The organism is Amycolatopsis sp. NPDC021455 (genome assembly GCF_040640995.1).
Classification (GTDB): domain Bacteria; phylum Actinomycetota; class Actinomycetes; order Mycobacteriales; family Pseudonocardiaceae; genus Amycolatopsis.
In genome coordinates this window covers 1-81,959 of the sequence record NZ_JBFACT010000040.1, presented here as the reverse complement: position 1 = coordinate 81,959, position 81,959 = coordinate 1, and the positions used below count along the sequence as shown (strand labels likewise).

At 71.5% G+C, this 81,959-nt stretch carries 83 protein-coding genes, 1 rRNA gene and 1 pseudogene; 44 read left to right on the top strand and 41 right to left on the bottom strand.

The window, feature by feature from the left end:
- Positions 1-450 (bottom strand): ALF repeat-containing protein (locus tag AB0G28_RS32915; RefSeq protein WP_361098006.1); only part of this gene is annotated, 450 nt, incomplete at its 3' end.
- A gap of 344 nt (positions 451-794) precedes the next feature.
- On the opposite strand from AB0G28_RS32915, the gene AB0G28_RS32910 reads away from it, so the two are divergent.
- The 5 genes from AB0G28_RS32910 to AB0G28_RS32890 all read left to right on the top strand — a co-directional run bounded on the left by AB0G28_RS32910 (position 795) and on the right by AB0G28_RS32890 (position 6,347).
- Positions 795-1,301 carry a hypothetical protein gene (locus AB0G28_RS32910; RefSeq protein WP_361098003.1) on the top strand — a complete coding sequence of 169 codons (507 nt, stop codon included), beginning with the start codon at positions 795-797 and terminating at the stop codon, positions 1,299-1,301.
- Between the two features lie 132 nt (positions 1,302-1,433).
- Complete coding sequence (locus AB0G28_RS32905; protein ID WP_361098000.1) at positions 1,434-3,440, top strand: trypsin-like serine protease; 2,007 nt, start codon at positions 1,434-1,436, stop codon at positions 3,438-3,440.
- A 55-nt stretch (positions 3,441-3,495) separates the two neighbouring features.
- Positions 3,496-5,028 carry a tachylectin-related carbohydrate-binding protein gene (locus AB0G28_RS32900; protein ID WP_361097996.1) on the top strand — a complete coding sequence of 511 codons (1,533 nt, stop codon included), beginning with the start codon at positions 3,496-3,498 and terminating at the stop codon, positions 5,026-5,028.
- 120 nt (positions 5,029-5,148) lie between these two features.
- Positions 5,149-5,847, top strand: a complete 699-nt coding sequence (locus AB0G28_RS32895) for a trypsin-like serine protease (protein ID WP_361098021.1) — start codon at positions 5,149-5,151, stop codon at positions 5,845-5,847.
- A gap of 56 nt (positions 5,848-5,903) precedes the next feature.
- The gene (locus AB0G28_RS32890) at positions 5,904-6,347 is read left to right on the top strand and encodes a YdeI/OmpD-associated family protein (protein ID WP_361097993.1); all 444 of its coding nucleotides are present in this window, start codon (positions 5,904-5,906) and stop codon (positions 6,345-6,347) included.
- A gap of 3 nt (positions 6,348-6,350) precedes the next feature.
- On the opposite strand, the gene AB0G28_RS32885 is transcribed toward AB0G28_RS32890, so the two are convergent.
- Together AB0G28_RS32885 and AB0G28_RS32880 are read right to left on the bottom strand one after the other, a co-directional pair.
- Positions 6,351-7,757: a long-chain fatty acid--CoA ligase gene (locus AB0G28_RS32885; RefSeq protein ID WP_361097990.1), complete on the bottom strand. Its 1,407-nt coding sequence runs from the start codon at positions 7,755-7,757 to the stop codon at positions 6,351-6,353.
- 30 nt (positions 7,758-7,787) lie between these two features.
- Positions 7,788-8,771: a hypothetical protein gene (locus tag AB0G28_RS32880; protein ID WP_361097987.1), complete on the bottom strand. Its 984-nt coding sequence runs from the start codon at positions 8,769-8,771 to the stop codon at positions 7,788-7,790.
- Between the two features lie 217 nt (positions 8,772-8,988).
- Here AB0G28_RS32880 and AB0G28_RS32875 point away from each other — a divergent pair, with 217 nt between their 5' ends.
- The 5 genes from AB0G28_RS32875 (at position 8,989) to AB0G28_RS32855 (ending at position 11,793) form a co-directional block, all read left to right on the top strand.
- Positions 8,989-9,333 carry a WXG100 family type VII secretion target gene (locus AB0G28_RS32875; protein WP_361097984.1) on the top strand — a complete coding sequence of 115 codons (345 nt, stop codon included), beginning with the start codon at positions 8,989-8,991 and terminating at the stop codon, positions 9,331-9,333.
- Between the two features lie 18 nt (positions 9,334-9,351).
- Positions 9,352-9,654 (top strand): hypothetical protein, encoded by a 303-nt coding sequence (locus tag AB0G28_RS32870; RefSeq protein WP_003057455.1) that lies wholly within the window; start codon positions 9,352-9,354, stop codon positions 9,652-9,654.
- A gap of 102 nt (positions 9,655-9,756) precedes the next feature.
- Positions 9,757-10,143 carry a hypothetical protein gene (locus AB0G28_RS32865; protein WP_361097981.1) on the top strand — a complete coding sequence of 129 codons (387 nt, stop codon included), beginning with the start codon at positions 9,757-9,759 and terminating at the stop codon, positions 10,141-10,143.
- Complete coding sequence (locus tag AB0G28_RS32860; protein ID WP_361097978.1) at positions 10,140-11,441, top strand: WXG100 family type VII secretion target; 1,302 nt, start codon at positions 10,140-10,142, stop codon at positions 11,439-11,441. Before AB0G28_RS32865 ends, AB0G28_RS32860 begins: the two co-directional genes overlap by 4 nt.
- Before the next feature lie 13 nt (positions 11,442-11,454).
- Positions 11,455-11,793, top strand: a complete 339-nt coding sequence (locus AB0G28_RS32855) for a hypothetical protein (RefSeq protein ID WP_361097975.1) — start codon at positions 11,455-11,457, stop codon at positions 11,791-11,793.
- A 209-nt stretch (positions 11,794-12,002) separates the two neighbouring features.
- Here the strand turns inward: AB0G28_RS32855 and AB0G28_RS32850 are convergent, their stop codons facing one another.
- From AB0G28_RS32850 to nadA, 4 genes are all read right to left on the bottom strand, one after another.
- Complete coding sequence (locus AB0G28_RS32850; RefSeq protein ID WP_361098018.1) at positions 12,003-13,118, bottom strand: S8 family serine peptidase; 1,116 nt, start codon at positions 13,116-13,118, stop codon at positions 12,003-12,005.
- Positions 13,119-13,218: 100 nt separating this feature from the next.
- A complete protein-coding gene (nadC, locus tag AB0G28_RS32845; protein ID WP_361097972.1) occupies positions 13,219-14,112 on the bottom strand; it encodes a carboxylating nicotinate-nucleotide diphosphorylase in 894 nt (297 codons plus the stop codon).
- Positions 14,109-15,752, bottom strand: a complete 1,644-nt coding sequence (locus AB0G28_RS32840; RefSeq protein WP_361097969.1) for an L-aspartate oxidase — start codon at positions 15,750-15,752, stop codon at positions 14,109-14,111. The genes nadC and AB0G28_RS32840 overlap by 4 nt, the downstream gene beginning before the upstream one ends.
- Complete coding sequence (gene nadA / locus AB0G28_RS32835; protein WP_361097966.1) at positions 15,749-16,759, bottom strand: quinolinate synthase NadA; 1,011 nt, start codon at positions 16,757-16,759, stop codon at positions 15,749-15,751. The genes AB0G28_RS32840 and nadA overlap by 4 nt, the downstream gene beginning before the upstream one ends.
- A gap of 112 nt (positions 16,760-16,871) precedes the next feature.
- Here nadA and AB0G28_RS32830 point away from each other — a divergent pair, with 112 nt between their 5' ends.
- Both AB0G28_RS32830 and AB0G28_RS32825 read left to right on the top strand, forming a co-directional pair.
- Positions 16,872-17,507 carry an NUDIX domain-containing protein gene (locus AB0G28_RS32830; RefSeq protein ID WP_361098015.1) on the top strand — a complete coding sequence of 212 codons (636 nt, stop codon included), beginning with the start codon at positions 16,872-16,874 and terminating at the stop codon, positions 17,505-17,507.
- 60 nt (positions 17,508-17,567) lie between these two features.
- Positions 17,568-18,284, top strand: coding sequence for an LON peptidase substrate-binding domain-containing protein (locus AB0G28_RS32825; protein WP_361097963.1), 717 nt, complete (start codon positions 17,568-17,570; stop codon positions 18,282-18,284).
- Between the two features lie 629 nt (positions 18,285-18,913).
- Here the strand turns inward: AB0G28_RS32825 and AB0G28_RS32820 are convergent.
- From AB0G28_RS32820 to AB0G28_RS32775, 10 genes are all read right to left on the bottom strand, one after another.
- Positions 18,914-19,954 (bottom strand): M48 family metallopeptidase, encoded by a 1,041-nt coding sequence (locus AB0G28_RS32820; RefSeq protein WP_361097960.1) that lies wholly within the window; start codon positions 19,952-19,954, stop codon positions 18,914-18,916.
- A 48-nt stretch (positions 19,955-20,002) separates the two neighbouring features.
- Entirely contained in the window at positions 20,003-20,599 is a 597-nt protein-coding gene (locus AB0G28_RS32815; RefSeq protein ID WP_361097957.1) for a DUF2567 domain-containing protein, read from the bottom strand.
- A 125-nt stretch (positions 20,600-20,724) separates the two neighbouring features.
- The gene (locus AB0G28_RS32810; RefSeq protein WP_361097954.1) at positions 20,725-20,928 is read right to left on the bottom strand and encodes a hypothetical protein; all 204 of its coding nucleotides are present in this window, start codon (positions 20,926-20,928) and stop codon (positions 20,725-20,727) included.
- Positions 20,915-21,928, bottom strand: coding sequence for a biotin synthase BioB (bioB, locus tag AB0G28_RS32805; protein ID WP_361097951.1), 1,014 nt, complete (start codon positions 21,926-21,928; stop codon positions 20,915-20,917). The genes AB0G28_RS32810 and bioB overlap by 14 nt, the downstream gene beginning before the upstream one ends.
- A 78-nt stretch (positions 21,929-22,006) precedes the next feature.
- Positions 22,007-22,732 carry a dethiobiotin synthase gene (gene bioD, locus AB0G28_RS32800; protein ID WP_361097948.1) on the bottom strand — a complete coding sequence of 242 codons (726 nt, stop codon included), beginning with the start codon at positions 22,730-22,732 and terminating at the stop codon, positions 22,007-22,009.
- A gap of 72 nt (positions 22,733-22,804) precedes the next feature.
- On the bottom strand, positions 22,805-24,985 hold the full coding sequence (locus AB0G28_RS32795) for a bifunctional SulP family inorganic anion transporter/carbonic anhydrase (RefSeq protein WP_361097945.1): 2,181 nt from the start codon (positions 24,983-24,985) through the stop codon (positions 22,805-22,807).
- Between the two features lie 192 nt (positions 24,986-25,177).
- A complete protein-coding gene (locus tag AB0G28_RS32790; protein WP_361097942.1) occupies positions 25,178-27,424 on the bottom strand; it encodes a SulP family inorganic anion transporter in 2,247 nt (748 codons plus the stop codon).
- Positions 27,425-27,632: 208 nt separating this feature from the next.
- The gene (locus AB0G28_RS32785; RefSeq protein WP_361097939.1) at positions 27,633-28,913 is read right to left on the bottom strand and encodes an adenosylmethionine--8-amino-7-oxononanoate transaminase; all 1,281 of its coding nucleotides are present in this window, start codon (positions 28,911-28,913) and stop codon (positions 27,633-27,635) included.
- A gap of 17 nt (positions 28,914-28,930) precedes the next feature.
- Entirely contained in the window at positions 28,931-30,145 is a 1,215-nt protein-coding gene (locus AB0G28_RS32780) for a cytochrome P450 (RefSeq protein WP_361098012.1), read from the bottom strand.
- 22 nt (positions 30,146-30,167) lie between these two features.
- Positions 30,168-30,581: an SRPBCC domain-containing protein gene (locus AB0G28_RS32775; protein ID WP_361097936.1), complete on the bottom strand. Its 414-nt coding sequence runs from the start codon at positions 30,579-30,581 to the stop codon at positions 30,168-30,170.
- 64 nt (positions 30,582-30,645) lie between these two features.
- On the opposite strand from AB0G28_RS32775, the gene AB0G28_RS32770 reads away from it, so the two are divergent.
- Positions 30,646-31,257 carry a uridine kinase gene (locus AB0G28_RS32770; RefSeq protein ID WP_361097933.1) on the top strand — a complete coding sequence of 204 codons (612 nt, stop codon included), beginning with the start codon at positions 30,646-30,648 and terminating at the stop codon, positions 31,255-31,257.
- Between the two features lie 4 nt (positions 31,258-31,261).
- On the opposite strand, the gene AB0G28_RS32765 is transcribed toward AB0G28_RS32770, so the two are convergent.
- The 4 genes from AB0G28_RS32765 to AB0G28_RS32750 all read right to left on the bottom strand — a co-directional run bounded on the left by AB0G28_RS32765 (position 31,262) and on the right by AB0G28_RS32750 (position 35,735).
- Complete coding sequence (locus tag AB0G28_RS32765) at positions 31,262-32,419, bottom strand: glycosyltransferase family 4 protein (protein ID WP_361097930.1); 1,158 nt, start codon at positions 32,417-32,419, stop codon at positions 31,262-31,264.
- A gap of 88 nt (positions 32,420-32,507) precedes the next feature.
- Positions 32,508-33,563, bottom strand: coding sequence for an NlpC/P60 family protein (locus AB0G28_RS32760; protein WP_361097927.1), 1,056 nt, complete (start codon positions 33,561-33,563; stop codon positions 32,508-32,510).
- 446 nt (positions 33,564-34,009) lie between these two features.
- Entirely contained in the window at positions 34,010-34,267 is a 258-nt protein-coding gene (locus tag AB0G28_RS32755) for a hypothetical protein (protein WP_361097924.1), read from the bottom strand.
- A 70-nt stretch (positions 34,268-34,337) separates the two neighbouring features.
- Positions 34,338-35,735, bottom strand: a complete 1,398-nt coding sequence (locus AB0G28_RS32750; protein ID WP_361097921.1) for an NYN domain-containing protein — start codon at positions 35,733-35,735, stop codon at positions 34,338-34,340.
- A 129-nt stretch (positions 35,736-35,864) separates the two neighbouring features.
- Between AB0G28_RS32750 and AB0G28_RS32745 the strand changes: the two genes are divergently transcribed.
- From AB0G28_RS32745 to AB0G28_RS32735, 3 genes are read left to right on the top strand one after another with little or no spacing between them, the layout of a single operon-like run.
- Positions 35,865-37,568 (top strand): DEDD exonuclease domain-containing protein, encoded by a 1,704-nt coding sequence (locus AB0G28_RS32745; protein ID WP_361097918.1) that lies wholly within the window; start codon positions 35,865-35,867, stop codon positions 37,566-37,568.
- 9 nt (positions 37,569-37,577) lie between these two features.
- The gene (locus AB0G28_RS32740; protein ID WP_361097915.1) at positions 37,578-37,718 is read left to right on the top strand and encodes a hypothetical protein; all 141 of its coding nucleotides are present in this window, start codon (positions 37,578-37,580) and stop codon (positions 37,716-37,718) included.
- 46 nt (positions 37,719-37,764) lie between these two features.
- Positions 37,765-38,046, top strand: coding sequence for an Lrp/AsnC ligand binding domain-containing protein (locus AB0G28_RS32735; RefSeq protein WP_020644676.1), 282 nt, complete (start codon positions 37,765-37,767; stop codon positions 38,044-38,046).
- Positions 38,047-38,239: 193 nt separating this feature from the next.
- Here AB0G28_RS32735 and AB0G28_RS32730 read toward each other — a convergent pair whose 3' ends face one another.
- The 4 genes from AB0G28_RS32730 to AB0G28_RS32715 form a co-directional block, all read right to left on the bottom strand.
- The gene (locus AB0G28_RS32730) at positions 38,240-39,925 is read right to left on the bottom strand and encodes a cytochrome bc complex cytochrome b subunit (RefSeq protein ID WP_361097911.1); all 1,686 of its coding nucleotides are present in this window, start codon (positions 39,923-39,925) and stop codon (positions 38,240-38,242) included.
- Positions 39,922-41,076, bottom strand: a complete 1,155-nt coding sequence (locus tag AB0G28_RS32725; protein ID WP_361097908.1) for a ubiquinol-cytochrome c reductase iron-sulfur subunit — start codon at positions 41,074-41,076, stop codon at positions 39,922-39,924. The genes AB0G28_RS32730 and AB0G28_RS32725 overlap by 4 nt, the downstream gene beginning before the upstream one ends.
- On the bottom strand, positions 41,073-41,891 hold the full coding sequence (locus AB0G28_RS32720) for a c-type cytochrome (RefSeq protein WP_361097905.1): 819 nt from the start codon (positions 41,889-41,891) through the stop codon (positions 41,073-41,075). The genes AB0G28_RS32725 and AB0G28_RS32720 overlap by 4 nt, the downstream gene beginning before the upstream one ends.
- 64 nt (positions 41,892-41,955) lie before the next feature.
- Entirely contained in the window at positions 41,956-42,579 is a 624-nt protein-coding gene (locus AB0G28_RS32715; RefSeq protein WP_086681061.1) for a heme-copper oxidase subunit III, read from the bottom strand.
- Between the two features lie 95 nt (positions 42,580-42,674).
- Between AB0G28_RS32715 and AB0G28_RS32710 the strand changes: the two genes are divergently transcribed.
- The 3 genes from AB0G28_RS32710 to trpD are packed head-to-tail and all read left to right on the top strand — an operon-like array spanning position 42,675 to position 44,598.
- Positions 42,675-43,088, top strand: a complete 414-nt coding sequence (locus AB0G28_RS32710; RefSeq protein ID WP_361097902.1) for a ribonuclease E inhibitor RraB — start codon at positions 42,675-42,677, stop codon at positions 43,086-43,088.
- Between the two features lie 59 nt (positions 43,089-43,147).
- On the top strand, positions 43,148-43,558 hold the full coding sequence (locus tag AB0G28_RS32705; protein ID WP_361097899.1) for a hypothetical protein: 411 nt from the start codon (positions 43,148-43,150) through the stop codon (positions 43,556-43,558).
- A 5-nt stretch (positions 43,559-43,563) separates the two neighbouring features.
- Positions 43,564-44,598, top strand: coding sequence for an anthranilate phosphoribosyltransferase (trpD, locus tag AB0G28_RS32700; protein ID WP_361097897.1), 1,035 nt, complete (start codon positions 43,564-43,566; stop codon positions 44,596-44,598).
- On the opposite strand, the gene AB0G28_RS32695 is transcribed toward trpD, so the two are convergent.
- A complete protein-coding gene (locus AB0G28_RS32695; protein ID WP_361097894.1) occupies positions 44,591-45,502 on the bottom strand; it encodes a DMT family transporter in 912 nt (303 codons plus the stop codon). The genes trpD and AB0G28_RS32695 overlap by 8 nt on opposite strands.
- 83 nt (positions 45,503-45,585) lie before the next feature.
- Here AB0G28_RS32695 and AB0G28_RS32690 point away from each other — a divergent pair, with 83 nt between their 5' ends.
- Positions 45,586-46,545: a helix-turn-helix domain-containing protein gene (locus AB0G28_RS32690; RefSeq protein ID WP_361098009.1), complete on the top strand. Its 960-nt coding sequence runs from the start codon at positions 45,586-45,588 to the stop codon at positions 46,543-46,545.
- Between the two features lie 74 nt (positions 46,546-46,619).
- On the opposite strand, the gene AB0G28_RS32685 is transcribed toward AB0G28_RS32690, so the two are convergent.
- Complete coding sequence (locus tag AB0G28_RS32685; protein WP_361097891.1) at positions 46,620-47,045, bottom strand: cytochrome c oxidase subunit 4; 426 nt, start codon at positions 47,043-47,045, stop codon at positions 46,620-46,622.
- Positions 47,046-47,079: 34 nt separating this feature from the next.
- Complete coding sequence (locus tag AB0G28_RS32680; protein ID WP_361097888.1) at positions 47,080-48,051, bottom strand: cytochrome c oxidase subunit II; 972 nt, start codon at positions 48,049-48,051, stop codon at positions 47,080-47,082.
- A gap of 182 nt (positions 48,052-48,233) precedes the next feature.
- Between AB0G28_RS32680 and asnB the strand changes: the two genes are divergently transcribed.
- Positions 48,234-50,168 carry an asparagine synthase (glutamine-hydrolyzing) gene (gene asnB, locus AB0G28_RS32675; protein WP_361097885.1) on the top strand — a complete coding sequence of 645 codons (1,935 nt, stop codon included), beginning with the start codon at positions 48,234-48,236 and terminating at the stop codon, positions 50,166-50,168.
- A gap of 79 nt (positions 50,169-50,247) precedes the next feature.
- Here the strand turns inward: asnB and AB0G28_RS32670 are convergent, their stop codons facing one another.
- Positions 50,248-51,240, bottom strand: coding sequence for a carbohydrate kinase family protein (locus tag AB0G28_RS32670; RefSeq protein WP_361097882.1), 993 nt, complete (start codon positions 51,238-51,240; stop codon positions 50,248-50,250).
- Between the two features lie 146 nt (positions 51,241-51,386).
- On the opposite strand from AB0G28_RS32670, the gene AB0G28_RS32665 reads away from it, so the two are divergent.
- Positions 51,387-51,557: a hypothetical protein gene (locus AB0G28_RS32665; protein ID WP_361097879.1), complete on the top strand. Its 171-nt coding sequence runs from the start codon at positions 51,387-51,389 to the stop codon at positions 51,555-51,557.
- Positions 51,558-51,647: 90 nt separating this feature from the next.
- Here the strand turns inward: AB0G28_RS32665 and AB0G28_RS32660 are convergent, their stop codons facing one another.
- Positions 51,648-52,025 (bottom strand): iron-sulfur cluster assembly accessory protein, encoded by a 378-nt coding sequence (locus AB0G28_RS32660; RefSeq protein WP_361097876.1) that lies wholly within the window; start codon positions 52,023-52,025, stop codon positions 51,648-51,650.
- Positions 52,026-52,171: 146 nt separating this feature from the next.
- Between AB0G28_RS32660 and AB0G28_RS32655 the strand changes: the two genes are divergently transcribed.
- Positions 52,172-52,819 (top strand): DUF3043 domain-containing protein, encoded by a 648-nt coding sequence (locus tag AB0G28_RS32655; protein ID WP_361097873.1) that lies wholly within the window; start codon positions 52,172-52,174, stop codon positions 52,817-52,819.
- Between the two features lie 124 nt (positions 52,820-52,943).
- Entirely contained in the window at positions 52,944-53,933 is a 990-nt protein-coding gene (locus AB0G28_RS32650) for an aldo/keto reductase family protein (protein ID WP_361097870.1), read from the top strand.
- Here the strand turns inward: AB0G28_RS32650 and AB0G28_RS32645 are convergent.
- From AB0G28_RS32645 to AB0G28_RS32635, 3 genes are read right to left on the bottom strand one after another with little or no spacing between them, the layout of a single operon-like run.
- Positions 53,930-54,142, bottom strand: a complete 213-nt coding sequence (locus AB0G28_RS32645) for a hypothetical protein (protein WP_361097868.1) — start codon at positions 54,140-54,142, stop codon at positions 53,930-53,932. The two genes, AB0G28_RS32650 and AB0G28_RS32645, sit on opposite strands and share 4 nt — an antisense overlap.
- Positions 54,143-54,164: 22 nt before the next feature.
- Complete coding sequence (locus tag AB0G28_RS32640; protein WP_361097865.1) at positions 54,165-55,007, bottom strand: phosphoribosylaminoimidazolesuccinocarboxamide synthase; 843 nt, start codon at positions 55,005-55,007, stop codon at positions 54,165-54,167.
- Positions 55,004-55,753, bottom strand: a complete 750-nt coding sequence (locus AB0G28_RS32635; protein WP_361097862.1) for a GntR family transcriptional regulator — start codon at positions 55,751-55,753, stop codon at positions 55,004-55,006. The genes AB0G28_RS32640 and AB0G28_RS32635 overlap by 4 nt, the downstream gene beginning before the upstream one ends.
- A gap of 138 nt (positions 55,754-55,891) precedes the next feature.
- Between AB0G28_RS32635 and AB0G28_RS32630 the strand changes: the two genes are divergently transcribed.
- Complete coding sequence (locus tag AB0G28_RS32630; protein WP_361097859.1) at positions 55,892-56,350, top strand: hypothetical protein; 459 nt, start codon at positions 55,892-55,894, stop codon at positions 56,348-56,350.
- An 18-nt stretch (positions 56,351-56,368) separates the two neighbouring features.
- Here the strand turns inward: AB0G28_RS32630 and AB0G28_RS32625 are convergent.
- Positions 56,369-56,671, bottom strand: a pseudogene (locus tag AB0G28_RS32625) (2-C-methyl-D-erythritol 4-phosphate cytidylyltransferase); the annotation flags it as partial.
- 91 nt (positions 56,672-56,762) lie between these two features.
- Here AB0G28_RS32625 and cobT point away from each other — a divergent pair.
- The gene (gene cobT / locus AB0G28_RS32620; protein WP_361097856.1) at positions 56,763-57,839 is read left to right on the top strand and encodes a nicotinate-nucleotide--dimethylbenzimidazole phosphoribosyltransferase; all 1,077 of its coding nucleotides are present in this window, start codon (positions 56,763-56,765) and stop codon (positions 57,837-57,839) included.
- A gap of 73 nt (positions 57,840-57,912) precedes the next feature.
- Here cobT and AB0G28_RS32615 read toward each other — a convergent pair whose 3' ends face one another.
- On the bottom strand, positions 57,913-59,016 hold the full coding sequence (locus AB0G28_RS32615) for a branched-chain amino acid aminotransferase (RefSeq protein WP_361097853.1): 1,104 nt from the start codon (positions 59,014-59,016) through the stop codon (positions 57,913-57,915).
- A 97-nt stretch (positions 59,017-59,113) separates the two neighbouring features.
- Here AB0G28_RS32615 and AB0G28_RS32610 point away from each other — a divergent pair, with 97 nt between their 5' ends.
- On the top strand, positions 59,114-59,413 hold the full coding sequence (locus tag AB0G28_RS32610; protein WP_361097850.1) for a hypothetical protein: 300 nt from the start codon (positions 59,114-59,116) through the stop codon (positions 59,411-59,413).
- Here AB0G28_RS32610 and AB0G28_RS32605 read toward each other — a convergent pair.
- Entirely contained in the window at positions 59,410-60,045 is a 636-nt protein-coding gene (locus AB0G28_RS32605) for a DUF402 domain-containing protein (protein WP_361097847.1), read from the bottom strand. The two genes, AB0G28_RS32610 and AB0G28_RS32605, sit on opposite strands and share 4 nt — an antisense overlap.
- Positions 60,038-60,895 carry a hypothetical protein gene (locus tag AB0G28_RS32600; RefSeq protein ID WP_361097844.1) on the bottom strand — a complete coding sequence of 286 codons (858 nt, stop codon included), beginning with the start codon at positions 60,893-60,895 and terminating at the stop codon, positions 60,038-60,040. Before AB0G28_RS32600 ends, AB0G28_RS32605 begins: the two co-directional genes overlap by 8 nt.
- A gap of 112 nt (positions 60,896-61,007) precedes the next feature.
- Between AB0G28_RS32600 and AB0G28_RS32595 the strand changes: the two genes are divergently transcribed.
- The 5 genes from AB0G28_RS32595 (at position 61,008) to AB0G28_RS32575 (ending at position 67,124) form a co-directional block, all read left to right on the top strand.
- Positions 61,008-62,507, top strand: coding sequence for a leucyl aminopeptidase (locus AB0G28_RS32595; RefSeq protein WP_361097841.1), 1,500 nt, complete (start codon positions 61,008-61,010; stop codon positions 62,505-62,507).
- Positions 62,508-62,659: 152 nt separating this feature from the next.
- Positions 62,660-64,624, top strand: a complete 1,965-nt coding sequence (locus AB0G28_RS32590; protein WP_361097838.1) for a TRAP transporter fused permease subunit — start codon at positions 62,660-62,662, stop codon at positions 64,622-64,624.
- Positions 64,621-65,595, top strand: a complete 975-nt coding sequence (locus AB0G28_RS32585; RefSeq protein WP_361097835.1) for a TAXI family TRAP transporter solute-binding subunit — start codon at positions 64,621-64,623, stop codon at positions 65,593-65,595. Before AB0G28_RS32590 ends, AB0G28_RS32585 begins: the two co-directional genes overlap by 4 nt.
- A 10-nt stretch (positions 65,596-65,605) precedes the next feature.
- Positions 65,606-66,661 carry an SMI1/KNR4 family protein gene (locus AB0G28_RS32580; protein ID WP_361097832.1) on the top strand — a complete coding sequence of 352 codons (1,056 nt, stop codon included), beginning with the start codon at positions 65,606-65,608 and terminating at the stop codon, positions 66,659-66,661.
- A 10-nt stretch (positions 66,662-66,671) separates the two neighbouring features.
- Positions 66,672-67,124, top strand: a complete 453-nt coding sequence (locus tag AB0G28_RS32575) for a GNAT family N-acetyltransferase (RefSeq protein ID WP_361097829.1) — start codon at positions 66,672-66,674, stop codon at positions 67,122-67,124.
- Here the strand turns inward: AB0G28_RS32575 and AB0G28_RS32570 are convergent.
- The gene (locus tag AB0G28_RS32570) at positions 67,121-67,465 is read right to left on the bottom strand and encodes an oxidoreductase (RefSeq protein ID WP_361097826.1); all 345 of its coding nucleotides are present in this window, start codon (positions 67,463-67,465) and stop codon (positions 67,121-67,123) included. The genes AB0G28_RS32575 and AB0G28_RS32570 overlap by 4 nt on opposite strands.
- Before the next feature lie 182 nt (positions 67,466-67,647).
- Here AB0G28_RS32570 and lpdA point away from each other — a divergent pair, with 182 nt between their 5' ends.
- The 6 genes from lpdA (at position 67,648) to lipB (ending at position 74,058) form a co-directional block, all read left to right on the top strand.
- The gene (gene lpdA, locus AB0G28_RS32565) at positions 67,648-69,021 is read left to right on the top strand and encodes a dihydrolipoyl dehydrogenase (RefSeq protein WP_361097823.1); all 1,374 of its coding nucleotides are present in this window, start codon (positions 67,648-67,650) and stop codon (positions 69,019-69,021) included.
- Positions 69,022-69,076: 55 nt separating this feature from the next.
- Positions 69,077-70,855: a 2-oxoglutarate dehydrogenase, E2 component, dihydrolipoamide succinyltransferase gene (sucB, locus tag AB0G28_RS32560; RefSeq protein ID WP_361097820.1), complete on the top strand. Its 1,779-nt coding sequence runs from the start codon at positions 69,077-69,079 to the stop codon at positions 70,853-70,855.
- A 65-nt stretch (positions 70,856-70,920) separates the two neighbouring features.
- A complete protein-coding gene (locus AB0G28_RS32555) occupies positions 70,921-71,802 on the top strand; it encodes a serine hydrolase (protein ID WP_361097817.1) in 882 nt (293 codons plus the stop codon).
- Positions 71,803-71,825: 23 nt separating this feature from the next.
- Positions 71,826-72,698, top strand: a complete 873-nt coding sequence (locus AB0G28_RS32550; protein WP_361097814.1) for a TIGR01777 family oxidoreductase — start codon at positions 71,826-71,828, stop codon at positions 72,696-72,698.
- Complete coding sequence (locus AB0G28_RS32545) at positions 72,695-73,318, top strand: phosphatase PAP2 family protein (protein WP_361097806.1); 624 nt, start codon at positions 72,695-72,697, stop codon at positions 73,316-73,318. Before AB0G28_RS32550 ends, AB0G28_RS32545 begins: the two co-directional genes overlap by 4 nt.
- Positions 73,315-74,058, top strand: coding sequence for a lipoyl(octanoyl) transferase LipB (lipB, locus tag AB0G28_RS32540; RefSeq protein WP_361097803.1), 744 nt, complete (start codon positions 73,315-73,317; stop codon positions 74,056-74,058). The genes AB0G28_RS32545 and lipB overlap by 4 nt, the downstream gene beginning before the upstream one ends.
- A gap of 111 nt (positions 74,059-74,169) precedes the next feature.
- On the opposite strand, the gene AB0G28_RS32535 is transcribed toward lipB, so the two are convergent.
- Both AB0G28_RS32535 and AB0G28_RS32530 read right to left on the bottom strand, forming a co-directional pair.
- Complete coding sequence (locus tag AB0G28_RS32535; protein ID WP_361097800.1) at positions 74,170-75,105, bottom strand: LLM class F420-dependent oxidoreductase; 936 nt, start codon at positions 75,103-75,105, stop codon at positions 74,170-74,172.
- A gap of 4 nt (positions 75,106-75,109) precedes the next feature.
- Complete coding sequence (locus AB0G28_RS32530; RefSeq protein ID WP_361097797.1) at positions 75,110-75,721, bottom strand: TetR/AcrR family transcriptional regulator; 612 nt, start codon at positions 75,719-75,721, stop codon at positions 75,110-75,112.
- Positions 75,722-75,851: 130 nt separating this feature from the next.
- Here AB0G28_RS32530 and AB0G28_RS32525 point away from each other — a divergent pair, with 130 nt between their 5' ends.
- The 6 genes from AB0G28_RS32525 (at position 75,852) to AB0G28_RS32500 (ending at position 81,283) form a co-directional block, all read left to right on the top strand.
- On the top strand, positions 75,852-76,373 hold the full coding sequence (locus AB0G28_RS32525; protein ID WP_361097794.1) for a hypothetical protein: 522 nt from the start codon (positions 75,852-75,854) through the stop codon (positions 76,371-76,373).
- Between the two features lie 18 nt (positions 76,374-76,391).
- Positions 76,392-77,339: an oxidoreductase gene (locus tag AB0G28_RS32520; RefSeq protein ID WP_361097791.1), complete on the top strand. Its 948-nt coding sequence runs from the start codon at positions 76,392-76,394 to the stop codon at positions 77,337-77,339.
- Between the two features lie 25 nt (positions 77,340-77,364).
- Positions 77,365-78,366 (top strand): lipoyl synthase, encoded by a 1,002-nt coding sequence (lipA, locus tag AB0G28_RS32515; RefSeq protein ID WP_361097788.1) that lies wholly within the window; start codon positions 77,365-77,367, stop codon positions 78,364-78,366.
- Positions 78,367-78,411: 45 nt separating this feature from the next.
- Entirely contained in the window at positions 78,412-79,059 is a 648-nt protein-coding gene (locus AB0G28_RS32510; RefSeq protein WP_361097785.1) for a DedA family protein, read from the top strand.
- Positions 79,060-79,097: 38 nt separating this feature from the next.
- A complete protein-coding gene (locus AB0G28_RS32505; RefSeq protein ID WP_361097782.1) occupies positions 79,098-79,967 on the top strand; it encodes a patatin-like phospholipase family protein in 870 nt (289 codons plus the stop codon).
- A 104-nt stretch (positions 79,968-80,071) separates the two neighbouring features.
- Positions 80,072-81,283 carry an Ig-like domain-containing protein gene (locus AB0G28_RS32500; RefSeq protein ID WP_361097779.1) on the top strand — a complete coding sequence of 404 codons (1,212 nt, stop codon included), beginning with the start codon at positions 80,072-80,074 and terminating at the stop codon, positions 81,281-81,283.
- Positions 81,284-81,706: 423 nt separating this feature from the next.
- Here AB0G28_RS32500 and rrf read toward each other — a convergent pair.
- Positions 81,707-81,823: ribosomal RNA gene (gene rrf, locus AB0G28_RS32495) — 5S ribosomal RNA — on the bottom strand.
- Positions 81,824-81,959: the final 136 nt, after the last annotated feature.

The following is an 81,959-nucleotide window of genomic DNA, read 5'->3' as shown; positions in this document are numbered from 1 at the left end:
CACCTGCACCCAATGCCCACCCGTGGTGATGTACCGGGACACCTGCACCCGATTGTCATCCCGCCACGGCCCCTGCCACCCCGACGCCAAAAACGTGTGCACATCCGCCGCCGTGCCGCTCAACGCCGCCTGCGCGGCCCGCCGCAGACCGGACCCGGCCACCGTCAACAGCTGACTGACCTTGATCCGATCATCATGCTCAGCCGCCACCGCCTGACCGGTGGTCAGGAACGTGTGCACCTCGGCGTCCGAGCCCACCAGGGCCGCCGCGGCCGCGTCCTTGGTGGCCGGGCCACCCGCCTGCCACAACGCCACCACCTGCGCGCGTTCCTTCACCGACGGCACCTCCGCCGCCCGCGCCGGCACCGCCACCGCCCCCGAAGCCACCGCGGCCACCACCACCGCAGCCAGCGAGGCTCTCCCCGCGAACACTCCCCGCAACCGCACCACGCCCCAGCCCTCCCGTGCGCACGACGAAAACCCTCAAGCCACGAAGGGGAAACACGCACACGAGCACCCACGAAGTGCACGACAGAAGAGAGCGCTTACCTCTCTTGATCTCCCCCCAAAGCCGTCGAAAAGTAGCAGAGAACCCGAACCGACCGGAAGCCGCAAACGGGTGAGCCCCGCCTCACGGGTCAACCTGACAGACATTCATTGACGACACGCCCGGAACGTGATTAGAGTCCGGATCGCGTCCGCTCGGGGTCGGCCGCGACCTTCTTCACGTCCTCACGCGGCGAACCACAACGCCGCCGACCAACCATGCCGTTTTCCATACCGCAGGGGGAATCATGCGCACACGCGCGCGTATCACCGCCGTCGCCATCGCCGGCGCCGCACTCGCCACCGCCGGATCCGCCTCCGCCGCCTCCGCCGTCTCCGCCGCCGCACCCGCCGACGACACCCCACCGCCGATCGTCGAGGACTACTCCTACCCCGGCGCCGCCAAAATCTTCCAAGACCGCGCCATCAAGCTGATCAGCGGCGACGGCCACATCATCCTCGTCGCCTGCGGCAGCCAAACCGGCCTGCTCGAACTGCACGCCTACAACTCCGCCGACCACGACCGCGACCCCGGCCACTACTGCTTCAAAGTCACCGGCCCCACCGGCTACCTCCGCCTCGAAGTCCCCAACGCCTACCAACTCCTCGGCGACAACCAGCACACCGTCCAGGCCACCATCGAAATCAACGGCCAGACCAGCACCGTCCCCATCGCCAAAACCGGCTGGACCGGAATCGGCGAAGGCGCCGGAACCGACCCCTCCACCCTCCTCGAACTCCGCGCCTCCGCCTGACCGGCAATCGGAGCACACCGTTGCGGCATTCGCCGTGCCGCAACGGTGTCTTTTCCGACCCGTCGAACCCGGACCATTCCGGGTGATTCCGCATGCCCGCCCACCGGCCGGGCACCACGAGGGGACTTTCGCATGCCCACCCAGCCGAAACGGGTGGCGGCCCTCGCCGTCACCCTTCTCGCCGGCGGCCTCTTGGCCGCCGTACCCGCCGACGCCGTTTCCGGCGGCACCGCCGCCACCGCCGGCGCCTACTCCTACGCCGCCAAACTCACCGCCGACGGCCGGGCCTGCGGCGGCGCGCTCGTCGCACCCGACCTGATCCTCACCGCCGCGAGCTGTTTCCCGGAGAACCCGCAGGGCGGCGTGCCCGCCAAGGCGACCACCGCGACCGTCGGGCGGACCACGCTCAGCGGCACCGCCGGCCGCGTCGCGCAGGTGACGAACGTCGTCGTCCGCACCGACCGCGACGTCGCCCTCGCCCGGCTCGGCACGCCGATCACCGACATCACGCCGATCCCGCTCAGCACCATCCCGGTCTCGTCCGGCGAACAGCTGACCCTGGCCGGGTACGGCCGCACCGACAGCGAGTGGGTGCCGGACACGCTGCACGTCGGCCGGTTCACGGTGCCGTCGTCGACCGCGACCACGCTGGCGCTCACCGGCACGAACGGCACCGACGCCTGCCGCGGCGACGCGGGTGCGCCGATCTTCCGCGACGCCGGCGGCCGCACCGACGTCCTCGCGGTGACGAGCTCGTCCTGGCAGCACGGCTGCTTCGGCGAGACCACCACGCGCCAGGGCACCATCGCGGCCCGCACCGACGACATCGCCGGCTGGATCCGCCAGCAGGCCCTCTCCCCGTCGGCCAAGGCGGCGGGGCACGCCATCACCGTCACCTGGCACCCGCTGGCCGCCGCGGACAACGCGCGGTACTCCGTGTACGGCTCGGCCACCGCGGACGTGCCGATCGACGCGGCGCACCTGCTGGGCACCACCTCCGCCCCGGCCTACACCCAGACCGCCGTGCCGGCCAAGCAGACCCGCTACTACCGCGTCGTCGCGGCGACGGCGGACGGCTGGACGAGCACGCCGACCGACGCGGTGTCCGCGACCACCCCGGTCTCGACGGGCAACGACTTCAACGGCGACGGCAAGGACGAAGCGGGCGCGAGCTACGACTTCAAGAACGCCCGCACCGGCGTGTACGTCTGGCCGATGACCGCGACCGGCGTCAGCGCCCCGCAGCTCAAGTGGAGCTCCGACGGCTGGGAGGCCGTCAAGGCCCGCTGGGTCACCGGCGACTTCAACGGCGACGGCCGCACCGACATGGCCGCGTTCTACGACTACCTCGACGGCGGCGCCAACCTGTTCCTCTGGTACGCCAACACCTCCGGCGGCTTCGACAGCCAGGGCATCAAGTGGAGCGGCGCGTTCCGGCCGCTCAACGCCCGGTTCACCGCGGGCGACTTCGACGGCGACGGCCGCACGGACATCGCCGCCGCCTACGACAACGGCAACGCCGACATGACCATGCTGACCTGGCACGCGACGGCGACCGGGTTCGACGCGCCGGTCACGCAGTGGCGCACCGGGCCGAACAACTGGAACGTCACCCAGTCCAGCTGGCGGGGCGGCGACTTCAACGGCGACGGCCGGGCCGACCTGGCCGCCTTCTACGACTACCACGACGGCGGTGCCAACCTGTTCCTCTGGTACGGCAAGGCCTCCGGCGGGTTCGACGCCCAGAACATCAAGTGGAGCGGCGGCATCCCGTCCGGCAAGGCACAGTTCGTCTCCGGCGACTTCGACGGCGACGGCCGCACCGACCTCGGGGCCGCGATCGACCTCGGCGGCGCGAACCTGACGTTCCGCACCTGGCACGCCACCACGACCGGCTTCGACGCGCCGGTGACCCAGTGGACCACCGGGGTGAGCATCTGGAACCTGCCCCAGTCCCGCTGGACCGTGGCCGACTACGACGGCGACGGGCGCACCGACCTGCTCGCCACCTACGACTACGGCGGCTCCAACGCCAACCTGTTCCGCTGGCACGCCAACGCTTCCGGCGGGTTCGACAGCGAAGGCTACAAGTGGAGCAGCAACGGCACGTTCGACGCCGCCCAGTCGACGATGTTCTGACCACCAGGCCGGCGGCGCCCCGCGCCGCCGGCCTTTCCCTTTCCCGAGGATTCCCATGCGCCGATTCACCGCGCTTTCCGTGACGCTCCTCGCCGGCGGTCTCCTGACCGCGGCGCCCGCCGACGCCCTGTCCGGCGGCACCGCGGTCCCCGTCGGCACCCACCCGTTCCTCGCCCGCATCGCCACGCCCGCCAAGGCGTGCTCGGGCGCGCTGATCGACCCGTCCTGGGTCCTCACGTCGGCGACCTGCCTGACGGCCACGGATTCCGGCGCCCCGAGCGAGGCCGCGACCGTCACGGTCGGCGACGTCGACCTGGGCACCGGCGCCGGCCAGTCCGCGAAGGTGACCAAGGTGGTGCGCCGCACCGACCGGGACGTCGTGCTCGCGAAGCTGGAGAAGCCGGCGACCGGCGTCTCGCCGATCACCCTCGGCAGTGCCCCGCAGGCCGGGGAAACCCTGCAGGTGGCCGGGTTCGGCCGGACCGCGACCGAATGGGTGCCCGCGCGGCCGCGCGTCGCGCCGTTCACCGTCTCGGCCGTCGACGGCTCGACGGTGTCCGTCTCGTCGGCCGACGGCGTCGACACCTGCAAGGGCGACGCGGGCGGCCCGGCGTTCCGCGTTTCCGGCGGCACCGCCCAGCTCGTGGCGGTGAGCAGCGCGTCGTGGCAGCACGGCTGCCTCGACGTCACCGAAACCCGTTCCGGCGGCGTCGAAGCCCGCGTCGACGACCTCGGCGACTGGATCCGCAAGCAGATCGTGCCGACACCGGTGTCGTGCCCGGCCGGGGCGGCGATCTGGACCGCCCGCACCGACGGCAGCCTCTGGCGTTACGTCCACCTGGACCCGGCGGGCGGCGCGGTCAGCTGGTCGCAGCCGGCCAGCCCGATCGGCTCCGGCTGGACCGGCCGGGTGCTGGCCGGCAAGGGCGGCGTCATCTGGGACATCCACCGCAACAACAGTGCGAGCGACCCGTATCCGGACGGCACCCTCAAGCGCTGGGTGTACTCGACGAGCACCGGCTGGAGCGGCGGCGGCCAGGTGGGCAGCGGCTGGGCGCGTTACCTCACCCCCGAGTACGCGAACCGGATCACCGTCGACGAGAAGAACCGTATCTTCATGATCGACGACCAGGGCCGGCTGCGTGTCTACGTCTGGAGCGACACCACGAACTGGTGGGTCGACGGCGGCGGCGAAACCCTCGACACCGGCTGGTCGCGGTTCGACTCGATCACCGCGGCCGGCGACGGCGTGCTGTACGCCCGGAAGCCGGGCGGCGAGATGTTCCGCTTCAAGTACGACTTCGCCGCTTCGGCGTGGGACTCGAAGGACAAGCAGGTCGGCGTCGGCTGGCAGATGTTCAGCGAGATCTTCTCGCCGGGCGGCGACATCCTGTACGGCCGCGGCAGCACCGGCACCAGCCCGTTCAACGGCCAGACCGGCCCGGTGCTGCGCTGGTACCGCTACTCCGCCAACACCGAGACGTGGGCGCCGTCGGGTCCGGACCACATGGGGGTCACCATCGGTTCGGGCTGGAACACCGAGATCCACGTGACGGCCGCGCCGGACTCCTGCAAGCTGAGCGGCTGACGCAAGGGGGTTACCGACTTCGGTAGGTTCCGAAAATCCTTCACGACTCTTACGTTGGGCTGGTCGTCCCGTTCGGGACGGATATCCGGATCACCTGGGCCGAAGGGCATTTACATGCGAATGTCGAGGGCTGTTGCCGCGGTGGGGGCTGCCGCCGCGGCGCTGAGTCTGGTCTCAGCGGGGGTTGCGGACGCCCAGCAGGACATCATCGGCGGGAGCACGGTCTCCTCCGCGCCGTGGGGCGCCCAGATCTACTGGAACGACGTGACGACGTACGGCGGTTTCGAGTGCTCGGGGACGATCATCGCCCCGCAGTGGGTGCTCACCGCCCGGCACTGCCTGAACTCGCCGGGCATGCACGTCAAGGTCGGCAGCGTGACGCTCCAGCAGGGCACCAACGCCAACGTCGACCAGCAGAAGGCGTCGCCCAACGGCGACATCGCGCTGCTGCACCTGACGACGGCGGTGAACACGACGTACATGAAGCTCGGCACCGGCAACCCGCCGACCGGGTCGACCAACCAGATCTACGGCTGGGGCCGCACGCAGGGCAGCAGCCCGCCGTCGAGCACCCTCAAGACCGCCAACGTGCGCGTGACGGGCCTCAGCTCGGACGCCTTCGGCGGCACGGCGATCGCCAGCCAGGGCGTCAACGGCTCGGCGTGGCACGGCGACTCGGGCGGGCCGCAGCTCTCCAACGGCCTCCAGGTCGGGGTGTGCTCCACGGGATCGAACTCCGGCTCGAACCCGCAGGGCACGCAGAACTACGCCAGCATCGCCTCCAGCCGCAGCTGGATCCGCACCACCGCCGGCGTCTGACGCGCGCCGGGGCCGGCCTTCCCGCCCGGGAGGCCGGCCCCGGGCATACTCGCCCCATGAAGTTCCGCACCGAAGTGCTGCTCGGTGGCAAGACCGCGACCGGGCTGCCGGTCCCCGACGACGTGGTCGAAGCGCTCGGCGCGGGCAAGAAGCCCGCGGTCACGGTGACGCTCGGCGGCCACGCGTACCGCACGACCGTCGCGAGCCGGGGCGGCCGGTTCATGGTGCCGCTGAGCGCCGAGAACCGCGAAAAGGCCGGCGTCGCCGCGGGCGACGAGGTCGACGTCGAGATCGCCCTGGACACCGCGCCGCGCGAACTGGAGATCCCCGCCGACCTGGCGGAAGCGCTGGCGGCCGACGAAGTCGCGCGGGGCCGGTTCGAAGGGCTTTCCTACAGCGCGAAGCAGCGGTACGTGCTGCCGATCGGCCAGGCGAAGACCGAGGAAACGCGGCAGCGGCGCGTCGCCAAGGTGATCACCGACCTTCGCGCCGGGAAGTGACTGCTAGTCCGCAATGGACGCCCGCAGGGCCGCCTTGTCCGGTTTCCCCGACGGCGCCACCGGAACCGACGCCACCACACTGAACCGCGCCGGGACCGCCGACTCCCCCAGGTCGGCCGCGACCGCCTTCCGCAGCGCGCCGAAGTCCGGTTCCCGGCCCGGGACCGGCACCACGAACGCGTGCGCCGCCTCGCCCGTCGACGAGTCCGGCACGGCCACGACGTAGGCCTGGTCGACGTCCGGGTGCGCCGCGATCGCCCGCTCGATCGGGCCGGTGTAGTGGATGATCGCGTTGACGATCACGACGTCCCGCGCGCGACCGGACAGGTGAAGGTACCCGTCGGCGTCCAGGAAACCGAGGTCCTGGGTCCGCACCCAGCCGTCGCGCAGGACCTCCGCCGTCGCCTTTTCGTCGCGCCAGTAGCCCGCGAACGCCGACGGCGTGCGGACCCAGACCTCGCCGTCGCGGACGTCGATTTCGACGGTGTCACAAGGCTTTCCGACCGAGCCGATGCCCTCGTCGGCGCGGCAGATGGTCAGCATCCCGGTCTCGGTCTGCCCGTACGCGTGGTGCATCGCGGGCCCGATCCGTTCGGCGGCCTCGGCGAGCGTGTGCGGCGGCACCGGCGAGCCGGCCACGATCAGCGTCCGCAGCCCGCTCAAATCGACCTCTGAGCCGCGCAGTACGTCGAGGACCTGGTGCAGCCGCGGCACGGTCGTCAGCGCCGCCGTGATCCCCAGCCGCGGCAGCACCCGCGGGAAGTCCGGCAGCCCTTCGGGGATCACGGCGGTGCCGCCCGCGAACAGGCACACCGCCAGCTGCTCGACCATCACCGCGCTGGATAGGGACCCGAACAGCAGGTATCGCCCGAACCCCGCGCCCAGCCGCTCGTGGGCCGAACCCGGGACCGGCGGCCGCCACACGCGGCCTTCGGTCAGCGCGCGGTAGCCGTAGGCGACGCCCTTCGGGACGCCGGTGCTGCCGCTGGTGAACACGACCGTCGCGACGTCGTCGAGCCGCCCCCTCGGCACCGGCTCGGCGTACGCCGCCGACAGCAGATCCGCCACCGGCAGCACCGGGACCCCCGCCTCCCACGGCTGGTCGGTGATCAGCACGTCGACGTCGGCGAGGATGTGCCGCAGCTGGGCCTCCGGCAGCCCGGCCCGCACCGCGACCGCGCGGGCGCCGAGCACGTGCACCGCCACCAGCGCGGCGAACCCCTCCGGCGTGACGCCGGTGGCGATGCCGACGCCGTGCCCCGGCCCGAGCCCGGCGGCCCGGAGGCCGGCGGCGAACCGGCCGACCAGCTCCCGCAGCTCGCCGCGGGTCGTCACCCGTGAGCCGTGTTCGAACGCCGGAACGTCCGGGGCGCGGCGCAGCTCGTCGAGCAATGCCTGCGGGTGGACCATCTCGACCGCCTTTCGCCGGGGCGTCCCGGTCTACCGGGCGGATCTCAGAATTTCGGCAGAAACCACCGGCCGCGGCACGCGCAGCGAGAGCGTGCCCGCGACGGCGACCGCGGCGATCAGCGCGGTCGCGGCCGTCAGCGTCCAGAAGTCCGGGTGCACGATCGACTGGCCCCGCTGGGCCTGCCAGGTGAGCAGCGCGATCAGTCCCGCGTAGCCCGCGCCCGCGGTCCGGACCAGCCGGCGACGCACGACGTCGGACTCGAGCACCGGGTGACGGCGGGCCAGCAGGAGCAGGCCGAACGCGACCAGCGGCAGCACCTGCAGGCCGTGGATGCCCACGAAGTGCGGGATGCGCATGTCCCCGCCGACGGTGCTCCAGCCCAGCACCGGCAGCCCCGGGCCGCCGTCCTCGATGCCGACGGAGTGCGCGCCGAACGTCGAGGGCTTGCCGCCCGCGTCGAGCACGGCCTGCTGCGCCGGCGTGGGCGAGAACATCAGCATCGCGACGCCCATCCCGGCCAGCGCCAGGCCGGTCCCCCAGCGCAGCGCGGAGTTCAGGGCCCGGTCGGGCAGGCGCTGGAAGAGCAGCAGGACGGCGACCGCGGCGGTCATCAGCCAGGCCGTGTACGCGCCACCCCCGACGATGTTGTTGATCAGGACGTCGGCCCGCGTCGCCTTGTTGAAGTGCAGGGTGTGGTCGCGGACGACCATCTGCCACACGAGCAGCCCGACGTCCAGGCCGATGGCCACGGCGAACACCGTGCCGAACCACCAGCCGGTGCGCCGCCCGCGGCGCACGTGCGTCAGCAGCCACGCCAGCGTCAGGGCGTACAGCCCGACCGAAACGGAGAACTTGAACGGCTTGAGCCAGATCGGCACGTTGACGAGCGTGCGATCATCGAACAGGATCCCGAGCAGCGACGTCGCGCACAGCACCCCCATCGCCCCGGCGAGCACCACCAGCGGGCGGTGCCACGACCGGAGCGTGACCAGCGGATTTCCGTTGTCTGCCATGGCATACAGCGTGACCTCGCCGGCGTCGGCGAGCACTGGAGCGCGCCCCCGTCCGCCGGGTGGGGCAGGCCCTACTGCCGCGCTGTGGGTAATAGTGCCGTCAGTGCGACCGGCAGTTGTGCCGTTTGACCACACAGGCCTCTTTTCTAGCGTGACTTTCACACCGCGCGGACCACCGCGCCAGGGGAATTCGCTTCAGGAAGGAGGTGGCCCGTCGATGTCCAGTCCGGGATTCCAGGCAGATTCCGCTGCCATGACGCGCGCCGTCCAGGGTTTCGAGGAAACCGCGACGAACGCCAAGTCCACGATGGCCAGCTTGGAGTCCGAGCTGACCGAGGCGCTGCGCAACTACAAGGGTGACCAGGCCGTGGCGTTCTGGGACCTCCAGCGGCGGCTGCAGGAGAAGATGTCCGCGGCGGTGAAGGAGCTCGACACGATGTCGCAGCTCGTGCACACCAGCCACGCGAACTACGGCCGTGGCGACGCCGACGTCCACCAGAGCTTCCAGGGGGTCGGCAACTCCCTCGAGGGCTCGGGCGTGCTCCCCCGCCTCAACCCCTGACCCGAGAGGACGCCCACCATGGCCGACGTCGTCGAAATCAACTTCGCCGCGCTGCAGCACAGCTCGGCATCCCTGGCCGCCAAGGCCAAGGCGCTCACCTCGCAGCTGGAGCAGCTGCACCAGAACCTGCAGCCGATCACCGCGACCTGGTACGCCTCCGGCAGCTCCGCCGGTGACGCGGCCCGCCAGGCCGAGACGCGGCTGCGCCAGGCCACCGCGGACATCGTCGCGATCATCGCGCAGTTCGGCGGCAAGGTCGGCGAGGCCCACGACCTCCAGCAGTCGCTGGAAAACCGCAACCAGGGGCTGTTCGCGGGCTGACCCGCGCCCAGACGCCGGTCGGCCGGTGCGGGAAACCCCCCGCTCGCACCGGCCGACCGGTTTTCCCCGTCCGCGTTCGTGCGACAAGAGAGCCGGGATCCGATGCACGACCAGTCGTACTACGTCCACCTGGAATCGTTGAAGGACTTCGTGCGGGAGCTGGAGACCCAGATCCACGCGATGGCGAAACCGAACGACTTCCTGCTCACCCTCGGCCAGGAACCGCTGCTGTTCGGCGAGTTCGGCGAGGCCGGGTCGCTGGCCGACGCCCACCGCGCCGCCGTCTCGGAGATGCAGGGCCTGCTCGACCAGGTCCGCAGCGCGATCGGGTTCGCCCAGGACGTCACCACCACGGTCGCCGACGGCTACCAGCACGCCGACCAGGCGGTGGCCGGGGACCTGCACGCTTCGGGCGCCGTCACCGGCCTGCTCGACCCGGTGCTCGGCCTGCTCGGCTCGGGTGACAGCGACGGGAGCCGCAAGGGATGACGAAGAACACCGCGCACACGAACTTCGCCGCGTACAGCCACCAGCAGCTGTACGCGATGCTTCAGGCCGGCGACCCGAACAGCGCGCGGCACGCCGCCGACAAGTGGAAGTCCGCCGCGCTGCACCTGCACGAGCAGGCCCACAACCTGAACTCGGAGCTGATCGAGTTCAAGGAGCAGTGGACCGGCGGCGCGGCCGACCAGTACCAGCGGATGATCGTCGACCTCGCGAACGGCATCTCCAAGGTGGCGCAGACCGCCGAGTCGATGAACGTGATGCTCGGCGACGCCGCCGACGCGCTGGTGAAGGCCAAGAAGGAGATGCCACCGCCGGTCGCGGTGCCGGACGTCTCCCCCGCCGACGTCGCGCTCGCGGTGAACCCGCCGATGCTGCCGCCGGACGCTTCGCCCGCCGTCGTGCAGGCCGCGGCGCAGCAGCGCCAGCAGGCCATCGCCAACGTCGAGGCGCAGCAGGCCGCCGCGAACGCCGCGGGATCGGCACACGGCAGGGCGATCGTCGTCATGACCGAGCTGGCCGGCGAGTACACGGTCGCCGAGGAGTCGATCCCGGCGTCGCCGAACGCCGTCCAGGTGCCCACGACGCCGCCCGCCGGGGGTGGCGCGGGGAGCGTCGGGTCGCCCGGGCTGGTCGGCAACGACATGAACGGTCCCGGAGTGGTCATCACCCCGACCGACGGGCACCCGCTGCCTTCGACGAACATGCCGCGGACGCCGGGGACGGCGCCGACGTCGAACCCGCTGTTCGGCGACATGTTCACCGCCGGGCTCGCCGCGGCTTCGGCCGCCGCGTTCGGCCGGTTCGGCTCGATCATGCCGAAGGTCCCGTCGTGGGCGACCGGCAAGGATCCCAAGGACAAGAAGGAAGAACCGCCCGGCACGAAGCTCGGCGGGGGCGGCGCCGGCGTCGCGGGCGGGACCGGCGGCGGTATCCCGATCGGCGGCGGTGAGGCGCCGTCGCTGGGCGGCGGCATCCCGGGCGGCGGTGGCGGTCTCGCGATCGGAGGCGGCGCCGAAGCGCCCGCGGCGCACAGCGGCCTGGCCGGCGACGGCGGCGCGGGCAACGCGCTCAGCGGCCTGGCCGGCGGAGCGGCCGGAGCCGCGGGCGCGGCCGCCGCGAAGGGCGCGATGCCGATGATGCCCATGATGCCGATGGGCATGGGCGGCGGCAGCGACATGGGTTCCGGACGCCGGATCCCCGCGTGGCTGGTGGAGACGGAGAACGTCTGGGGCCAGTCGGCCCCGGTCGCCCCACCCGTGATCGGCGAGGAAGACTGCTGAGGGGAGTGACCCGGTGACGGCTGCCGGATATCGCGTGGCCCCGGCCCGCCTCGACAAGGCGGCCGGGGAGTTCGGCGCCCGCGCCGACGTCCTCACCCCGGTCCAGTCCGCCCTGGCGGCGTCAAAGCTCCCCGCCACGGCCTTCGGCCAGGTGAGCGAGTCGGCGTCGGCGGCCAAAACGTACGAAAAGACGATGACCGAACTGGCCACCGACCTGGAAACCCACCTGACCCGCCTCCACAAAATCCAAAGTGGACTAACCACGTCGGCAGCGGGCTACCGCACCACCGACGCCCAGGTCGCGGCGATGTACCGCGCCCTCATCCCCGCACTCTCCTCCCCCAAGCGCTAACCCACCCGCCGTGTCGACTCCCCAATCACGCGTGTCGACTCCTCAATCACGCGTGTCGTCCCCCCAATCACGCGTGTCGTCCCTCCAGGTACGCGAGTTCGCCGGTCAGGTACACCGGGCTCGCGTGATCAGACCCGGATCTCGTGTGATCGGAGGGTCGACACGCGTGATTGAACGGACGACACGCGTGCCTGGGTGGACGACACGGGTTACGGGGTGAAGCGGGCGGGGCGCCAGCCTCGGCGGCGGGCGCGGCGGACCGCCGCCACCGTCACCCCTGCCGCGGCCGCGAGAGCCACGCCGGCCAGCGCGATCACGCCCGCCACGACGTCCGGCGGATGTGGTGCGGGGGCCGTGGCCGGGACCACTGCCGGGGCCGGAGGCACCGGCAGAGCAGCGCCGGGGCCGGCGACGTCGGCGGGCAGGGTCGAGGACACCGCCGCGTAGGCGTCGAGGACTCCCCAGCCCAGACGCGGATCGTGGCCGCCGGAAGGCGGGCGGTGGGCGGTGAGCGTGAGCCGGGTGACGACCTGGTCGCCCGTCAGGTCCGGGTGGTAGGCCCGCACCAAAGCCGCGACGCCCGCGACGTACGCCGCCGCGAGGCCCGGGTCGGTGACCGGCCAGCGGTGCGCGACCGCGCCGCCCGCCCCGGCCGACGTGCTGACCAGGTCCGCGCCGGGTGCCGCGACGCCGACGTGGTCCCCCGCTTCCGTCTGCACCGGCTCGCCCGCGGCGTTCACCGAGCCGACGGCCAGGACCCCGGACGTCGCCGTCGGATAACTCCGCGCGCCCTGCTGGCTCGCCGACGCCGCCGAGACGACCACCGCGCCGGCCGCGCGGGCCCGGGAAACCGCCCCCGACAACGCCGGGCTGTCGGAAACCGCGGGAACGGCGATCAGCACGACGCTCGCGTGCCGGTCCACGGCCGTGTCGATCGCGTCGGCCAGCGCGCCGGGGTCGGCGTCGCCGCCGGACGTCGAGCGGATCGGCAGCAGGTGCGCGCCGGGCGCGACGCCGGCGAACGTCGTCGACGGATCCGGTTGCGCGCCGACGATCCCGGCCGCGATCGTGCCACGGCCGTCACAGTCGGACCGCTCGGTGCCGGCGCCGCCTTCGAGCTGCCCGGGCGCGAACTGGCCGTTCTGCCCGTCGACACCGGTGCCGAGCACGGCCACCAGCTGGCCGTCACCCCGCGTCAACGGCCACAACCGCGCGGGGTCGATCAGGCGCTGGCCCCACGGGACGGCGCCGCCGTACGTGCCGGACGGGTTCGCGCACTGCGCCTGGGGAGCCGCGACGGCGGACGCGGGCAGCCCGAGCGTCACGAGGCCCGCGACCGCCAGCGCCGCCGGAAACCGCACCCGATCCTCCCCGGGAAACCCAAGAACGGAAACAACTTCCGTCAGTTTACCCGGGAAAACCCATTCAGCGAAGGTCCATGCCCAAATCCAACGCCGGCGAAGAATGGGTCAACCCGCCGACCGACAGATAGTCCACACCGGACTCGGCGTAGGCCCTAGCACGGTCGAGGGTGAGCCCACCAGAGGATTCCAGCCGCGTCTTCGGCGAAACTTCGTCGCGGCGCGCCACCGCCCGGCGGCACTCCTCGGGGGTGAAGTTGTCCAGCAGCACCTCGTCCGCATCGGCGGCGAGCGCCTCCTCCAGCTGCGCCAGCGTGTCGACCTCGACCTCGCAGGCCAGTTCCGGCGCGTGCGCCCGGGCCGCGGCCAGCGCCGCCGTCACCGAACCGGCGGCGACGACGTGGTTGTCCTTGATCAGCACCGCGTCGCCCAGCCCCAGCCGGTGGTTGACGCCGCCGCCGCGGCGGACGGCGTACTTCTGCAGCAGCCGCAAACCCGGCAACGTCTTGCGGGAGTCCCGGATCGCACATCCGGTACCGTCCACTTCGGACACCCACGCGGCGGTCGCGGTCGCCACCCCGGAGAGGTGGCACAGCAGGTTCAACGCCGTGCGCTCGGCGGTCAGCAGCCCGCGGACCGGCCCGCACAGCACCAGCGCCGGCTCCCCCGCGACCAGCCGGTCACCGTCTTCGCGCGAGGCCAGCACCTCGTACCCCGGCCCGAGGATCCGGTCGAACGCCGCGAGCGCGGCCGGCAGCCCGGCGATCACGCCGTCGGCGCGCGGGGTCAGCTCGGCCACCGCGGTCGCGGACGCGGGCACGGTCGACGCCGTCGTCGCGTCCGGCCCGTACCGCAGGTCCTCGCCGAGCGCCGTGGTGACCACGCGCTCGACGTCGTCGAAGTCGAGCCCGGAGGCGGCGATCAGGCGGCGGACCGGTTCGGAGATGGGGAACGTCATGCCACACCCTCCAAGGGAATCGGGTCGGCCAGCACCGGCTGGCCGGACGGGCTGAGCCGGATGTGCTGGCTGCGCCGCCAGCCGTCGTCGCGTGCCGGGAAGTCCGTCCGCACGTGGCAGCCGCGCGACTCGGTGCGCCGGACGGCCGCGGCGAGCAACGCCTGCGCCACCACGGTCAGCGCCGCGTCCTCCACCGCCGCCTGCGTCCACAACGGACTGTCCTGAACGGACAGATCCAGCACCGAACCGGCCGCCGCGAGCCCGTCGGCGTCACGGCCGATCGCGGCGTACCGGCTCATCACGCGCTGCAATGAGTCTCGCTCGGCGGTGCGCGCGGTGGTCCACGACGGCAGCCGTCCGCGAGCCGGATCGGCCAGCAGCCCGGCCGCGAGGTCCGCCGCGACGGCCTCCGCGACGCGCTGCCCGACGACCAGCCCTTCGAGCAAGCTGTTGGACGCCAACCGGTTCGCGCCGTGCAAGCCGGTCCGCGCGACTTCCCCGGCGGCGTAGAGCCCCGCCACCGACGAGCGTCCGTCCACAGTGGTCACCACGCCGCCGCACGAGAAGTGCGCCGCCGGCGTCACCGGGATCGGGTCGACGGCCGGGTCGAGACCCAGCGCGGCGCACGCGGCGTGCACCGTCGGGAACCGCCGGGCGAACCCGTCGACCGACGTCGCGTCGAGGAAGACGTGGTCGTCGATGCCGCCCGGCGCCGCCGCCATCCGGCGCGTGATCGCCGCCGACACGACGTCGCGCGGCGCGAGGTCGCCGAGCGGGTGCACCCCGTGCATCACCGGCCGGCCGGCGCCGTCGACCAGCGTCGCACCTTCGCCGCGCACCGCCTCGGTGACCAGCGGGCACCGGCCCCGCGCCCCCGGGGTGAACAGCACGGTCGGGTGGAACTGGAGGAACTCGATGTCCGCCACGGTCGCGCCGGCCCGCAGCGCGAGCGCGAGCCCGTCACCGGTGGCCATCTCCGGGTTCGACGTCGCCTGGTAGAGCTGCCCGATCCCGCCGCTGGCCACCAGCACGGCCGAAGCCCGGACGACACCGGGCACGCCGTGCCGGTCCAGCACGGTGACCCCGGCGACCCGCCCGCCCGGCGTGCGCAGCGCGTCGACGGCGATGTGGTGCTCCAGCACCGGCACCCCCGCCTGCCCGGCGCGCGCGACCAGGGCGCGTTCGACCTCGGCGCCGGTCGCGTCGCCGCCCGCGTGGATCACCCGGAACGCGCTGTGCCCGCCTTCGCGGCCCCGCGCGAGCAGCCCGGAAGCCGCGACGTCGAACTTCGCGCCGTCCGCTCGCAGCCGGGCGACCGCGGCCGGGCCGCCGTCGATGATCGAGCGCGCCGCCACCTCGTCGCAGAGGCCGGCACCCGCGGTGAAGGTGTCCTCGGCGTGCTTCGCGACGGAGTCGCCGACGTCGTGCTGATCCTCCAGGACCACGGCGACGCCGCCCTGGGCCCAGCGCGTGTTGCCGTCCGCGACGGCCGCCTTGGTGACGACCAGGACGTGCAGCCCGAGGGCTTGCGCGCGCAACGCGGCGGTCAGGCCGGCGACGCCGCTGCCGATCACGACCAGGTCCGCACGAGCCTCCCAAACCGGGGTTTTCGCCCGTGGGTCATTAACCGGCGGGGTCATTCGCCGCCGCCGGGCTGCCCGATCTCGATCATCCGCTGCACCGAAGCCCGCGCGCGAGCGGCCGTTTCGACGTCGACGTGGACCTCGTCGAGGCCCTCACTCAGGCACCGCAGCAGGGCGGCGGGCGTGATCATCTTCATGTACCGGCAGGACGCGCGGTCGTTCACCGCGCGGAAGTCGATGCCCGGCGCGGCCTTGCGGAGCTGGTGGATCATGCCGATCTCGGTGGCCACCAGCACGGTCTTGGCCTTCGTGTCGCGGGCCTCGTGGACCATGTCGCCGGTCGAGAGGATCTTGACGCGGTCCGGCGCCACGGCACCCTCGCCGGCCAGGTACAGCGCCGACGTCGCACAGCCGCACTCCGGGTGGATGAACAGGTCGGCGTCGGGGTCCTCGGCCGCGCGGGCGGCCAGCTCGGCGCCGTTGATGCCCGCGTGGACGTGGCACTCCCCGGCCCAGACGTGCATGTTCTCCCGGCCGGTGACGCGCTTGACGTGCGCGCCGAGGAACTGGTCCGGGAGGAAGAGAACCTCCTGGTCAGCGGGGATGGAGGCGACGACGTCGACCGCGTTCGAGGACGTGCAGCAGATGTCGGTCTCGGCCTTCACCTCGGCCGTGGTGTTGACGTAGGAGACGACGACCGCGCCCGGGTGCTCGGCCTTCCAGGCGCGCAGCTGCTCGCCGGTGATGGAGTCGGCGAGGGAGCAGCCGGCCCGCGCGTCCGGGATCAGGACCGTCTTCTCCGGCGAGAGGATCTTCGCGGTCTCGGCCATGAAGTGCACGCCGCAGAAGACGATGGTGGACGCGTCGCTGCTCGCCGCGATCCGGCTGAGCGCCAGGGAGTCGCCGGTGTGGTCGGCGATGTCCTGGATCTCCGGCACCTGGTAGTTGTGCGCGAGCAGGACGGCGTCGCGCTGCTTCGCCAGGCGCCGCACCTCCTCGGCCCAGGCCGCGTTCGCCTCGACCCCGCCGTAGGGGGTGAGGTCCTGTTCGAGCGTCGAAGTCATGCTGGCCCTCCTGGACCGGTCTCCGGTTTTCGCCTTATAATCGAAAACCGTGCGAAGTCATCTTAACACCCAGGCCCCCCTGGCCCACGAGGTTTTGGGAGCGGTCCTGCAAGTGCGCTCGGACACACTCCGGGTGCTGCTGTGGCGGCGCGCGCTCGACCCGCACCTCGGCCGCTGGTCCCTGCCCGGCGGCCGGCTGCGCCCGGACGAGGACGTCGAGACGTCGATCCGGCGCCAGCTCGCCGAGAAGGTGGACGTCCGCCAGCTCAAGCACGTCGAGCAACTCGCGGTGTTCAGCGACCCGCACCGGGTGCCGGGCCCGCGCGTGGTGGCGACGGCGTTCCTCGGGCTCGTGCCTTCGGACGTCGACCCGGAAGTGCCGGAGGACACGGAGTGGCACGACGTCGCTTCGCTCCCGCGGACGGCGTTCGACCACGAGGCGATCGTGCTGCGCGCCCGCGACCGGCTGCGTTCGAAGCTTTCGTACACGAACCTGGGGTTCGCGCTGGCGCCGGACGAGTTCACGATTTCCGCCCTGCGCGGGCTGTATTCGGCGGCGCTGGGCTACCGCGTCTCGGCGACCAACCTGCAGCGGGTGCTGTCCCGGCGCGGGCTGCTGGTGCCCACCGGCCACACGGCGCCGCCGGGCCGCGCGGGCGGACGTCCCGCGGCGCTGTTCTCCTTCGCCGGCAAGGGCATGCAGATCACCGACCCGTTCGCCGTGTTCAAGCCGCCGCCGAACCGGTGACCGCCCGTATCCGGCCGGCATCGTGCTGCGCCGGGCCCGTTCTCCCTTTACCGTGGACGCGTGAGCGAGCCGGAACCGGAAAGTGAAGCGACGACGACGATCCTGCCGTTGTTCCCGCTGCAGACCGTGCTGCTGCCCGGCACCAAGCTCCCGCTGCACATCTTCGAACCGCGGTACCGGCAGCTGACGGCGGATCTGGTCGGCGGGACCGTGCCGGGCCGCGAATTCGGCGTGGTCGCCCTGCGGTCGTCACTGACCCGCGAGGTACGTGGTCTGGACCAGTTGTACGAGGTGGGCTGCAGCACGGTGCTGCGCGAGGCGAAACGCCTGCCGGACGGCCGGTTCGACGTCGTGACGCAGGCCCGGCGCAGGTTTCGGCTGCGCGACCTCGACTGCGTTTCGGCGCCGTACCTGATCGCCTCGGTGGAGTGGGTCGACGACGACCCGGCGGCCCCGTCCGGCGACATGGCCGAGCGCCTGGCAGCGGTGGCCCGCGCGGCCCACCGCCGTTACTGCGAAACGGCGTGGCGCAGCGAAGACTGGCACGCCCCGGACGCGGCCACCACGATCGCCGAGCTGGCGTACGCCCTGGCGGCGGACTGCCTGCTGCCCCTGGAGGACCGCCAGCGGCTGCTGGAGGAACGCCACCCCCTGCGGCGGCTGCGCATCGCGTGCCGCCTCCTGACGCGCGAGGCGGGGTTTCTCACCACGCTGGGCGCGGTGCCGCTGCCCCCGGGTGAGCTGACCGACCTCAGCCGCCCGGCCAGCCTGAACTGACGCCGGCGCCGCGACCCGCCCGTCTCCGGGAGGCTCTGTCGTGTCGTACCGGCAGGCGCTCGGTAGCCCACCACCCCGAAGCCGGATTGTGACAACGGACGGCAGTACCGCGTCAAGGCGGGAAAGCGTGCCTTGACCCGGCACTACCGTCCGCGTGCAGGCTTCGTATCGGGGCGGCGGGAGGGGTCTGGGTGGAGCGCAAGTCACGCCTCAGCGTGCAGTTCACGCCAATTCCGCATCTGCAAAGGGACGCCCGGCCCCACCCGTCCCTGCGGGGCTCCGGCAAAGTCGCGCCCGGACTCCGGACACGCAGGTCCGCCCGCCGCCCGAGTCCCCGGCCCGCCCTCCTTGACCGCTGCGACGCTGGTCGCCGAGCCTGCCACGCTACCGAAGGTCGCGAATGAGTCATTGGGGACCTCGCACGTCCCGAATGAGTCATTCGCGACCTTCGGCCGGCAGCGCACAGCGCCACTTCCGCCACGGAGCACCGCGGCAGCGATCGACTTCGCCGGAACCCCGGGGCCGTGAGGGGGACCCCCGGTTTCAACGTTACCGGCGGCCACCGACGAAACCCGCTCCAAAGCGGAAATCCCGCGGAGTTGTCCACAACCGGAGGCCCCTGGGGACAATCACGAGCCGGCGTCGGAACCGTTGCCGTTGCCGAATTTGTTCCACACCTTGCCCGCCGCGTCCGAGACCGCTTCACCCACATCGCTGAACACCTTCGTCAGCGGGTCGGTCGAGGAGTTCCACGAGTCCTTGTACGACTTGGCCGCCGACTTCAGGTCGTCCTTCCAGTCCGACGACGGCGTGTCTTCGTCGCGGCGCGGGTAGTCGCCCGCCAGGATCGCGCGGTACTCCTCCGATGCCGCCCACTTCTGCAGCTGCGCCGCGCGGACCACCGCGAACGGGTGCGTCTCCGTCTCGACGAACTTGAGCTTGAGGAAACTGTCGCGGATGTCGTCGACGGACTCGTACTCGGTCGCCTGCTGGAGGAACGACGGGACGTCGATGCGCGCCGGGTCGATGCCGCCGGCGATCTGGATCTGGGCGCGCAGCGCCGCCGTCGGGTCCTGGCCGCACAGCAGGCCCGCGCGGTCGCACGACAGCTCGGCCTTGCGGTACCACTCGCGGAGCGCCGCGATGATCGCGCGGATGCCGAGCGCGCTGACCGGCGTCCACGACATCGACAGCTGCAGGCTGATCAGGCGGACCATGATCGTCCGGTAGACCGCGTGCCCGGACAGCACGTGCCCCATTTCGTGCCCGAGCGCGAACCGCAGCGACTCGTGGCTCATCAGCTCGACGAGCCCGGTGCTGATCCGGATGAACGGCTCGTCCATGCCCACGGCCGACGCCTGGATGCGCGGGTCCTGGTAGACGAACACGTTCGGCACCGACGGCAGGTCGAGCGTCTCGGCGCATTCGTGGCGCAGCCGGTCGATCTCCGGGTACTGCTTCGGCCCGACGCGGATCGACGACGCGAGCGCCATCAGCCGCTCGCCGCGTTCGTTGTAGAAGCCCGAAACGGCCTTGACGACCTGCGCGAAGCCCGGCACCGCACGCAGCGTGGCGAGCGCGCCGCGGTCCGCGGGGTGCTCGTAGGCGCGTGGGCTGATGCCGGGGAAGCGGACGGCGTGGTGCCGCGAAACCTCGATGTCCTCGGTCACTGGTGGATCCCCCCTGTAGTCGAGGTCACCACTTTAGGGGGAAAAGGTTCAGCCGAGTCGGCGACCCAGGTCGTCGTTGCCGTTCCAGGTGGCCAGGAGGCTGTAGGTGACCGACACGCCGAGCGGACCGGTCAGCAGCACCCACCACGACTCCAGGCGCGGCGCCAGTTCGATCACCGAGCCGACCGCGGGCGCACTCGAGATGGCGTAGTGGCTGTTCGCCCAGCCGACGCCGAGCAGCATGGCCAGGGCGCTCGCGAGCGCGACGCCGAGCACGGCGGCGAGGAAGACGACCGGCCCGCGCCGTTCGCGCAGCAGCCAGACGACGACGCCGACGACGATCCCGAGGCCGAGGGACAGGAAGCCGAAGACGGCCAGGTCGTCGAAACGGTGCCAGCTCTCCAGTTCGAGGGCGCCCCGGGTGCCGTCGGCGGCGAGGATGCGCACCCGCTCCGGCGGCGCGAGCCGCGACCACGCGAAGGCGAGCGGGAAGCTCAGCAGGCTCAGGGTGCCGAGCACACTCACGGCGGGCAGCAGGTCGGCCTTGACGACGACACGGGGCCGCCGCTCCCGGACCAGCACGGGCACCGACCACGGCCCGGCCACGGCCGACGGCCGGTGCGCGGGCCCCGACGACTCACTCACCCGGACTCCCTCCTGCGACGTGCCACCGAGCGTAACCGGTCGATGCGGGGACGCGGTGAGCCGCCGCCCGTGTCGCGGCGCCGGCCGTCCTGAACGAGTCGTTCAGGACGTTGCCGCGGGGAGGGTCAGCCGCTCGCCGTCTCGCCGTGGCGGCTGCACCGAGCGGTCCAGCCGAGGGGGCTCACCTGGACCACCAGCCGCCGCGCGCAGAACGTGCAGTACCGCGGCGGCTCCAAAGCCGTCCGCGGGTTGTGGCACGCCGGATGGTCCGCGCCAGCCTCGGACGGCTGTCCACAATGGACGCAGAAGGCCGCGTCAGAGGCTGTCACTGAGGGCCTTGATGGGCATCTTGAGCTCGTCCAGCATCTCCAGGTCCGCCGAAGCCGGCCGCCCCAGGTTGGTCAGGTAGTTGCCGACGATGATCGCGTTGATCCCGCCCAGCATCCCCTGCTCCGCGCCGAGGTCTCCCAGCGTCAGCTCGCGGCCGCCGGCGAAGCGCAGCATCGTGCGCGGCATCGCGAGCCGGAACGCCGCCACCGTCCGCAGCGCGTCCTTGCCCTCGACGATCTCGTAGTGCTCGTACGGCGTGCCCGGCTGCGGGATGAGGAAGTTCATCGGCACCTCGTGCGGGTTCAGCTCGGCCAGCTGCACCGCGAACTCCGCGCGCTGCTCGACCGTCTCCCCCATGCCGATGATGCCGCCGCAGCAGACCTCCATGCCCGCCTCGGCCACCATCCGCAGCGTGTCCCAGCGCTCCTCCCACGTGTGCGTCGTCACGACCGACGGGAAGTGCGAACGCGCCGTCTCGAGGTTGTGGTTGTAGCGGTGGACGCCCATGTCGACGAGCTCGTCGACCTGCTCCTGCGTCAGCATGCCCAGCGAGCAGGCGATCTGGATGTCGTTGCCGTCCTCGCGGATCGCGCGCACGCCCTCGCGCACCTGCGAAAGCAGCCGCTTGTCCGGGCCGCGGACGGCGGCGACGATGCAGAACTCCGTCGCGCCGGTCTCGGCGGTCTGCCGGGCGGCCTTGACCAGGTTCGGGATGTCGAGCCACGCCGAACGCACCGGCGTCGGGAAGCGGCCGGACTGGGAGCAGAAGTGACAGTCCTCCGGGCAGCCGCCGGTCTTGAGGCTGATGATGCCCTCGACCTCGACCTCGGGCCCGCACCAGCGCATCCGCACCTCGTGCGCCAGGGCGAGCAGGTCGGGCAGCCGGTCGTCGGGCAGCCGCAGCACGTCGAGGACCTGCTGCTCGCCCAGGCCGACGCCGTTTTCGAGGACCTGCTCGCGGGCAGGTACGAGGACATCGGTGTCCGGGACTGCGGTCACGGCGTCTCCTAGATCGTGGTGGTGCGGCAAACGTCCCTCATCGTGCACGAAGGCACCTCGGTGCGACAGCGACGCAGGTCACTTCTCGGCGGAAGCGTGCCCGGCGAACAGTTCGGGGTCGAACTCGCCGCCGAACCACGGCGAAAGCCCGGCCCGCGCCGCAGTGAGGAACTCCTCGCGCGACGCCGTGCCGAGCCCGGCCGGCAGCACGCCGAGCAGCGGCGCCCCGGCCGCGACCGGCAGGTCTTCGAGGTTGGACAGCGCCGCGAGGTCCGGCTCGGCCGGCCAGGCGCCGACGATCACGCCGGCGACCGTGAGCCCGCGCTTGGTGGCGACCTCGGCCGTCAGCGCGGTCGCGTTGAGCGTGCCGAGGCCGGGCTCGGCGACGATGATCACGAGCGACCCGAGCGACCAGGCCACGTCGGCGAGGCTGGCGCCGGTGCGGTCGAAGCGCACCAGCAGCCCGCCCGCGCCCTCGATCAGGGTGAGGTCGTGCGCGGTGTCGAGGTCGGACGCGGCCTGGGCGATCTCGCCCGGGTCCAGCGTGGGGAGCCCGCTGCGGCGGGCGGCGGCCTCGGGCGACAGCGGATCCGGGTACCGGCGCAGCTCGCGGGTCGTGACGTCGCCGCCGGCGAGGCGGACGACGTCCTGGAGGTCACCGGGCTCGTCCGGGCGCACCCCGGTCTGGGCCGGCTTCAGCACGGCCACCCGCTGTCCCCCGGCCACCGCCAGCGCCGCGATCGCCGCCGTGGTGATCGTCTTGCCGACCCCGGTCCCGGTCCCCGTCATCACCAGCATGGTCACGGACCATCAACTTAGTGACTCCGGGCCCGGGCGCGCACGCGGGCCGCGTTCACGGCCCGCGTGCGCCCCGGGTCAAGCGCCCGGCGCCGCCACCGGGACCCCGGCCGGGCGGAACGTCCGCTCCGCCGCGTCGAACAGGTACACCTGGGCGTCGCCGACGTGGAAGTACATGCCGGTCAGCTGCAGCTTCCCGGCCGACTCCGCCGCCGCCACCGACGGGTACTCACGCAGGTGCTCCAGCTGCTGGAGCACGTTGTGCAGGGCGAGCCGGTCGCCGTCGCGGTCGGGGACGGCGCCGTCGAGGGTGGCCGAGCCGAGCCGGTGCGCGCTCGGCTCCGCGTGGCGGAGCCAGACCGACAGCGGGCCCGCCGGCGGACCGTCGGCCAGCGCCGCCATCGCGCCGCAGCTCGAGTGGCCGCAGACGACGATCTCCTCGACGCCGAGGACGCCCACGGCGTACTCGATCGACGCGTTCATCGACGCGTCGGCCTGCCCGGGCGGGACGAGGTTGCCGATGTTGCGGATGGTGAACAGGTCACCGGGTCCGCTGGTGGTGATCAGGTTCGGCACGATCCGCGAGTCGCCGCAGGTGATGAACAGCGTGCGCGGCCGCTGGCCGTCGGCGAGCCCGGACAGCGTGTCGCGCAGCAGCGGCGCGGCCCGGCGGTGGAACTCCGTGGCACCGCGGCGGGTCTGCTGGGCCGGGATGTCGACCCCTTCGGCCGCCTGCCACTCCGACCACGGCGCGAGCCAGCGCGGTACCGCCCGGCTGGCGTGCAGCCGGGACCGCGTCGGGCGGCCGGCCTTGCCCTCGCCGAACCACGGGTGGCCGACCTCGTCGACCTCCACGGTGCCGCCGGCGCGCTCGTGCGCCTGCTGCCAGGTGTGCAGGCTTTCGAACGCGGCGTGGTCGAGGTAGTCGACGACCAGCTCGAGCCGCACGGTGACGCCGCCCGGGATGCTCCCGAGCACTTTCGACAGGCGCGGCACCGAAAGGAACGTCAGGACGCCTTCGACGACGACGCGCCAATCGTCGCCCTCCCGTTCGACGTGGATGCCCGACCAGACCGTCCGGCGCAGCATCAGCACCACGGCCAGCGCGATGCCCGCGAGGACGCCGGTGAGCAGGTCGAACACGACGACCCCGCCGAGGGTGAGCAGGTAGACGGGCAGATCGCCGTGGGCCAGCACGGTCTTCATGTGCCCGGGGTTGACCAGTTTCGCGCCGACGTGCACCAGCAGCCCGGCCAGCGCCGCCAGGGGGATGCTCTGGATCAGCCCGGCGAGCAGGACGACGAACAGCAGCACCCAGACGCCGTGCAGCACCGCCGACGCCCGGGACTTCGCCCCGGCGGTGACGTTGGTGGAGCTGCGGACGATGACGCCGGTGACCGGCAGGCCGCCGAGCGCGCCGGAGATCATGTTGGCGGTGCCCTGGCCGACCAGCTCGCGGTCGAGGTTGGCACGCGGCCCGGTGTGCATGCGGTCGACCGCGACCGCCGACAGCAGGCTTTCCACGCTGGCGATCAGCGCGATCGTGACGACGGCGAGGGCGAACCCGCCCCAGCCGTCCGGCAGCTGCGGGACGAAGTGGATGTTCAGCAGGTCACCGGGCAGTTCGACGCGCGGGAGCGTCATCCCGAACGCGACCGACACCACCGTGGCCACCGCGATCGCGGCCAGCGGCCCCGGCACCTTGCGGATCGCTTCCGGCAGCTTCGGCCAGATCAGCAGGATGGCGATGGTGAGCAGGCCGATGATGGTGGCGGAGTCGTGGTGGGAAACGATCTGGGCGGGCAGCTCGGCGATGTTCTCCAGGGCCGAGGACTGGGCTTTGCCGCCGAGGACGACGTGCAGCTGGCCGAGCACGATCGTGACGCCGATGCCGGCCAGCATGCCGTGCACGATCGCCGGCGAGATGGCCAGCGCGGCCCGCGCGATGCGGCTCAGCCCCAGCAGGATCTGGAGCGCCCCGGCGGCGACGGTGATCGCGCAGGTGACGGCCCAGCCGAAGGTTTGGATGGTTTCGGCCATGACCACGGTCAGGCCGGCGGCGGGCCCGCTCACCTGGAGCGCGGAGCCGCCGAGGGCGCCGGCGACGATGCCGCCGACGACGGCGGCGACGAGCCCGGCGGCGACCGGGGCGCCCGAAGCGAGGGCGATGCCGAGGGACAGGGGGACAGCTACGAGGAAGACGACCAGTGAGGCCGGCAGGTCGTGTCGGAGCACGGCGAGGGGTCTCATGATCACCATGCAACCGGAGATCGTGTGAAATGTCCGCTATGCACCACTCGATCGAGTGAATAACTCGCCACATTTAGCATCTATGTCACAAACCGGACAGCCCGTTAACGCGCCGTTCACAAGATCACCAGCCGACCCGGCCGTCCTGAACGACTCGTTCAGGACGTCGGACGTCATGAACGAGTCGTTCAGGACACTCGGTCAGTGCTCCAAAGCTCCCGCGGGGACGAACCCGCGCGCGGCATCGTCCAAAAGGGACACTTGGGCGGCGCCGACGTCGAAGTACATCCCGGTGAGCCGCAGCGCCCCCAGCTCGAGAGCCGCGGCGACCACCGGGTAGGAGCGCAGGGTTTCCAGCTGCTGCACCACGTTCTGCAGGGCGAGCTGGTCGGCCTCGGCGGCGGGCCGTTCGCCGCCGAGCAGCAACGCCGCCTCGCGGTGACGGCGCCGGAGGGTGGCTTCGCCGTGCCTGAGCCAGCTGCCGAGCTGGTCGAGCCCGTCCGGCGCCTGGCCGAGCAGCGCCTTCATCGCCCCGCAGCCGGAATGCCCGCACACCACGATCTCCGCGACGCCCAGCACGCCGACGGCGTACTCGATCGCCGCGCCGACCGACGAGTCGGTGCCGTCCGGCGGCGGCACGAGGTTGCCGATGTTCCGCACGGTGAACAGGTCGCCCGGCCCGCTGGTGGTGATCAGGTTCGGCACGATCCGCGCGTCCCCGCAGGTGATGAACAGCGTGTGCGGCCGCTGGCCGTGCGCCAGCCCGCTCCACGTGTCGCGCAGCAGCGGCGCGGTGCGGCGCTGGAACTCCGACGCGCCCCGGCACAGCAGCGAGCTGGCCGTGCGCTGGGCGGGCAGCACGACGTGCTCGGCCTGCCATTCCGACCACGGCGCCAGCCACCGCGGGACGACGCGCGCGGCGACGCTGCGGCGCACGGTCGGCTCCCCCGCGCGGCCGCGAGCGAACCACGGGTGCCCGATCTCGTCGACCGTGACCGGCCCGGCGTGCGCCTGCTGCCAGCCGCGCAGGCAGTCGAACGCGGCGTGGTCGAGGTAGTCGACGAGCAGCTCCAGGGTGACTTCGGCGTGCGGCGGCACCTCGGCGAGCACCCGGGTCAGCCGCGGCACGGACAGGAACGTCAGCGCGCCTTCGATGACGACGCGGTGACGGTCGCCGTCGCGTCCTGTGCTTTCCCTTTCGGCGTGAATCCCGGAGAAGATCATCCGCCGCAGCATCAGCGCCAGCGCCAGCAGGATTCCCGCCGCGACGCCGGTGAGCAGGTTGACCGCCACCGCACCGGCCAGCGTGACGGCGTACACCGGGAGGTCGCCGTGGCGCCGGACCTCCTTCAGCCCGGTGACGTTGACCAGCTTCGTCCCGACGTACACCAGCAGCGCGGCGAGCGCTGCTAGGGGGATCAGCCGCAGCACGCCGGTGAGCAGCAGGCAGGCGGCGAGGATCCAGGCGCAGTGCAGGATCGCCGACGTCCGCGTGCGCGCCCCCGCCTCGTAGTTGGTCATGCTGCGCACGATGACGCCGGTGACCGGGAACCCGCCGAGCGCGCCGGCGGCGACGTTCGCCGCGCCCTGCCCGATCAGCTCGCGGTCGAGGTCGGTGCGCGGCCCGCCGCGGAGCTTGTCCACCGAGACGGCGGACAGCAGGCTCTCCAGGCCGGCGATGAGCGCGATGGTGACCGCCGCGACGGCGAAGCCGCCCCAGCCGCCGTCCGGCAGCCGCGGGACGACGTGCAGCGCCGGCAGCCCGGCCGGGAGGTCGACGCGCGGCAGCGTCATCCCGGTCGCGACGGACAGGCCGGTGGCCAGCGTGACGGCGGCCAGCGGTGCGGGCACGCGGCGGACGGCCTTCGGCAGGCGCGGCCAGGCCAGGAGCACCGCGAGGGTGACGACGCCGACCAGCACGGCCTGGTCGTGGTGCGCGGCGACCTGCCCCGGCAGTGCCAGGACGTTCGCGAGCGCGGAGCCCTGTGCCGAGCCGCCGAGCACGACGTGCAGCTGGCCGAGCACGAGCGTGACGCCGATGCCGGCGAGCAGGCCGTGCACGATGGCCGGCGACACCGCGAGTGCGGCACGGGCGGCCCTGGTGAGGCCGAAGAGGATCTGGAGCAGGCCCGCGGCGACGGTGATCGCGCAGGTGACGGGCCAGCCGTGGGTGGCGATCGTGTCGGCCAGCACCACGGTGAGGGCGGCGGACGGGCCGCTGACCTGCAGCGGCGACCCGCCGAAGACGCTCGCGACCAGCCCGCCGACGACGGCGGAGATCAGGCCCGAGAGCAGCGGCGCCCCGGCGGCGAAGGCCACGCCGAGGGACAGGGGGACGGCGACGAGGAAGACGACTATCGAAGCGAGGACATCGTGCTTGAGGTTCTCCAGGTGCTGGGTGTTCTTCGGGGGTCCGGTGTCGTGCTCTCCACGAACGATCTCGATCATGGGGGCAGGATCGCCGAAACCACGCGAAAAGTCCGCTACGCAAGGATTTCTCGTGTTTGTCCGGGTACCGGATCGACGTGGCGAACCGGACTTTTCACACTTTCCGCCTCCGCCGTTCGCGTGGCGTGGATCTTGGTCCGCCACCGTGCGCGACGATGAGGGACCTTCGGGTCTCGGTGTGCCGGTGGTCACACCCGATGTGCTGAATTCAGGCCTTCGCGGCGACGGCGAGCATCGCCTGGGTGATCACGGCGAGATCCGCTTCCGTCGCGATGTACGGCGGCATCGCGTACACGAGATCCCGGAACGGCCGCAGCCACGCGCCGTTCCCGGTCGCGACGCCGGTCGCCGTCGCCATGTCCACCGGGTGGTCGAGCTGCAGCACGCCGATCCCGCCGAGGACCCGGACGTCGGTGACCGCGGGCAGGTCGCGCGCCGGGGCCAGGCCGTCGAGCAGGGCCTTCTCGATCCGGGTGACGTCGTGGCGCCAGCCGCCGTCGGCGAGCAGCCCCAGCGACGCGTTCGCCACCGCCGAGGCCAGCGGGTTGCCCATGAACGTCGGACCGTGGGCGAGCACGGGAAGCTCGCCGCGCGCGATGCCGCCGGCCACTTCTGGCGTGCACAACGCCGCCGCCATGCTCAGGTAGCCACCGGTCAGCGCCTTGCCGACGCACAGCACGTCCGGCGTCACGCCCGCGTGTTCCGCCGCGAACAACGCGCCGGTGCGGCCGAAGCCGGTCGCGATCTCGTCGAAGATCAGCAAAACGTCGTGTGCCTCGGTCAGTTCCCGCAGCGCGCGCAGGTAGGCGGGGTGGTGGAAACGCATGCCGCCGGCACCCTGCACGACCGGTTCGACGATCACCGCGGCCAGTTCCCCGGCGTGAGCGCCGATCGCGTCCGCCAGTATGTCCACATAGGACTGATCCGGCGGGGTGTCGAAACCGGACGGTGGCGCGGGCACGAAGACCTGTTCGGGCAGGACGCCACGCCACAGCGAGTGCATGCCGCCCTCGGGGTCGCACACGCTCATCGGCGTGAACGTGTCGCCGTGGTAGCCACCGCGCCAGGTGAGCAGCTTCCGTTTTTCCGCCAGCCCGCGGGAACGCTGGTACTGCAGGCACATCTTCGCGGCGACCTCGACCGACACCGACCCGGAGTCGCAGAGGAAGACGTGCTCCAGGCCGTCCGGCGTCAGGTCGGCCAGGGTCTTGGCGAGGGTGATCGCCGGTTCGTGCGTCAGGCCGCCGAACATGACGTGGCTCATCCGCCCGGCCTGGGCGGCGAGCGCGGCGTCGAGCACCGGGTGCCGGTAGCCGTGGATGGCCGACCACCACGACGACATCCCGTCCACGAGCTCACGGCCGTCGGCGAGCTTCAGCCGTACCCCGCTCGCCTCGGTGACCAGCAGCGAGGGCACCTTCGCCGGCATCGGCGCGTACGGGTGCCACACGTGCTGGGCGTCGAGGGCGAGCAGGTCGGCGGGGTCCATCCGCCGACCTTACGACGTCACTTCAGCCGGACCGGCAGCGCCTCCAACCCGTGGACCAGCGAACTCTGCCGGTACACCAGCTCGTCCGGCTTCGCGTCCAGCGCCAGGTCCGGGAACCGCGCCAGCAGGCCGCCGAGGGCGATCTCGGCCTCCAGCCGGGCCAGGGGCGCCCCGACGCAGTAGTGGATGCCGTGCCCGAACGCCAGGTGGCCGCCCGCCGCGCGGGTGATGTCCAGCCGGTCCGGCTCCGGGAAGCGCTCCGCGTCCCGGTTCGCGCCCAGCAGCGAGACGAGCACGAACTCGCCCGCCGGGATCGTCACGCCGCCGACCTCCACCGGCTCGGCGGTGAACCGCAGCGTCGCCAGGTGGATCGGGCCGTCGAAGCGGAGGAACTCCTCGACCGCGCCGGGCAGCAGCTCCGGCTCCGCACGCAGCCGGGCCAGCTGCTCCGGCTCGCGCAGCAGCGCCAGCACGCCGTTCGCGATCAGGTTGACCGTGGTCTCGTGCCCGGCGACCAGCAGCAGGAACGCCATCGACACCAGCTCGGGCTCGGACAGCGAGTCACCGTCGTCGGTCGCGTGCACCAGGTCCGACAGCAGGTCCTCGGCCGGCTCGGCGCGTTTCTGCGCGATCAGGCCGGTGAGGTAGGCGAACATGCTCTGCGCCGCGTTCTGCACGTCCTCCGGCCGCACCGCCGCGCTCAGCAGCGTCTTGGACCAGCCCGAGAACTCGTTGCGGTCCTCCTCGCGCACACCGAGCAGCTCGCAGATCACCGTGATCGGCAGCGGCGCGGCGAACGACGGCACCAGGTCGGCCCGCTCCTGCCCGGCCAGCGCGTCGAGCAGCTCCGCGGTGATCTCCTCGACCCGCGGCCGCAGCCGGGCGACCGTCCGCGAGGTGAACGCCTTGTTCACGAGCTTGCGCAGCCGCGTGTGGTCCGGCGGGTCGGAGTTGAGCATGTGCCAGCTCAGGTCCTGGCCCAGGCCGTTCTGCAGGGCCTCGGGCGGCAGCTTCGCCTCGAACAGCTCACGGATGCCCTGGCTGTTCTTCCGCAGCCGCGGATCGGCCAGCAGCGCCCGCGCTTCCGCGAACCCGGTGACCAGGTAGCACGGCAGCCCACGCGGTGGCAGCCGCACCCGGCGCACGGGACCGCCGGCGCGGAGCAGTTCCGCGAACACGTGCGCGTCCTGCGCGAAGTCTTCCGTCACCTCGACGATTTCGTCGGTCGTCATGTCAACCCCAGTGCTCACCGCGTCAGCGTTCGGCGAGTGCCGTCACGACGCGTTCGGTCACGTCCTGCCAGTATGCCCGCTGTTCTTCACGTTCTTCCGCGCCCGCAAGCCATTCTTGGTGGAACCTCAGGGTCGTCTTGGCACCCGAGCCGCTCAGCCGCACCTGCACGGTGGAGTCGTGGTCCCAGTCGCTCGGCCGCCACGTGAGCCGGACCCGGTCGCCCTCCACGAAGCTGCGGATCTCGCCGACCGTGCCGTTCGCCGTTTCGTACTCCGCGCCCGCCTCGCGCGGCAGCTCCACCCCGGGCCCCAGCCAGACCGCGACACCCTCGCGGCTGACCAGGAAGTCCCAGACCGTCGCGGCGGGGTACGGCAAAGTCCGCGAAACACCGATGTTCCACCCCACATCGGCCGTCTTCCCCGTTGAAGAAGTCATGTCCCCATCTTCCCACCGGGGTACGACAAAACCGGCCACCGGTCCGGGTGGAGGATGGGAACCCGTGCGCTACCGTCCGATCTCCCCCGCCGTCCTGGCCGAAGAACTGACCGACCGCATCGACGCGCTCCCCGGGCGGATCGCGGTCGCCGTCGACGGCGCGGCGGGAGCGACGGAGACGAAGGAGCTCGCCGACGCCCTCGTCGATCCGCTGCGGCTGCGCGGCCGCGCGACCCTGCGCGTGTCCGCGCGCGACTTCCTGCGTCCCGCGTCGCTGCGGTTCGAGCACGGCCGCACGAACCCCGACGCCCGCTACACCGACTGGCTCGACCTCGGCGCGCTCCGCCGCGAAGTCCTGGATCCGCTGAAGGGCTCCGGCGAAGTCCTGCCGTCGCTGTGGGACGCCGAACGCGACCGCGCGACCCGCGCCGAGCGGGTGCCGCTGCCCGACGGCGGTGTCGTGCTGGTCGACGGCGAACTCCTGCTCGGCGCGGGCCTGGCGTTCGACCTGGCCGTGCACCTGTGGCTCTCCCCCGCCGCCCTGCGCCGCCGCGTGCCGGACGCGTGGGCCGTCCCGGCGTACGAGCGCTACGAGGAGGAAGCCGACCCGAGCTCGCTCGCCGACGTCGTCGTGCGCGTCGACGATCCGCGGCACCCGGCGCTCTACACGCCGTGACGGCTCAGCGGACGGCGGCCACCGGGTCGCCGTCCAGCAGGCCGGACAGCCGCCGCGCCATGACGTCCCACCGCCAGTTCGCGCTCACCCAGGCCCGCCCGGCCTCGCCCATCCGCTTCGCGCGCACCGGGTCGGCGAGCAGGCTGACGAGCGTCTCGGCGAGCTGGCCGGTGTCCCGGCCTTCGACGACGTGCCCGGTGACCTCGTCGAGCACCGCTTCGGGCGCGCCGCCGGAGTTGCCCGCCACCACCGGCAGGCCGGTCGCCGAAGCCTCCAGGTAGACGATGCCGAGCCCCTCGACGTCGAGGCCCTTGCCCCGGGTCCGGGCCGGCATCGCGAAGACGTCGCCCACCGCGTAGTGCGCCGGCAGCTCGGCCCACGGCACCGACCCGGTGAGCACGACATCGCGCTCCAGCCCCAGCTCGGCGACCAGCCCGGTGAGCGTCTTGCGGTAGGGGCCGCCGCCGACGATCACGAGCGCCGCGTCCGGGACGCGCTCGCGGATCTTCGGCAGCGCGCGGATCAGCTGGTCCTGGCCCTTGCGCGGGACCAGCCGGGACACGCACACGATCGTCGGCCGGTCACCGAGCCCGTGCCGGGCGCGGATCTCCGCGCGAGCGGCCGGATCGGGCCGGAACACCTCGGTGTCCACCCCGGACGGCAGCAGCTCCAGCCCGGCCATCGCGCCGAACGCGGCGGCGAACCGGCCGCGGGTGTACCGGCTGACGTAGGTGACGACGTCCACGGTGTCGCCGATGCGGCGCAGCGCCTGCCGCGAACCGGGGAGCATCGACCAGCCGACCTCGTGGCCGTGCGTCGACGCCACGACGCGGCGGGCGCCGGCCCGGCGCAGCGGGTGCCCCAGCAGGGCGAGCGGCGCGGCGGCGCCGAACCAGACGGCTTCACAGTCCCGCGCGCGCATGATCTGCTTCGCCCGGCGAAGCACGTCGGGCGTCGGCAGCATCAACGACGTCGGGTGCCGGACGACCTCGAACGGCGCCTCGGCGTCGAACTCCTCGTGCGACCCCGTCCGCGACTCCCACGACGGCGCGTAGACGACCAGGTCGTCCGCCGGCAGCCGGGTGGCGAGGGAGTTCAGGTAGTTCTGGATCCCCCCGGGCCGCGGCGGGAAGTCGTTGGTCACGAGCAGGGTCTTGAGCACGTCCCAGAGGCTAGCGGCCGCCCGGCACGCCGGAGGGGCGGCACCGCGTGTGCGGTACCGCCCCTCCGGGGTGCTGCTTCGGGAGTCGTCACGCCGTCGGGCGGCGCGCCCCCGCGTACTGGCTCTGCAGCGGCGAGATCTTCACGACGTCACCGGTGTCGGGCGCGTGGACCATCTGGCCGTTGCCGATGTACATGCCGACGTGCGAAACGGGCGAGTAGTAGAACACCAGGTCACCCGGCTCCAGCTGATCGCGCGGCACCGCGGCGCCGAAGGTCGACTGCTCGCGGCTGGTGCGCGGCAGCGTGATCCCGGCCTGCCCGTAGGCCCACAGCATCAGGCCGGAGCAGTCGAACACGGTCGGCCCGGTGGCGCCGTACTTGTACGCGGCACCGAGCTTGCTCAGCGCCGCGTTCAGCGCCGTCTGGGCGGCCGCGGTCGGGGCCTTGATGTTCGCGGGCGGCGTGGCACCCCGGTCCCGCTGGGCGGCCTTGTCCGAGGCGCTCAGGTTCTTGTTGGCCGCCTCGAGCTGCTCGATCTGGTCGTTGAGGCTCTTCTGCTTGGCCTTGATGTCCTCGGTCAGCTTGGCGGCCGCGTCACGGGCGTCCTGCGCGCGCTTCGCGGCGTCGGTGGCCTTGTTGGTGGCTTCGTTGGCCTGCTGGAAGGCGCTGGTGAGGTTGCCCATCGCGGCGTTCTTGCCGGTCGCGATGACCTCGAGGGCCGAAGAACGGTCCAGGAAGTCCTGGGTGGACGTCCCGGCCAGCAGGGCCGACAGCTTGTTGAGCTGGACGCCGCTGGTGAACGAGGCACCGGCGAACTTGTCGACCTCGACCTGGTACTTCTTCTCGTTCTCGGCGGCCTTCGCGGCCTGGTCCTTCGCCGCGTTGACGTCGTTGGTGGCCTTGTCGAGCTCGCCCTGCTTCTTGTTCAGGTCGTCCTGAGCCGAAAGCAGGTCTTCGTTGAGCTTCTCGGCCTGCGCCGCGAGATCGCGGTACTTGGCGAGGGCGTCGGAGCCGGTGGGGGGAGCTTGGAGCACGGGGACGGGGGCGGCGGTGGCCGTCGGCTGGGCCAGGGTGACGAGGGTGATCACCGAAGCCGCTGCGAGGGCACCTGACACCACGCGCCTGACTGGATGCGACTGCACGGTCGCGCGGGTCTCCTTTGCGTCTCGGCCGCCGTCGGGGACCGGGGCACGAAGAGGTCGGGGAGTCCTCTTCGCCGCTGTCCCCACCACACGCGTCCGCACGCTTTTCGGACGAGCGGTGCCGCAACAGGAACTGCTGCTGCAACGCGCGGTGGTGGTTCCGGTTCCCAGCTTCCCGACAAAGCTGTAGCCGGCGGCGATCTCGCGTCGCCGCCTCATCGGCGGCCGGGGGCCACGAGATCTCGGACAGGTTACGAAAAGACCGCCACCGCGTCCACCACCTCTTCGCCGAAAACTGTGCGTGACACCGCTGAACACCATCGGACCAGGGCGGGAGAAAACCTGTGATAGGCGTTACACGCTGGGGTTTCTCCGAGGCCGTTTCGACTACCGACCGTTCACCTGATCCAATCGACCATTCGGCGCGCCGTCACGAATGGGGCGATTCAGGCGGTCCGGCGGTCCGGTTCTTCGACCAGGCGCAGCCGCGGCACCATTCCCGCTTCGGCCAGCGCGTCGACGGCGCGGCGCTCGTCAGCGTCCCACACCACCGCCGGCGGCGCGCCGAGCAGCACGCTCACCACGCAGTCGTGGCACGAGATGCCGCGCACGACGCAGCGGTCGCAATCGACCACCAGGTTCTCGATGTCCGAAACCGCGATGTGCGAGACGTCCACCGCGGACAGGTCGGGGGTGTCGGTCACGTGGTCCTCCTCACGCCGGAAAGTGACTTGGGGAGGACGGTAGGCGACACCACCGACAATTTCGGAAGAGTCAGACCCGCGAGAGGCGGCTGACCAGCACCGCGGCGGGCGTCGGGTGGGCCCCGCCGCCGCGCACCGAGTCCGCGACCGCGCGGTCGGACGTCGCGACGACCATCGGCCGCCCGGCCGGCTCGGCCGCGACGAGGTTGCGGATCACGTCGTCGGCGAGGACCCCGCGGTCGGAGAACAGCACCCGCACCCCGCGCGGCGACGCGGCCGGGACCGACAGCACACCGGCGCCGTCGAAGACGACGGTGACCTCGGCGGACGTGCGCGCGGCCAGCGCGGACAGCTGGTGGACCAGCCGGTCGCGCTGGTCGGCCAGGGCGAGCTCGGGGTAGCCGGTCTTGGTGACGTTGTAGCCGTCGACGATCAGGTGCACGTTGGGCAGCGCCAGGTAGCGGTCCAAGGTGGACACGTCGGCGATCTTGCCGCCTTGGCCGGTGCCGGAGCTGGCGCCGCGGACCATGTCCGCGGGACGCGCGCCGCGCGCGCCGAGGGCGAGCTCGCGGCGCAGACCGGTGACGGCGCCGTCGATGGTGTCGATGAGCAGCGCGAGCCGCACCTCGTCGGCCTGCCGGGCCTCGCGGGCGGACTGGCGGGCGATCTCGGCGTCGGCGGCGGCGCGTTCGGCCCGGGCCCGCTCGCTGGCGACGCGCTGGCGCTCCCGCTCGAGCTGGGCGGTGAGGGCGGCGATCTCGTCGGCGCGGGCGGCGGACCCGCGTTCGGCCTCGGCGGACGCCGCTTCGACCGCGTCACGGGCCTGCCGCAGCTGGACACCTTGCTCGCGAAGGCGCTTCAGGAGCTTCTCGACTTCGCCCTCACGCTCCCCGCGGGCGTTCTCGGCGGCGTGCTTCGCCTCGGCGAGTTCGGCGCGGACCTGCGCGAGTTCGGCTTCGAGCCGCTGGGTGCGGGCGAGCGCGGCGTCGCGTTCCGCGCGGAGGGCGTTTTCCTCGGCGTTCTTGGCCACGAGCCGGACGCGCCCGGCGGCCCCGGACTCCCCGAGCAGCACGGCCGCGGCCGCCGCGGCCACGGAGTCGGCGGCGTTGGGGTCGAGGACGTCGGTGCGGTGTTCGCGGAGCCATTCGATGACGGCCGTGCGGAACTGGGCGGACTCGCCGAGGGCGGCGAGCAGGGCGGCGCCGCCGAGCTTCGCGCGCTTGGCGGGGGCGAACTTGGCGACGGGCCGCAGCTGGCGGGGGACGTCGGTGCCGGGCAGCTTGGCGACGGCGGCCGCGGCGAGCTCGGCGATGCGGTCGCGCACCGGTTCGGGCAGGGTGGGCCAGGTGGCGGGTTCGGGCTGTCCGGCCTGGTCGGCGGTGTCTTCGGCCTGCTCGGGGCGCGACGCGACACCCGAGGGACCGACGGGGTCCCCGGGCGGCTCCGGCACGAGCGGCTGCGGGTGCATTGGTCCAGGGTAGGCCCCGCCCTCACATCCCGCCCCGCGCGCCACACGGACCGGCGGATCCGGCCGCCGGAGCGGTGCGTGACCTCGGCGCCACCGAAACTGTCGGTGGTCGCCTCTAGGGTCTCGCCCATGCGTTCGGTCCAGGCACAGCTCGCGTTCGACGAGCTGGGAACCCCGTTGCGGGACACCACTTTCGTCGTCTTCGACCTCGAAACGACGGGGGCGGCACCCGGGCCCGCCGGGATCACGGAGATCGGCGCCGTGAAGGTGCGCGGGGGCGAGGTCCTGGGCGAGTTCGCGACGCTGGTGAACCCGGGCATGGTGATCCCGCCGCAGATCGTCTCACTGACCGGGATCACGCAGGCGATGGTCTACGACGCGCCGCCGATCGAGGAGGTGCTGCCGGCGTTCCTGGAGTTCATCGGGGGCGCGGTGCTGGTGGCGCACAACTCGGGGTTCGACACGTCGCACATGCGGGCCGCGTGCGAGGGCCACGGGTACGTGTGGCCGAAGGCGACGGTGGTCTGCACGGTCCGGCTGGCGCGGCGGGTCGTCCCCCGGGACGAGGTGGGCCGGTACAACCTGACGGCGCTGGCGCTGCTGTTCGGGGCGAAGACCCGGCCGACGCACCGGGCGCTGGACGACGCCCGCGCGACGGTCGACGTGCTGCACGGCCTGCTGGAGCGCGTCGGGAACCTCGGCGTGCACTCGCTCGAAGAGCTGATGGGGTACCTGCCGGAGGTGACCGTCGCCCAGCGGGCGAAGCGGCACCTGGCCGCGGACCTGCCGTCGGCACCCGGCGTCTACCTGTTCAAGGGGCCGAAGGACGAGGTGCTGTACGTCGGCACGGCGAAGGACCTGCGGCGGCGGGTGCGGACGTACTTCACGGGTTCGGAGGGGCGGAGCCGGATCCGCGAGATGGTCGCGCTGGCGGAGCGCGTCGACCACGTGGTGTGCGCGCACGCGCTGGAGGCGGAGGTGCGCGAGCTGCGGCTGATCGCGGCGCACCGGCCGGCCTACAACCGGCGGTCGAAGAACCGGCACCAGGGCTGGTGGATCGGGCTGACGGACGAGGCGTTCCCGCGGTTGTCGGTGGTCCGGCTGCCGCGGCCGGGCGTGCTCGGCCCGTTCCGCAACCAGGCGGACGCGCGGACGACGGCGGACACCCTGGCTGGAGCGTCCGGCCTGCGGACGTGCACGCAGCGGATCTCACCGCGGTCGGCGAACGGGACACCGTGTGTGCTGGCGGAGCTGGGGCGGTGCGGGGCGCCCTGCGCGGGGCGGCAGAGCGTCGAGGCGTACCGCCCGGCGGTCGAGTCGGTGTCCGGACTGATCGCGGGCTTGGACGGCCGTCCCCTGCACACCGCGGCCGCGCACGTGGAGCGGCTCGCGGCGGGCCGGCACTACGAGCAGGCGGCCCGCCACCGCGACGAGCTGGCGGCCTTGATCCGCGCGCTGGGCCGGGCCCACCGGCAGGCGTCGCTGGCCTCGATCGGCGAGCTGATCGCGGCGGGCCCGGACGGCGCGGGCGGCTGGGAACTGGCGGTGATCCGCTACGGCAGGCTGGCCTCGGCGGGCGTCGCGCGGCGCGGGGTGCCGCCGATGCCGGTGGTGGAGACGCTGGTGGCGTCGGCGGAGACGGTCCTGCCGGAGCCGGGCCCCCTGCACGGCGCGCCGCCGGAGGAGGTGGGGGTGCTGCTGCGCTGGCTGGCCCGCCCGGGAGTCCGCCTGGTCCGCACGACCCGCCCCTGGGCCGAGCCGGCCGCGGTGGCGGGCTGGCAGGGCTGGCTCAGCCTGGTGTCGGAGGCCCACTCCCTGGAGCATGTCGGCTGAGGAACCGGCGTGCGTGAGGCCCATCGTCACGCCGACCGGCCCGTCAAGGACCTCTTGCTCGTCTTCACCCGCCGCCTGCCCCTGGACCGCGTCACGATCACCGGCGACCACACCCTCGCCGCGCACTGGCCGGCCCGCACCGCGGCGTAGCTAGGATCGCGGGCGACACCCGAAGACGAGTCTTGGAGGACCCCAGGTGATCACCGCGATCGTGCTGATCCAGGTAGAGGCGGACGCGATCCCGGACGCGGCGCAGGCGATCGCCGACATCGAGGGTGTCGGCGAGGTCTACTCGTGCGCCGGGGACGTCGACCTCATCGCCACCGTGAAGGTCTCCGCCCACGAAGAGCTGGCCGACCTGATCCCCGGCCGGATCGGCAAGGTGCCGGGGGTGCTGGACACCGTCACGCACATCGCGTTCCGGTCGTACTCCCGCGCCGACACGGAGTCGGCCTTCGCGATCGGCGTCGAGGACTGAGCGAGATCCCCAAACGCCCCAATGTGGCGTTGGTTGCGTCCAACGCACCGAACGCCACATTGGGTGCGCTGGACGCACCGAACGCCACATTGGGGCGCTGGCACCGCGCCAATACGCCAGGCCGCTGATCGCCGTGGAAACACCGAAGCCGCCCTCCAGGGACTCCCTGGAGGGCGGCTTCGGTGTTTCGCGGCTAGTGGTCCGCCTGCTTGGCGGCCGAGGCCGTCTCCGCGGAGTCGAACTCACCGTGCTGGCCGTGCTGGCCGGTCGTCTCGCCGTTGCCGTGCCCGTTGCCGTGGGCCCGCTCCAGCGCGGCGGTCTCCTCGGCGGGGTCCGGCGACCAGAACGTGCCCGGGACGGCCTGGCCGGCCGAACCCAGCTTGTTCATCTTCTTCGGCACGGACGCGCCCTGGTACTCGAGCGGGATCGCGTGGCCGTGGCTGTCGACCCCGGCGAGCGGCTGGTGGATCTCGATGAACTCACCGTGCGGCAGCCGCTTGATGATGCCCGTCTCGACGCCGTGCTCCAGCACCTCGCGGTCGGCCCGCTGCAGGCCGAGGCAGATGCGGTACGTGAAGTAGTACGCCAGCGGCGGCACGATCAGCACGCCGATGCGGCCCGCCCACGTCGTCGCGTTCAGCGAGATGTCGAACTGGTCGGCGATGATGTCGTTGAAGCCGGACAGCTCGATGACCATGAAGAAGCCCAGCGCCATCGCGCCCAGCGCCGTGCGGACCGGTGCGTCACGCGGCCGCTGGAGCAGGTTGTGGTGCGCGGTGTCCTTGGACAGCTTCCGCTCGATGAACGGGTAGCCCAGCAGCAGGCCGAACAGGATCGGCATGCCGATCGCGCCGGGGAAGAACACCGCCGGGATCGTGTAGTTCCCGAGGTAGACCTCCCACGCGGGCCAGATCCGGAGCATGCCGTCGGCCCAGGCCATGTACCAGTCGGGCTGCGAGCCCGCCGACACCTGGGCCGGGTTGTACGGGCCGAAGTTCCACACCGGGTTGATCTGGAACAGGCCCGACATCAGCGCCAGCACACCCACGACCAGGGTGAAGAACGCCCCGCCCTTGAGCGCGAAGTACGGCATGATCCGGACACCGACGACGTTGGTCTCCTTGCGGCGCACGCCCGGGAACTGCGTGTGCTTCTGGTACCAGACCAGCGCCAAGTGCGCCCCGACCAGCGCGAGCATGATGCCCGGGATCAGCAGGATGTGCAGCGTGTACAGCCGCGGGATGATCTGGTCGCCGGGGAACTCCCCGCCGAACAGCGCCCAGTGGATCCAGGTGCCGATCACCGGCACCGAGAGCACGATGCCCGACAGCGTCGCCCGGATACCGGTGCCGGAGAGGAGGTCGTCCGGCAGCGAGTAGCCGAAGAAGCCTTCGAAGCAGCCCAGGATCAGCAGCAGGCCGCCGATCACCCAGTTCGCCTCACGCGGCCGCCGGAACGCACCGGTGAAGAAGATGCGCAGCATGTGCACGGCCATGGACGCGACGAAGATCAGCGCGGCCCAGTGGTGCAGCTGCCGCATGAACAGGCCGCCGCGGACGTCGAACGAGATGTCCAGCGTCGTGCGGAACGCCTGCGACATCTCCAGGCCCTGCATGTTCTTGAAGCTGCCGGTGTAGACGACCTCCTGCATGGAGGGGTCGAAGAACAGCGTCAGGTACACACCGGTGAGCAGCAGGATGATGAAGCTGTAGAGCGCGATCTCGCCCAGCAGGAACGACCAGTGGGTCGGGAACACCTTGTTCATCTGGTGCCGCAGGCCCTTGGCCAGGTGATACCGCTGGTCCGCGTTGTTCGCGGCCTCGCCCAGCGCCTTTTCGACCGGGCTCGACCCCTTGGTCGGCGTGGTGAGTGAACTCATGACTTACGCTCCCAAAAGGCCGGACCGATGGCCTCGATGAAGTCGCCTCGCGCGATCAAGTATCCCTCTTCGTCCACCGTGATCGGTAGCTGGGCCAGCGGCCGCGTCGCCGGGCCGAAGATCGGCTTGGCGTAGTGGAGGGCGTCGAACTGCGACTGGTGGCACGGGCACAGGATGCGGTTGGTCCGCTGCTCGTACAGGGAGGTCGGGCAGCCGACGTGGCTGCAGATCTTCGTGTACGCGTAGTAGTCGCCGAAGTTGAAGTCCTCTTGGCCGGCCCGCTTGACCACCTTGGCGGCGTCGGTCGGGCGCAGGCGGATCAGCATGACCGGGTTGTCGACCCTGGTCAGCGCCGCGGCCAGCGCCTCCGGGGTCTTCTCCGAGTCCTTGTGGTACGGGAACACCGTCTCCATCGCGCCGGCGTCCAGGTCCTCGGCCTTGACCAGGCTGACGTCCTCAGGACGCTCGATGGGCTTGCCGGTGTTGCGGCGCAGGTAGACCTTCTCGCCCGGGTAGAGGGGCTGCCAACCGGTGTGCCACAGCGAGTCGCGGGACTCGCTGTCCTTCCACGGGTTCTTGATGAACGACGCGACCGGCAGCGCGGCGGCCGCGAGGCCGAGCGCGCCGGCACCGGCGATCGCCGAGCGCTTGATCAGCGAGCGGCGGGCGATGGTGCTGCGGTTCCCGGCGTCGGCCAGGTGCGCCAGGATCGTCTGGCGGTCGACCTCGGCCGACCCCTCGCCCATGTTGTCGCTCCGCTGCTGCACCGCGACCTCGGCGGGCACGAACTTCTTCGTGTACAGGATCACGCCGATGCCGAGGCCGAGGATGGCCAGGCCGAGCGTGAGGCCGAGCATCGGGGTGTAGAGGCTGTACCAGAAGTGGCCGCTCTCGTTGTCCGGCGCCTCGTACTTCCACGGCCACCAGATCAGCGAGACGACGAACCCGATCCCGGCCAGCGCGGACAGGCCGAACCAGAACGCGACCAGGCGCTCCGCCCGCTTCTCCGCCCGCGTGCCCTCCACGGGCCACGGGGTGGGGTACTCGACGATCTCGACACCGTCGAGCTGCCCGCCCAGCTTCAGCAGCTGGTCGCGGTCCATCTCAGCCAGCTCCGCCTCCGTCGGCGGCTTAGGCCCCTCGGCACTCATGCCTTCGATCCAATCCACAACGTCACGCCGATCAGCGCGGCGATCCCGACGATAAAGGCGATGACGCCCTCCGAAGCGGGGCCGACCCCGCCGAGGCCGTTACCACCCGGGTCATTGTTGCCGTCCGACACCGACTTCACGTAGGCGACGATGTCCTTCTTCTCCTTCGGCGACAGCTGCCGGTCGGAGAACTTCGGCATGTTCTGCGGGCCGGTGAGCATGGCCGTGTAGATCTGCTCTTCGCTGGCCGGGTCCAGGTTCGGCGCGTACTTGCCGGCGGACAGCGCACCGCCGCGACCGGTGAAGTTGTGGCACGACGCGCAGTTGAGGCGGAACAGCTCGCCACCGCGGGCCGGGTCGTTGCCGCGCAGGGCCTCGCCCTTCTCCGCGGGCCGCTGGACGCCGCCGCCGTGCGCCTGGATGTAGGCGCCGACCGCGTCGATCTCGGCCTCGGTCAGCTTCGGCGGCTTCCGCTCGATCTGCGCCTCCTGGCGCGCGGCGGGCATCCGGCCCGAAGAAGTCTGGAAGTACACCGCGGCGTCGCCGATGCCGATCAGGCTCGGCCCGCGGTCCTTCACGCCCTCGAGGTTCGCGCCGTGGCAGGCGATGCAGGTGTTGTTGTAGACCTGCTCGCCGAGACGCAGCTGCGCCGACGTGCCCTGGGCCTGCGCGGTCTGCGGCTCCGGGGCGAACACGGCGTAGAGGGCGCCGGCGCCCACCAGCGCGATACCGAGCGCGAGCAGGCCGGCGAACCGCCTCCGCAGCTTCGACCGCGCGCGGTAGCGGCGCTCCGAGGACTTGGTGCTGGTGGTCATCTTGCGGCAACCCTTGCTGTCAGTTCAGGCCGATGGTGTGAAGGTGGTGGCGGCTGGGTGCGACCTACGGGAGGAGGTAGATCACACCGAAGAGGCCGACCCACACGATGTCGACGAAGTGCCAGTAGTAGGACACGACGATCGCCGACGTGGCCTGGGCGGGCGTGAACTTGCTCAGTTTCGTGCGGATGAGCAGGTACACGAAGGCGATGAGCCCGCCGATGACGTGCAGGCCGTGGAACCCGGTGGCGAGGTAGAAGACCGTGCCGAACGGGCCGGACGGGATCGTCATCCCCTCTTCGACCAGGTTGTGGTACTCGTTGGCCTGGCCGCCGACGAAGATCGCGCCCATGATCAACGTGATGATGTACCAGCGGCGCAGCCCGTAGACGTCGCCGCGCTCGGCCGCGAACACGCCGAACTGGCAGGTCAGCGAGGACAGCACGAGGATCACCGTGAACGGGATCGCGTACGCCACGTTGAGGTGGAACTCCTCGCCGTGCAGCGGCGGCGGCCACTGGCCGGACGAGTTCTGCGCCTTGACGGTGAAGAACATCGCGAACAGTCCGGCGAAGAACATCAGCTCGCTGGAAAGCCACACGATGGTGCCGACACTGACCATGTTCGGCCGGTTCAGCGAGTGGACCCGCTGACTGATGGTGGGAGCTGCCGTTGTCACGCGTCGCATTATGTCCTCTCGCACCACCGCTCCGCCGGGTGGGTCCACGGCGGGTCGTCTGCGTAACCGATCACACCGGATGCCCGGGAAGGTGAGAGCTACTCATGGGTTTACTCGACCGGCTGCTTGACCTGGTCAAGAAGCGTGAAACCGCCGGTCTGACGGCTGAGACACCGGGGCTGAAGATCGTCGCCGAGGCCTTCGACCCGGTCGTCGCGGACTCCGCCGTCCTGGCCGGTTCACCCGCCTGGGTCAGCACCGCACCGGCCGTCCTGCGGCACCACCTCGTGCTGCCGCCGGACCGGCTCGCCGAGGCGGCGTCGATCCTCGCCCAGGACGGCTATGAGCTGCGGGAACAGTCTCCTTCGGAGGATCGGACGCGCGTGCTCGCGGTGCGGGTGCAGGTGCTCGACGCCCTGCACTGCGCCCAGGAACGGTCCCGGATGGCGGGTCTGGCGCAACGATTGGGCGGCGACGCGCTGGGCTGGGACGCGCTCCAGCCGGAGCCGACCGCGTGATGTCGGTCTCGGCCGATACGATCGAGCCCGGACATTGATGTGAGACGGAGGCGTGCTCAATGGGCGAGCGGTCGATGCGGGTCCTGGTGTTCAGCCACAAGGCGGAGGTGCGCGAGGCGATCGTGAACGCGGTCGGCCGGCGGCCCGCCGCCGACCTGGCGCGCGTGGACTACGTCGAGGCGGCCGGCATCGCCGACGTGCTGGCCGAGGTGGACGCGGGGAACGTCGACCTGGCGATCCTCGACGGTGAGGCGCAGCCGACCGGCGGCATCGGCCTCTGCCGCCAGCTGAAGAGCGAAATCACCGATTGCCCCCCGATCGTGGTCGCCGTGCGCCGCCGGGACGACCGGTGGCTGGCCACCTGGTCGCAGGCGGACGCCGTGCTGGTGCACCCGCTGGACCCGCTGACCGCCGCGGAGACCGTCGCCGACGTGCTGCGCGCGCGACGGGTCCCCGTCGTGAACGGCTGAGCCCGGTGACCACTCCGGTCCCCCGCACCTGGCCACCCCTGCTCAAGCAGCTGATCGCGGGCGCCGACCTCTCCGCGGAGGACACGGCGTGGGCGATGGACCAGATCATGAGCGGCGCGGCGAGCCCGGCCCGGATCGCCGGGTTCGCGGTGGCGCTGCGCACCAAGGGCGAGACGCCCGAGGAGATCGCCGGGATGGCGGCCATGATGCTGTCGCACGCCCGGCGCGTCGAGCTGGACCGCCCGGCGGTCGACATCGTCGGCACCGGCGGCGACGGCTCCAACTCGGTGAACATCTCGACGATGGCGACGATCGTCACGGCGGCGGCCGGCGCGCCGGTGGCCAAGCACGGCAACCGCAGCGCGTCGTCGAAGTCCGGCGCGGCGGACGTGCTGGAGACCCTCGGGGTGCGGATCAGCCTGCCGCCGGAGGACGTCCAGCGCAGCCTCACCGAGGTCGGCGTCGGGTTCTTCCTGGCGTCGGCGTTCCACCCGGCGTTGCGGCACGCCGGCCCGGTGCGCAGCGAGCTCGGCATCCCGACGACGTTCAACCTGCTCGGCCCGCTGACCAACCCGGCCCAGCCGGGCAGCGCGCTGATCGGCTGCGCGTACGAGGACAAGACGCGGGTGCTGGCGGAGGTGTTCGCCCGCCGCGGCACGCGGGCCCTGGTGGTCCGCGGCGACGACGGCCTCGACGAGATCACCACGACGACGACGTCGACGGTCCTGGTGGTCGCCGGCGGAACGGTCACCGAGCGCACGCTCGACCCGGCCGAGCTGGGCATCCCCCGCGCGACGGCCGACGACCTGCGCGGCGGCGACGCGGCGGCGAACGCGGCGGTGGTCCGCGACCTGGTGGGCGGCAAGCCGGGCCCGGTCCGCGACGCGGTCCTGATCAACGCGGCGGCGGCCCTGGCGGCCTTCACGGGCTTCTCGGCGTCCCTGGAGGACGACCTCCGCGCCGGCTTGACCCGGGCGGCCGAAGCGATCGACTCGGGCGCCGCGGCCGCGCTGCTGGACCGCTGGATCGCCTTCAGCTGACCCGCTCGCCCGCTCGGGGGCGGGCGGTCGGCTCGGCGGCGGGCTTGCGGCCGCGTTGCGGAGCCAGGGCGGCCGCCAGGACCGCGAGCATGCCCAGCGCTTCCGGCCAGCTGGGGCGGTGGCCGTAGAAGGCGATGTCGACCAGGACGGCGACCACCGGGTAGACGTAGGAGAGCAGCGCGACCGTCGTGGTGGGCAGCTTGCCGATGCTCGCGTAGATCAGCACGTACATCAGCGCCGTGTGCACCGTGCCCAGCAGCACCAGCCAGAGCAGTCCCGACGTCGTCGACGGCAGCGGCGTCACCAGGAGCACGGGCGCCAGGACGAGGGCTCCGACCGTCGTCTGGACGGCGGCCAGCAGGTGCGGGCGGATGTGCTTCAGCTGCTTCGCGACGAAGGACGCGCCGGCGTAGAGGACGGCCGCGCCGAGGGCCAGGGCGATCCCGGCGAGCTTGACCGGCTTGCCGTCCTCGCCGTGCGCGGACAGCGAGATCAAGGCCACACCGCCGAACGCGATCCCGGCCCGGACCAGGTGGCTCTTGGCGAACTTCTCGCCGAGGAAAGCCGCCGCCAGGCCGACCAGGATCAGCGGCTGGGTGTGGTAGACGACCGTGCTGACCGAGATCGACGACAGCGCGTACGAGGCGAACAGCAGCACCCAGTTGCCGACCAGGAACAGCCCGCCCAGCACGGCCAGCCCGAGGTCCCGGCGGGACGGCCGCCAGGCCTGCAGCCAGCCGCGGGAAAGGCACCAGAGCACCAGCAGCGCGCCGCCGACGAAGCAGCGGGCGAAGGCGACGGCCGGGGCGGCCGCGCCGCTTTCGAGGACGACCGCGCCGATCGTGCCGGACATCGCCATCGCCGCGGACCACTGCAGGAGCGGGCGGGTTTCCGAGTTCATCATGACGACCAGGTTCGTCGCCCTCGCCTCCACCGACCAGTGTCAGAGATGACAACGGCCGCAAAACTTGTGACATGCTGGCGGCCATGGACGTCAACCGGGTCGCGGTGGTGCTCGCCGACCGCGTTTCGCCGTTCGAGCTGGGTGTCGCGTGCGAGGTCTTCGGCACCGACCGCAGCGCTGACGGCATCGAAGGCTGGGACTTCGCCGTCTGCTCGCCGGGCGGGACGGCGGTCGAGAGCTGGTCCGGCTTCGGGCTCTCCGGCCTGCGGGACCTGGACTTCGCGGCGTCGGCAGACCTGCTGATCGTGCCGACATGCGCGCCCCGGACGGCGCCGCCGCCGTCGCCGGTGCTGGACGTCCTCCGCGACGCCGCCGGGCGCGGGGCGTGGGTGGCGGGGTTCTGCGCGGGCGTGTTTTCCCTGGGCTACGCGGGTCTTCTCGACGGCCGCCGCTGCACGGTCCACTGGGTGTACGAGGCCGAGTTCCGCGACCGCTTTCCGGCGGCCCAGGTGGATCCGCAGGCGCTGTACGCCGACGACGGCGGCATCCTGACCAGCGCGGGCACGGTCGCGGCGGTCGACCTCTGCCTGCACCTGGTGCGCCGGCTGCGCGGCGTCGCGGCGGCCACGACCCTGGCCCGGCGGATGGTGGCGGCGCCGCACCGCGCGGGCGGCCAGGCCCAGTTCGTCCAGGCCCCGGTCCCGGCCACGGCGGCGGCCGGCGACGCGGTCGTCGCGGAGGCCCTGGAGTGGGTGGAGCGACGCCTCGACCGGCCGTTCACGGTGGCGGAGCTGGCCCGGCGCAGCGGCTTGGGCGAGCGGACGTTCCTGCGGCGCTTCTCAGCGGCGACAGGGACCACGCCGCACCGGTGGCTGACCGAGCGGCGGCTGGACCGCGCCCAGGCCCTGCTGGAGGCGGGCAGGCTGTCGGTGGAGGACATCGCGGTGGCCTGCGGGTACGCCTCGGCGGCGGCTCTGCGGCACCAGTTCGGCCGGCTGCGCGGCACGAGCCCGTCCTCCTACCGGGCGGCCTTCCGCGGCTGAACCGATGGCCGGCCCCGCGCACACGAAACCGGCCGCCGCACCGAAGTGCGACGGCCGGTCCGCGAAAGCAAGGGTCAGTCGTGCGACGGGCCCGTGTGGTACTCGAACACCAGCCCGCCGATCGTGATGAGCAGCGCGACCAGCGCGATGACCAGCAGCCAGATGTGGAAGAACGCCAGCGCCACGGCGGCCAGCGCCGCGGTGGCCGCCATGCCGATCGGCCAGTAGCTGCCCGGGCTGAAGAAGCCCATCTCGCCGGCGCCGTCGCTGATCTCGGCGTCCTCGCGGTCCTCCGGACGCGGCTCGATGCGGCGGGCGACGAACTGCATGTAGCTGCCCGCGAGGAACGCCAGACCGCCGGTCAGGACCAGCGCGACGATGCCCACCGGCTCGGGCCTGCCTCCGAAGCGGGGGTCCAGCACGGCCCACACCCAGTACACGCCCGCCATGAACACGGCGAAGATCGCCACGATGAAGAAGATGCGCGCTTCGACCTTCATGGGTCTTCTTCCTACTCCTTGTGCGGCTGAGCCGTCAGTTGGACGCGGTCCGCGCCGTGCGGTCGGTGTTGAACGGCTGGGTGGTCACCGCGTGCGGGGTGCACAGCTCGCCGCAGTTCATCTTCGCCAGCGCCTCGGCGGCGGTGTAGGCCTGGCCCGTCGCCGGGTTCACCTGCGAACGCCACTGGATGTACTGGTCGAACTTGTCCGGCGACAGCGCCCGCACCTCGAAGTTCATCACCGAGTGGTAGGTGCCGCACAGCTCCGCGCACCGGCCGACGAAGGAGCCTTCGCGGTCGATCTTGTTCTGGAAGGAGCTGTCCTGGTTGTTCTTGTCCGGGTTCGGGAAGACGTCCCGCTTGAAGTGGAACTCCGGCACCCAGAACGAGTGGATGACGTCGGTGGAGACCAGGTCGTACTGGATGGTCTTGCCGACCGGGAGCACCAGCAGCGGGATCTCGCCGGACGAGCCGACGGTGCTGATCTCCTGGCCGTCGGGGCGCTTGACCGGCACCGGCCGGTTCTGCGCGTCACGCTTGCCGGCGTCCTCGTACTTGAACTCCCAGTTCCACTGGAAGGCGACGACCTGGACCTTGACGTCCGGGTTGTCGACCTTCTTGAGGACGTCGTCCTCGGTCGTCGCGGTGAAGTAGAACAGGACGCAGACCATGATCGTCGGGAGGACGACCGTGAACAGCTCGAGCGGGATGTTGTACTGGAACTGCCGGGGCAGCTCCTCCGGCTCGCCGTCGGTGGTCTTCTTCTTGCGGTGGAACGTCGCGGTCCAGAAGATCAGGCCCCACACGATGACGCCGACGACCAGCGCGGCCACCACGGTCCATGTCCACAGCGTGCGCATCTCGTTCGCCTGCTCGGTGACCCCGACGGGCCAGCCGAACCGCAGGATCTCGTCGCCGGAGCAGCCCGTCGCGGTCAGCGCGACCAGCACGGCCAGCGCGGCTACGCGCACGGTCCGCTTCCCCAGGGTGCGCTCGGGTTGTCCCACTGCGCCTCGCCCTTTCACCCAGAGCCTCCTACGACCGATCTTTGTGACAGCCGGACTCTAGCCGAGTTGACCCATCCTGCTGACTAAGGGGTAACCGTCGACGCGCGTGTTACTCGCCACGGCGTGCCCGGCATACTGGGGCCTTCCCAGCCCGATGACGCCCTGAAGGTGTGTGAGTACCCGTGTGCGGCCTGCTTGGACTGATCTGCGCGACCGAGACCGGCGCGGCGAACGCGCGTGAAGCCGTCGGCGCGGCCATGCGCTGCCAGCGCCACCGCGGCCCCGACGAGCAGGACACCTGGGCCGACGCCGAAGTCGTCTACGGCTTCAACCGCCTCGCCTTCATCGACGTCGAGCACGCCCACCAGCCGCTGGTCTGGGGGCCGCCGGAGGCGCCGGGCCGGTACACGATGAACTTCAACGGCGAGATCTACAACTACCTGGAACTGCGCGCGGAGCTGGCCGAGAAGCACGGCGCGAAGTTCGAGACCGAGGGCGACGGCGAGGCCATCGTCGCCGGCTTCCACTACCTGGGCGCCGAGTGGGTCGAGCGGCTGCGCGGGATGTTCGCCTTCATGATCTGGGACTCGCAGGAGAAGCGGGTCTTCGGCGCGCGCGACCCGTTCGGCATCAAGCCGCTCTTCTACTCGGCCGGCCCCGGCGGGGTGGCGTTCTCCAGCGAGAAGAAGAGCCTGCTGGAGCTGTCGGACGTCCTCGGCGTCGCGCAGGAGCTGGACCGCAAGGCCTTGCAGCACTACCTCGTGCTGCAGTACGTGCCCGAGCCCGAGTCGCTGCACACCGCCATCCGGCGCGTCGAGTCCGGCACGTCGTTCGAGGTCGTGCCCGGCGGTGAGGTGAAGTTCACCCGCTACTTCCACCCGCGGTTCGCGGCGAAGCCGGTCAACAGCCAGGCCGAGGCCGAGGAGCTGTACCAGCGCATCGCCGACGTGATGCGCGACTCGGTGGGCAAGCACATGATCTCCGACCCGGACGTCACCGTCGGCGCCTTCCTGTCCGGCGGCATCGACTCCACGGCCACCTGCACCCTGGCCAAGGAGCACAACCCGAACCTGATCGCGTTCACCACCGGCTTCGAGCGCGAGGGCTACTCCGAGGTCGACGTCGCCGCCGAGTCGGCCGCGGCGATCGGCGTCAAGCACGTCGTCCGCACGGTGTCGGCGGACGAGATGATGGAGGCGCTGCCGCTCATCGTCTGGTACCTCGACGACCCGGTGGCCGACCCGGCGCTGGTCCCGCTGTGGTTCATCGCCCGCGAAGCCCGCAAGCACGTCAAGGCCGTGCTGTCCGGCGAGGGCGCCGACGAGCTGTTCTGCGGCTACACGATCTACAACGAGCCGATCTCGCTGGCGCCGTTCGAGAAGATCCCCGGTGGCATGCGCAAGCTGATCGGCAAGGTCTCCACGAAGATCCCCGAGGGCACCCGCGGCAAGGACCTGCTGCGCCGCGGCGCGCTGTCGCTGGAGGACCGCTACTACGGCAACGCCCGCAACTTCCGCGACGAACAGCTGCGCGCGGTGTTCAAGGACTACCAGGAGGGCGTGGGCTTCAAGGACGTCACCGCGCCCTGGTACGACATTTCCCGGGGCTGGGACCCGGTGGCCCGGATGCAGCACGTCGACCTCTTCACCTGGCTGCGCGGCGACATCCTGGTCAAGGCCGACAAGGTGACCATGGCGAACTCGCTCGAGCTGCGGGTGCCGTTCCTCGACCCCGAGGTGTTCAAGGTCGCGGCGAGCATCCCGCTGGACCAGAAGCTCGCGCACGGCACCACGAAGTACGCGCTGCGCCAGGCCCTGGCGAAGATCATCCCGGCGCACGTGCTGAACCGGCGCAAGCTCGGCTTCCCGGTGCCGATCCGGCTGTGGCTGCGCAACGAGATGTACGACTGGGCGCGCGGCATCATCAACGACTCGAAGACCGACGAGCTGCTGGACAAGAAGGCCGTGCTCGCGCTGCTGGACGAGCACAAGCAGGGCCAGCTGGACCGCAGCCGCCAGCTGTGGGCGCTGCTGGTGTTCATGCTGTGGCACGGCATCTTCGTCGAGCACCGCATCAAGCCCGAGATCCCGGAGCCGGTGTACCCGGTCAAGCTCTGACCCCACCCGGCCGAAAAGCCGTGAAGGCCTCCTTACCGGCCATAAGAGCCGGTAAGGAGGCCTTCACGGCCTTCCGGGGTCAGGCGGCGGGCAGGACCGCCGAGATCTCCTCCGCCGCGTCCGGGCCGAAGGCTTCGCCGATGCGGGCGAGGGCGTCGGCGCGGTCGAACGTCCACTCCTGCGTGCCGACCGTCTCCAGCACCAGCACCGCGATCAGCGAGCCGAGCTGGGCGGCGCGCTCGACGCCGAGGCCGCCGTCGAGGCCGGCCAGGAAGCCCGCGCGGAAGCCGTCGCCGACGCCGGTCGGGTCGGCCTTCGCGCGCTCGGGGACCGCGCCGATCTGCAGGGCGACGCCGTCGGCGCCGACGATCTCGACGCCCTTCTCCCCCAGCGTCGTGATCCGCATGCCGACCTGGCCGAGGACGTCGGCCTCGGTCCAGCCGGTCTTCTGGAGCAGCAGCTCCCACTCGTAGTCGTTGCTGAACAGGTACTTCGCGCCGGCGACGAAGTCGCGCGCCTGCTCACCCGTCATCCGGGCCAGCTGCTGCGACGGGTCGACCGCGAAGGCGTACCCGCGCTGGCGACACTCCTCGGCGTGGCGGACCATGCCCTCGGGGTCGTCCGGGCTGATCAGCACCAGGCTCAGCGCGCCGGCGCGCTCGGCGATCGGCTGCAGCTCGATGTTGCGGGACTCGGCCATCGCGCCGGCGTAGAACGTCGCGATCTGGCAGAGGTCCTCGTCGGTCGTGCACACGAACCGCGCGGTGTGCGCGACCTCGGAGACGTGCACCCCGGACGTGTCGACGCCGTGGCGCTCCAGCCAGGAGCGGTAGTCGGCGAAGTCGGCACCCACGGCACCCACGAGCACCGGCTGGACGCCGAGCACGCCGAGGCCGAACGCGATGTTCGCGCCGATGCCGCCGCGCCGGACCACCAGGTCGTCGGCGAGGAAGCTCAGCGAGACCCGGTGCAGCTGCTCGGCGACCAGCTGCTCGGCGAACCTGCCCGGGAAATGCATGAGGTGGTCGGTCGCGATACTGCCGGACACCGCGATCCTGGCCCTGTCTGCCACCGGCTGCTCCTTCGTGTTCGGCCTCACGGCGAAAGGCGCGAAGTCACCCCCGGGTCATGCCCCATCCGGGTAGTTCGCGCGTACCACCCGACACTACCGGCTGGTACTCCTTCTCCAGTCGAACCGCGATCAATAGCGTTACGGCCGTGAACGCCGTCACCGAACCCGAAACCCTGTCCGAGCTGATCGCCGACTGCGCGCTCATCCCGGCAACGTTGCAGGCCGAGAGCCTGGAGCTGCCCCGTGTCACGGCCAAGCCGTGGCAAGTCGACGATGCCTGCCACGCCCAGGTGGCCGAGCTCGACGCCTACGTCTGAGAAGTTCCGCAGCACACGAGAAGGCCCCGCCTCCATGCCGGAGAGCGGGGCCTTCTCGGGTGCTGCTGTGGCCTCGTGTGCTGCCGTGGCTCAGTGGAACGAGTCGCCGCAGGCGCAGGAGCCGGTGGCGTTCGGGTTGTCGATCGTGAAGCCCTGCTTCTCGATCGTGTCCACGAAGTCGATGACGGCTTCCGACACGTACGGCGCGCTCATCCGGTCCACGGCGACCTTGAGGCCGTCGAAGTCGCGGAACAGGTCGCCGTCGAGCGTGCGCTCGTCGAAGAACAGCTGGTAGCGCAGGCCCGCGCAGCCACCGGGCTGGACGGCGATGCGCAGGTGCATGTCGTCGCGGCCCTCCTGCTCGAGCAGGGCCTTCGCCTTGGCGGCCGCGGCGTCGGTCAACGTGACGCCGTGGGTCTCCTCGGCGGTCTCGGCCTGCGTCGCGCCGGCGTGCTCAGCGGTCGTCATGGCACTCCCTCTAAGTTCGAACTCGCTACGGACACTCCTGGTGCTGACGTGTTCAACACCCGGGACGTCCGATCTGTTCCCCCACCATCGTCGCACATGCATCGACCTGGTGAACGGCGGCGTGACGCCTGCAATACCCTGGTGAGGTGAGGTTCCTGCGCCGAAGCACCACAGACACCGCCGCCGAAGAGCCGGAGACGACGGAAGCCGTCGACGTCGCCGGCAAGGCGTACACGCCCGGTAAGGGCAAGGCTACGCCGAAGCGCCGCGACGCGGAGGCGAAGCGGCGGGGGCCGGTGGCGCCGCCGCCCACCACCATGCGTGAGGCGATGAAGCGCAACAAGGAACTGCGCAAGGCCAACCCGCAGACGAAGGAAGAGCGCCGGGCCGCGACGAAGGCCCGCCGCGACGCCATGATGCGGGGCGACGACAGCGTCCTGCCGGCGCGCGACCGCGGACCGGTCAAGGCGTACGTCCGCGACCTGGTCGACAGCCGGCGCAACCTGCTCGGCCTGTTCATGCCGCTGGCGATCGTGGTCTTCTTGACGCTGCTGGTGCCGCTGCCGCAGGTGCAGTCGTACGTCACGCTGCTGTGCACGGCGATGCTGCTGGTGATGGGCATCGAGGGGTTCGTGAACGGCCGCAAGATCGTGAAGCTGGTGCGGGCGAAGTTCCCGAAGGAGACGGTGAGCGGCCGGACGATCGGCATGTACGCGTTCGTCCGGGCCTCCCAGATCCGGCCGCTGCGGGTGCCGAAGCCGCGGCTGAGGCCGGGCGACCCGATCCCGAACTGAGCGGTTTCCGAGAAGCCGGATGTCCTGAACGAGTCGTTCGGGACGCCCGAGGTCCTGAACGAGTCGTTCAGGACGTCCGGACCGGTCGTTAGCAAAGTAAACGATTACCGCCTAGGGTGGCGGCATGGAGTTTCGTCGTCTCGGCCGCAGCGGCCTCAACGTCAGTGAGATCTCGTACGGGAACTGGCTCACCCACGGTTCCCAGGTCGAGGAGGACCAGGCCCACGCCTGCATCAAGGCGGCGCTGGACGCCGGGATCACCACCTTCGACACCGCCGACGCCTACGCCAACACCGCCGCCGAGTCGGTGCTCGGGCGCGGGCTGAAGGGGCAGCGGCGCGAAAGCCTCGAGATCTTCACCAAGGTCTACTGGCCCACCGGCCCCAAGGGCCCCAACGACAAGGGCCTCTCGCGCAAGCACATCATCGAGTCCGCGAACGCGTCCCTGACGCGGCTCGGCACCGACTACCTCGACCTCTACCAGGCGCACCGGTTCGACCGGACCGTGCCGCTGGAAGAGACCATGCTCGCCTTCGCCGACCTCGTGCGGCAGGGCAAGGTGCTCTACGTCGGCGTCTCCGAGTGGACCGCCGAGCAGATCACGCGGGGCGCGGCGCTGGCCCGCGAGCTGCGGGTCCCGCTCGTGTCGAACCAGCCGCAGTACAACATGCTCTGGCGCGTCATCGAAGACCAGGTCATCCCGGCCTCCGAGCGCGAGGGGCTGAGCCAGATCGTCTGGTCGCCGATCGCGCAGGGCGTGCTCACCGGGAAGTACAAGCCGGGCCAGTCCTACCCCGCCGGTTCGCGGGCCACCGACGAGAAGGGCGGGGCGAACATGGTCGCCCGCTTCCTCGACGAGAACGTCCTCAAGCGCGTCGCCGAGCTCGAACCCCTCGCCAAGGAGGCAGGCCTGTCCATGGCCCAGCTCGCCGTCGCCTGGGTGCTGCAGAACCCGAACGTCGCGTCCGCGATCATCGGCGCCTCGCGGCCCGAGCAGGTGCACGACAACGTCAAGGCCGTCGGCAAGAAGCTCGACGCCGACCTGCTGACCGCCATCGACGACGTCCTCGGCGACGTCGTCGAGCGCGACCCCAGCCTGACCAAGAGCCCCTAGTCCCGGTCGATCCGCCCCTGGAACGGCACCCCGAGGCCGAACGCGTCCTCGGGGGCCATCCGGGGTTCCACGCCGAAGCCGCGCAGGAGACGGCTCGCCCCGGCCAGCCGGTCGCCGCCGCGGCCGGGCACGCGCGACGGCGCCAGGCCGTGCGAGACGAGCAGGGTTTCGACGTCCTCGATCAGCCGGTACGGGTCGTACCCGCCCACGGACCTCGGTCTTCCTCCCGGCTCACCCACGGACCCAGGTCTTCCCGGTGATCCGCTCGTAGACCTCGGTGTAGCGCTGCCGCGTCTGCTCGACGATTTCCGCCGGGATCTCCGGCCCGGGCGGGGTCTGGTCCCAGCCCGTCGAACGCGACCAGTCGCGCACGAACTGCTTGTCGAACGCGTGCTGCGGACGGCCCGGCTCCCACTCGTCGGCCGGCCAGAACCGCGACGAATCCGACGTCAGGACCTCGTCGCCGAGGGTCAGCGTGCCGTCGGCGGCGAAGCCGAACTCCAGCTTGGTGTCGGCGATGATGACGCCCCGCTCCGCCGCGTGCTCCGCGCCCTTCGTGTAGATCTCGAGCGTGAGCTCGCGAAGCCGTTTCGCGGTGTCCTCGCCGATCTCGTTCAGCACCTCGTCGAAGGTCATGAACTCGTCGTGGCCGGTGTCGGAGATCTTCGTCGTGGGCGTGAAGATCGGCTCCGGCAGCTTGTCGCCCTCGACCAGACCCGGCGGCAGCGCGACGCCCGAGATCTTGCCGTCGCGCTGGTACTCCCGCAGGCCGAGGCCGGCGAGGTAGCCGCGCGCGATGCACTCGACCTGGACCATCTTCAGCGGCTTGCAGCGCATCGCGCGCCCGGCGAACTCCTCCGGCACGTCGGTGGTCGACACGACGTGGTTCGGGACGACGTCGCGCATCCGCTCGAACCACCACGCGGACAGCTGGTTGAGCAGCTTGCCCTTGTCCGGGATCGGCGTCGGCAGCGAGACGTCGTAGACCGAGACCCGGTCGGACGCGACCAGCAGGATGTCCCCGCCGTCGAGCTCGTACAGGTCGCGGACCTTGCCCGCGTGGATGTGCTTCATTCGCCGTCCTCAGTCGTGTACTCGTAGAAAACCCAGTGGTCGGGCAAGGCGGCGGACTCACCGTACTCGACGACCGTCCCGTCGGCCGCCAGGAAGGTGCTCCGGCCGAGCAGCACCGGCGATCCCGCCGGCAGCCCCAGCTCGGCCGCCTCCTCCTCGCCCGCGCGGCCCGCCGCGTGCCGTTCCTGCGTGGTCGCGATCTTCGTGCCGAGCCGCGCGGCCGCGTGGGCCGCGGTGCCCTCGACAATCCGCTCCGGCACCAGCAGCGCCGGCGCCTTGGCCGACAGCGCGCCGTCGAACCACGACGTCGACGTCGACAGCGGCCGCGAGTCGGGGCCGTAGGTGGTACGACGGCGGCGGATCACCGCGGCGCCCTCCTCCAGGCCGAGTGCGGCCGCGGCGCGTTCGGGCGCCGGCTCGAGGCCGGCCGACCGGATCACGGCGTAGTGGCCGGGCGGGTAGATCCGGCCCGTCCGGGCCGTGGCCGCGGTGCGGTCGCGGGCCGTGCGGTGCAGGCCGCCGCGATCGACGACCGTGCCGACACCGCGCACCGGGCGCACGAGGCCCTGCGAGCGGAGCGTGGCCAGCACCTTGGTGGCCGTGGCCATCGCGACGGCCCAGGTCCGGGCGATTTCGCGGGCGGACGGCACCGAGTCGCCCTCCTGCAGCCGGCCGGACAGGATGTCGTCACGGATTCGGCCCGCGATCTGCAGGTACGGCGGCTCAGGGCGGTCGAGGGTGGGCAAGGCGGCTCCTCACAGGGACAACACGCACAAGTGTTCTAGCACGCCGGGGGGTGACACACAAAGGCCTGTTCAGAACCACCCAGGTGTACTAGTACACGCACTGGACCGTGCTCTAGTGCACAAGTTACCCTCGAAAGTGTGTCCCCGCCCACAGCGCACTCCGGTTCCAGCGGCCAGGGCCTCGAGGAACTCCTCGAGGAGCTCCGGCGCCGCAAGTGGGTGCTGCACCTGTTCGGCGGCCGCGAGGCGCCGGAGATCTACGCGGCGGTGCACCGGTGGCCGACCTGCGCGGACGTCATCATCCTCCGCGACGAGCACCGGGCCAGCGCCTACCGGGTCCCGACCTTCCCGGGCACGGACGTGTTCAGCCCGCGGGTGGTCACCTGGCAGTACCACGCCACCCCGGTCTGGACGCTGCGGGCGGTGCTCACCCTGGCGGAGCCCGGCACCCCGGGCGCGCCGCTGCAGGCACTCCGGCCACAGCCGGACTGCCACATCCCGCTCGAGCTGCGGCAGGACGTCACCATCCGGCCGACGAGCGCCGCACCCGAACCGGACCGGGAGGGAGACGACGGCGGCCCGCCCGCGTGCGCCTAGCAAGTGGTCCCGAGGTTCCGGCAGGCAGGAGAACCGCTCCAGGCACGACGAAACGTCCGCCCCCACGAAGCCTTCGCACTCGGCCTTCCCGTAAGGCCACCAGCTGCGGTCCCGCCCGGAAGCCCTGAGGCGTCTGGACGTGGATCGCGCCGGGCACCCGGCCGCCCGGGTGCCCGGCATCCACCCCGAAGACGTCGTCCGCGGCCAGGCCCGGCACAGCCCCCCGTCCTCGCGTGCCCGGGCCACCACCGCACCGATCAGCTCGGGGTGGACCAGCGGCCGGGCCGCACCGTGCGGCAGCACGGCGTCGACCCGGCCGCCTTCGGCTTTTCAGCTCCGAGCCGCGAGACCACCCCTCACCCCTGCCCGGTAAGTTGGCCGCACCGTTGCCGTGGAGCAGGAAGGGCCTGGTGTGGAGCCGGAAAGCATCGAGTTCCCCGAGATCACCCCGCCCGACGACCACGCCCGGTCCGCCGCCATCGCGCTGCACGGCAAGCTCGTCAAGCCCGCCGGTTCGCTCGGGCGGCTCGAAGAGCTGGGCGTCTGGATCGCCGCCTGCCAGGGGCAGTCGCCGCCGCGGCCGTTCACCCGGCCGCGCGTCGTCGTCTTCGCCGGGGACCACGGCATCGCCGCGAAGGGCGTCTCCGCCTACCCCGCAGAGGTCACCGCGCAGCTGCTGGGCACCATGCTCACCGGCGGAGCCGCGATCAACGTCCTGGCCGCCGCCGCGGGCGCGAGCGTGCGCGTCGTCGACCTGGCCGTCGACACCGAAGCCCCCGCGACCCGCTCGATCGGCGAGTTCAAGGTCCGCCGCGGCTCCGGCTCCATCGACGTCGAAGACGCCCTGAGCGCCGACGAGGTGAAGAAGGCGATCCGCGCCGGGATCGCGATCGCCGACGCCGAGGTCGACGGCGGCGCGGACCTGCTCATCCCCGGCGACCTCGGGATCGGCAACAGCACGCCGGCGTCGGTGCTGGTGGCGGCGCTGACCGGCAGCGAGCCGGTCGCCGTCGTCGGGCGGGGTTCCGGCATCGACGACGACGCGTGGATGCGCAAGGCCACCGCGGTGCGTGACGCGCTGCGCCGGGCCCGTGCGGTGCTGGCCGACCCCGTCGACCTGCTGCGCACCACGGCCGGCGCGGACATCGCGGCGATGGCCGGGTTCCTCGCCCAGGCCGCGGCCCGCCGGACGCCGGTGGTGCTGGACGGCCTGGTCGCCTGCGCCGCGGCGCTCGTCGCCGAGGACCTCGCCCCGGGCGCGCGCCGCTGGTGGGTCGCGGGCCAGCGGACGGCCGAACCCGCCCACGCCCTGGCGCTGGAGCACCTCGACCTCGGTCCGCTGCTGGAACTGGACGTCCGCCTGGGCGAAGGCACCGGCGCGGTGACGGCGTTGCCGCTGCTGATGATGGCCGCCCGCGTCCTCGCCGAGACGGCCACCCACGAGCAGGCCGGCGTCTCCGGCCCGCTGATCACCGCATCCGCCTCCTGAGCGCAAAGCCGTGAAGGCCTCCTTACCGCCTCTTAGAGCCGGTAAGGAGGCCTTCACGGACTTCCGGAGACGCTCAGCCGAGCTTGACCATCCAGTGGTCGGCGTCCGGGCGGGTGCCCTCCTGGATGCCCGTCAGCTCTTCGCGCAGCTTCATGGTGAGGGTGCCGGGCTGCCCGTCGGCGATCGTGAACTCCCCGTTGGCGTGCTTGACGTGCCCGACCGGCGTGATCACCGCCGCGGTCCCGCACGCGAACGTCTCGGTCAGCTCGCCGGAGGCCGACGCCTTCTCCCACTCGTCGGTGGAGATGCGGCGCTCCTCGACCTTGTACCCGAGCCGCGAAGCCAGCTGCAGCAGCGACTTGCGGGTGACGCCGGGCAGCAGCGACCCCGTCAGCTCCGGGGTCACCAGCCGGGCGTTCTCACCGGAGCCGAAGACGAAGAACAGGTTCATCCCGCCCATCTCCTCGACCCAGCGCCGCTCCACCGCGTCGAGCCAGACCACCTGGTCGCAGCCCTTCTCGACGGCCTGCGCCTGCGCCACGAACGACGCCGCGTAGTTGCCGGCGCACTTGGCCGCGCCGGTGCCGCCGGGTGCCGCGCGGACGTACTCCGTGGACAGCCAGACGCTGACCGGCTTGACCCCGCCCGAGAAGTACGAGCCGGCCGGGGACGCGATGACCGTGTACACGTAGTCGGCGGCCGGGCTGTTGACGCCGAGGCCGGTGGACGTCGAGATCATGAACGGCCGCAGGTACAGCGAATCACCCTGCCGGGTGGGCACCCACCGGCCGTCGACGGCGATGAGCTCCCGCAGCGAGTCCACGAAGACGTCCTCGGGCAGCTGCGGCATGGCCAGGCGCTCGGCCGACTGGCGGAACCGCGCGGCGTTGGCGTCCGGGCGGAACGACGCGATCGAGCCGTCCGGCTGGCGGTAGGCCTTGAGGCCCTCGAAGATGGCCTGGCCGTAGTGCAGCACCGACGTCGCCGGGTCGAGGGTGAACGGGGCGTAGGGGCCGACCTGGGCGTCGTGCCAGCCTTCGGCTTTCGACCACTTGACGGTGACCATGTGGTCGGTGAAGTACACCCCGAACCCGGGGGCGGCGAGTACCTCCGCGACACGGTCCGCGCTCGCAGGACTCGGGTGCGGGACATGGGCGAACTGTGTCGTGGTCGTCATGGCTAGACGATACCGCTTGCTCGGACGCGCGTTAGTCGGATGTCCATCTGTTCTCGGGTTCCCCGCGCCCGCGGCGTCACGGCCTTAGTATGACGCCGTGACCTACCACTCCACTGAGCCGGTCCCCCGGCCCAAGAGCACCGGCGCCGACATCAAGACGTTCGTCACCGCGGTGTTGCTGACCTTCGGCGTCGGCCTGCTCGGCATGGTCGGCTGGGCCGTGCTGGACAGCGGCTTCGGCGGGTTCCTCGGCCTGGTCGGCGGCGTCTTCGGCGTCGTGTGGTGGCGGAAGGTCCACGGCAAGGCGTTCCCGAAGGTGATCCCGACGAAGTCGGTGGTCGTCCTCGCGGTCGTCAACGCCGTGCTGGCGCTGATCCTTCTCCTGACCGCGGGCTAGTTTTTCGCGGCGGTTTCTTGCGGCAGTTCCGGCGCCGGCCAGCCCGGGTCCGGGCAGAAGTCGGTGTCGGTGCCGTCGAACGGGTAGGCGCCGCGTTCGGCCAGCGCGCCGATCCGCTCGCCCTCCGCGCGCAGCCGGTCGAACTGCTCGAGCGTCAGGCGGCCGACCTCCAGGGCGGCCTCGGCCTCGTCCTCGTCGTCCCAGCGCCAGGTGCCGTCGCGCTCGACGACGACGTCGAGCACGCCGTCGATCCGGTCGACCGCGCCCGGCGTGCGGCCCAGCGGGATCTCCAGGTTGACGTACCAGTTCCTGAACCGGCCTTCGAGGTCGAAGAACCACCAGACCGAAGACCACTCGTCCTCGGGGATCCGGCGCAGCGTCGACGCGCCGTGCCAGGAGTCCGCGACCGGCACGCGCGGGATGCGGAACCGCTGTTCCAGGGGGGCGTCCCGCATCAGGCGGCCGTCGGCGAGCCTGCTGCCGACGATCGGCGTGCCCGCCGGGATCCAGGCGAGCAGGACACGGCCGTCGTCTTCGAGGACGCGCAGCGGGTGGACCTGGCCGATCGAGCCGTCGGGGCGGTGGAACCGTTCGACCACGGTCTCCCCCCGCCGCCAGCGTCGATCAGTCACGAGCCCCACTGTACCTGCGGGCGCGTACGCCCAGTAGCAGCTCGGTCACGGTGGCCAGCCCGGCGACGACGAGCACGGGCAGCACGGGCAGCACCGGCAGCAGGAACGCGGCCACCAGGGCGGCGATGCGGGCCACGACGCCGGGTACTCCAGTCCGTATCCGCACGTCACTGCCGGCGGCCAGGGCGGGGACGACGGTCCCGACCACCGCGACGGCCGTGAGCAGCGGCTGCAGGGCGTCCGCGTCGGCGGCCGACAGCAGGTCGCGCAGTGACGTGAGCGACAGGCCGAGCCGGACCGGGCCGAGCTGGTAGAGCGCGGCGAACGCCACCAGCACCGCGACCGCGCCGAGCACCAGCACGCGCCACCCCGCGTTCTCGCTTCGCCACGGGCGCAGGAACGGGAGGAAGACCACCGCGGCGACGAGCACCCCGGCGAAGTCCGGCGGCTGCAGGCCGCCGCCGACGGTCGCCACCGGCGGCACCGCCACACACACCGCGACCAGTCCGAGCCCGGCGGCGAGCAACAGTCCACACGCGACGCGTACGACGATCGTCGGGATCTTCAGCCCGGCGAACCCCACGCCGGTCACCACGACGACGAACGCCGCGGCGGCCGCCGCCCGGTAGTCCGGGAGGACGTACGCCCCGAACGCGATCGCGTAGACCGTCACCTCGGACAACCGCGCGACGGCGACGAAGACCCGGTCCACCAGGGAATCTCCCGGTTCCGGCACCCGCGCCGCCACGCCGGCGGCCACCGCCGCCAGCACCAGCCCGGCCAGCAGCCACCAGCCCGCGCCCGCCGCCCCGGCCGCCAGCGCGACCAGCAGCCCACCGCCCAGCCGCACGTGGCCCCCCCCTCTCCCTGTGTTCACCCGTGGTTCCGCCGTCATTAGCATGGCTCACGATCCCGGCCGGGCCGGTGCCCGGTACCACCGAGAAACGCGCGAGGAGCCAGAAGTGACCGTGCCTAAGCTCGCCCTGTCCGACAACACCGGGGAGGCACTGGCCAAAACGCGCGCCGACGTGGTCGTCGTCGGCACCCTGGCCGGCGAGGACGGCCCGGTGCTCGCCCCCGGCGCCGCCGCCGTGGACGCCGCCTTCGACGGCCGCCTGGCCGGCCTGCTGGCCACCCTCGGGGCGAGCGGCAAGGCCGAAGAGGTCGTCAAGATCCCGACGCTCGGCAAGCTCCCGGCGGCCGTCGTGCTCGCCGTCGGCCTGGGCAAGGAAGGCGACGCCGTCACCGCCGAGCAGGTCCGCCGCGCCGCGGGCGCCGCCGGCCGCGCGCTGGCCGGTACCGACCGCGCGTTCGTCACGCTGTCGGAGCTCGACCTGCAGGCCGCCGTCGAGGGCACGATCCTCGGCTCCTACGTCTTCACCGCCTACCGCTCCGAGAAGGGCGACGCGCCGGTCGCGAAGGCCGACTTCGCGAGCCCGTCGGCGGGGACCGCCCGCGAGCACAAGGCGACCCTGAAGGCGGCCGGCAGCATCGCCGAAGCCGTCATCACCGCGCGCGACCTGATCAACACCCCGCCGAACGACCTGTACCCGGCCTCCTTCGCCGACCGCGCGAAGAAGCTGGCCGAGGACAACGGCCTCGAGTTCGAGGTCCTCGACGAGAAGGCCCTCAAGCGCAAGGGCTTCGGCGGCATCCTCGGCGTCGGCGGCGGCTCGTCCCGCCCGCCGCGGCTGCTGCGCCTGGCGTACAAGCCGGCCAAGGCGGGCAAGAAGGTCGCGCTGGTCGGCAAGGGCATCACGTTCGACTCGGGCGGCATCTCGCTCAAGCCCGCCGCGAACATGGACCACATGACCTCGGACATGTCCGGCGCCGCCGGCGTGCTCGCTTCGGTCGTGCTGGCGGCGAAGCTGAAGTACCCCCTCGAGGTCGTCGCGCACATCCCGCTGGCGGAGAACCTGCCGTCGGGGACGTCGTACCGCCCGGGTGACGTGCTGACCATGTACGGCGGCAAGACGGTCGAGGTGCTCAACACCGACGCCGAGGGCCGGCTCGTCCTGGTCGACGCGATGGTGCGCGCCGCCGAGGAGAACCCGGACTACCTGATCGAGACCTCGACGCTGACCGGCGCCCAGGTCGTCGCGCTCGGCAACCGCACGGCCGGCGTGATGGGCTCGGACGACTTCCGCGACCGCGTCGCGGGGATCATGCAGGCCACCGGGGAGAACGGCTGGCCGATGCCGCTGCCGGAGGAACTGCGCGCCGACCTCGACTCGCGCCTGGCCGACCTGGCGAACGTGACCGGCCACCGCTGGGGCGGCATGCTCGCCGCCGGGATCTTCCTGCGCGAGTTCGTCGCCGACGGCCTCGACTGGGTCCACATCGACATCGCGGGCCCGTCGTTCAACACCGGCTCGCCGTGGGGCTACACCGGCAAGGGCGGCACGGGTGTCCCGGTCCGCACGATCGCCGCGGTGCTGGCCGACATCGCCGCCAACGGCTGAGTTTCAAACGCCCCAATGTGGCGTTGGTTGCGTCCAACGCACCGAACGCCACATTGGGTGCGTCCAACGCACCCAATGCCACATTGGGGCGCTTGGGGCCGGTGATCCATTTGCCGGTTTCGGTGTGATCCGCGACACCGTACGGTGACCGGGTGACCACCGGGCCGGTCGACGAGGACACGCCTGCCGCGATCGCCGCGGAGCACGACGAGGAACGGCCCGCGCGCGCCCTCTCGCGCGTCCCCGACCGGGTCGTCTACTTCGTCGCGCTGGCCGTGGCCGTGCTGGTGCTCAAGCAGGTGTTCTTCCCGTTCGCCAAGGGCAACCAGTTCTACCTCGTCCTCTTCCTCGGCGCGACGCTGCCGCTGGTCTTCCTCTGCTACCGCCCGCGGCTGCGCGGCCGTGACGACCCGGGCTGGACCGACTGGGCGCTGGCGGCAGCAGCGCTGGCCGCCGGCCTCTACCCCGTGCTCGTCGGCTACGACGACTTCCTGAACCGCCAAGGCATCCTGTCCCCGCCGGACATCGTGGCGGGCGCGCTGCTGCTCGTGCTCGTCCTCGAAGCCACCCGCCGCACCACTGGCCTGGTCCTGCCGATCGTCTGCCTGCTCTTCCTGGCCTACGCCTACTACGGCGGCTACCTCCCGCAGAACTGGGGCATCGCGCACGCCGGCATCGACTTCAGCCAGATCGTCAACGCGCTCTTCAACGACGCCAGCGGCTTCTACGGCACCCCGCTGGACGTCGCGGGCAGCTACATCGTGCTGTTCACGCTCTACGGCGCGGTGCTCAACGCCTCCGGCGCCGGGCAGTTCTTCGTCGACATCTCGTTCGCCGCGTTCCGGAAGTCCCGGACCGCGCCGGGCCGCACCACCGTCCTGTCGGGCTTCCTGCTCGGCACGGTGTCGGGCTCGGGCACGGCGACCGCCGTCAGCCTCGGCTCGATCACCTGGCCCATCCTCGAGAAAGCCCGCTACCCCAAGGAAAACGCGGGCGGCCTGCTCGCCGCGTCCGGCATCGGGGCCATCCTCTCGCCGCCGACGCTCGGCGCCGCCGCCTTCATCATCGCCGAGTACCTGCGGACGTCGTACCTGGAAGTGCTGATCTGGGCGACCGTGCCGACGCTGCTGTACTACCTCGGCATCGTGTTCGCGATGGAGGCCGACGCGCGGCGGTTCAAGGCCGAAGCCGTCGACGTCCCGCACGGCGATCCGGGGAAGCTCCTGCTGCGCGGCGGTTATCACTTCCTGTCGCTGGCGATCATCGTCGTGTTCCTCGCCCTGGACATCCCGCCGTTCGCCGCGGTCGTCTACGCCACCGGCGTCGCCGCGCTCTTCGCGCTGATCGCCCGGCGCAGCGACGTCAAAGGCTGGGCGAAGGACATGGTCGACGCGCTTTCGGCCGGGGTGCGCGGCGCGCTGCCGGTGATCGCGGTGTGCGCGGCGGCCGGGGTGATCACCTCGACCATCACCAAGACCGGGCTGGGCCTCGAACTCGCGGACGCGCTCGTGGAACTGGCCGGCGCGCTGACCGACAACGGCACGGTGATCCTGATCCTGACCGTGCTGCTCTCGGCGATCGCCGTCGGCGTGCTGGGCCTCGCGGTGCCGGTCACCGCCAGCTTCATCATCGCCTGGGTCGTGATCGGCCCGGCGCTGGAGTCGCTGGGCGTCGCCGACGCCGAACGCGCGATGTTCATCTTCTACTACGCCGTCCTGTCCGAGGTCACGCCGCCGACGGCGCTCGCCGCGGTGGCTTCGGCGGCGATCACCGGCGGCTCGGTGCTCGGCACCATGTGGCAGTGCTGGAAGTACACGCTCCCGGCGTTCCTGGTGCCCATCGCGTTCGTGCTCACCGACAACGGCGCCGCGCTGCTGCTGCAGGCCGACGCGCTGACCGTCGTCTGGGTGGCGGCGGTGTCCGCGGTGGCCGTCGCCGCGCTCGCGGTGGTGACCGGCGGCTGGCTCTTCGGACCGGTCAGCCTGCCCGTACGGCTGCTGTTCGTGCCCACCGCCCTGTGCCTGCTCTACCTGGAGCCGGCGCCGATCGCGGTCGGTGCCGCGTTCGGCGTCGCCGCCCTGCTCACCCACGCCGTGCTCAAGAGGAGGACAGCATGAAACGCGCACTGGCCGCCGCCGCGGTGCTCGCCCTGGCCGTCACCGGCTGCGGCGGGAAACAGCAGACCGACCAGGCCGCGCCCGGCGGGACGCAGTCCTGCGAAGCGGGCGAAGGCCGGATCACCATCGCCACCGGCAACAGCGGCGGCGTCTACTACGTGCTGGGCGGCGGGCTGGCCCAGCTGATCAGCAACAACACGAAACTGCGCGCGACGGCGGCGGAGACCGGCGCGTCGGTGCAGAACATCCAGCAGCTGGTCGCGGGCAACTACGACGTCGCGTTCTCGCTGGCCGACACCGCGGCGGACGCGGTGAACGGCAAGGGTTCCTTCGCCGGCAAGCCGCAGAAGATCCAGGCCCTCACCCGGATCTACCCGAACTCGACACAGGTGCTGGTGCGCACGGACTCCGGCATCACCAGCATCGCGGACATGAAGGGCAAGCGGATCTCGACCGGCTCGCCGAAGTCGGGCACCGAGGTGATCGCGAACCGCCTGCTGCAGGCAGCGGGCCTCAAGCCGGACACCGACGTCCAGGCCCAGCGGCTGGACCTGGCCAAGACCGCGGACGGCATGAAGGCGGGCACGCTCGACGGCCTCGTCTGGTCCGGTGGCCTGCCGACCGCGCAGATCACCGACATCACCACGGCGTTGAAGGACAAGGTGAAGTTCCTCGACATCACGCCGTTGCTGCCGAAGCTGAAGGAGGTCAACCCGGTCTACGACCAGGGTGTGATCCCTGCGGCGGCCTACGGGCAGCCCACCGACGTGCCGACGGTCGTGGTGCCGAACCTGCTGCTGGTGCGCGACGACTTCCCGGCGGGCAACGCGTGCGCGATCACGAAGCTGATCTTCGACAAGCAGGCGGAGCTGGCGAAGGTCCATCCCGCGGCCAAGGAGATCTCGAAGCAGCTGGCGACGCAGACCGACCCCGTGCCGCTGCACCCGGGCGCGAAGCAGGCGCTGGGCTAGGGTCGGCGAGGTGCAGGACTACCTCGAAGCGGCGGTCCGCGACGTCCTGACGGCGCCCGAAGCGCGCGTCGACGACCAGATCGGTTACGCGGCCTTGCTGCTCGCGATCTCCGGCGCGCTCGACGAAGCCGACCGGCTGGTCACGCAGTGGCAGGCCCGGACGGAACGGCCGGTGACCGCACTGGCTTCGGACCCGGTGCGGGCGCGCGCGTGGGCGATGCTCTTCGAAGCCCGGGGTGCGCGTCCGGACTGGGCCGAGGGGTTGGCGCCGCTCGACGTGGATCTCGAGGAGCGGAGGCACACGGCTGCGCTGCGTCGCCCGGTCTCCGACTTGGAGGGTGTCCTGCCGCCGAGCCTGGTCGCCGAGGTGGTCAAGCAGGTGGCGCCGTCACGCCCGGACCGGGTGCGCACGGCTCTGGCCGACGGTGACCTGGAGCTTTGGGCTTCTCTCGCCGGCCCGCGGCCCGATATCGCGACACTGGCGGCGACGCGTGCGCTGGCTCCCGTGCTGGTGGCGGGCGCGGACCCGCTCGGGCTGCGTGATTGGGCGCCGGCGTGCGCGGGTGCGCTGGTCGCGGCCCTGCACGAGCGGTACCCGCCGGACCTGGGCAGCTGGCCGGAGCTGATCGCGGAGATCATGCGCCTGCGCGGCGAGCCGTCGGCGACCGGCTCGGCGGCCTCGCCCCGCGGCGGAGCCCCGGCGACCCACTCCGCGCGACCCGCGCCGACTCACCCCCAGCTGCGCGCCCGGGTCACCCTCCCACCCCCGGCGTCGGAAGCGGCGATCCGGTCGGCCGAACTCCGGCTCGGCGTCGAGCTGCCCGCCGACCACCGCGAGTTCCTGCGCACCTGCGACGGCCTGCCCGCGGACGTGGTCTTCCCGCGCCTGCTCGGCACCGCGGACCTGCGCGCCGAGCACGGCGTGGTGATCCTCAGCGAACCCGCCGTCCTGCTGCTGTCGGCGGGGCACGTGGTCGAGGTCGACCCGGTCCTGGGCACGACGGTCCACGCGTCCTTCCGGGCGGCGCTGGTCAAGCACGCCACCCTGCTCGCCCAGGCGAGCTAGCTTGGACCGGGTGACCATCCTCACCGTGGAGAAGATCACCCCCGAGAACGTCGCCGCGGCCTGCCAGCTGGCCGTCGAACCGCACCAGAAGGACTTCGTCGCGCCCGTCGCCGTCTCGCTCGCCGAGGCGTACACCCAGCCGGACATCGCCTGGCCACGCCTGATCCTCGCGGACGGCGAACCCGTGGCGTTCGTGATGGGCGGCTTCGACCCGGACGCCGAGCTCGACTTCTTCCGCTGCGGGATCTGGCGGCTCAACGTCGGCGCCGGCGTCCAGGGCCGCGGCTACGGCCGGTTCGCGGTGGAGACGGTCCTGGAGGAAGCCCGAAGACGCGGCCAGAAGGCCGCGACCGTCCTGTGGATCCCGGCCGAGGGCGGCCCGGAGGACTTCTACCGCAAGCTGGGCTTCCGGCCGACCGGCCAGACGTTCAACGGCGAGGTCGTCGGCCGGATCGAGCTTTAGACCTGGCCGCGCTTCTTCCGCTCGGTGTACTCGCGCATGCGCTTCGGGTAGCCCACCCGCGAGACCTCGTACACCGGGATCGACCGGCGGTGGCCGAACTGCTGCGCGGCCTCCAGGCTGCCGATCCGCCGCCGGGTCCACTCGCCGTCGTGGGCGATCAACACCACAGTGGTCTCGGTGACGTTCGTCTTCGGTTCCACATAGGCCTCGACGCCGCGCCGGGAACCTGCCCACTCGTCGAGGTGGCGGGTGTCCTCGGAGCTGGCTTTCCGCAGCGTACCGGCCCGTTGCCCACCCTTGGCCCGCCTGCGCAGCGAGTCGAAGAGCCCCACCTCGACCACCTCTCCTCCCGAGACTTCCACCACTCATTATCCCGGTGTCCGCGTGTGGTCGGCGTCGCACACCCGGCTAGCTCGCAGCCCCGTCCGGCGTAGTGACAAGATGGCGAGTGTCGCGCGCGCGGTTATACCCGGCGCGGGCGGCGACAGAGCATCACCCCACTGCTTGCCGAGGAGTTAATGAAGTGACCGACACCTCCGCCGACCTCGTGATCCTGGGAGGCGGATCGGGCGGCTACGCCGCGGCGTTCCGCGCGGCCGAGCTGGGCCTTTCCGTCACGCTGATCGAGAAGGACAAGCTGGGCGGGACCTGCCTCCACCGGGGCTGCATCCCGACCAAGGCCCTGCTGCACGCCGCCGAGGTCGCCGACGAGACCCGTGAAGCCGAGGCGGTCGGCGTCAAGGCCGCCTTCGAGGGCATCGACATCGCCGGGGTCAACAAGTACAAGGACGGGATCATCGCCCGCCTGTACAAGGGCCTGCAGGGCCTGGCCAAGGCGCACAAGGTGAACCTCGTCGAGGGCAGCGGGACGTTCGTCGGCGGCACGACCGTCGAGGTGGACGGCACCCGCTACACCGGCAAGAACGTCATCCTCGCCACCGGCTCGTACTCGCGCACGCTGCCCGGCCTGGAGCTCGGCGGCCGCATCATCGCCAGCGAGCAGGCCCTCGCCCTCGACTACGTCCCGAAGAAGGTCGTCGTCCTCGGCGGCGGCGTCATCGGCGTCGAGTTCGCCAGCGTCTGGGCCTCCTTCGGCGTCGACGTCACCATCGTCGAGGCGCTGCCGCGGCTGGTCCCGAACGAGGACGAGTTCGCGTCCAAGCAGCTCGAGCGCGCCTTCCGCCGCCGCAAGATCGCCTTCAAGACCGGTGTGAAGTTCACCGGCGCGAAGCAGGACGACAACGGCGTGAGCGTCTCGCTGGAGTCCGGCGAGACCATCGAGGCCGACCTGCTGCTGGTCGCCGTCGGCCGCGGGCCGAACTCGGCCGGCCACGGCTACGAGGAGGCCGGCGTCAAGATCGAGCGCGGCTTCGTCCTCACCGACGAGCGGCTGCGCACGAACCTCCCGAACGTCTACGCCGTCGGCGACATCGTCCCGGGCCTGCAGCTCGCCCACCGCGGCTTCCAGCAGGGCATCTTCGTCGCCGAGGAGATCGCCGGGCTGAACCCGCGCGTCATCGACGAGAGCGGCATCCCGCGGGTCACCTACTCGCACCCGGAGGTCGCGTCGGTCGGGCTGACCGAGTCGCAGGCCAAGGACAAGTACGGCGCGGACGTCACGACGTTCACGTACGACCTGGGCGGCAACGGCAAGAGCCAGATCCTCAAGACCTCCGGTGGCGTCAAGCTGGTCAAGGCGCCGGACGGCCCGGTCGTGGGCGTCCACATGGTCGGCGACCGCGTCGGCGAGCTGATCGGCGAAGCGCAGCTGATCTACAGCTGGGAGGCCTTCCCCGAAGACGTCGCGCCGCTCATCCACGCCCACCCGACCCAGACCGAGGCCCTCGGTGAAGCGTTCCTCGCCCTCGCGGGGAAGCCGCTGCACGTGCACAGCTGACGTCCCACCAGCAGAATCCAGACCACGCAGAACTTGGAAGAGGAGTCAGCGAACGATGGCCTACTCCGTCACATTGCCGGAGCTCGGGGAGAGCGTCACCGAAGGCACCGTCACCCGGTGGCTTAAGCAGGAGGGCGACACCGTCGAGGTCGACGAGCCGTTGCTCGAGATCTCGACCGACAAGGTCGACACCGAGGTGCCCTCCCCGGTGGCGGGCACGGTCGTGAAGATCAGCGCCCAGGAGGACGAGACCGTCGAGGTCGGCGGCGAGCTCGCCGTCATCGACGACGGCAGCGGCGGCGTGCCCGAGTCCTCCGCCCCGGCGCAGGAGGAGCAGAAGTCCGAGCCGGAGCCTCAGCAGGAGGAGTCCGCGCCGCAGGCCTCCGACGAAGCGCCGAGCAAGCCGGACACCGCGCCGGCCGCCGGCGGCGAAGGCACCGAGGTGAAGCTGCCCGAGCTGGGCGAGAGCGTCACCGAGGGCACCGTCACGCGCTGGCTGAAGGCGGTCGGCGACTCGGTCGAGGTCGACGAGCCGCTGCTCGAGATCTCCACCGACAAGGTCGACACCGAGGTGCCGTCGCCGGTGGCCGGCACGGTGCTGGAGATCCGCGCGGGCGAGGACGAGACCGTCGAGGTCGGCGGCGTCCTGGCCGTGATCGGCGACGCGAACGCGGCGCCGAAGGCCGAGGCCAAGCCGGAGCCCAAGCCCGAGCCGAAGCCGGAACCCAAGCCGGAGCCGAAGCCCGAGCCCAAGCCGGAGCCGGTCCAGGAGGCCAAGCCCGAGCCCAAGCCGGAACCGAAGCCGCAGGCCGCCCCGGCCGCGGCCGCCACGCAGTCGGCCCCGGCCGCCGCGGCGAAGGACGGCTCGGCGGACGGCCCGTACGTCACGCCGCTGGTCCGCAAGCTGGCGTCGGAGCACGGCATCGACCTGTCGACGCTGACCGGCAGCGGGGTCGGCGGCCGGATCCGCAAGCAGGACGTCCTGGCTGCGGCCGAGGAGAAGCAGAAGGCCGCCGCCCCGGCGCCCGCCGCCGCTGCTCCGGCCGCCGCCGCTGCCCCGGCGGCGCCCGCCGCGCGTCCCGCGGCCACGGTGTCGCCGGAGCTGGCCGCGCTGCGCGGCACGGTGCAGAAGGCCAGCCGGATCCGCCAGATCACGGCCACCAAGACCCGCGAGTCGCTGCAGATCGCCGCGCAGCTCACGCAGGTCCAGGAGGTCGACGTCACGAAGATCGCCAAGCTGCGCCAGCGCGCGAAGGCGGGCTTCAAGGAGCGCGAGGGCGTCAACCTGACGTTCCTGCCGTTCTTCGCGAAGGCCACGGTCGAGGCGCTCAAGCAGCACCCGAACGTCAACGCGTCCTACAACGAGGACACGAAGGAGATCACCTACCACGGCGCCGTGCACCTGGGCATCGCGGTGGACACCGAGCGCGGGCTGCTCTCGGTCGTGATCCACGACGCGGGCGAGCTGAGCCTGGCCGGTCTCGCGCACCGGATCGCCGACCTGGCGGGCCGCGCGCGGGCGGGCCAGATCAAGCCGGACGAGCTGTCGGGCGGCACCTTCTCGATCACGAACATCGGCAGCGTCGGCGCGCTGTTCGACACGCCGATCATCGTGCAGCCGCAGTCGGGCATCCTCGGCACCGGCGCGGTCGTCAAGCGCCCGGTCGTGATCGCGGACGCCGACGGCAACGACACCATCGCGATCCGCTCGATGGCGTACCTGCCGCTGACCTACGACCACCGCCTGGTGGACGGGGCCGACGCGGGCCGCTTCCTGACGACGATCAAGCAGCGCCTGGAAGAGGGCAACTTCGAGAGCGAACTCGGTCTCTGAGTCACCTGACGAAGGCCGCCACGGGACAGCCGTGGCGGCCTTCGCCGCATCCGGGAGGAGGCGCGATGACCTGGTTCGCGGAGCACCGTGACGACGTCTCGATCGTCGCCGACGACGGCCGGAACCACTTGGCGCACAACGCCGACGTGCCCCGGGTGCTGGCTTCGACGATCAAGGTTGTCCACCTGCTCGCCTACACGACGGCGGTCGCCGGCGGGCTCGATCCGGCCGAGCCGGTCCGGGTCGGCGACTGGGACGCGTGGCATCCGTTCGAGGGCGACGGCCCGGTCGGCGGGGGCGCGCACCTGCGGGCCCTGACCTCCCTCGGCATCGCCTGTGACGACTACGGCGTCGCCCGTGATCCGGAGCAGCGCGTCCCGCTCGACGCGATCGCGGCGGCGATGATCTCCGAGAGCGACAACGCGGCCCCCGACTACCTCCGGGCCCGGCTCGGCGACGCCGCATTGCGCGCCGCGGCGGCGAGCGGCGGCTGGCCCGATCCGGATCTGCGCTGGTTCTGCGGCGAAACCCTGCGCTCGTTCTTCCCCGGCGAGCCGGACCTCACCGCGCGCTTCACCGGGGACCCCGCGTTCCGGCGGGAAGTCCGCGACCGCGTCCGGGGCGAGCCGGTCTCCGACGACGCGGAATGGGAGTGGACGCAGGGGACGGCCCGGGGCACGGCCGCCGAGTTGTTCGCCTTCCACCGGTACCTCGCCACCGCGGACACGCCCGCCGCCGAGCTGGCGCGCCGGAAACTCGGCGGCACCGTGCGGCACAAGGGTGGCGCGTTGCCGCGCTGCCGCGGGTTCGGTCTTTCCACCGGTGACGCGGTCATCGCGATGTTCTACACCGGCACGGGCTTCCCCGACGTCCCGCTCTGGCAGTTCGGCCTGGCGATCCTGTCCGATGTCCCCGCGTTCGCGAGGGACCTGGGCGTGCGCCTGTGACCCCGATAAGCCACGATCGAAGCATGCGAGTACTGATCGCCGGGGCGAGCGGCTTGATCGGGTCGGCGCTGGGCGAACGCCTGCGGCGCGACGGTCACGAGGTCCGCGTTCTCGTGCGGCGTGAAGCACGTGAAGGCGGCGAGTTCCGCTGGGATCCGCCGTCGGGCACCATCGCGAGCGGCGCGTTCGAGGGCGTGGACGCCGTCGTCAACCTGGGCGGCAAGCCGTTGTTCCCGGGCCGGTGGAGCGCGATGCGCAAGCAGCAGCTCACCGACAGCCGGGTCGAGCCGACCGAGGTGCTGGCCGAAGCCGTCGCCGAACACGGCGTCGGGGTGCTCGTCAACGCGTCCGCCGTCGGGTACTACGGGAACGCCGGCCCGTCCATTGTGGACGAATCCGCGCCACGCGGCGGAGGTTTCCTGGCCGAGCTGTGCGAAGCGTGGGAAGCGGCGACGGCGGGAGCCGGCGACGCGCGCGTGGTGAACATCCGGACCGGGCTGGTGCTTTCGGCGCGGGGCGGGCTGTACGGCACGTTGCGCCCGCTGTTCCGCCTCGGCCTGGGCGGGCGCCTCGGCGACGGCAGCCAGTACATGCCGTGGATCTCCCTCGACGACGAGGTGGGCGCGATCGTCCACGTCCTGACGCACGACCTGGCCGGCCCGGTGAACCTGACCGGCCCCGAGCCGGTGACCAACGCCGAGTTCACCCGCGCGGTCGGCCGGGCGCTGCACCGGCCGGCGCCGTGGTGGGTGCCCGGGATCGCGCTCAAGGCCGTGCTCGGCCAGGCCGGGGAGGAGATGGCGCTGTACGGGCAGCGGGCCGTCCCGGCGGCGCTGGAGCGGTCGGGGTTCGCGTTCCGGCACCGGACCCTGGACAGCGCGCTCGCCGCGGCATGAGTGTCCGGCTGCAGCGCTGGCTCGTCGTCGGCGCGGTGTTCTCCGCCGCGTTCGTCCTGCTCGGCCTGAGCGTGGCGCGGCAGCCGCTGGCGCTCGACGTCGCCGTATCGAACGCGCTGCACGGCGTGTACGCGGAGCCGCTCGGCCGGGTCGCGCAGGCCGGCAGCGACGTCCTCGGCCCGGTGCTCCCCTACGTCCTCGGCGTCGCGCTGCTCGCGCTGGCGCTGCGCCGCCGGGAGCACTTCGGGCTGTGCGTCCGGCTGGCCGTGGTGCTGCTGCTGTGCCGGCTGACGAGCCTGGTGTTCAAGCCGGTCTTCCTGCGGGAACGCCCGCGCGACTACCCGGACCTGAGCTACCCGAGCGGGCACGTCGTGTCGGTGGCGAGCACGGGGTTCGTCCTGCTCCTGCTGTGCGCGTGGCTGTGGCCGCGGCTGGTCCGCCGCGTGGCGGTGGCCGTGGCGGTCGCGGTCGTGCTGTCCGCCGCCTGCCGGGTCGTGCTCGGCGTCCACTGGGTGACCGACACGATCGGCGCAGTGCTGGCCGTGACCGGTGTCGGACTGCTCTCGGCGTCCGCCTTGCGGCTGCTTCCGCCGGGTGACGGGCGTAGCCTCGACGGGTGAGTTCTTCCCTGCCCTCCTGCCGCGCCAGCACCGAGCCCGTCGACGTCCGCGAACTCGGCACGATCGACTACACCGAAGCCTGGGAGCTCCAGCGCGGCTTTTTGACGGCCCGCGCCGACGGCACCGCGCCGGACACCATGCTCCTGCTGCAGCACCCGTCGGTGTACACCGCGGGCAAGCGCACCGAGCCCGCCGACCGGCCGATGGACGGCACCCCGGTGATCGACGTCGACCGCGGCGGCAAGATCACCTGGCACGGTCCCGGCCAGCTGGTCGGCTACCCGATCGTGAAGCTCGGCGACCCGATCGACGTCGTCCACTACGTGCGGCGGCTGGAAGAGGCGCTGATCCACGTGTGCGACCAGCTCGGCGTGACGAGCGGCCGCGTGGAAGGCCGCAGCGGCGTCTGGATCCCGGCCGACGACCGCGGCATCGAGCGCAAGATCGCGGCGATCGGCATCCGCGTCCAGCGCGGCGTGACGATGCACGGCTTCGAGCTGAACTGCAACGCGGACCTGAAGGCGTTCGACAACATCGTGCCGTGCGGCATCCGCGACGCGGGCGTGACGTCGCTTTCGTACGAGCTGCAGCGCGACGTCACGGTCGAAGCGGTCCTCCCCCTGGCCCGCGACGCGGTCCTGGCGGCCCTGGAAGGCGAGCTGCCGGTGAGCGAGGACCGCTGGCTCCCCCGCCCCGAGGCCCCGAAGGCCGCGGGCGTCACCTTCGCCCTCCAGAACTGAAAGTCCGTGAAGGCCTCCTTACCGGCTCTTATGACCGGTAAGGAGGCCTTCACGGCTTCGGCGGCCTGGAACTGTCGGGCCGTTTCGGTAGCGTGGAAAACGGGGGCCTGCTCAGTCCAGCTGCGGTGCGACCTCGGCGGCGATGAGGTCGATCTGGTCGAGGTCCGAGAGGTCCAGCAGCTGCAGGTAGACCCGCGTGATCCCGGTCTTCTCCCGCCACTGCCCGATCCGGTCGACGACCTCGGCGGGCGACCCCGCGAGGCCGTTCGCCCGCAGCTCGGTGACGTCCCGCCCGATGACCGACGCCCGCTGCGCGACTTCGGCGTCGGAGCGGCCGACGCCGATGACCAGCGCCACCGAGCGCAGGATCTCCTTCGGGTCGCGGCCGATCTCCTCCGCCGCCGCCTCGACGCGGGCGAACTGCGCGGCCGCGCTGTCGGCGTCCGCGAACGGCAGGTTGAACTCGTCGGCGAACCGCGCGGCCAGCGCCGGGGTGCGCTTCTTGCCCCCGCCGCCGATGATCACCGGCGGCGCCGGGTGCTGCGCGGGCTTCGGCAGGGCCGGCGACTCCGAAAGCGTGTAGTACTCGCCCTTGAAGGAGTACGTCGAGCCCACCGGCGTCTTCCACAGCCCGGTGATGATCTCGAGTTGCTCGGCGTAGCGGTCGAAGCGTTCCTTCAGCGGCGGCAGCGTCAGGCCGTACGCCTCGTGCTCGGCGTCGTACCAACCGGAGCCGAGGCCGAACTCGACGCGGCCGCCGGACATCTGGTCGACCTGCGCCACGGAGATGGCCAGCGGGCCCGGGTGCCGGAAGGTCGCCGCGGTGACGAGCGTGCCGAGCCGGATCCGGCTGGTCTCGCGGGCCAGGCCGGCGAGGGTGATCCAGGCGTCGGTCGGGCCGGGCAGACCGTCGGCCGAGCCCATCTTCAGGTAGTGGTCGCTGCGGAAGAAGGCGTCGTACCCGGCGGCTTCGGTCGCCTTGGCGACGCGCAGCAGGTCGTCGTAGCTGGCCCCTTGCTGGGGCTCGGTGAAGATCCTCAAGTCCACGAAGTCAGCCTATAGAGACGTCGTCCTCGGTGCGCCGCAGCCGTACCAGCATGCGGACGATCACGTCTTCGATCTCCGCGCCGACCTTCTTCGGGTCGGGCGAGCCGGCGATCTCCGTCGCGGCGCTCGACAGCGCGCCGAACAGCAGCCGCGAGGTGACCTCCACCGGCACCGGCTCGACGTCGCCCGCGTCGATGAGCGACTGCAGGCTCGACCGCACGAGCCCGAAGCTGTACCGCTCCTCCGCCTCGCGCCACCGCTCCCAGCCCATGACGACCGGCGCTTCGTGGACGGCGATCCGCTGGTAGGCCGGGTCGAGGCAGGCGCGGATGAACGCGTTGAGCCCGCCGAGCGCCCGTTCCCACGGCGTGCCGTCGCCGTTCACGATCTTGTCCAGCCGGTCGTAGACGAGACTTTCCACCTGGTCGAACGCGGCTTCGAAGAGGGCCTGCTTGCCGCTGAAGTGGTGGTACAGCGCGCCCTTGGTGACCCGGGCGCGTTTGGCGATCTCGTCGAGCGAGGTACCCGCGTAACCGCGTTTGGTGAACAGTTCGACCGCGCTGTCGACCAGCGCGGACCGGGTCGACTCGGAGTAGTCGAGTCGTCTGGACCTCATTGTCGCCACCTTCACAACCTTACGCCCGGGGCACCTCTCCATACCCATGGTATGTTCGCCGTGTCAGGTCCGTACCGGGAGTATGCCGCAAACCCGCGGTATGACCCGGGCCACGGAAGGGGACCCACAGATGAGCTGGACCGACTTCTACCGACGTCAGGAAATCCTCGAAGCCGCCGTCCGCCTGGCCGCGCGGAACCCGGGCGCGCCGCTGCCGCTCGAGGAGGTGCCGGGGGCCGAGGAGCACTTCGGCACCGAGGAGAACCTCCTCACCGCCCTGCAGTACCAGTGGACGCGCACGCTGAGCGGCCGCCTGCGCACCGAGGTCATCGACCCGGACGACGCCGACGGCCTCGGCGACCACATCGACGCCGTCGCGCGCGCCTGGCGCGCCGCCGTCGACGAGCACACCGACCTGCGCGCGGTCCTCGACGGCGCTTACGAGCGCCACGCGTCGCTGCGCCGGATGCACGAGGGCGAGCTGCGGATGCTCGCCGTCACGGCCGGGCTGGCGGACCCGCGCGAGCCGGCCGACGAGATCGTCAAGGTGGGCCGTGCGGTCGAGGCACTGCTGCGCGCGAACCGCGAGGAATCCACCCGCCGCCGTCCTGTGATGGGACACTTGCGGCGGTTGCTCGCGCCGAGTGCGTAAACAGAGTTAAGTAGGCGCATGACGCGCTGGAGCGAAGAAAACATCGCGGACCAGACCGGCCGGACCGTCCTGGTCACCGGGGCCAACTCCGGCCTGGGCCTGCGCACCGCCGAAGTGCTCGCGGGCAAGGGGGCCCGAGTGCTCCTGGCCTGCCGCTCCGCCGAACGCGGCGCGAAAGCCCTCGAACACGTCCGCGCCGCCGCCGCGGGCGCCGCACCCGAGCTCATCCCACTGGACCTGAGCGAGCTCGCGTCGGTGCGCGCGGCGGCCGTGTCGGTGCGAGAACACACCGGCGACGCGCTGGACGTGCTGGTCAACAACGCCGGCGTGATGGCGACCGCCCGCGGCCGCACCGCCGACGGCTTCGAGCTGCAGTTCGGCACCAACCACCTCGGGCACGCGGCGCTGACCTGGCTGCTGCTGCCCGCCCTGCGCGGCGGGCAGCACGCCCGGGTCGTCACGCTGTCGAGCATCGCCGCCGTCGGCGCCCGGATCGACCTCGAAGACCCCAACAGCGACCACCGCCGCTACAACCCGGCCACGGCGTACGGGCAGTCGAAGCTCGCCAACCAGGTGTTCGCCGTCGAACTCGACCGGCGGCTGCGCGCGGCGGGCGACGACGTCCTCAGCGTCGCCGCGCACCCCGGGTACACCGCGACCGGCCTCGGCAGCGGCATGGCGCGGTCGTACAGCAACGCGGTCGTCCGCTCGGTCATCGCCGGCGGCCACCGGATCGGCGAGGCCCTGTTCGCCCAGAACGTCCGCCAGGGCGCGCTGCCGCAGCTGTATGCGGCCACGGCGGACGACGTCACGGGCGGCGACTACATCGCCCCCGGCGGCCTCGGCGGGCTGCGCGGCAGCCCGGTCAAGACGCGCCCGCTGTCCGCCGCGCGCGACGAGTCGCTGGGGTCGGCGTTGTGGGACGTCACGGCGAAGCTGACCGGCGTCACCCCCGATCCCGCGTAGCCCGGACGGGCGTACGGTTGAGATCGTGAGTGCTGCGCCTGAAGGCCGGAAGCTGTTGCGTCTCGAGGTTCGCAACAGTGAGACGCCGATCGAGAAGAAGCCGTCGTGGATCAAGACGCGGGTGCGGATGGGGCCGGAGTTCACCGAGCTCAAGGGTCTGGTTCGTCGTGAGGGTCTGCACACGGTGTGTGAAGAAGCGGGCTGTCCCAACATTTACGAGTGCTGGGAGGACCGTGAGGCCACGTTCCTGATCGGCGGGGACCAGTGCACCCGGCGGTGTGATTTCTGTCAGATCGACACGGGGAAGCCGGCGGCTTTGGACACGGCTGAGCCGCGGAAGGTCGCGGAGTCGGTGCAGGCCATGGGCCTGCGGTATTCGACGGTGACCGGTGTCGCCCGGGACGACCTTCCCGATGGCGGTGCCTGGCTGTACGCGGAAACTGTGCGTCAGATTCACGCGTTGAACCCGGGTACCGGTGTGGAGTTGTTGATTCCGGATTTCAACGCCGATCCTGCGCAACTTGCCGAAGTTTTCGGGTCGCGTCCGGAGGTTCTTGCGCACAACGTGGAAACTGTTCCGCGGATTTTCAAGCGGATCCGTCCCGGATTCCGTTACGCTCGTTCTCTGGAAGTGATCACGGCGGCGCGTGAGGCCGGGTTGGTGACGAAGTCCAATCTGATCCTCGGGATGGGCGAGACGCCCGACGAGGTGGCTCCGGCGATGCGGGACCTGGTCGACGCCGGGTGTGAGATCTTGACGATCACGCAGTACCTGCGGCCGTCACCGCGGCACCACCCGGTGGACCGGTGGGTCAAGCCGGAGGAGTTCGTCGAGCACTCCCAGGCCGCGGAAGCGATGGGCTTCGCCGGCGTGATGGCCGGGCCGCTCGTGCGCTCGTCCTACCGCGCCGGACGGCTCTACGCCCAGACCAAGGCCCACCGCGGCGAGGTCCTCCCCGAGAACCTGCAGCACCTGGCAACCGAAGGCCCCGCAGCTCAGGAAGCGACGTCGCTGCTGGCACGGTGACACACGTCACCCCACCATCCTTAAAGGATCGGTAAAGTGGGTCGCATGGCCCTGGTTTCGGACCTTCTCAGCTGGCTGCAAGGACTCCCGGAACCGGGGCTCGTCGCCGCGACCGGCGGCCTGGTGTTCGCCGAATGCACGATCGGGCTGGGGTTCGTGGCCCCGGGCGAGTCCGGGCTGCTCATCGCCGCGACGACGGCGAACACCGTCCCGCGGTTCCTGGCGCTGTGGACGGTCGTCACCCTCTGCGCGACGGCGGGCGACGCGCTCGGTTACCTCGTCGGCCGCCGCTTCGGGCCGCGACTGCGGGAGACGAAGCTGATCCGCAAGTACGGCCTCGACGCCTGGGACAAGGCCACCGCCGTCCTCGAACGCCGCGGCGCCTGGGCGGTGTTCTTCGCCCGCTTCCTGCCGGTGATCCGGACGCTCACGCCGGCCGCGGCCGGGACGGCGGGCCTGCCGTTCCGGAAGTTCCTGCCGGCCGCCGCGGCGGGCGCGTTCTGCTGGTCGCTGGTCCACATCAGCATCGGCGCCGCCCTGGGCGAAGCCGCCAAGCGCATCGAAGGCGCCCTGAACACCGGCGGCCTGATCGTCGTCGGCCTGATCGCCGCGATCGGCGTGTTCTTCCTGCTGCGCCTCAAGAAGCGCAAGGCACTGGCCGCGCCCGAGCGCGAACCCGAACGGGTGCCCTGACCACCCGTCCGACCTGCGCACTTACTACATTCGGTGGCATGAGTCTCGCGGATCTCCCCCGGCCGGTCGGCTTCGTCCTCGGCGGGGGCGGCAGCCTCGGCGCCATGCAGGTCGGCATGCTGCGCGCCCTGACCGAAGCCGGGCTTGCGCCGGACCTCGTGACCGGCACGTCGGTCGGCTCGCTCAACGCGGCCGTGCTGGCCCTCTCCGGCGGCGACGCGCTCGCGCGGCTGAACGGCATCTGGGCGCGCATGACGCGCGATGAGGCGTTCCCCGGCGGCGTGCTGAGCCGCGTGCGGACGCTGACGCAGAGCAAGACGCACCTGTTCCCCAACACGGGCCTGGCGGGGATCATCGCCGACCACCTCGGCGCCGAGACGCGCTTCGAGGACCTGGCGTTGCCGCTCGGCGTCGTCACGACGCAGGTGGAAACGGCCGAGCCGTTGCTGATCCGCTCCGGACGGCTGCTCGAGCCGCTGCTGGCGAGCTGCGCGATCCCGGGGATCTTCCCGCCGGTGGAACACGAAGGGCAGCTGCTGTACGACGGCGGGCTCGTCGCGAACGTGCCGATGCGGCAGGCTCTCGCCATGGGCGCGAAGTCGCTGGTGGTGCTCGACTGCGCGTTCCCCGGGAAGCTACCGGGCGCGCCGAAGACATTCGCCGAGGTGATGATGTTCACCGCGATGATCAGCATGCGGAACCAGGCCGTGCTGGAGGCACCGCTGGCCGCCGCGCAGGCGCCGGTGCTGTACCTGCCGGGGCCCGCGCCGGTGCGTGTGAACCCGCTCGATTTCGGGCACACGGAAGCACTGGCGGAAGAGGCGTACACGGCGGCGCGGGAGTACCTCGACGAGCTTTCCGTGAGCGGGCCGGGGCTGTACGGCGCCCCGGGGCTCGTCATGACGTGATCCGCGTCACGCCGATGCACCTATCCGCCGGTAAGGACGTCATCGCTATCGCGTAGTTTTGATGACGAATGCCCGCCGATCCCAATTCCCCAAAAAGAGACAATATGCTCCCCAAGAAGATTTTACTTTCGGTGGCCGGAATCCTCGCCGGAGCACTGCTGCTTTCCGCCTGCTCGTCCGGTGACGACGGCGGTTCGCCCGCCGGCGGGGCACCGGCGTCAGGGTCCGCCTCGGCGTCGGCGACACCGGTGGCGGTGACGTTCGAACCCGCGGGTGGCACGGGCGTGAACCCCGCGACGCCGATCGTCGTGAAGGCGGCCAACGGGAAGCTCCTCGACGTCACGGTGACCAACACCGCCAAGGGGAAGACGGTCGCCGGCAAGCTCGCGGAGGACGGCTCGAGCTGGACGTCGAGCGAGCCGCTCGGCTACGGCGCGACGTACAAGATCGTCGCGCACGCCCAGGGCGCCAACGGGCAGCCGATCGAGCAGGACAACCAGATCAGCACGATCGCGCCGAAGAAGCAGGCGAACGCCAACCTGATCCCGGCGCCGTCCGCGGTGGCGAGCACGGGCGTCGGCGTGGGGCAGCCCATCGTGTTCAGCTTCGGCAAGGTCGCCGTCAAGAACAAGGCGGCGGTCGAGAAGGCCCTGACGGTCGAGTCGACGCCGAAGCAGGAGGGCAGCTGGTACTGGATCGACGACTCGAACGTCCACTACCGGCCGAAGGAGTACTGGAAGGCCGGCACGACACTGAAGGTGACGGCGAAGATCTACGGCGTCGACTTCGGCGGCGGCGTCTTCGGCGCGGAGGACCGCACGGAGACGTACAAGGTGCACGATTCCTGGATCGCGAAGGCGGACGGGAACAGCGAGCAGATGCAGATCTTCCACAACGGCCAGATGGTGAAGTCGATGCCGATCTCGATGGGCAAGGACGCGACACCGACCCACCTGGGCGCGCACGTCATTTCGGACAAGCAGGCGAACTACACGATGGACTCGTGCACGTACGGCGTCTGCCCGCCCGACCCGAAGGCGTACCGGTCGAACGAGAAGTGGTCGGAGCGGATTTCGAACGACGGCGAGTTCGTCCACGAGAACCCGAACAGCGTGAGCCAGCAGGGCAGTTCGAACGTCTCGCACGGCTGCATCAACCTGAACGACGCGAACGCCCAGTGGTTCTTCCAGAACATGGGCCTGGGCGACGTCGTGGAGGTCACCAACTCGGGCGGCCCCCAGCTCCCGGTGTGGGACCTGTACGGCGACTGGACGAAGTCCTGGGCCGACTGGCAAGCCGGCTCAGCCATCAAGTAACCCACTCACCTACCGGGGGGTCAGGAGCGCCGCTCCTGACCCCCTTCTTCTTGCCCAGCCCCTCCCGCCTCCGCCGTGTCGACCCTCCAATCACACGTGATGCCCCTCCAATCACGAGTGATGCCCTCCCGATCACGTGAGTTCCGGCTTCAACCAATATTGGGAAGCATCACGGCGCCGGCTGGGAGCGTAACTGGCGTGATCCGGGACGAGATTGGCGTGATCAGAGGCGGATCTCGCGTGATTGGAGGCGGGACTCGCGGACCGACAGGGTCGGCTCGTGTGATCCGGAAGCCGACACGCGTGATTGAACGGTCGACTCACGTGATTGGAGGGTCGACACGGGGGGGTCTGGATATGAAGAAAGGGCCTGGGCCGGGAGACTTGCGTCTCGACCGGGCCCAGGCCCTTTTCTCAAGGTAAGTTCGGCGGTGTCCTACTCTCCCACAACCCTTCGGTTGCAGTACCATCGGCGCTGTCAGGCTTAGCTTCCGGGTTCGGAATGGGACCGGGCGTTTCCCTGACGCTATAACCACCGAAACACTACGAAACAACACACACCGGTGTGGTGTTTCAGAACCGTAGAGTGGATGCGTAACATCTTCGTAGGCAAGTCCTCGGCCTATTAGTACCAGTCAACTCGACAACACATTACTGTGCTTCCATTTCTGGCCTA

What these genes read in the sequence shown, in the direction of transcription:
- AB0G28_RS32910 (WP_361098003.1), top strand. Translation starts at nt 795, where the DNA reads ATGCGCACACGCGCGCGTATCACCGCCGTCGCCATCGCCGGCGCCGCA.
- AB0G28_RS32905 (WP_361098000.1), top strand. Translation starts at nt 1,434, where the DNA reads ATGCCCACCCAGCCGAAACGGGTGGCGGCCCTCGCCGTCACCCTTCTC.
- AB0G28_RS32900 (WP_361097996.1), top strand. Translation starts at nt 3,496, where the DNA reads ATGCGCCGATTCACCGCGCTTTCCGTGACGCTCCTCGCCGGCGGTCTC.
- AB0G28_RS32895 (WP_361098021.1), top strand. Translation starts at nt 5,149, where the DNA reads ATGTCGAGGGCTGTTGCCGCGGTGGGGGCTGCCGCCGCGGCGCTGAGT.
- AB0G28_RS32890 (WP_361097993.1), top strand. Translation starts at nt 5,904, where the DNA reads ATGAAGTTCCGCACCGAAGTGCTGCTCGGTGGCAAGACCGCGACCGGG.
- AB0G28_RS32885 (WP_361097990.1), bottom strand. Translation starts at nt 7,757, where the DNA reads ATGGTCCACCCGCAGGCATTGCTCGACGAGCTGCGCCGCGCCCCGGAC.
- AB0G28_RS32880 (WP_361097987.1), bottom strand. Translation starts at nt 8,771, where the DNA reads ATGGCAGACAACGGAAATCCGCTGGTCACGCTCCGGTCGTGGCACCGC.
- AB0G28_RS32875 (WP_361097984.1), top strand. Translation starts at nt 8,989, where the DNA reads ATGTCCAGTCCGGGATTCCAGGCAGATTCCGCTGCCATGACGCGCGCC.
- AB0G28_RS32870 (WP_003057455.1), top strand. Translation starts at nt 9,352, where the DNA reads ATGGCCGACGTCGTCGAAATCAACTTCGCCGCGCTGCAGCACAGCTCG.
- AB0G28_RS32865 (WP_361097981.1), top strand. Translation starts at nt 9,757, where the DNA reads ATGCACGACCAGTCGTACTACGTCCACCTGGAATCGTTGAAGGACTTC.
- AB0G28_RS32860 (WP_361097978.1), top strand. Translation starts at nt 10,140, where the DNA reads ATGACGAAGAACACCGCGCACACGAACTTCGCCGCGTACAGCCACCAG.
- nadC (WP_361097972.1), bottom strand. Translation starts at nt 14,112, where the DNA reads ATGACGTTCCCCATCTCCGAACCGGTCCGCCGCCTGATCGCCGCCTCC.
- AB0G28_RS32840 (WP_361097969.1), bottom strand. Translation starts at nt 15,752, where the DNA reads ATGACCCCGCCGGTTAATGACCCACGGGCGAAAACCCCGGTTTGGGAG.
- nadA (WP_361097966.1), bottom strand. Translation starts at nt 16,759, where the DNA reads ATGACTTCGACGCTCGAACAGGACCTCACCCCCTACGGCGGGGTCGAG.
- AB0G28_RS32795 (WP_361097945.1), bottom strand. Translation starts at nt 24,985, where the DNA reads ATGGTGATCATGAGACCCCTCGCCGTGCTCCGACACGACCTGCCGGCC.
- AB0G28_RS32790 (WP_361097942.1), bottom strand. Translation starts at nt 27,424, where the DNA reads ATGATCGAGATCGTTCGTGGAGAGCACGACACCGGACCCCCGAAGAAC.
- AB0G28_RS32785 (WP_361097939.1), bottom strand. Translation starts at nt 28,913, where the DNA reads ATGGACCCCGCCGACCTGCTCGCCCTCGACGCCCAGCACGTGTGGCAC.
- AB0G28_RS32780 (WP_361098012.1), bottom strand. Translation starts at nt 30,145, where the DNA reads ATGACGACCGACGAAATCGTCGAGGTGACGGAAGACTTCGCGCAGGAC.
- AB0G28_RS32775 (WP_361097936.1), bottom strand. Translation starts at nt 30,581, where the DNA reads ATGACTTCTTCAACGGGGAAGACGGCCGATGTGGGGTGGAACATCGGT.
- AB0G28_RS32750 (WP_361097921.1), bottom strand. Translation starts at nt 35,735, where the DNA reads ATGCACCCGCAGCCGCTCGTGCCGGAGCCGCCCGGGGACCCCGTCGGT.
- AB0G28_RS32745 (WP_361097918.1), top strand. Translation starts at nt 35,865, where the DNA reads ATGCGTTCGGTCCAGGCACAGCTCGCGTTCGACGAGCTGGGAACCCCG.
- AB0G28_RS32730 (WP_361097911.1), bottom strand. Translation starts at nt 39,925, where the DNA reads ATGAGTTCACTCACCACGCCGACCAAGGGGTCGAGCCCGGTCGAAAAG.
- AB0G28_RS32725 (WP_361097908.1), bottom strand. Translation starts at nt 41,076, where the DNA reads ATGAGTGCCGAGGGGCCTAAGCCGCCGACGGAGGCGGAGCTGGCTGAG.
- AB0G28_RS32720 (WP_361097905.1), bottom strand. Translation starts at nt 41,891, where the DNA reads ATGACCACCAGCACCAAGTCCTCGGAGCGCCGCTACCGCGCGCGGTCG.
- AB0G28_RS32715 (WP_086681061.1), bottom strand. Translation starts at nt 42,579, where the DNA reads ATGCGACGCGTGACAACGGCAGCTCCCACCATCAGTCAGCGGGTCCAC.
- AB0G28_RS32710 (WP_361097902.1), top strand. Translation starts at nt 42,675, where the DNA reads ATGGGTTTACTCGACCGGCTGCTTGACCTGGTCAAGAAGCGTGAAACC.
- AB0G28_RS32705 (WP_361097899.1), top strand. Translation starts at nt 43,148, where the DNA reads ATGGGCGAGCGGTCGATGCGGGTCCTGGTGTTCAGCCACAAGGCGGAG.
- AB0G28_RS32695 (WP_361097894.1), bottom strand. Translation starts at nt 45,502, where the DNA reads ATGATGAACTCGGAAACCCGCCCGCTCCTGCAGTGGTCCGCGGCGATG.
- AB0G28_RS32690 (WP_361098009.1), top strand. Translation starts at nt 45,586, where the DNA reads ATGGACGTCAACCGGGTCGCGGTGGTGCTCGCCGACCGCGTTTCGCCG.
- AB0G28_RS32685 (WP_361097891.1), bottom strand. Translation starts at nt 47,045, where the DNA reads ATGAAGGTCGAAGCGCGCATCTTCTTCATCGTGGCGATCTTCGCCGTG.
- AB0G28_RS32660 (WP_361097876.1), bottom strand. Translation starts at nt 52,025, where the DNA reads ATGACGACCGCTGAGCACGCCGGCGCGACGCAGGCCGAGACCGCCGAG.
- AB0G28_RS32650 (WP_361097870.1), top strand. Translation starts at nt 52,944, where the DNA reads ATGGAGTTTCGTCGTCTCGGCCGCAGCGGCCTCAACGTCAGTGAGATC.
- AB0G28_RS32640 (WP_361097865.1), bottom strand. Translation starts at nt 55,007, where the DNA reads ATGAAGCACATCCACGCGGGCAAGGTCCGCGACCTGTACGAGCTCGAC.
- AB0G28_RS32615 (WP_361097853.1), bottom strand. Translation starts at nt 59,016, where the DNA reads ATGACGACCACGACACAGTTCGCCCATGTCCCGCACCCGAGTCCTGCG.
- AB0G28_RS32585 (WP_361097835.1), top strand. Translation starts at nt 64,621, where the DNA reads ATGAAACGCGCACTGGCCGCCGCCGCGGTGCTCGCCCTGGCCGTCACC.
- sucB (WP_361097820.1), top strand. Translation starts at nt 69,077, where the DNA reads ATGGCCTACTCCGTCACATTGCCGGAGCTCGGGGAGAGCGTCACCGAA.
- AB0G28_RS32555 (WP_361097817.1), top strand. Translation starts at nt 70,921, where the DNA reads ATGACCTGGTTCGCGGAGCACCGTGACGACGTCTCGATCGTCGCCGAC.
- AB0G28_RS32550 (WP_361097814.1), top strand. Translation starts at nt 71,826, where the DNA reads ATGCGAGTACTGATCGCCGGGGCGAGCGGCTTGATCGGGTCGGCGCTG.
- AB0G28_RS32545 (WP_361097806.1), top strand. Translation starts at nt 72,695, where the DNA reads ATGAGTGTCCGGCTGCAGCGCTGGCTCGTCGTCGGCGCGGTGTTCTCC.
- AB0G28_RS32530 (WP_361097797.1), bottom strand. Translation starts at nt 75,721, where the DNA reads ATGAGGTCCAGACGACTCGACTACTCCGAGTCGACCCGGTCCGCGCTG.
- AB0G28_RS32525 (WP_361097794.1), top strand. Translation starts at nt 75,852, where the DNA reads ATGAGCTGGACCGACTTCTACCGACGTCAGGAAATCCTCGAAGCCGCC.
- AB0G28_RS32520 (WP_361097791.1), top strand. Translation starts at nt 76,392, where the DNA reads ATGACGCGCTGGAGCGAAGAAAACATCGCGGACCAGACCGGCCGGACC.
- AB0G28_RS32510 (WP_361097785.1), top strand. Translation starts at nt 78,412, where the DNA reads ATGGCCCTGGTTTCGGACCTTCTCAGCTGGCTGCAAGGACTCCCGGAA.
- AB0G28_RS32505 (WP_361097782.1), top strand. Translation starts at nt 79,098, where the DNA reads ATGAGTCTCGCGGATCTCCCCCGGCCGGTCGGCTTCGTCCTCGGCGGG.
- AB0G28_RS32500 (WP_361097779.1), top strand. Translation starts at nt 80,072, where the DNA reads ATGCTCCCCAAGAAGATTTTACTTTCGGTGGCCGGAATCCTCGCCGGA.